Source organism: Desulfatiferula olefinivorans (genome assembly GCF_054657895.1).
In genome coordinates this window covers 1-85,149 of sequence record NZ_BAAHXV010000021.1, presented here as the reverse complement: position 1 = coordinate 85,149, position 85,149 = coordinate 1, and the positions used below count along the sequence as shown (strand labels likewise).

Below are 85,149 nucleotides of genomic sequence, written 5' to 3'. Positions count from 1 at the left end.
GGGGGTGGGGGGGGGGAAGGTGTGGGGGGGGGGGGGGGGGGGGGGGGGGGGGGGGGGGGGGGGGGGGGGGGGGGGGGGGGGGAGGGGGGGGGGGGGGGGGGACGGAGAGGGGAGGGGGGGGAGGGGGGTGGGGGGAGAGAGCAGGGGAAGCGAAGGGGGGGGGGGGGGGGAGGGGTTGGGTCCCCCCCCCCCCCCCCCCCCCTACCCCAATCCTGCGACGTTCCCCTATCCCAGCAGCGGTTTCAGAAACTGTCCCGTGTAGCTTTCCGGGACGGCGGCGACGGTTTTCGGGGGGCCCTGGGCGATGATGAAGCCGCCCTGGTGGCCGCCTTCGGGGCCGAGGTCGATGATCCAGTCGGCGGTCTTGATCACGTCGAGGTTGTGTTCGATGACCAGGACCGTGTTGCCGCCGGCCACCAGGCGGCGCAGGACGTCGAGGAGTTTTTTCACGTCTTCGAAATGCAGGCCGGTGGTGGGCTCGTCCAATATATATAAGGTCTTGCCCGTGCTGCGTTTGGACAGTTCCCGGGCCAGCTTGATGCGCTGGGCCTCGCCGCCGGACAGGGTGGTGGCGGCCTGGCCCAGCTTGATGTAGCCGAGGCCCACATCCATCAGGGTGTCCAGGATGGCTTTGATTTTCGGGTAACCGCCGAACAGCTCGTGGGCCTGGCGCACGGAAAGGTCCAGCACGTCGGCGATGGAATGGCCCCGGTAGAGGATATCCAGGGTCGCCTCGTTGAAGCGACGGCCCCGGCAGACCTCGCAGGGCACGAACACGTCGGCCAGAAAATGCATTTCAACCTTGATGTAGCCGTCGCCGGAACAGGCCTCGCAGCGGCCGCCCTTGACGTTGAAGGAATAACGCCCCTTTTTGTAGCCCCGGGCCCGGGATTCGGGCAGAAGGGCGAACAGATCCCGGATCAGGTCGAAAACCTTGGTGTAGGTAGCCGGATTGCTCCGGGGGGTCCGGCCGATGGGTTTCTGGTCGATGTTGATGACCTTGTCCAGATGATCGAGCCCCTCGATTTTATCGTATCGCCCCACCTCGGGACCGTCGCCGTGAAGAGACCGGGCCAGGGCCGGGTAGAGGATCTGGTTGATCAGGGTGGACTTGCCGGCGCCGGACACCCCGGTCACCGCCACCAGAAGCCCCAACGGGATAGCCGCATCGATGTTCTTCAGGTTGTTTTCAGACGCCCCGCAGATGGTCACCCAGCGGTCGCCCCGGTCTTCGGGACGGATCACCGTTTCGGGCAGGGCAATGGTGCTGAGGCCCGCCAGATACCGTCCGGTCAGGGAATCGGGATTGGCCCGGATCACCTCGGGCGGTCCCTGGGCCACCACCTGGCCGCCCAGAAGCCCGGCCCCCGGACCCATGTCCACAATCCAGTCCGCCGTTTCCATGGTTTCCTGGTCGTGTTCGACCACAATCAGCGTGTTGCCGATATCCCGCAGGTGGCAGAGGGTTTCCAGAAGCTTGATGTTGTCCCGCTGGTGAAGACCGATGGACGGTTCGTCCAGAATGTACAGCACGCCGGTCAGTTCGGACCCCACCTGGGAGGCCAGGCGGATGCGCTGGGATTCGCCGCCGGACAGGGTGGGGCCGCTGCGGTCCAGGGTCAGGTAATCCAGGCCCACGTTGATCAGAAACCCCAGCCGGTCCATGATTTCCTTGACCAGTTCTTTGGCGATCAGCTGCCGGTTGCCGGTCAGGGTGAGACCCTCGAAAAAGTCGTAGGCCTCCTTGATGGTCATGGCCGTCACGTCGATGATGGATCTATCCCCCACCCGCACACACAGCACCTCGGGCTTGAGGCGTTTGCCCTCACAGGTCCGGCAGGTCCGGGCACTCATGAACTGGGCATACCATTTTTTCTGGCTTTCGCTCTGGGTCTGCATGTACCGACGCATCATGCTGTGGACCAGGCCCTCGACCTTGGTTTTCACCGTGCCTTTGATCTTGGCCGAGCGCCAGTCCACCACGATTTCCCGGCCCCCGGAGCCGTAAAGGCACAGATCCCGCTGTTTTTTGGGCAGATCCTGAAAGGGGGTGTCGAAGTCCAGGCCCAGCTGGTCCTCCATGGCCTTGAGCTGGCCCAGGCCCCAGGAATTCCCGCCGTCATGATCCTCGCGCAGAAAATAATTGCGCCAGGGCACCACGGCCCCCTCCCGGATGGTCAGGGTCCTGTCCGGGACGATCTTGTCTTCGTCCATGGCCACCAGACTGCCGATGCCGTTGCAGTCCGGGCACATGCCCAGGGGGGCGTTGAAGGAAAACAGCTGGGGCGTCAGTTCCGGGTAGGCCACGCCGCAGCAGGATCTGGCCTCGCTCATCAGCAGATCCTCCCGATCCAGCACGTGGACGATCAGGCTGCCGTGGCCGAATTTCAGGGCCGTTTCCACGGAATCGGTCAGGCGGGACCGGAAGGCCTCATCATCCTTGACGACCAGGCGGTCCACCACCACCTCGATGTTGTGTTTCTTGTTTTTGGCCAGTGTCTGGACATCGGAAAGCTCCCGCACCACGCCGTCGATACGGACCCGGGCGAAGCCGTCCTGCCGGAGGCCGTCGAGCTGGTCCTTGTGCTCGCCTTTGCGGTTTTCCACGATGGGCGCAAGGATCAAAATTTTCGTCTGGACGGGCAGGGCCAGAATCCGGGCGACCATGCTTTCCGCATCGCCCCGGCCCACCTTCTTGCCGCAGACCATGCAGAACTGCTCGCCGGTCCGGGCGAACAGCACCCGCAGGTAGTCGTAGATTTCCGTGATGGTGCCCACCGTGGACCGGGGGTTCTTGCTGGCCGCCTTCTGCTCGATGGCGATGGTGGGGGACAGGCCCCTTATGGTGTCGTATTTGGGTTTTTCCATCTGACCGATAAACTGGCGGGCATAGGAGGACAGGGATTCCACATAGCGGCGCTGGCCCTCGGCGTACAGGGTGTCGAAGGCCAACGACGATTTCCCCGAGCCCGACACCCCGGTGACGACGATCAGCTTCTTCTTGGGAAGCGATGCATGGATGTTCTTGAGATTGTGCTCCCGTGCCCCGCTGATCTCAATGGCATCGAGCTCCCTGACCTTGCCTATTTTAAGTGTCTGACTGTTTTTTTTCATATTTCCCTATGGTGACGTTGTAATCCTTGCCTCCGGCGGCCCTTCCGGGGGACCAGATTTTAAAAATCTGGACAAATGGGATTTAAGTGTGACAAAAAAATAGACGCCATTCATACCTGTTTGTCAAACTTTTCAAAAGTTTGGCCCCCGGCAGGGCCGCCGGAGGCATTCATTTCTTTAGAAATTTTAATTATTCAAGGAGAATAACATAATGCCGATCATCACCATTGCAATCGCAAAAGGACGGACCCTCGACCAGAAACGGACCCTGGCCCGTGAAATCACCCGTGTGACGGCCGAGACCCTTGCCGTTTCCCCGGAAAAAATCTGGGTCCGCATCGACGAATTCGACAAGGACCAGTTCGCCGTGGCCGGAACCCTGATGAGCGACCGGACGGCCTGAGCCGGTGGGCGCCATCGTTTTCACCTTCGACCCGGACCTGACCCGGAAAAACCGCTGCTTTACCGTGGTGCTGACCGCCGTGGATAAACGCGGCGCGGGCCGGCAAAAAGCACCCGGCACCCGGATCTACCGGGCATCCGACCTTCCCCGCCTGACCGCCCTGATGCCGGACAAGACCCTGTTCCGCACGGCCCTTGAAAGTGAAATGGCCATCCGAAAAACAGAAGGGCGTTTTTTGTCCGCGGACCAGGAATTCACCCGGCTGCGCATCGCCAACCGGTTTCTTCCGGGATTTGTCGCGGCCTGCGCCCGAAAACGCCTGCTGATCGATCAGGACGGACGGCCCCTGGTCTTCGAGACGGCCACCTTCGTCCGTCCCGAACTGGCCCTCATGGACGGCCGCCTGACGGTGTTCATCGAAGGCACCGCGCTGACCGACGCGGAGACCGTGCTCACGGCCCCGCCCGTGACCCTTTTGCGAGGACGGCGTCTGATCCAGCTTCCCCCGTCCCTCACCTGGAAGACGCTCAGCGACCTGCCCCGGGGAAAAGCCATGGACGACGCCCAATGGGAGGCCCTGGCCACCGACCGGTCCCGGCAAGAGGACACCTTCAGCATCCGGGGAAAGGGGCCCGCCCCGGCCCGGGCGATCCGGAACGTCCGGCCCCGGCCCGTGCTGAACATGGCCGAGGACGTGAAAAAAGCCGAACTGTTCTTCGACTACCGGGGCGTGATGGTCCGGGATAAGGACCCCGACGATCCCGTGTACGACCCGTCCGGAGATCATCTGGTATACCGGGACGCGGCCCGGGAGGACGAGATCCGCGCCCAGCTTCTTAACCTGGGTTTTTTCATGCGAAACGACGAGGAGGCCAACTGGTTCCTGGCCCGAAACACCCTGGACGGGGTCTGGGCGGAGCTGGCCCAGAAGGGCATCCGGGTGCGCCTCGCCGGGCGGGCCCTGACCCGGTCCCTTTCGGTACACTGGAGCCTGTCGGCGGACCGGAACCGTCTTCTGGTGGGCGGCCGGGTCATCGAAGGGGATCTGTCCATGGGTCTCGACCCCCTGCTTTCGGCTGTGCGGGACAACCGCCCCTGGTTCAAGCGGCCCGACGGTTCCTGCGGGCTTTTGGGGTCGGGTCTTCGGAAGACCCTGGCCGATCTGGCCGAAAACGGCAGGGTCACGGGCGGCCGGATCAGTTTCGCCCGTCCGGACATCGCCCGGGTCAGCGCCCTTCTGGGGCGTGACACCGAGATCGCCGAGACGCCGGAGGTTGACGCCCTGCGACGGTTTGCCGCATCGCCCACGGACATCCGGGCCTACGATCCTCCCCCGTCCCTTTCCGGCATTCTCCGGCCCTACCAGCTTACGGGCTACCGGTGGCTGCGAACCCTCCGCGAGCTGGGCCTCTGCGGCATCCTGGCCGACGACATGGGTCTGGGCAAGACCCTCCAGGTGCTGACCCTGATCCTCGCCCTCAAGCAGGAGGGCCGCCTCAACGGACCGGTGCTGCTGATCGCCCCCAAAACCCTGCTGTTCAACTGGGAACTGGAACTCAAGAAATTCGCCCCGGAGCTGTCCGTCCTTCTGTTCGCCGGTCCATCCCGTCCCCGTGATCCCAAGGCGCTCGCAGAGCAGGACCTGGTCCTCACCTCCTACGGTCTGCTTCGGACGGACACCCCCCTTCTGGCGTCCATTGCCTGGGACAGCCTGATCCTCGACGAGGCCCAGGCCATCAAAAACCCCCACGCCCAGGTATCCAGGGCCGTCAAACAGATCCCCTGCCCCGTCCGGCTGAGCCTCACCGGCACCCCGGTGGAAAACGCCGCCACGGACCTGTGGAGTCAGTTCGATTTTCTGATGCCCGGATTTCTGGGTGGCCTGCGCGCGTTCAAGGACACCTACGGCAGCGACACGGCACGGCTTGACGAACTCCAAAAACGAACCCGACCCTATATCCTCCGGCGTCTGAAACGCCAGGTTCTGGCCGAACTCCCCCCCAAAACCGATACAACCATCTTCTGCGAGTTCACCGACGAGCAGCGCTCGGTCTACGACCAGGCCCTGATCGCGGCCCGGCAGGAACTGGAGGACCTGAGCGAAAAGACCTCGTTCACCATGCTCCGGCTGCTGCTCCGCCTCCGCCTCATCGCCTGCCACCCGGCCCTTTGCGTGACAAAAAGCCGGAGGGCCCTCACCAGCGGTAAGCAGGAGGCCGTGTTCCATGCGGCCATGGAGATTCTGTCCGAAGGCCACAAAATCCTGATTTTCTCCCAGTTCACCCGGCATCTGAAACTCGCCCGGGAACCGTTTCACCGCCTGTCCGTCCCCTCCTTCTATCTGGACGGGAAAACCGCCGACCGGGCCCGGGTGGTCCGCGATTTCCAGGACCACCCGGGGCCCTGCCTGTTTTTCATCTCGCTGAAAACCGGCGGCACGGGGCTGAACCTGTCCGAAGCCGACTACGTGTTCCTGCTGGACCCCTGGTGGAACCCGGCCGTGGAAAACCAGGCCGTCGACCGCTGCCACCGCCTGGGCCAGAAAAACGCCGTCACCGTATACCGCTTCATCACCCGGGGCTCCATCGAGGAAAAGGTCAATGAATTGAAAGGCATCAAAAAGGACATCGAAGAGGCCCTGATCCGGGATTCCGCCCCCGATCGGGGTGTTCCCGACGAAGCCGCCCTGAAATCCCTGCTTCTGTCGGACATGGATCAATGAACGATATTCTATATTTCAGGAAAGAATCAGCTCTATATTCTTGACACAAAACATGATGTCCATTATTATTTCCCGAAATTTTTAAAACAGCGAACATTTTACGAAAACCATATTCCCCGCCAAGGACGCCGGTCCAGAGCTGGGGCCCCGACCAGGAGACCTGTCATTATGATCCGAATCAACGACCACTACCTGAAACTCAAAGCGTCCTATTTGTTTTCCGACATCGCCAAGCGGGTAACCGCCTTCCAGCAGAGCAACCCGGACCGGGACATCATCCGGCTGGGCATCGGCGACGTGACTCGGGCCCTGCCCCAGGCCTGCATCGATGCCTTCCACGCCGCCGTGGATGACATGGCCGCTGAAAAAACCTTCCGGGGCTACGGCCCGGAACAGGGCTATGACTTTCTGCGGAAAGCCATCGCCGCAGGCGATTACCAGAGCCGGGGCGCGGACATCGACGCCGACGAGATCTTCGTCAGCGACGGGGCCAAATGCGACACGGGCAACATCCAGGAACTTTTCGCCACGGACATCACCATCGCCATTCCCGATCCCGTGTACCCCGTGTACCTGGACACCAACGTCATGGCCGGACGGACCGGGGCCTTCGAGGGGGGAAAATATCAGGGCATCGTCTACCTGGACTGCACCAAGGCCAACAACTTCGTTCCCGAACTGCCCAAGACGCCCGTGGACCTGATCTACCTCTGCTTTCCCAACAACCCCACGGGCACCACCATCACCAAAGACGCCCTGAAGACCTGGGTGGATTACGCCCGGGACAACAAGGCCCTGATTCTTTACGACGCGGCCTACGAGGCCTTCGTCACCGATCCCGACCTGCCCCGGACCATCTATGAAATCGAGGGCGCCCGGGAGGTGGCCATCGAATTCCGGAGCTTCTCCAAAACCGCCGGGTTCACCGGCACCCGCTGCGCCTTCACCGTGGTGCCCAAGAGCCTCATGGCTTACGACGACACCGGCAAGGCCCATGCGGTCCACGCCCTGTGGAACCGACGTCACACCACCAAGTTCAACGGCGTGTCCTACCCGGTCCAGCGAGCCGCCGAGGCGGTGTACAGCGAGACGGGCAAGACCCAGGTCCGTGAGCTGATCGACTATTACCTGAAAAACGCGGCCCTGATCCGCCGGGAAATGGGTGCCCTGGGTTACGACCTGGTGGGGGGCGACAATTCGCCCTATGTGTGGATCGACGGACGCACCGATTCCTGGGAATTCTTCGACCTCCTGCTCAACAAGGCCGGGGTGGTCTGCACTCCCGGCGCGGGCTTCGGCGCATGCGGTCAGGGGTTCATCCGCATCAGCGCCTTCAACAGCTACGAAAACGTGGAAAAGGCCATGGCGCGGATCAAGGACGCCCTCTGATCTGCCCTGATGCCGCTGCTCATCGAAAGCACCCTCCGCCCGGAGGGTGCTTTTTTTTCTTGTCAGGCCCCCCGAACCTTTGTTAGGTATAAACCATCTAACGCGTCATTCCGGGAAGGTGTCACGCCCGTTCCTTCCCGCCGTTTTTCTCCCGATGCATCACCGAAAAGACCCATGACGAATGTCTGGATCGGTCAGCATACCGATCGCCCGATGTGATTTTTTTTTGCCAACCCAGGACCCAAGGAGAACGCCATGAAAACACTGTTGTCAAGCCTTGCCCTCATCCTCAGCCTTTGTGTGATCGGCTGCTCCCAGCAGAATAACGGCGACGAGGTCGGTCAGACCGCCCCAAAAACCCGGTTCGCCACCATCGGGACCGGAGGCATCACCGGGGTTTACTATCCCACCGGCGGGGCCATCGCCAAAATCGTCAACGCCAAACGGGATGTCTACGGACTGCGCTGTACCGTGGAATCCACCGGCGGCTCCGTCTTCAATGTCAACGCCGTCCTGTCCGGCGACCTGGAATTCGGCGTGGTCCAGTCCGATCGCCAGCATCAGGCCTACCACGGCCAGAAAGAATGGCAGGACGCCGGACCCCAGAAAAACCTGAGATCGGTCTTTTCCCTGCATCCCGAAGCGGTGACCCTTCTGGCCGCCGTGGACGCAGGCATCGAAACCTTTGCGGACCTGAAAGGCAAACGGGTCAACATCGGCAATCCCGGTTCGGGCCAGCGGGAAAACGCCATCGATGCCCTGTCCGCCTCGGGCATCGACTACACCAAGGACATCCTGGCCGAATCCGTCAAAGCCGCCGAAGCGCCGGGCCTGCTCCAGGACGAACGGCTGGACGCCTTTTTCTACACCGTGGGGCACCCCAGCGGGGCCTTCAAGGAAGCCACCTCGGGCCGCCTCAAGACCCGGTTCATCGCCATTCCCAACACCGACGATCTGATCAAATCATTCCCCTACTACGCCAAAACCCATATTCCCGTTTCCTTCTATCCCGGCGCGGCCAACACCGCCGACACACAGACCTTCGGCGTCAAGGCCACCCTGGTGACCTCGGCCGCCGTGCCCGACGACGTGGTCTACGCCGTCACCAAGGAAGTGTTCGAGCATTTCGAAGAATTCAAGAACCTTCACCCGGCCTTCGAGGTCCTGACCCGGGAAGGCATGCTCGAAGGTCTGTCCGCGCCCATCCACCCCGGCGCGATGAAGTACTACAAGGAAGCGGGCCTCAAACCCTGACGGCTTCGTAAAAAGTCCGATTTCTGCGTTGCGCTTCATCCCTCGTCACTGCGGCGTACCCCAAGTACGCCTCATTCCTCGGGATTCGCGACGCCTTGAACTCGAACTTTTTTCTTTGCCGTCATGTGATGATTTTTTACGAGTTCATCAACACTGACGGGGTGATGCATGACACACGATGTGAACCAGACCCCTGACGACGAGGGCCGTGACCGGATCCGGGAACTGGCCGAGGAGGAAGCGGGGATCAAACGCAAGCCCTCGGGGTATGCGGCCTTCATCATCCCGGCCGTCGCGGTGTGCTGGAGCCTGTTCCAGCTGGCCGTGGCCCGGTGGGTGACCGTAAGTTCCACCCACACCCGGGCCATTCACCTGGGCTTCGCCCTTCTGATCGTCTTTCTCAACTACCCGGCCCTGAGGCGGCCCCGGCGGGGTCTCGCCGCCCTGGCCGCCAAGGACCGGATTCCCTGGTTCGACGCGGCGCTGGCCGTCCTTGCCTGCTGGTCCGCCCTGTACCTCGTCATCCATTACAAGGAGCTGGTCTACCGCTTCGGCAACCCCACGTCCATGGACCTCACGGCGGGCATCTGCCTGGTTCTGCTGCTGCTCGAAGGCACCCGGCGGGTCATCGGCCCGGCCCTGCCCGTCATCGCCGTTCTCTTTTCCGCCTACGCCTTCTTAGGTCCCTACATGCCGGATCTGATCGCCTTCAAGGGCACCTCCCTCAACCGGTACCTGAGCCAGATGACCATGTCCACCGAGGGCATCTACGGGGTGCCCCTCGATGTCTCGGCCCGGATCGTCTTTCTGTTCGTCCTGTTCGGGGCCATGATCGAAAAAGCCGGGGGCGGGCGTTATTTCATCACCCTGGCCGTCAGTCTTCTGGGCGGATTCCGGGGCGGTCCCGCCAAGGCCGCCATCCTGGGCAGCGGTCTCACCGGCATGGTGTCCGGGTCCAGCATCGCCAACATCGTCACCACCGGCACCTTCACCATTCCCATGATGAAGAAGGTCGGCTATCCCCCCACCAAAGCCGCCGCCATCGAAGTGGCGGCCAGCACCGACGGCCAGCTGGCCCCGCCCATCATGGGGGCCGCCGCCTTCATCATCGCCGAATATGTCAACGTTCCCTACATCGACGTGGTCAAGGCGGCCGCCGTCCCCGCCTTCGCCTCCTACGCGGCGCTGTTTTACATCTCCCACATCGAGGCGGCCAAACTGGGCCTTTCCGGCATTCCCCGCAAGGAACTGCCCCCCTTTTTCAGCACCCTGTTCAGGGGGTTCCACTTTCTGATCCCCCTGTTCTTCCTGCTTTACGAACTGGTGATCATGCGCCACTCCCCCGAGCTGTCGGCCTTTCACGCCGTCTGGGTGATGGGCCTCGTCATGCTCATCCAGAAGCCACTGATCGCCTTTCAGAAAAAAGAGCCGGTCCTGCCCGCCCTGGGACGGGGGGCCGCCGACATCGTCTCGGCCCTGGCCGCAGGCGGACGCAATATGGTGAGCGTGGCCCTGGCCACCGCCGCCGCAGGCATCATCGTGGGCGTGGTGGCCCTGGGACTGGGGGGGCTGATCACCCAGATCATCGGCGCCGTCTCCATGGGCAATATCTTTCTGATGCTGGTCATCACGGCCCTGACCAGCCTTCTCATCGGCATGGGCCTGCCCACCACGGCCACCTACATCGTCATGGCCTCGCTCACGGCCCCGGCCATCGTGACCATCGGCGCGGCCCAGGGGTTTTTCGTCCCCCTGATGGCCGCCCACCTGTTCTGTTTCTACTTCGGCATCCTGGCCGACGACACCCCGCCCGTGGGTCTTGCGGCTTACGCCGCCGCCGCCATCGCCAAATCCCCGCCCATCGCCACCGGCATCCAGGGCTTTATGTACGACATCCGAACCGCGATTTTACCCTTCATGTTCATTTTCAATACGGACCTGATTCTGCACAACGTCACCAGCTGGTCCCTGGGCATCCTGATCTTTGTCATGGCCTGCCTGGGCAATTTCGCCTTCGCCTCGGCCACCCAGGGCTGGTTCGTCACCAAAAACAAAGTGTGGGAAATCCCCCTGTTTCTGTGCGCGACCGTCATCCTCATGCGCCCCGACCAGATTGCCGCATGGCTGGGTCTTGACCACGCCCTGCGTTACTGGACCTGCCTTTTGGGACTGATCCTGATGGCCGTCATCTACCTCATGCAGACGTTACGAAAGCGCTGATCCTTCCGGACGAACGGATCAGCGTTCCAGGCGGTGATAATGGATGTACAGCAGATAGATCCACCAGGCCAGCGCAAGAAGAATCAGCACGGTGCCCAGGCCGTGGGAGAAACGGGCCAGGGCGTGATCCCAGCGGAGCAGGCCCGTTTCGGTGAGAATGAATTCCCAGTCATGGAAACCGTAGGGGGAGGTGCGGCCGGTGTTGCCGCCCAAAAGGGGCATGGTCAGGCGGCGGGCATCGTCGATGTAGGGCGCGATGTCGATAAAATTCTGGCCCAGCCACCAGAGGCAGAACCCGGCCGCGAAGGTATCCCGGGTCTTGACCAGAAACACCGCCATGCAGACCAGGGGCATCAGAAGCTGGCCCAGGGTGCCGCCCAGAGACGTGATCAGTCGTCCGAAGGGGCGGAACAGAATGTGCCCCGCCTCGTGAAAGGGCAGGTTCACCAGATGCCAGAACCCCGACCCGAAGCCGGGGTCATTCACCGATGAAAACACAAAGGCCAGGCTCCACAGGGCAAACACCGCAAACACCAGGCCCCGGCCCGTAAACGCCACGGCATCGACACGCAAAGGCACCTCGAACAGAAGCCGGCCGATCAGGGACTCGTGATCACCCACTGCGGGCGACGAATCTTCCATAACCGGGGTTGGCGGACCAGAGACAACCCGGCTGTCCTGGGCTTCACGGCCCTTGTATTTGGAAAAAATCAGCCCGCACCGGGGACATTCCGCCATAGACCCTTCGGACGCAAAACCGCATTTGGGACAGACCATGAACCTTCTCCAGTTAATCTTTAAGTGATGTCTTGATACCAAACATAAAGTATTTCTTCTTTCCTTCAAAGCTCGAATTAGGGTCGATGATTTTTTTCGGGGTGTTGTCGGGCGGGGGTATGTCGCGGCAGGGAACACAAAAACACGCTCATCACGGTTGAACCGTATTGATTCAGAGGATCCCCCTGGAACGTTCCAAAGCATTTGACTTGCTTGCATTTATAAACTATGTTCGCTTGTATTATTGACCGTTGGCCCGGATTTCCTGGGGAGGGTGACCGGACCGTTCAACCCTGGGGGAGGATATCATAATGAAAAAAATCGGCATCATCGCGGACAGCACGGCGGATTTCCCGGAGCATCTGGCGGAGGCCATGGACATTCGCATCGCCCCGATCCACGTGTATGTGGACGGCGAAAATTTCCTGGACGGGAAAACCATCACCAAACAGGAGGTGATCACCTGCCTGAAAAAAGGGAGCCGGGTCCACACGGCCCCGCCCACACCCCATGAATACGCCGAAATCTTCGACGACATGCTCAAAACCCATGACCGGGTCGTGTCCTTTCACGTATCCAGCCAGTTTTCGGACTGCTACAAAAGCGCCAAAAACGCCCTGAACCTGTTGTTTGACGATCAGGAAGAAAAGGTGGAGATTATCGATACGGGGAATGTCTCCGGGGGGCAGGCCCTGATTGTCACCAAGGCCTGGGAACTGATCGAAGGCGGGGTGTCCCCGGGCAAACTCTACAAGCGGCTGGTTCCTTTCATCAAAAACAGCCCCTTGTGTTTTACCGTGGATGATCTGAAATGGTTGAAAAAAGGCGGCCGCATCGGCACCCTGGCCGCGGCCCTGGGAACGCTGATGAACATCAAGCCCGTCATCGGCCTGGTCAAGGCCGAACTCAAGCCCGTGGGCAAATACAAGGGCAAGGATCAGGCCATTCTGGGCATGATCCGGAAAGCGGTGGAGATCAGCCGTCAGATCGCCGGCGGGTACGACATCTGGGTGTCCCATGTCGATGATCCCGACTCCGGGGATTTCATGCGGACATCCCTGTCCGAACAGCTGGAGAAACCCCTTGACGACATCAAGATGGTGGAAATCGGCTCGACCATCGCCGCCCACTGCGGGCCGGGAAGCTGCGGCTGGGCCATTCTGCCCACCTTCAAATAATCAAACGGCCTCCGGCTGTTTCGCCGGAGGCCGTTTTTTTTCTCGCATGTCACGTCTGTTTTTTTTCAACGCCATAAATGTTCAGGCGGCTTTGAAAAACGTTCGAGGTCAAGGCTTGCGAAGCCCGAGGAATGAGGCGTACAAAGGGTACGCCGCAGTGACGAGGGCTGACGCGTAACGAAGAGATCGGACATTTTTCAACGCCGTCACTCGTTGGTCGGAATCAGGGCGCTGAGCCGGGCAATCAGATTGTCCGGATTTTCACAGAGCACCATCAGGCGCCGAAACATATCCACGGCCACGGCCTCCGCGCTGTCTTTGGACACGGTCCCCACGGTGGCCACAAAGGCTTCCGCATGGGCCCTGCTTTTGTCGAGCAGCGCGGTCAGACACTCGGACGATTCGACCGGATACCCTGAACGGGACAGCGCATCGGACAGCCAGAGCAACCCGTCAAAGGAAGCGAAGGCCTCCTGCCAGGGGCCGTCCTCCGCGCCGTTGATCAGATCATAGGCCGCATCGATCAGATCCCCGTCCGACAGCCGGGTGCAGACCAGGTCGCCCAGGCTGTAAATCGTACCGCTGATCATGCCGTCATGCGTTCCCTGTTTGAGGGGGAAGGCGTCATCGCCGATCCGGCAGAGCACCATGCCCGACGGATCCAGGGTCTCGGGAAAAAGCACCGTCACCGTGGCCGGCACCAGAAGATCCAGGGACGGCGTGATGGTGATGGTCAGCATCGGGGCCGGGGCGACCGATTTGGCGGTCCGGGCCGCCGGGGCCGGATCATGGGTGAGGGACAGGGAGACGGTTTGAGATTGGGCCAGGGCGCCCGAGGGCACATCCAGCGTCACCAGGGTGCCGTCCGACGCCGTGGCTGAGATGGCCCCGCCGCTGCCGCTGTTCAGAAGCACCGACCCCGCCCCGCCGCTGTTCACCGCCGGGGCGGACCCGTCGCCGGAGCCCGAACTGCATGCCGCAAGGGCCAGCATCATCCCAACCATCAGGGCGAAAGCACCCCGGCGAACGGACGGCGGAAGGCGTTCTATCCGCACCTCCGCCCTTTTCCTCATGACGTTCATAACGTATTCCTTCATCGTAGTTCGTTGCACGTCTTGTCTGTGGGTCACGGCGTCCATGATCATCATTCTCCGGACGCCGCAATGTCATAGTAGGTGATGTCCGAGAACGTGACTTCACTGGCCTGTGCCCCCGTGTGGGAGGAGACGGCGAATCCCACGGACAATGGCGGTATCAGGGTGATCGGCACCGTCGTTTCGGTCCAGGCGGCCCCGTCACTGCTGTATCCCGTGACAACCTGATTACTGTCACTGTCATAGTGCAGCCGGATGTAACAGCCGCTTGGCAGGGTACCCACATTGGTATCGGCAGTGTTTCCCGTGGTTCCGGCCGAATCGATCCGGGACTGGGCCCGGGCCGAATACGTGGTATCGGCATTTCTCATGATCAGCGAATACACGTTTTTCGCCGCCGGATTCCTTACGTCCTCCCGGATCATCAGGCCCGCTTTGGAATACTGTTCCTGATAACCGCCGGTAAACTGAACCCGGGCGATCATCTCAAATCCCGCGTCGAGGGTTTGATACACGAAATAGCCCTGATCTGCGGTATTCCAGTAATCCGACCCCGAAGCGATCACCGTCACGACACCGTCGCCCTCGACGAAGGATCCGGCGCCATTCCCGTAAGCGACGGATCCCATCGATGAACAGGACAAATCAAGGTCGAAATCACCGCTGCCTGACGCACCGGCATGGGTCACCTTGAGATAATGCAGACCACGGCTGAGGCCGTCTACGGAAAGCGGGAAAACCAGGTCCTGGGCCACCACCTGCCCGGTGCCGGTGATCACCGTCCCGGAAAGGACGCTGTCATCGAAGGTACCGGTCACATCCGCCGTCAGGTAGGTCTGGTGGGCCGGTGTGTCGAACCCGAAATAACGGACCTGCCCCGGCGCGATGGCCATGGTGGTGGTGCTGATCGGCTCGACAAAGGCGCCGTTGCTCTCGATGTGCAGATCGTAGGTTCCGGTGTCCACGCCGTCGTAACTGCGGACCGCCACGTGGTAGGTCCGGGGGATGCACTCGCAGTCCACCCCCGGGGTACAGTCGACGGCGGCCCCGATCACGCAGTCGGTCGGCGTGAAGGCGATGCGGAAATTCTGCCCGTCCGAGGGGTCGCTGCCGTTGTCGTTCATGGCGATGGTGCCGCACATGTCGTTTTTCAGATAGCCGAAGGTATCGAGCGGATTGTCTCCGTCGGTGGTAAAAACGGTCAGGCTTCCGGGATCCGTCGCCGCAGGCCCCGCCACGAATTTGAAATAATCGCTGTCGCCGGTGATGCCGATATTCGACTGGACAAAGCCGATGCTGGATTCTTCGAAGATGATGCTGCCGCCGTCCCAGAGGGCCGTGTTCCGGTTGGCCAACGTGGCGTCCCCGCATTCGTCCCCGTGATCGTCGCTGCCGCTTGCGTAGGCGATATGCAGCTCATAGGCCCCGATCTCCCGGGGCGAATACCCACGCACCTTCACATAGAAAGTCTGGGTTCCGGCATCGGGCACATAGTAGACCATGCCGAAATTATAGCCGTCGCTGCGGTCGTAGGCCGAATCATCGTTGCTCATCACCAGCTGGAACAGACCGCCGACATCCCGGAACAGATACCCGTAGGTGTCGGTGGACCCGGTGGTGTAGACCGTGAGGATACCCGGGCCCGTGAGGGTAAAGGTGAAAAAGTCGTCGTCACCGGCCAGATTGATGCCCCCTTGGGTGTAGGACACCGAGGACGGCGCCGTCGCCCCCAGGGCCAGGGGCCGGGCCTCGGTGAAATCGTTGCCCGTGGAGCCGCCGTCTCCGTCGTCGTCCGCGTCGGCATAATCCTCGACGGCATAGGTGAAGGTATAACTGCCGGTGTTAAGGACAAATTCCGGCTTGACATTCAGGTAGTAGGTCGCTCCCGCCGTCACGTCGAATGAAAGGGTTCCCGAACTCGAATAGGTCAGGCGGCTGTTGCCGGCATCCATCAGATTCTGGATCAGGTTGAACGCCCCCGGAGCGACCGTCGAAGTCAGGCGGCCGCTGCTCGTGGGGGTCAGCGTGAAGTAATCGATATCGCCGGGGTTTTCGATCACCCCCGACTGGGTTCCGGACACCGCCCCGAGTACACCCACCGGCGGGATATCGCCCGGGCAGACGGTGCTGTCGCAGTAATCGTCGTCCTGATCGAAATGGACGGCATAGGTTCCGGTGTGGGGGGAGTCAACATCCACCCGGGTCAGGGCCAGTTCCACGGTGTAGATCCCCGCCGCCAGATAAATCCCGTCGATGATAAAATTGCCGGCCGCGTCGTAATTCTGGTCGGCATGGGCAGCCCAGCCCGGCACCTCCGTCCCGTTCTGCTTGATGACGCCGTAGGTATCCGCGGTGCCGGTGGTGAAAATCCGAAAGGTGTTGCCGACTGCGACCTCAAGCTCGAAGGCATCGGCGTCGGCGCTCCAGGGCAGGGCCGGGTTGACCGCCGTTTCAAGACGGCCGATGATGCTGTTGAAGGCGCTGGTCAGCCGCGTCGGCTCAGGATCAGCCCAATTGTCGCCGAAATCGTCCAGATCCACGGAGAGTCGGTAATCCAGCCCCGATGCGCCGCTGATCTCAATGTAGTAGATCCCCTCATCGAGGGTCCGGGTCAGCCGCCCGCTCCAGGGCAGGGGCGTGTCGGCAACCGGCTGCCAGTACGATACATTGGCAGGCGACTGACTGTCCCCGGCCGCCTCCTGAACACAGCGGTAATAGGATCCTGCGGACTGGACCATGGTGTTGACCGGGTAGGTGACGGCATTGGACCAGTCCGGGCAAATGCCCTGGTAATCCGGATTGGCGATGCGGATGTCCGAAGCGGTGGTAAGGGGGTTCCCGTGACTGTCCAGAAGCCGGGCGCCCACAGGGCCCGACGAGGCGGCATGATCGCTCATCACGTCCACCGTGGCCCGGTAGGGCACGTCGATGCGGAACAGGTCCACATCCGTATCCCCGAAGATGACGCCGTCTTTGGGGTAGAAAAACAGGCGCGGCGGCGTGGCCGACACCGAGGCCCAGGGGTCGAGATAGGTGCTCAGCGGCCGGTACTCGGAATGGTCGTCCGACGAGGCCGCAAATTGGAGATGAAGGGTGTACTCAAAGGGTGTGAGATGGCTGTTGAGCGCCGACACACGGAGGTAATACCTGCCGGGCGTCACGAAGAACGGCGCTTCTTCGTCCACCCCGACCATGGCGGCATCGATGCTGAAATTACCGCTGACCGGAGCCAGTGACGCCCCGTTGTCCGCTATTTTTTCGTTCAGGGGATTGTAGATGTCGATCCGGGCGTTTTCCCCGACGGCGCATCCGGTGGTCCAGGCCGTGATCACACCGGCTTCGGTAAAATCCACGTAGAACCGGTCCCTGTCTCCGGGAACGGTGATATGGCCCGACTGCTGTCCCTCACCGCCGGTCAGGACCAGCTCACGGGGATCGGTCTCATCGAGCGGGTAATAACGGATGTCAAAGCCGTAATTCAGAACCGCGCCGGTGGTTTCCAGGCGGCTGCGGTCAATATGCAGGTAGCAGGTCCCGGCTCCGGGATTGGGATGAATGATCAGAAAGGATTCCGATCCGGTGTTTTCGGCGATGATTTCACACTCGGCGTCTTTGATCGCGGCGTCGACAAACCGGGGGGCGCTGTGTGCGAACACATCACCGCCGGCGTCGAATTTCGAGGTGAGGACCAGGGTGCCCGGGACCGTAAAATCCAGGCGGAAACAGTCCTCGTCATCGATGAAATCAATGTCCGACAGGACCTCCCGATCGGTGTATCCGGCATCAAAAAACGTGTTGCCAAAGGTGATGATATCGGAAGGATCCACGGTGTCGGCCACCGTACAGCTGTTGGCCACTGGATCGGTGACCATTTCACCGTAAAGATCGAACTGTCCTGCCGTGGCGCTCTTGTTGATCACCCCCAGATAATAGGGGACGCCGGCCCGGGCGTAAATGTAATCCAGGTGGACGTCCAATCCTCCGCCGTCATCGTCGGCAAGCAGATCCTCACCCACGCAGTCGGCGGTGAGATAAGCCCGAAGATCCACCGTCGAATCCTGGGTCCACAGACGCATGACTCCCGAAACGGCGGGAATGATCCGATAAAACCGAACCCTGCCGGAATGGAATTTGAGACCGGTGGCCAGATTGTCGCTGATCTGCTGAACACCTACGGCCAACGCCACATCCCGCCAGTGGTTGTTCGTTTCGAGATTGTTGTCGACCAGAAAACAGAAATTGAACTGGTCCGCCCCGATGTCGGGTCGGGACCCCAGATAATAGGGCCGCGGTTCGCCCTCGTAATCGGTTCCCGTGCCGTTGGCCCCCAGGCCGATGGCCGAGGACGTCATGCCCAGGTGGTAATCCGTGGTTTCCTGGAATCCGAGGTTGAAGCTGCTGGTGGCCACCTGGGCGTTGGGATAGGACTCGTACACCCCGTCGCTGATCTGGACCCGTCCGGGTTCGAAAATCATGGCGATACCGTCGGCAAGGAACTCGTAACGGCCCACGATATAGGAATTCGCAATATTGGGTTTCGGGGTGGTGCCAAGACCGCTGTCCTCACCGTCAACGGCATAATGATCGGCGTTACTTGCTACAATGATCGAGTTTAGAACCATCAGGGGCAGGTTACTGGCCGACTGGCTGATCACGTCACGGTTTGACGCGTTTCCGACAAAGGTGCAATTGACAATATTGGCACCGCAGGATTCCAGGTGAATGGCGTCGCCTTGGCGAGAGTATTGGAGTTCTGAATCGTAGATGCTGGCGGCGTTTCCGGTAAACAGGCAGTTCTGGAAGGTGGGGGTGGTTCCGGAATCGACGGCATACACCGCCCCACCCTTGGTTCCGGTGTTCGATCGGAACACACAGTTGATGAATTTGGGTTTGGCATTGTTGGCCACATGAACACCACCGCCGAGTTCGGCGCTGGAATCCCGGATGATGCAGTTTTCAATCACGATCGAGGTTGCGATGGCGATGGCCCCGCCCGAATACGCACAATTACTCCAGGTTTCGGTACACTCTCCCCGATTGCCGATGATGGTGACCCCCATGATTTTCGACCCCACGGCATCGGCGGGCTGGATCCAGAAGGTGGAGTGATCGGCATTGGTCCCGACGATCACGCAGTCGGCCGGGTTGCCGGTGGCGGAGGTCAGGGTCAGGGCCTTGCCGCCGAAATGAAGGTCTCCGGTTGTGGAGTGCGTGCCCGAAGCCAGACGGATCGTATCGCCGCTGATGGTGGTCGAGTTGTCGATGACGGTCTGGATGTTCGACCCGACGGCCACGTCGACGATTTTGGCCTGGGCCGGGGATGACAGGCTGATGCCGAGCAGAAAAAAAAGCGCCGGCAGGACCAGACGGCTCCTGCTGTTACGACTTACCATACGACTTCCTCCGAATATTTCCCATCAGCAGGACAACCATGGACCACTCCGGGACACCGGGCTCTCGGGGCGGGCCGTTGATCCAATCAATGCCCGTCAACGCGGCCCGGTGTTTCACCCGATTTCTTTGCCCACGGGCCGAACGCACGAGCGCTCCTGCCTATCGTGAGCGTGATAAATTTATAAACAATGTTCACTTTACCTAAACATAATTAAATGCAATGGCCAATCATTGGAATCATGATTTTCATCTGCTGAAAATATGATTTTTTCCGACCGTACAACAAAACGATTGAAAACACAAGAGGGGAATGCGTGATGCCGCTTTTTTTAAGGCATCACAACACAGGCGTGCGGCATAGCGACGGCGGACCGGCCCCGCGCTCACTGTCCCGAAGGGCAGAAAGCGTCAGGCGGCCTGTCGAACGAGGGGAATCAGACCGGACGGCCCCCGGCCAGACGGAATTCGGCTTCTGCGGGCCCTTCCATGTCCATCACCAGTTTCTGCTGGAGCAGCTTGGCGTCTTCCGTGTCGATCTTGATAATCGACCGGAAAATATTGATGATGTGCTTTTCGTCCCGGAGCATCAGTTCGCGGACGATGGCTTCCCGATCCTCAAAATAAAAATAGATGTTGCCTGCGGACATGCCCGCCTCGGCGGCGATGTCGCGCATGCTGATCTTGAAGATCGATTTTTTCTGAAACAATTTGGCTGTGGCGTCCAGAATAATCTCTTTTCTGGCGTTTCGGGCTTCTTCGCGAAGCTCTTCAAAGGTCTTTCTCGACATGATGTCCCCCAATTTATTGCATCAATCCATACAAGACATGACCCGCCCGACCCCCCCAAGGGCCTTTCGGCAGGTGCCTGATCCGGTTTCATCACCCTATCGCGCCAATGCCCATGCGTCAAGACACAGAACGCGGTTCATAAAAAAACGGCTGCAATGACTCGGGCGTCGATGCGTTCCCGTCAGGATTTACAAGGGTGACGAAGTGTGTTAGGACTCGTTTGGCACAGCAAACACTCTTTCATTAACACAGTTTCCGGATAATATCTATGGTTTCCATGCACATTCGAGTAATTCTTGCCGACGACCACCTTCTGGTCCGCTCAGGAATCCGGGCCCTTTTGGAACGGGACAGCCGCCTGACCGTCTGCGCCGAAGCCGACAATGGCCGCGACGCGGTCAAGCTGTGCCTGGAACTCAGACCGGATGTGGTGCTGATGGACATCGGCATGCCCGAGATGAACGGCATCGAGGCCACGCGACAGATTGTCCACGCGGGATGCAAAACCCGGGTCATCGGCCTGACCATGCACAGCCAAAGGCGCTTTATCGCCGGCATGCTCAAGGCCGGAGCGGTGGGATATCTTCTGAAAACCTGTACGATCGAGGAACTGATCACGGCCGTCATGACCGTGATGGAAGGGAAAACCTATCTGAGTCCGGCCATCGCCGACATTGTGGTCAAAGACTATGTGACCCACTCATCACGCGAGACCCTGTGCCGGTCCGCCGAATTGACGGGCCGGGAAAAAGAGGTGCTCCAGCTGATCGCCGAGGGAGTGTCCACCCGGGATATCGCCTCCCGTCTGTTCGTCAGCGAATCCACGGTCAACACCCACCGTCGCCAGATCATGGAAAAGCTCAATATGCACAGCATCGCCCGCCTGACCCGCTTCGCCATCCAGGAGGGACTTACCCCTCTTGACGGTTAAGGCCCATCGACCTTACTGGAAATGGGGGTTGTCGGCGACATCGACCTTGGTCCGACTGCTCTGGCCGTGGATGCCGGCGTATTTTCCCTGGGCCCTGTTCCCGGCTCCCCCGGTGATACTGGCATAATCCCCGGTGGCCTGGTTGTTGTTGCCGCCGATCACATTGGCGTATTTTCCGCCGATGTCGTTGTTGAACCCGGTGACGATTCCGCCGTAGGATGAATAATCGTTTTTGCTGCCCACAACGATGTTGTGGGAGCCGTCCCGTGCATCGACCCCCCGGGATTCGTTGTAACCCACAATCAGGTTGCCCCGCCCGTTGGTCTGATGGGTGGCCCCTCTCCCGTTGACGATCTGCACATTCATGTTACTAAAAAGCAGGGTGTCGTCCTTTCGGCTGACTCCGTCAAGCAGCGCTGAAAGCCGCGCCACGGTTTTTTCAAGCCGGGCGATCTTGGTTTCAAGGGCTCGCGTGGCCTCGGCGACATTTTTTTTCATCTCGTCGGACCGGACATATCCCGCCGGCATGACGGATGCCGGAAGAACCCCTGACACGATGGCGTCCGCCGAATGCGTATGCCTGAGGTCGGCTTTAGCGATCAGGGCTTTTTCGACACCCGTTCGCCGGAACCCGGGAGTACAGTCAGTAACGCCCATCTGCTGATAATTGGTATAAAGCGCGTTGATCGACATGCCGTCGAAGGCGCTCAGGTCGTTATGCCCGATCCAGGACAGATAGACTTCATTCATAAACATGAGGGTCTGCTCCGGACCGGTTTCGAACAGTACGGCAAACACGGCTTTTTTCCGTGGGGCGATCCGGGCCTCGAAGGCCACCGACACGTATTTTTCGTTCATCACATCGTAGCGGACGGGCCGGACAAAGGTCACGGAGCGTTTTCTCCGAAGCATCTGCCGTTCGGCCACCCGCCTCTGGGCCTCCTCGATGACCGGGCGATGCACCGCCATGGCGTCTGCCCCACCGGGAAGAAGGGCGAACAACTCCTCATAGTTCCCGATGACCTGAGCCGACGCAACCCCTGCCCCGAGCAGGAGCCACACAAGACACCCAAAAACCACACCTCCCTTGACCGGATTCATACCTCCCCCTTTGAAGCGAATTCATTCTAGAAATAGTCATCCATGGCGCGCTTGTAGTAAACGGGGTCCCCGGCCCGGACGGCCAGCTCCCGCAAGGTCCGATACGGGACCGACGCCGTCTGGATTCCGGCCACCATCGGAGGCACCACCCCGCCGGGATCGACCAGATTGATAAATTCCACCAGAGTATGGTTTCGATCGATGTACCGGAAATCGAACCGTGCGAAAAACGTGTTGACCCGGACCAGTCCCGGCGCCGCGGGCACGTCGTAATCGTCGGTCTGGTTCAGGGTCACCACCACATGATCGTTTTCCCAGTCATGGACCGATTCGACCCGGATGACCAAATCCCTGTTTTTCACGGGCCAGATCGCGTCCCAGACGAGATGGATTACGAAACGCCCCTTGACCGGCTGCTCGTCCAGCATGGCGACCACCGACGCCTCCCGGCATCCGGGCATCCAGGTTGGATAACCCGGTACATCCAGCAGCACCTCGAACAGGACTTCCCAGGGTTTGTTGATGATGCCCGTGGCCTTGTAGGTGGTAAAGGCCGAATCGGCGCTTTGTCCCGCATGAACGGTGACACCCTCTTTTTCCGTCACCAGCCGCCAGTCTTCGGGTAGAAACCCGGCATGCGCCCCCACTGCGGTGCAAAGCATCACCGTCAGGAGACTGACGAACACCTTGTGTTTTTTCATGATCGATCGTTCATGCCCCATCGGTGCCCCCATCCGTTTGAAGGTGACAGTCACAAGCGGCAACACCGCGCCCCACCAGGGAAAGCCTCGATCCCGATTAAAAAAACCATGTTGTGACACATGATACCGTTACAAAAGGTCGCCGCCTAAAATTTTTACACCTGTACTATTTAATCCGGGGGCCGTCAAGCATTTAAACGATCCTGCGCCGGCTGGACGAAAGGAACCGGACATCACAGAAACAAGACCCAGGCCAAGAGGCGTCGGGGCCAGGGCAGGCGGGGAAGGAGCCGCTTCAGCCACTGGGTTCGGACCCAGTTACCCGTGTTTTTCATGGGCGAATTCCCCATGATCGACAGACATTCCCGGGTCAGATCCATCAAGGCACGGGGGTCGGATTCAGCCATCATCCGACGGAACATCAGAAGCACGCCCGGAACCCAGCGGGTACCGTTTCTCATCCAGAGGCCCTTGTCCTCGTTCGCCAGCAGATGTGCGAACTGCTCCGTCAAAGCGAAAAATTCCTCGTCAAGGCCTTTGCGCAATGCCGCTTCGCAACAAACCGAGACAATATACCGGATCGTGTGGTCGTGGGGCACGAAGGCGATCAGATCCCGGCAGGTCCGGTAGAGTTCATCGAGGTCTTCGGAAATGGGCAGCCAGCCCCCCCGACGCCTCAGGCAGATCACGTAATTGGTCACGGCCCACATCTCACAGCCGGGATGGTTTCGCCAACCGGCCATGATATGCCTGACAAACCGGTAATCCCTCCGTTTGTCCGTCATATGCATGCGGCCAAGGGTTTGCCAAATGGGGGTGTGCCCCATGCAGTCCGACCAGTGACGGCGTGCATACCCCTTGACCAGACGATGCTCGCCGAGATCAAGCAGGGCATCCAGAATCATGGCCTGATACACCCCCCTGTCCCAATCCCTGGCCCGAACCATGTCCAACAGACGGATGAGGCGTTCAACGGTCCGGGAGCTGAAAAACCACCGGAAGGGGATCAGAGCGAACAGGAAACGGCGACGCGTTTCAAGGGTCTTAAGATTTTCAACCAGATTCAGAAACGCCCGTGGCCGAATTCTCTGACCGTTCTCCGCCAGATCGAGCAAGGCGGACAAGGCCCGGTCCATATGCCCGGCCTCCCGAATCAGCTCAAAAACCCGTTCGTCGGGCCAGGCATCCTCGCCGCCTTGTTTTGTCCAGATCCGGCAGGCACTGGCCACGGCGTCATCAAACCGGTTGAATTCAATATCAAGGGTGACCCGCCGGGTCAGAATATAGGGGGAGTCGGGCAGAAACCGCTCGATATCCGCGAGCACCCGTTCGGCCTCGTCAAAGGACTCCTCCCTGATCAGCTGATCGATCCGAAGGGTATGCAGGCGTTCGTAGCGGGGGAAATCGGCCAGGAGACGTTCCCATTGGGGGGCAAGCACCGCTTTCTCGATCCCGGCTTTTCCGAGCAGAATCAATCGGTCCGCCATAAATCGGGGATTGTCGGCCATCACCGGATGCACGGTGTGGAGAAGCTCTTTGGCCAGATCATAGTCCTCGTCGGCATCGAGCCAATGAATCAGCTGGGTCCAGGCCCAGTCGTAGGTGGGCCATTTCCTGACCACGGCGGCCATCTCGGCACGGGCTTCCCGGGTTTCTCCCTGCCGGCGTTTAATCCAGACCAGCCGTCCGTGGGCCGCCATGGGATCGTCCAGAATCGCCATCTGATGCGTCATCAGATCCCGGGCCTCCGCAAACCGGCTCTGGTCGGCCAGAAGCACGGCCAGGTTGTCCGCCGCATCATACAGGGTGTGATTGAGTTCAAGGGCTTTACAGAACGCGTCTTCCATCTCCTTTGTATCCGTATGGCTGTCGCTGCGAAGAAGGGCTTCACCGTAAAGCTGCCACAGATAGGCCCCGTCCGGATAGATGACGAGTCCGTCTTTCAGCACCGCCACCGCATCCTCATGGCGCCCGGCTTCCTGAAGACGCTGTGAGTACATGCGCCGGAGGGAAATATCCTCCGGCATGAGCGTCAGTCCGGCATCAAGGACGCCAAGGGCCTCGTCGTATCGGTCCGTGTCCCACAGCAGATCGGCCAGGTGGTGCCACCCCGGAACCGAAAGAGGGTCAAAGTCAAGCCCCTCCCTGAGCAGGGCGATGGCCTTATCGGCGTCACCGTTTTCGTTGATAATCCGGGCCAGCCTGTTCCGGCAGCCTTCGATCAGGGGATAGCGCCGGAGGATCTCCCGCAGAACTTCCTCCTCCTTGTCCGGCATCAGCAGGGTATGATAGGCCTGGGCCAGGGACTCCCACAATCCGAGATGGTTCGGGAACCGTGCAAGGGCACCCTCGAGAATCGCAACGGCCGTTCCGGCGTCGCTCCGCCCCTTGCCGTAGTTCAACAGCAGATCGACCATGGCTTCAATCAGTACCGGATCGTCGGGTTTCCGGACAGACCATCGCTCGACGCATGCTTTGGCTTTTTCGGCGCCAAACCGCTCGGCGACATTGAACGCCAGGGACCGGGCCCCGTGGAGAAACCCCACAACCCGGAACATGTGATGCTCCAGGGTGTCGAGCACGTTTAACTGCCGTGATTCGGCAAAGGACTGACTGACCTCCCAGATCCGTGAATAGCAATACGTGTAGGCCGGGTCATCCTCGATGGCTTTTAAAAAATGATCGACGGCACGGTCGAAATCCATTCGGCTGCTCAGGGTATCCGCCATCAGAGCATGGGACACGGGATGATCCGATGCAATGGATTGTATGCGTTCAAGCACCCCGTCCATCTCTTCAAGCATGGCGGCCCGCTGCCCACCGGACACGAGGTCCACACGGCTCAGGATCAGAAACCCCAGTTCATGCCAGGCCCAGATATCATAGGGATTGCGCCGGATTCGCCGGCGGATGTAGGCCTCCTGCTCCGATCGTTTATGAAGCCCCTTCAATTCATCGTAGTAGACACTCTCAAAGGCCTCATCGTTTTTGAACTCGTTTTTCCACTGTTCGGAAAGGGCCAGGGCGCTCAGGTACCCCTCTTTGCGTTTGTGACCAGCGAGTACATGCCGTCTCGCCTCGATATCGTGGGGACATTCCGCCATCCAGTCCCGGGCCAGGTCAAGGGCGGTTTCCCACTGCCCGGATTTGCGGTAATAATTGACGGCCGCCGACAGATACAAGATGCGCCGGCCTGTCTTCACGATGGCGGACAGGGCCTTTGCAGCCCAGTCCCAGTGGCCCATGCGCACCCAGAACTGAACCGCATAGGATGCCAGGTGCGGATCCGTTTCCCATCGGCTTCCCGCCTGGGTCATCAGGGCCATGGCCCGGTCCGGATACCCGTAATCCAGAAAGGCCTCCACCGTGGTGATGATCGCCTGACCGCCATGGATTTTCCCGGCCAGCCGGTCCATTCTCCGGACAAGGCCGTCGAGCGCCTCGGTTTCCCGGCCCAACCGGCGGAGGACATTGCAGGCCTCCCGGGCGTAATGGTCGTTGTGCTCATCCATCAGCGCAGCCACACGGCAGGGGATCTCCGCTTCGGCGTACTTCCCCTGGCGGATATAAATATCACCCAGGATATGATAGGCCTCGGACGACCAGGGGTCACGGGCGATGGCGCTGATCAGACAGTGTTCCGCTTCGGGAAAACCTTCGGCATTGTCTCCGATAAAATCGGCGTACTGGGCCACCCAGGACGTCGGCGGATACGCCCATTCCTTCTGTTTGCTGCTCCCCGGCATTTTCCCCCGGGTCACGATGTTCCTGAGCATGGCCCGGACAAAGGACTTGTTCCGGGTCCGGTGCAGATTGTTCAGCAGATCCTTCTGGATGATCAGGCATTCAGGATAGTCATTCAGCAGTTTCTTCTGAATGTCGATGGCCTGGTACACAAACCCGGCATCCGCCTTTTCCAGGGCCTCGAACCGCAGAGAAAACGGCTGCCCGGGCCAGGCGTCCACATACTCACGGATCCGCTCCAGGGCCTTGCCGGGGACGTTTTGTTCCATGTATCTGGAATAATCATGGTACGCCCTGGCCGGTTCATGGGCCCGGGCCGGGATGTGATCGAGCAGCGCCGCCCGTTCACGGGGAACGATGGCCAGTCCCATGGGGCCGATGGGTTTTTCACCCTCGTCAAAGCGATTGATCAGCACATGCACCAGGCGTTCGGACGACGGGTCATGAATGAGAAAGGTTCCGGTGCGTTCATCCAGACCCACCACGGCCACGGCGTGGGACGAGCTGACGTATTCGGTGATGGCGATGAAAGGAAGACCGGCCTTTAGCATCGAGACCATGAGTCCCGGGGTCAGGACACAGGCCCGGGTCTCGAAATCCCCGGCCCGGAACCAATCCTCGATCCGCCACATGGCCGTCCCGTTATAGGTCAGTTCCCGGGCCAGATCATCGTCGTCAATGGCGATGTCAAAGGTGCCGAGCACACTGGCCGCACTCGACGGCAGACAGGTGAGATGCTTCTGAAAAACGGCACGGAACGGCGTGACCAGGCGGCCGCCGTTCCGGTTGGCCCGGATGTTTTCAATCACCTGGTCGTAAAAGGGGCTCGTGGTGCCTTCTCCCTCGCGCATCAGCGCGTCGTAATCGCCCTGAAGCATGGCGATGTCCATACGGCAGGCCCTGATTTTTTCCCGGGTCGATTCATCGGCAAGGGGCGCCAGACGGTCCAGGCCTGCGGCAAGGCCATGGGCCTTTCGGGCCAGTTCCCGACGTTCGTCTTCACCGGCCCGCTCGGCCGTGGCACACAGATACCAGATGGCCGTCAGCATGAATTCGTAGGACTGGCAGCTGTCTATCCAGGGAGCAAACAAGTCGGTGATACGGGAGGTCTCATCCTTTTTCACCAGAATCCGGCCCAGGATCGATGCCACGGCCGGCATATGGGGTGACAGCTCAAAAGCCCTCATTGCCTCTGAAAGGGCGTCGTCCCAAAGGTCCTGTCTGAACAGAACATCGGCGGCACAGCAGGCAACCCAGTCATCATTGCACTGAAGGGCCCGGGCCTTGTCCAGCAGACGGTGTGCGGCATCGAAATCCCTGACAAAGGCATACAGGCACGCCGTTCCCGCATACCAGGCCGCCTGAAATTCCGGATCGGGAAAGCACAGGTCCGGAGCATCTTCGAAGGCCCGGATGTCGTCGATCACGGTCATGTCGTCGCTCTTCCGTCCGGCATAATACCGAACCAGCGAATGCTCCGGGTCAAGATCCATGGCCCGTTTGTAGAACACCTCCTGGATCTCGGTGCTTCCCAGTCGTCCGGACAGGCGGCCCAGATGGACGCAGCACTCACAGGAAAAGGTCTCCGCAGATGTGCGGGGGTCATCCCATATCCAGGCGTACCGGTGGTAGGCATCTATGAATCGATTGTCATTGTAAAGGACGAGAAGCTCCTTGAGATCAGGTATGGAATGGGTCATCTTACGCCGTTGGATGGGGTTGAAGGTCCATGGAATTCAGGGTGATCGTCCCGGAAGGACGCTGAGACACCGGATGTTTACCCGAAGTGAAAGACACTCCTTACCGTCCCCTCCCCACCCTGTCAAATCTTTTTCCAGGGCAGTGCCTGCAGTGACCCGTCAAACAGATGGGGTCAGGCATTCTGCTGTTCCAGACAGAAAACGGCCGCCGTCATCATGACGGCGGCCGTTGGGGTAAACGATTTGGGGTACGGCTCAACTCAGGGTTTTGCGGTCGTCGAGCAGGGTGATCAGGCGGTCGAGCAGGGCCTGCTCCTCGGGTTCCACCTGACGGCTGTCCTCCACGCTGCATTTCAGGATGTGGATGGCCACCAGGCGGTCTTCGGGCGTTTTGATCAACTCGGGAATGGTCTCGACGGCCAGATCGAAGTCACCCCGAAGAATTTTGGCCTGGCGGCTGATGATCCTGCCGATCTCGTCCTTGTCCAGGTTGACCAGATAGCGACTGGCCCGGACCAGGTCTTTGTAAAATTCAAGCTGATTGCTGTGGCTGACCTTTTTCTTGTAATTAAGGGCCATCAAGGCTCGGAACAAGCCTTCGGCCATGCCCCCCGTGCCCGAATGAACACGGTATTTTCGGTAGCAGCGTCGCCGCTTGCGACCGTCGGCACTGGGTTTTCGGTCCTCGCCGCCGAAGATCAGAGGCATCACCGGATGATCGTAGATCAGGTAGAACAACTGGTAATGCAACAGATCCCGCATGTCGCGGTAATAGTCGAACCAGGCGGCCACGCTGTCGGCCACCGAGGCCTCGATGCGCCGGTAAATGTTGTTGGGTGAGGCCGGACGACGCCGCTTTCGCACCGAAGGGGCCAGGGTCTTGACCGGAATGAAGGCCGGATTCAGGTCGGACAGAAGATACCGTTCATACCGAAGCGGATGACTGCGCCAGAACAACTCGGCGGTAAACCGGTTGGTGAACATGCGGACAAAGGGGCTGATCAGTCCCCGGTACATGCCGTCGTTGATCTCGGACAAACGGCTGACATACTTGAACTCAAGCTCGCCCCGGGGCTCGTTAAGGTCCATGATGTGTTCAAAATCCCGCGATTCGAAACGGACTTCCGGCTCACCCTGATCATTGGTCCGTGAATCGTCGATGACCATCTCGTAAAGACCCGGAGCCAGGTAATGCACCAGGTCCACATGACCGATCATCGCCTTGTGTTCCCGGTTGACCACCTTGCTGGACACAAAAATGCCCAGATGGCCGATATCCTTGTGCAGCAGATAGACGATCACCTGTCCGGCCTGCTTGATATCCTCCACCGTTCCCCACACCCGCATCACCCAGTTGAGGGCCTGCTGGGGCGCCGTGATGTTGTCTCCCTCGGAGGCGAACACGAAAATCGGGTCCTTCAGATTCTTCAGGTCAATGGGCCGGCCGTTTTCAAAGCTGACCTCCCCGGCTTCGAGCTTGTTGCCCACGAAAAGATCCCGGGTGATAAACCGGATCTCCTCGGCGGACAAAAAGAAAAAACCGTTCCACCATTTCTCGAAGTGAAGAAAACGGTCCCTCTCGGTATCGATGTTGGCGTAGAGGTTGTATTTCTTTTTCCACCAGGTGTTGGCCGGGTTCAGGTCCTCGAAATTTTTCACCAGGTTGGCCCCGTCGAAAAACCCGTTGCCCAGATCGGCGTAGAGCGACGCGGTCCAGATACCGCCCAGCATGCCGCCCTTGTAGCGTATGGGGTTGCGCACATCCTTGCCGGCCCAGTAGGACAGGGGTGATCCGTTGAGAAACAGCGGCCCGGTGATGTCGGGCCGGTCGGCCGCCAGAAGGGCCGTGGCCCATCCGGCCTGGCAGTTGCCGATGACGGCGGGCTTGTCCGCCGCCGGATGCAGCCGCCCCACCTCTTCGATAAAGCGGATCTGGGCGTTCACCACATCGGCCAGGGTCTGGCCGGGAACCGGAAACTGGGAGAACATCATGAAATACACCGGATGGCTGTTTTTCATGGCGACACCCACCGCCGATTCCTTTTTCATGGCCCCCACGCCGGGGCCGTGTCCGGCCCGGGGGTCGATGATGATCACGGGCCGGCTGTCCTCAGAAATCGTCACCCCTTTTTCCGGAAGAATCCGGGCCAGGGAATAGTTGACGGGGCGGTCTAGGTCCCTGCCGTCACACATGATCTCATAATCAAAATCGATGACCGGGGGCAGGCCTTTCTCATTTTCTTCGATAAAATCCGTGCCCTGCTGTCGGATGGTATCGACAAAAAGCAAGGCCCGCTGCCAGGTATCCCAGGTATACTCCATCACCTCGTTCACCCAGCCCATCATGGGAAAGGCGACGAAGGGATCGTCTGCCGTTATCGTATTCATAATTGCCCTCCTCAGGGATCGGGCTCGTTGCTGCCGATGTTCACAGCCAGACGTTCACTGATCTGGGCGGCTTTTGCGCTGTCGACGTAGGAAAGGATCTGACCGGCCGCCTCACCTTTCATGCTCAGAAATATTTTTTCGGCAATCACGATGTCCATTTTGTTGATGATTTCACCGGCCTGTTTGGGTTTCATGTTCGAGTAAACCTTGACAAGCTGCTTGATTTTCCTGTCTTCCGCTTCTTCCCGAAGCCGTTCTTTTTCGGATTTCTTCCTGTCGAGTCTGGCCAGACTCTGTTCGATCAGCTCATGGGTCCGGGCAAGCTCGGCCATTTTGTCTTCCAGTTCCTGCTTGAGGGCATTGAGCTTTTCCTGTTCCTTTCGGATGCGCTCTTCCTGGTTCTGCAACTGGATGCGTTTTTCCTCCAGGCCGTCAAGCATCACTTTCACGTCTTCGGTTGCGTTATTGTTATCGGCGTCCTCCCCGGTTTCCTTAACATCAACATTCGATGGGGCATCTTCGGGCCGGGGCTCATCGGCGGCGTCGGCCGCGGCCACCACCGCCCCAAGGCCCGGAACGGCGCCGTCCCGGTGCGCAACCAGCACGCCGGCGATCAGAATGTTCAGCACGATGAAAAAATAAATCCATGGTTTGACCGTGCAAAGACGCTTTTTTTTCATGCCTGCCCCTCGTTTTACGAATCCGTATCCTCGTCCTTGATTCCGGAAAGACGGGACACCAGAACCATTTCATCGGCCTGCTTCTGGAAGGTCTTTCCCGCCTCCTCCACGTAATCGGCCTTCCGACGTTCCTTGAGATTGGCGATAATTTTCCGTTCCACCGATTTCACCGTCAGTACCCCGCGTTTTTTTTCGGCCAGCCGGGTGAGCTGAACCAGATAGGACCGGGCTTCGATGAGATTCTGTTCGAGTCCGGCCAGGTAATCCATGTACCGCCCCATGTCGAGGGCCGTGATGCCCGCTTCGGAACGGATTTCCAGCTCGGACCTGGCGCTGTCCCTGCTCTGTTCAAATTCCTCGATCAGCGCAGTGACGGCGTTGATCTCCGCCTGGACCTTGGCCAGTTCCTGCTGGGCCATCTGTTCCAGATGTTCCCGGTAGCTGAGCAGGGCCTTCAGGCTGAACTGAAACTTCTTCATATCAGGTCGCCATCACCGCTTTCAATTTGTTGAGAGAGACCGCCAGGTTGTCCATCCGGTCGATGGGCTGACGGAGCACCTCATCGATTTTCGGTTTGAGCGCGATGGCCTGGTCGATCAGGGGGTTCGATCCCTTGGCATAGGCCCCGATGGTGATCATGTCCTCGGATCCGGCGTAGGCCGAAAGGAGCCGGATCAGTTTCTCCCGCAGGGCCAGATGCTCCGGGCCGGCCACATCCCGGGCCACGCGGCTGACGCTCTCAAGGACCTCGATGGCCGGATAGTGGCCCCGGTTGGCCAGCTTCCGGGACAGCACGATATGGCCGTCCACGATGGATCGCACCGTGTCGCCCACGGGATCGTTGAGATCGTCGCCTTCGACCAGCACCGTATAAATGCCCGTGATGCTTCCCCCGCCCTCGAGGTTGCCGGCCCGCTCGAGCAGAATGGGAATCCTGACAAAAAACGACGAGGTGTATCCCCGGTTGGTGGGCGGTTCCCCGGCCGAGAGCCCCACATCCCGCGAAGACATGGCGAAACGTGTGATGGAATCGATGATCAGAAGCACGTGTTTGCCCCGGTCCCGGAAATACTCGGCCAGGGCCGTGGCCAGGTAGGCCCCCCGCATGCGGATCAGGGGGGGCATGTCCGAGGTGGCGGCCACCACCACGGATTTTTTCAGTCCCGCCTCGCCCAGATTGTTTTCCACGAAATCCTTGACCTCCCGGCCCCGCTCTCCGACGAGACCGATGACGGTCACATCGGCCTCGGTGTGTTTGGCCATCATGCCCATCAGCACGCTTTTGCCCACGCCCGATCCGGCCATGATGGCCACCCGCTGACCCCGTCCCAGGGGAATCATGGTGTTGATGGCCGCCACCCCCACATCCATCAGTTCCGTGATGGGTTTACGCTCCATGGGGTTGAGAGGTTTGCCGTACAGGGGGTAACGGGCGTCGGGCACGATGGGGGGGCCGCCGTCAAGCGTCTGGCCCATGCCGTCGATGACACGTCCGAGATACCCTTCACCCACCTCCGCTTCCGGGCCCTTTTCCAGCAGCACAATGCGGCTGCCGGCCCGGATGCCCCGAACGTCTCCGTAAGGCATCAGAAGCACCCGGTCATCCCGGAATCCCACCACCTCGGCCAGAATCGCCTCACGGCCTTCGGTCCGGATCGTACACAAACTACCGACCCCGGTGTTCAGGCCGACGGCTTCCACGATCAGCCCCACGACCTTGACCACCCGCCCTTCGAGCCGGATGCTCAGGCAGTTGTCCACGGCGTGATGGTAGCTGTCCCAGTTGATGGCGTAATCCATGGTCGTCATGTGCATTTTTTCCTATCGGATGTTTTCGATCACGCAGCGTTTGACGGCCTCAAGCCGCTCCTCGATATCCGTCTCCACTTCCCCGGCCGGCGTTTCAATGCGGCATCCGCCCACGGCCACCAGGGGATCGGACACCAGGGTCACCTGCTTGAGGCCCTTGATCGCTTCAAAAAAGTCTTCCTTGACCACCTCGATGTACTCATAATCCTCCGGGTTGACCGTGATGACGGCATGGACCGGATCGGCGATTTTCTGAAAGGCGTCGAGAATGGCCCGGGTGATGATCTCCTTGTCCGTCTCGACCCTGCCGTAAACCACCTTTTCGGCCACCCGCAGCACCAGTGCCACGATGTCCGATTCATAGCGCCTGACCATGCGGGACCACATCCCCTCCACATCCCCAACCAGGGCGGCCAGACGTTCGGTTTTTTCCCGGGCCTCGGCAAGACCCGCCTCAAAGCCGTCCTTCTCCCCCCTGGCATACGCTTCGTCGTAAGCCTGTCGGCGGACGGCCTCCAGATCGGGTCCGGGATCCGCGATGGGTTCATCGGCCGCCTGTGCACCGGCCCTCTCGGCCTGTTCCGTCTGCCGGCGTTCACTGTGTTCCCTGTCAAATTCCCGACGGGGACCGTACAGCAGAGAAAATCGCTTGTCGGATTCCTCTCCGTCCCTTTCGTACAAGGCCCGGAAGGCCCGGGCCACTTCCGGATCATCCAGATCGGGGCCGCTGATCACTTCCCGGTCGAATTTTTCCAGATCCGAGGGCACCAGGGGCCGCCAGTCTGAATCGCTTTCATGGGAGTCGGTCTTAGACGAGGACATCATCTTTTCCTTTCCCGCCCAGGGTAATGGTTCCGTCCGCTTCGAGTTCCTTGGCCGCCTGGACCACCGCCTGCTGGGCTTCCTCGACTTCGGACAGTTTCACAGGCCCCATGACCTCCAGGTCTTCGAGAATCATTTCGGCGGCCCGTGAGGACAGATTGCCCAGAATCTTGTTCTTCATCTCTTCGCTGGCGGTCTTGAGGGCCAGGGTCAACTGGGGACCTTCCACCTTCTTGAGAATTTCGCGCATGCCGCGGTCGTCGATGGCGACCATGTCTTCGAACACAAACATCATGTCGCGGATATTGCCGGCCATTTCGGCGTTTTCTTCCTCGATCACCTCCATGATGGTTTCCTCGGTGGCCTTGTCCACGCCGTTGAGAATATCCACCAGAACCTGGAGGCCGCCCACCTTGCCGCCCGAACTGACCATGTTTTTCATTTCCGCCTTGAGGGCGTTGTCCACATCCCGGACAATGTCTTCGGGCACCTGCCCCAGTTGGGCCACGCGCAGGGCGATATCGCCCTTGAGTTCCTCGGGGAAGGACACCATCACGTCGGCGGCGATATCCGGCGGCAGATGAGCCATGACCATGGCGATGGTCTGGGGATGCTCGGTGGACAGCGCCGACGCCAGGGCTGCCAGGTTCACCTCCCGGCTCCAGACAAAGGGCTTGTCCCGTTTGCGTTCCTCGATATCCTTGAGAATCATTTCGGCCCGCTCGGGATCCAGGGTGCGCTCGATGACGGCTTTGAGAAAACCGTCGGGTTCGACCACCAGCTTGGATTCCCCTTCGTAGAGCCGGACAAATTCCTGGGACACCTGAGCCAGGTCCGCGGGGGCGATTTCACCGATCATGGCCATGGCCGAGGCCACCTTCCTGATCTCCGCATTGCTCATTCGCTTGAATATTTCCGAGGCGTAGCTTTCTCCCATGTTGAGCAGGAACATGGCGGCCTTGGTGGGGCCCGGAATCGTCTTGTCGTTTGCGTCCATCAGTCGCCTCCTTCACTGAGCCAGCCCCGGATGATGTTGGCGGCCCGGTTGATATCCTCCCGTGCCAGAACCATGGCCTTGTCCTGAATCGTGGTGGCCCGGGGTTTGGGCAGAACCGGCCGTCCCTGGTCGTCAAAAATCAGCTGTTCCGGCTCATTGTGTCCCAACAGAAGATCCTCGTCGCCTTCGGACACCTGTTTGACGGTTTTGATCAACGGACGCACCACAAAGAAAAACAGAAGCAGAACCATCAGCACATTGGCCGTGGGGCGTCCGTATTCGGCCTTGAGATCCTTCCATGAAAAACCGAATCCCGCCGTTTCCTCTTCCCGGGTCCAGATCTCTCCCGATGAGAAGGGAATGGATTCCACGGACACCTGGTCCTCCCGGTCGGCGCTGTACCCCATGGCCTGCCGGACGATGGTTTCAAAACGGCCCAGTTCCTCTGCCGTCCGGGGCACATAGACCCGCTCGCCCCGACCCGACTCGTTTTTTTCCCATCGATAGTTGCCGTCGAGTACCGCCGCCACGGACAGCCGCGTCACGGTGCCCACCGGATTCTGGGTGATCCGGACGGTCTTGCTGATTTCGTAGTTGACGGTCTCGTCATTGTGCTCACTGAGCTCGCTCCGGCCCCGGGGCTGATCGCCTTCGTTGCCGATGGGGTTCACGCTGGAAATCCGACCGGCGGCCACGTCGTTCTTGTCCGACCGGTCCGCAATGGCCTGGCGGCTCCGGACGACCTGGGTGTCGGGATCGAAAATTTCCTCGTTCACATCCACCTGGGCGAAATCCATATCGGCGGTGACCCGGACAATGGCCTTGCCCGGCCCCACAATCTCCTCGAGCATGGTCTGGACCCGTCCGGCCATGTTCTTTTCATAGGCCAGCTTGTATTCGAGCTGCTTGGTCAGCGGCGTATTGGACTCATCGAGACCCAGCCCCCGGGACAGCACCTTGCCGTCGGAATCGACCACGGTCACCAGCTCGGGCGTCAGATCCTCGACAGCGCTTGCCACCAGATGCACAATCGCCTCGACCTTGCCCGGGGCAAGGCTTGACCTGAGTTTGAGAAACACCGAGGCCGACGGGGGTTTCACGTCCTCCACGAACACCGAATCCTTGGGCAGCACCACGATGACCCGGGCGTCTTTGACCTCGTCCATTTCCCGGATGGTCCGGGCCAATTCACCCTGGATGGCCCGTTGAAAGTTCAGCTGCTGCACGTATTCCGTGGTGCCGAAATCGGTTTTGTCAAAGATTTCGAAGCCGATCCCCCCCTTGGGCAATCCGGCCTCGGCCAGCCCCAGGCGGGCGTCATGAATCCGGGACGCCGGCACCAGGATGACGCTTTCGCTGCGCTCGAATTTATAGGGGATCTTCAGTTCTTTCAGCTTTTCAACGATCTCCGCCGATTCTTCGGGCAGAAGCTGGGTGAACACCACCTTGTACTCGGACTGATTGGCCCACAAAAAAATACTGCCCACCCCGGCCACCACCAGAAAGGCAATGGCAAAGGTGGCGATTTTCCTGGAAAGAGGCACTTCCTTGAAATTGTTGAATATCTGTCCTAACGCAATGGCCATAGTCGTTTCACCACATCAATCGGTTGGTTTTCCGCCCGGCGGGCCGGCTGATCGTCACGGGGCCGTCAATCCACGGGCAGGCAGGTCGTTATTATATCTGCATTTTGATGATTTCGTTGTATGCCGCCATCACCTTGGCCCGAACCTGGACCAGGTACCGCAGGGAAATGTCCGCCTCCGTGATCGAAATCATCCCTTCATGGATGCCCAGCTCGCCCTTGACCACCTTCTGTGCGTCGGCATCGGCCTTGTGCTGCTTGTCGTTCACATCCTCGAGCATGGATCGGATCCGGTCGGAAAAATCCCGGTCGTCACCTGCGGAAAACGCGGAGCCCGGTTCCTGGCGCATAATACGCCCGCCCAGTCCTTTGATGCCGTCCACCATGGGTCATCCCTCCTTATTCGCCGATGGTCAGGGCGCGCCTGATCATGCTTTTCGTGTTCTGGACCACGGTGACGCTGGCGTCGTAGGATCGCTTGGCCACCAGCATGTCGGCCATCTCGGCCAGGGTGTCCACGTTGGGCATGGCCACGTAGCCGGTCTCCGGATCCGCGTCCGGGTGGGCCGGGTTGTGGACCAGCCTGAAATTCTCCTGGGATTCGACGATCTCCTCGACCTCGACCCCCTTGTAAGTGCGGGAGGCCTGCTCGAAGGTCTGCCGGAAATCCGGCGTGATGGTCTTGTCGGCCAGCACCACCATTTTCCGCCGGTAGGGACCGCCCTCCTCGGTGCGGGTGGTTTCCGAATTGGCGATGTTTTCGGAAATCACGTTGACCTTGGTCCGGTGGGCCGAAAGCGCCGTGGCGCTGATCTGAAGCGATTTAATCAGGTCCATTACCGTCCTCCTTCACTGATGGCGTGTTTCAGGATGTTGATCTTGCGTTTGAGCAGATCCACGCTGGTCCGGTATTTGACGTTGTTTTCCACCAGGTTGCTCATTTCGGTGTCGATGTTCACCGGATCAGGGTCGAAAATGTCGCCGGATTCGACGGCCGTCCGGCTCAGATCGGACGGGACCCCGAAGGCGTAGTGCTGGGGATCGGTTCGGGCAAGTTTTTCCGGCTGCCGGGCCATTTCCGCTTCCAGGGTCTTCTTGAAATCAAGGTCTTTGGGCCGGTAGCCCACGGTATCCACATTGGCGATGTTTCCGGAGATCAGGCTGTGTCGCCGCGTGGTGACGCCCACGGATTTTTCGAGAAGCCGCATGGTCGTGTCGAACAGATAGGAATCCGTCATCATGTCCCTCCTTGTGTTCCATTCCATGGCCACACAAAGATGCAACATGCATGCCTATATCACATGAGACCGTCAGGCGGGATGAAGGGAATCAGCGGTCCTCGTCCTCGGGAAGATCGCCGCTGTCCTTGTATTCATTGAGTTTGTTTCGAAGGGTCCGGACACTGATGCCCAGAATCTGGGCGGCATGGGTCCGGTTTCCCCCCGTTTTGCCCAGGGTGTGAAAAATCATCCGGCGTTCCACGTCCTTGAGGGGGGACGCCAAAAGCTCATCGGGCAGGGCCGTATCGGTCGACGCCTCGTTGTGAGGGGGCGAAGCCGGTACACCCGGGACAAGGTCGTCCTCGGTGATCATCTCGGTGCGGGCCAGCAGCACGGCCCGCTGGAGAAGGTTTTCCAGCTCCCGGACATTACCCCGAAGCGGCATGCCGTTCAAGCGATCAAGGGCCCCTTTTGTCAAAGATTTGACATTACGCCTGTCAAGGGCATTGAACTTGCGGATGAAATGCGCCGCCAGAAGGGGGATATCCGACCGCCGTTCCCTCAGGGGCGGGATGGTCAGGGGAATCACGTTCAGCCGGTAGTACAGATCGTCACGGAACTCCCCCCGGGACACGGCCTCCAGGATATTCCGGTTGGTGGTCGCCACGATCCGGACGTCCACGGACACCGGCGCACCGCCTCCCACCCGGTCCACCTCTTTTTCCTGAATCACCCGGAGCAGCTTGGACTGAAGATGGAGCGGCATTTCCGTGACTTCGTCAAGGAGCAGGGTCCCGCCGTCGGCCTGTTCGAACTTGCCGGCCTTGCGGGCGACGGCCCCGGTGAAGGCCCCCTTTTCATGACCGAACAACTCGCTTTCCAGAAGATTTTCCGGCAGGGCCGCACAGTTCACGGCCACAAAGGGCCCCTTGCGCCGGGCGCTCTTGTCGTGGATGTATCGGGCGAACAGCTCCTTGCCGGTGCCGCTTTCACCCTGAATCAGAATCGATGCGGTGCTGTCGGCCACCCGGTCGACCATGGCCGTCAGATCCGTCATTACCGGATGCCCGCTGATGATGGGTCGGGACGTGCGGGAGGTTCCGCCGGTCCCGCTTCCATCAACGCCGCCGTGTTTTTCCGGCCCGGCCAGAAGGGCCTCCAGATGGGCGAGCAGACGTTCCGCCGGAACGGGCTCGATCAGGTAGTCCAGGGCACCGGCCTTCATGGCCGATACGGCGGCGTCCACGGCCACGGATCTTGCCGTCACCAGCACGGGAGGCCGGGGATCGGCGTCCGCGATCCGTTCCAGGAACTCGGCGGTGCTCATTCCCGGCGCGTCGTCCCCAAGCACCACCAGGGCGAACGCCGTTTTTTCCATACGGGCCAGGGCGTCGGGCTTATCGTGGGCCGACATCACGTGGCAGCCCCAGTTCTCGAGAACGGCAATGCGCTCCCGTTTGGATGACAGGTTGCCGTCGACCACCAGTATGGGTTTGATGTCCGTCATGACTGCGTCAGAATCCGATCAGGTGTTTTCCAGTTTGACTTTGAGTTTCATGCTGCGAAGGCGTTCTTTGGCCATGCCGCTCCAGAACGAATCCCCTGTTTCGACCACGGTGGTATAGGCTTTTTCGGCCGCGTCGAAATTCCGGTTGTTCTGGTGGGCCTCACCCATCATGAAATACACTTCCGTGGTGTCGTCTTCGGGCCCCGAGAACTTGACCGACATGGAAAAGGCGTCGGCGGCCTTGTCCCAGTCCCTTAGAGCCATGTAATTCTCACCCAGGTGCCGATGGGCCAGCGCCAGGGTATCAAAGGACTCCTTCGGTTCCCCGGCCAGCAGGTTGATGCCCTTGATCAGGTCGCCAACGGCCGTGGCGTGATCGTTCATGGCGCTGTGACACCTTGACATGTCAACAAGAATTCGAGCCCGCACGGCGCTTTCTCCGCCCCGGGCCAGGGCTTTTTTGTAATGAGAAACCGCCTCGCCGTACTTTTTTTTCTGAAAAAAAATGCCGCCCATCCGGGCATGGACATCCTGAGCCTCGGCCGTATCCGGGAAAAATTTCAGATAGGTCTGAAACATCTCCAGGGCCTCGTCGGCCCGGCCCGCCTCGTCCATGGCCACCCCCAGGGCGTAAATCAGATCCGCCGGGCGTTTCTTCTCTCCGGTGCGCTTATAGGCCTTCAGGAGCATGTCCACGGCGTTGTCGTGAAGATGGGCCTTCAGATAGGCCATCCCCACCAGCAGAAAGAGGTTGGGATTGTCCGCCTCGTCGAGAATCCGTTTATCGGTTTCGAACCGGCTGAGCAGCTCGGTGTATTCATCCTTCTCAAGCAGCCGCCGGAAGATCCTCTCCGAGGATTCCTGAAGAAGGTTGACCGCGTCGCGCTTGAGGGCACGGGGCTGGGTGGCCAGAAGCCGCTTGACGGTCTCGACGCTTTTTTCGTATTCCCCGGCGCCGTTCTGAAGCAGGGCCAGGCGCATCAGCGCCAGCCGTGCCAGGGGATTGTCGGGGAATTCGTCGATAACCATGTTGTACATTTTTTCTTTCTCTTCCCGGCTTTCGAGGAATTCCGCCAGCCGCATGCTGCTGATCACGAAGCCGTCGGATCCGGGGAACATCGCAATCACCCGCTGAAAGACGGCGACGGCCTTTTCTTTCTGGTTGTTTTCGACCAGAGTGTCGCCGATGCGGGTGAGCAGGGTGTCCTTGCCGGGAAGGTCCGGGAAAAGATTGTAGACCCGGGCAAGGGCCTGACGCGCCATCTCGCTCCGGCCCGTGTGATAATACGCGTTGCCCAGATACTGAAGCAGATCGGGTGTTTCAAAAATCATGCGGGGCCGTGTGTCGACCAGATCCTCAAGAACCTTGACGCATCCGTGGAAGTCGTTCATCTGGAAAAGGGCCTTGCCCAGCTGGAGTTTGGCCTGGCCGATAAAGGCCCCGTGGGGAAACCGGGTGACCACGCTGCGAAGCATCTCCACCGCCGGCTTGCTTTCGTTCCGTTCCGAATAAATACGGCCGAGTTCGAACATCACCTCCGGGGTCCCGGGGTAATAGGCATGCTGCTTGAGCACAACCTGGAAATAACCTTCCGACCGGATCGGGTCCCCCAGGCTTCCGTAAATTTTTCCCAGACAGGTCAGGGCATAGGGGGTGTAAATCGAATTGGGGAAATAGGCCAAAAGATCCTGAAAATATCCGGCCGCCTCGAAAAGGCCCCGGGTGTCCCGGTCCTCAAGCCCTTTAAAAAAACTGTAGGCCCTCAGAACCATGACATTTTCAAGGCAGTCGACACTGAGGCTCCGATCGTCGGCATAGCGGTTGAAGATTTCAAATCCCCGGGTCCAGCCGCCCTGACTGCACAGCAGTACGGCCCGCTTGACATCCGCCAGGTCCTCACAGGCGTCGGAGCGAAGCTCAAGAAACAGATCCTGGGTGCTGCCCGAATATCGATTGTCAAAGCTTCGCCCGCCCAGCGCAAAGCCGATCTCCTCTTCGATGACCGACGCCGGAGCGCCCCGTGATTCAGCCGGGGACTCGACCGGTTCTTGCACCGAATCGACCGGTTCGGACGTTTCACGGGCCACCGACGGTTTCGAAGCGATCACCGCGGGCGTATCGCCCGCGGTCCGGCTGAGTTTCCGGACCTTCTTTTCCTTGGCTCTGCCGCCGGCCGGAGACAGGGCGACCACAAGGGCCTTTCGATCGGCAAGCCACCGGGCGCTCAAGGAACCGATATTCCCGTCGGTGGTGATAATCAAAGATACGATATCACCCCGTCGCTGGGCTATCCGGACCTCACGGATAAACGGCCCGCCTTCGCCCGTGGGCGTCAGGCTTTCGGCCGTCCGAACGTCCTTGAAGGCCACGAGGACCTCGGACTGATCGAACTGAACCACCTTGTACGGTGCGGCTTCCGTCAAAGCGATGCTGACCGAGTAGGGATCGGCGTTGACCTCGATGGCGGTGAGGTCGGCCCCCACAGCGACGGGGTCCCACCCGAGGCGGAGGAGCAGGCTCAGGCACGGCAGAAAGACCAGGATCTTGATGAGTGTTCCTCGGGTCATAGACGCGTTCTCGTTTCAGGCTTGACGGTCTCGTATAAAGTCATCACATGACGGCAAAGAAAAGCGTTCGAGTTCAAGGCGTCGCGAATCCCGAGGAATGAGGCGTACTGAGGGTACGCCGCAGTGACGAGGGATGAAGCGCAACGCTTAAAATCGGATGTTTTACGAAGCCGTCAACGTTTGGACGATTTCTATGCGGTGATCCGAAACCGGTTCAACATGTCATAACACAAATAATATCGAAGCATTAGCACAAACAATCAAAAAGTCAACGCCCATTTGGCGAAACCGGCCATTGAACGATGACTCCCGAAAATTCATCGGGAAAGCCCGGCAGGCGGCGGCCCCTTCCGAACCGGTTCATTCACTGCGACCGTTTTTTGCAATGTACATGCCACACACCCTCTAAACCCTCGAATGTCCAACCTTTTACGGGATATACGCCTTAACGCGGCCCCGGAATCCCTATCGCGCCCGGTCCGGTTCAACCCAAACGCCGACCGTCTACCCGTTTTCGCCAAAATTTTGGCGCAGTCCGACCCTCCGCAACAGCGAATCAGCGGCAATGTTCATGGGGTGTGATGGGAATCATCGCGCCGGAACGGCGCAGGGCAGGCCCGCCGGAGGGGCCGGAAGAAAACCGGTCAGTCATCGGGATCGGGATCCTCCCATCCCTCCTGATCCGGTTCAAGATTCATTTTCTTGATTTTCTCGACCAGGGTGGTGCGTTTCATCTTCAGCATCTCGGCCGCTTTGGCCTTGACCCAGTGGGTCTTGTTCAGGGCATGGAGAATCAGCTTTTTCTGATGTTCCTCCACGGCTTCGTTGAATCCCATGCCGTTTTCGAAGAAATCGCTGACCGTGGTGTCGCTCCCCCCGTCATCCGCCGAAGGCGTCCCCGTGATGTAGTCGGGCAGATCGTCCTGCTCCACACGATCCGATTCGATGAGCACGGACAGACGTTCCATCAGGTTTTCCAGTTCACGGACATTACCGGCCCAGTCGTATCGGCACAGCGCGGCCATGGCCTCCGGCGTGAAGGTTTTCAGACCCCAGCGGTTCTTTTCGTCGAGCTTGCGGATAAAATAATCGATCAGAAGGGGAATGTCGGTTTTCCGACTGCGCAACGGCGGTACCTGGATGGGAATGACGTTCAGCCGGTAGAACAGATCCTCCCGGAAGGTGTTGTCCAGGATGGCTTTTTTCAGATCCTTGTTGGTGGCCGAGATGATCCGTACGTCCACATGAATCGACCGGGCTCCGCCCACCCGTTCGAAGCATTTTTCCTGAAGGACGCGCAACAGCTTGACCTGAAGATCGGGGCTCATGTCGCCGATCTCGTCAAGAAAGATCGTCCCGCCGTCGGCCAGTTCGAATCGGCCGATGCGGGTCCGGTGGGCGCCGGTGAACGCACCCTTTTCATGACCGAACAGCTCGCTTTCCAGGAGTTCACCGGGGATGGACCCGCAGTTGATGATGATCATCGGGGCCTCCCGGCGGGGACTGTTCTTGTGAATGGCCCGGGCGATCAGCTCTTTTCCCGTCCCGCTCTCTCCGGTGATCAGGACCGTGCTGTCCGTTGCGGCCACCCGTGATACCATGGAAGAAATCTTGCGGATGGCCTCGCTTTCACCGATAAAATCGAAAAACTGAAATCCCCGGGCGTCTCGGGCCGGTGCTTTTTTTTGTTCATCGGCCAGCATCCGGGAAATGGATGTGGCGCAGGAGGCGGCGTCGTTGTCCCGGTCGGTTTGAGATGAGCCGGACGGTTCACCGGCCGGGTCCGGTTCCGAAAGGGCGATAAACCGTATTTCCCCGTCTTTTCGGGACGCATGGGCCATCAGGGCTTGCCGCTCCTCGTCCGCCAGGGACCGACCGGCCACGACGACATCATACGCCTCATCGTTCAACCGCGCCATGGCCTGCCTGACATCCGAGGCGGGCCGGAGCTCATGGCCCTCTTTTGAAAGATGGTCGGACAGGGCGGGGAGATGCTCATACTCTCCGGCAAACAAGATTCGTGACATACATTCCTCTGATGGGCAAACGATGCGGCACCCGGAGAGGGGGCCAATGGGAGGGGCGCAACCTTCCCCTTATCAATCCAGTATCTTATCGAGTTTTTCGGCGATGGCCTCGGCGGTGAAGGGTTTGACAACGTAGTTGGACACCCCGGCCTGCACCGCCTCGATCACGTTCTGTTTCTGGGCCTCGGCCGTCACCATGAGAAAGGGGACTTCCTTGTACACGGGGTCCGACCGAACGGTTTTCAGCAGATCCAGCCCGGACATCTTGGGCATGTTCCAGTCGGAAATGATCAGGTCGTAGGTGGTCTTTTTCATTTCCTCCAGGGCGGTGGTCCCATCATCTGCTTCACCGATGTTCGTGTATCCCAGTTGTTTGAGGATATTCTTCATGATACGGCGCATGGTGGCAAAATCATCAACAACGAGAATCTTAATAGAGGTACTCATAGGCCCATCCTGTCAAGGTCCAACCGGTCATAGCTGTTATAATCATGATTCAAGACACACCTCAATCGTAAAGTTTCCATCGGCGGTTGTAAAGGGTATCGCGATCTTGGGTCCGTCCGTGTAATGGGTCACGCAGTGGCCGTTGCCGCTGATCACCGTGGGAATGGCCGCATGAAACAGCCGGCCGCCCTCTTCGAGCTCGCGCCTGGCCTGACCGGAAATCATATTGACCAGTTCACCGACGGCGTCGGCAACCTCGTGGTTCAGCGTCGTCATTTCCTCCCCGAACATGTTGGATACGATTTTAAGAATACTCGACCGGTCAAAGGTCACGGCAATGGTGCCGTTCGAATCGCCGGTGATACCGATCACGCCGGTCACGTCGCCCCGGGCCTCGTCGTCTTTTTTCAGATAGGGCTTACCCACCTTGCATTCCACGAAGGCCATGGTACTCAGGACGTTGGTGGTGGCGTTGATAAACGGGTTGATCAGATTCGCATCCATTCGTTCCGTCGTTCCCTGGTGTTCAATCGCGACTGCCCGTCAGACCGGTTCCGAATCCGGGGCGTTGTATTTGACAATGTTTTTGAGGTGGGTGTAGGTTTCCAGATCCACCGAATCAAAATAAATAGCATAGCCCGTCTCCGTGGTCCGGACCACATGCCCGTCCATGCACAGCACCAGCTTCTCTTCAAGACCGGACAGGGCAATCTCCACCTCGCAGGCGGTGCCCTCCGCAAGCCCGATATCGGTTGTAATGAACACACCCCTCAGGCTCAGATCCCTGGAGCTGCCGACGTATCGGGTATCCTGCCCCCCCGCCCTCACCGTGACCTCCGTATCGAACTCGACCCGGAGGCCTTTGCGTCGTTCATGGACGTCCTGTTTCAGCATGTGTCGCTCCACCCTCCGACGCCTGTGACGCCGGTCCGGTTTTGTTCATTGGTTGTTCGCCCCGGCGGCCCGGATATGTTCCCGGTTCAGGCTGAAGGTGTATTTGACCAGTTGATCCTTTTCAGCCTCCGTCAGGTCCTCGAATTCGATGCCGGTCTGAAACAGGGCATCGTTCTCATTGCCGACGGAAACACTGCGGGCCACCCGGCCCAGGACATCGAGGCGGCCCATGTGCGACCCGGTGAACGTGATGGAAAGATGCAGAAGCCGTCCCTTGGCCAGCGGTTCCTTAAGCAGAAGGCTGATGCCTGACCCGCTGATGTCCACCGTATCCCGCACGACAAGCTCGCGCTTTTCAGTCGTCTCGTCGCCCAGTTTCTCAAGCACCCGATCGAGCTTTTCATCGATCCGGCTGAGAAGAAGGACCAGCTGGGCCAAACTCTGGCTGCCGGGTCGGTCCATCAACCCATCGACATCCGGCATCACCTTGAGGTCAAGACATTTGCGGATCATCCCCCGCTGGGATTCATCGACCAGCACCGCCCGGGTTTTCGCCGAAATGGGGGCTCGGAAGTAATTTCGCTTGATCTGGGGATTCACGTCATTCGCCATGGTTAACGGCCGCCCTCTCCTGCCACAAAATGCACGTCAGTCTGATTTGTCATTCGCCGAACAGCAGATGAAAAATGGTGAAAAACCTCATAAAAAACGCTGGAATTATAGCATTTGCGTCTTCGGGTGTAAACACGTAAACCGCCGGAGCCAAAAAAACCAAGCGTGAGCCGCCCTGCCGGAAGGCCTAGTCAAACATCCATCGACCGCCCTCGACCAGTCGAACAAACACATCGACCACCCGCGGATCGAACTGGGCTCCCGATCCGTCACGGATGATCGAAAGCACCCGCGCAAGATCGAGCTTTTTCCGGTAGGCCCGGTCCGAGGCCATGGCGTCGTAGGCATCGGCCACCGACATGATCCGGGCCAGAAAGGGAATGGCCACCCCTTTGAGGCCGTCCGGATAACCGGACCCGTCGAATCGTTCATGGTGGTGCCGGATGATCTGGGTTTCCCTGTCCCACAGCCCCAGCTGGCTGACAATGCGTGCCCCGATGACCGGATGTTCCTTGATGATTTCAAATTCCTCATCGGTCAGCCGGCCGGGTTTGAGCAGGATGTTGTCCCGAATGCCGATCTTGCCGATATCGTGAAGCCGCCCCGCAAAATTCAGAAGGTTGAGTTCCTCGTCGCTGCACCCCATCTCACGGCCGAGCACCACGGCCATTTCAGCCACCCGGTTGGAATGCTCCTTGGTGTAGGCGTCCCGGGCTTCAACCGCCTTGACGAAGGCCCTCAGGGTGGAGAAAAGATTCTCGCTGATGGTTTCGTAAAGGGCGATGTTTTCAGCCGTATCGGCCGCCTTGGCGCCCATGAACGACAGATAGTAGAGATCCCGTTCGTTAAACCGGTAGCTGCCGTCGCCCACAAAGGCCGCCACCACCCCGAAAACCTTTTCTCTGATCTTGAGGGGAACGGCCATGGCCGAATGGATGCGCTCGGGCAGAGACCCCAGGCCGGCGCATTCTGAAATCAAAAGGGGGATCCCGTCGTCAACGATTTCAAGCACCAGTTTTTCCATGGAAGCATCCACCGGAACCAGGCTCTCACCGCCGTTTATGGAAGCGTTGACCTGCACAGGCCGGTCCTGAACGGGGCTGATGATAAACAGGCGGGATTCATCGGCATGGGTCACCTCCCGGGCCAGTTCCACCACCCGGGAAAACAGTTCGCGGCTTGACGACACCTGCTCGAAATCGTTCATGATCTTGTTGAGATTATTCAGCTCGTCGACCTTGGTGAGCAGCTCCCGGTTCAACGCCTCGATGCGTTTTTTGCTGGCCAGCTCTTTTTTGAGCAGAATGTTGTCCTCAAAAATCGTTCGCTGACGCAAAACCCGCTGAACGCACAGTTCCATCTGCTCGAGGTTCACCGGCTTGATCAAAAAATCCACCACCCCGTTTTTCAGGGTGTTGATCGTGTTTTCAAGGGAGGGGTAGCCGGTCATCACGATCACGGGAATGGTCATGTCCAGTTCACGGATGTGCTCGGCCAGTTCGAGGCCGTCCATGCCCGGCATGTTGATATCCGTGAAGCAACAGTCCACGTCGGTCTTTTCCAGAACGGCCAGGGCGGCTTCGCCGTTTATGGCGGTGATCACCTGATAGCCTTTCTGCGTGAAATATTCGCTCGCCACCTCGAGGATGCTTTCCTCGTCGTCGACAAACAGAATGGTCTTTGTATCATGCGCCATGGTTTGAAAATCCAGCGTCTGTTACATTGAGACAAAGGCACTAGTATCACGGGGCGTCCCATGATGCGTCACCCATGTTCGGGAGGTTTTCGTGAATGTTACGATAGAAGGCGAATCTTTTTCATAACGCTAATAATGGGGGTATGTTAAAACATTTTCCATGATATTGCAAAAAGAAAGTGGATCGTTTAAAAGAAAGCAAACCAAGCGCTGTCACCTTCTTTGATCCAAAAACGGAGTGACCGGAATGCAGATCATCCTGGACCGGACCATCCTTCTGCCGACAATCACCCCGGAGCTGGGCCGGATTCTCAAAACGAACCTGACCCTGACCAATCCGGTCTGGTTGGACAACGAAAAACACGGCCGTTACAACCGAGGCGTGCCCAGATATCTCGAATTCTATCATGAAGACGAAAACGGCGCCCGGATCCCCCGGGGCTACATGCGCCCGCTCATCACCCTGCTCCGGCAGGCGGGCCATGCGTTTGCGATCGACGACCGCAGACGGCGCCTACCCGACGTCGACCTCCGATTCTCCGGGCAACTCAAACCCTTTCAACAGACCGCGGTCGACGCCGTTCTCAAAAAGCACTTCGCCGTGCTGACCGCCCCAACGGGCGCCGGAAAAACCGTGATGATGCTGGCCATTCTTGCCGCACGCAAACAGCCCGCCCTCATTGTTGTCCACACCCGGGACCTGGCGGCCCAGTGGATCGACCGCATCGAGCATTTTCTGGGTATTCCCGAACCGGACGTGGGGTTCATCGGTTCGGGGGTGTTCCGGCTGGGTGAAAAAATCACCGTGGCCATGGTCCAGTCCCTGTACAAGGTCCTGGACCAGACGACGCCCCATGTGGGCCATCTGGTGGTCGACGAATGCCACAGAACGCCCAGCCGGACCTTTCACGAAGCGGTCAGCGCCTTCGATGCCTATTACATGACCGGCCTGTCGGCCACCCCCTTCCGGCGGGATCGGCTGTCGCCTCTGATTTTCTGGCACCTGGGCGATTCGGCCTTCGAGGTGGACCAGCGGGATCTGATCGAAAGAGGCCATATCCTCGAAGCCGAGGTGATCATCCGGCCCACGGACTTCACCTCTCGCACCGACCCCACCCGCCACTATGCCCGGCTGATGGCCGAACTGGTTGAAGACCCTGAGAGAAACGAACTCATCGCCGCGGACATTGCCCGTGAATCCCGGCAGGAAAACGGGGTCTGCCTGGTATTGTCCGACCGAAAGAACCATTGCCGGATCATCCGTCAGCTGCTGGCCGATCGCCACGGGCTCGATGCCGTCCTGTTCACCGGCGACCTGAAACCCGCCGAGCGCCGGGAGATCATGGAACGCCTGGAGCGCCGGGAGATCCCCATCCTCATCGCCACCAGCCAGCTCCTTGGCGAAGGCTTCGACTCCAGCCGCCTGTCCAGCCTGTTTCTGATCTACCCCATCCGTTTTTCGGGCCGTCTGCTGCAATACCTGGGACGCATCCTGCGGCCCGGGCGCGATAAAACGGCCCGGGTCTTCGATTACGTGGACAGCCGGATCGGCGTGCTCGACGCCGCCGCCCAGGCCCGTGAACGGGTCTATGTGCGGCACCGGTCCGACACAGCCCCTGCCCCCTGAGCCTGCCCGGCGAACTTTATTCTTATATTAAAGAGATAAACCGTATTATATTCTTGACACAGGCTATAGCTTTAATTATATTTTCAAAAAAAAGGAATTAAAGCGAATGATCGACGAAATCAGCCTTAAAATTCTCGGCATCCTTCAGCAAAAAGCCCGGGTGCCCAATGTGGAGGTGGCCCGCCAGGTGAACATGGCGCCGTCCGCCGTGCTTGAACGCATACGGAAGCTTGAAAAGCAGGGGATTATCAACGGGTATGAGGTGATCCTCAACCCCGGGTGCTTCAACCGGAACATGGTGGCCTTTGTCCGTGCCCATCTGGATGATCCCGCACAGGCGGATCAGGTCGCCGCCCAACTCTCGGCCATCCCCGAAATCCAGGAAATCCATTTCATCACCGGAAACGATTGTTTCCTCCTCAAGCTAAGGGTCTCGGGCACATCGGCCCTTTCGGACGCCATCACCCGGAAAATCGCCGCCGTTACCCATGTGACCCGAACGGAAACCACCATTGCGCTTCACACATACAAGGAAAGTTCCCAGATCCCGCTGGACTCTGTCCGCATCGATGAAATTACCGAAACACCTTTTCCATGACACACAAGGAGACGACAAAAAGCCATGCCGTTATCAACCGATTACACGAACCGCTTGACACCCGTTCTCACAGACATTGCCCGTCACTTCGGCACCCCCTTTCATATTTACGATGAAAAAGGCATCCGGGACACCGGTGCCCGCCTGATCAAGGCCTTCGAGCAGATCGAGGGATTCCGTGAATACTTCGCTGTCAAAGCCCTGCCCAACCCGGCGATTCTCCGGCTGATGCGGGACATGGGGTTCGGGTTCGACTGCAGCTCCGTACCCGAACTGGTTCTGTCCCGCAATACGGGAGCCCGGGGCGATGATCTGATGTTCACCTCCAACAACACCAGCCTGGACGATTTTTTGATGGCGGAAAAAGAAGGGGGCTGCATCCTCAACCTCGACGACATCAGCCTGATCGACAAAGTCCCCGTCATGCCGGACCTGATCTGCTTCCGTTACAATCCCGGCCCCCGACGCACCGGAAACACGATCATCGGCAATCCGGTGGAAGCCAAGTACGGCATCAGCCACGACCAGGTGACCGACGCCTATCGAAAAGCACGGGACCGGGGCGCCACACGATTCGGCATGCACACCATGCTGGCGTCCAACGAAAGAAATTACGCCTACATGGTCGAAACGTCCCGAATGATTCTGGATATGGTCGCCCAGGTCTCGGATGATCTGGGCATCCGGTTCGAGTTCGTCAACATCGGCGGGGGACTGGGCATTCCCTACCGGCCCGAAGACGAACCGCTGGACCTTTCGGCCATGGGCCGGGAAATCAGCGCTCTGTTCCACGCATTCAAAAAAACCCACGGATACGCGCCCCGGCTTTGCCTGGAAAGCGGCCGATACATGACCGGCCCCCACGGCGTTCTGGTCACCCGGGCCATCAACCGGAAGGACATCTACCGGTCCTACATCGGCGTTGACGCCTGCATGTCCTCGCTGATGCGGCCCGGAATCTACGGCGCCTATCATCACATCACCGTTCTGGGCAAGGAGAATGCGCCGCCGGACACCGTGGTGGATGTGGTGGGGTCCCTGTGCGAAAACAACGACAAATTCGCCGTGCAGCGCCCCCTGCCCCACATCGAGGACGGCGATCTTCTTCTGATCCACGACACCGGGGCCCACGGACACGCCATGGGGTTCAACTACAACGCCAAGATGAGGCCCAAGGAACTGCTGCTGCGCGAAGACGGACAGGTGGAACTGATTCGGCGGGAAGAAACCATGGAGGATTATTTCAGGACCCTTGACTTCGAACCGGACGTGTTCAGCCCGGCCTGATCCACCAAAACACATCACCCCGGCGCCCCATGGGCGTCCGGGGTGATGTCGGTCTTTCATCACGGCTCCTCTGAACAGGGAGCCGTTTTTTTATTGAATGGCCGCGCCCTGGAAGGAGCCGCCGGTTTCCACGGAGAACTCGGTGAGATTTTGTGAAAAATTCGTGAACACCACCATGAACGGCACGATCTGGCCCGGCCGGACCTTGGCGTTGACGCCGTTGTCTCCCAGACGGTTCTGGAGACGTTTTTTGATGATCTCCTCATCCATGGTGATCAGCTCTTCCTCGGGAATGACGTTTCCGGCATAAAACAGCTTGGACTGGGCCACCTTCCCTCCTTCACCAAAAAGTTTCCCCACCAGGCTGATGGAATTCCGTGTACCCTGATAGTTGTTCTGAACCTTGCCCGTGATCACGAACAGATCCCCCAGCGTGGGGCTGACGATAATTTTTCCGGTGATGCCCGATGTTTTCAGAAAAAGTTTCCCCTGGGGATCTTTGGGGGCGGGTTTCACCCAGTCACTGATCCCGGGAATGCCCATGGCGCCGATGCTGTCCCTCAGGCCCTCCAGCGGAGCCACGGCCGGAACGGCAAAGCCGGTCATATCCTCGATCTTCTCCCGTGACAGGTAAACCCCCAGCGCCAGAAGCAGCACGACAATCAGCGTCACAACCAGTTTCACAATCAGGCCTCCGCCGCCCTTGGCTTTGCGTTTGGGCGCTTTCTTGTCTTTCTTTCCGGCATCGGCCTTGGCGGCCTTGGACGCCTTGTCTGCGGCGGCGGGCATCTCCGATGCCGCCTCATCGTCGTCCGTTTCGTCCATTTCCGCCGCCTCATCCTCACCCAGATCCAGCTCCAGCTCGATGTCGCTGTCGTCATCGTCGTCCAGGGCCAGCTCAAGGTCGGCCTCGTCTTCGTCAAAACCCGAAACGGGTTTCTTCGTCCCCAGATCAAGATCCAGATCCTCATCCTGGTCATCGGTGCCCAGCATGGCTTCCACATCCGAGAAGTCCAGATCGTCGTCTGCCGGGGCCGCGGCCTTGGTTTTCACGGGTTCGAAATCCAGGTCCTCGTCCATGGCTTCATCGAGTTCGAGTTTGAGATCATCGGGGGCCTGGGCACCGTGGTCGGCGCCCTCATCCAGGTCGTCCAGCAGATCTTCCAGGTCGGAGAAGTCCAGTTCCTCTTCTTCCTGGGCCTGCCCCTTGGCCTTGGCCGCCGGGGCTTCGTCATCGTCGAAATCCAGTTCGAGATCAATGTCCTCGTCACGGTCGGGAAGGTCGGGAATCGGTTCATCGGACTCAAGCACACCGGCCAGATCGGAAAAATCAAGTTCTTCCTCGGCGGCCGCTTCGACGGATTTTTCTTCCGTGGGTCCCGGTTCCTGATCTTCTTCCAGATCCAGTTCGAACTCGGAGAAATCAAGGTCGTCGTCGCCCATCAGAACGGTTTCAGGCTCGTCCTCGGCCTGGTCCAGATCCAGATCCAGATCGAGGTCCCCCACATCGGCGGGCTGATCATCGGCGCTGTCCAAGGTTCCGTCCAGTTCACGCTCGAGATCCGAAAAGTCCAGTTCGTCGTCGCTCATCAGGGTTTCGGTCTGTTCGGAAACCTCATCGAGGGACAGATCAAGATCCTCGGCCTCAGCATCCTCAACCAGATCCAGATCGGAAAAATCCAGTTCCGCGTCGTCCACCACCATGGTGTCCGCCGAACCGATCTCCTCACGGTCCACGGTCGAACCCACAACATCCGTGGCGGCCAATTCATCCGACCCGCCGCCAAGCTCCAATTCGAGGTCGGAAAAATCCAGCTCCTCCTCGTCGGATTCCAGATCCAGATCCAGCCCATCGTCCGCATCCGCCGGCGCCTCGATCCCTGTGTCCTCAAAATCCAGGGACAGATCGTCGGCCGCCTCGGCGGGCGCATCGGACGGCAGGACCTCTTCATCCATATCAAGTTCGAAATCGGAAAAATCGAGAATGTCTTCGTCAGCCGCTTCCTCGACAGGCGCCGGTTCATCGGCCGGAGGCTGGGCAGCGACGGGGGCCGCCGGGGCCTGGGGTTCGCGGGGACGCTCAACACGCGGTGAGACTGAGGTTGCGGTGATCCCCAGCTCCTCATCGGTGAAACTCAAATCATCTTCGACGATCTGCTCGACGGCCTGGGTCAGATCGGGATCGTCGTCGCCATGGACGGCCCGGACGGGGGCCGGGGCTGCCTGGGGAGGCATCGGGGGTTCGACGCCTTTCACGGGTTCGGGATCGGGTTTTGGCGGTGCGGGGTAAACGACAAACACATGTTTACAATTGGAGCACCTGACTTTCGAACCACTGGATTTAATCAAACTGTCATCCAGCACAAAACTGGAATCGCATTCCCCACAGGTAATGATCATTGTCCATCCTCATTCTATTGTAATTTCAGATGATAAATAGCCGGAAGATTTCTGTGGTATTCCGCATGGTCCAGGCCATACCCCACAAGAAACCCCTCGGCGATTTCATGGCAGGCATAATCCACCACCACATCAACCTTACGGCGTTCACGTTTATCAATCAGAGAACAAATCCTGACGGTTCCCGGATGAAACGACCGAAGATATTCGACAATAAACGTCAATGTCAGTCCGGTGTCAACAATATCTTCGACGAGAATCACATCTTTGCCTTCGATATCGATATCGAGTTCATGGTAAACACGGATGCGTCCGGACGACTCGGTGCCGCTTCCATAGCTGGACACACCGACGAATCCTATCTGATGGGGCAGTGTCACATGGCGCACCAGATCCGCCAGAAAAATAAACGCCCCCTTGAGAACCCCCACAAACACCGGACTTTTCCCGGCATAATCCTGTGAGATGGCCGCAGCCACGGCAGAAACCCTGCGCGCGATATCGGTATCGGACAGGACCTCGATCAATTCGGGCATATACGAATCCATTGGGAGGGTGTCGGGCGTATCATTGTCCACCATATTGCAGGAGTTATAGGCTTTTGTAAAGCGACAATACATAAGCCCGTATCGTGAAAACCGGCTCTTGTCAATAATTATGAGCCATTACAGGCCGACCTGAGCCAGTTTTTCGACGATTTTTTTCTGCTGATCGTTGAGCGTTTTGGGCAGAAGCAGAAGAATGTGAACAAAAAGATCACCCGAGCCGTCCCCCTTCATGTGGGGCAACCCGTGACCGGACAACCGCATTTTGGTTTTATGCTGGGTTCCCGGAGGAATTCTCAGACTCAGTTCTTTGCCGTAAATGGTCGGGACAGCCAGGGTCGTTCCCTGGAGGGCCTCGGACAAGCGAATGGAGCGGTTGACGTTAAGATCGTAACCTTCGGCAAAAAACACGGGGTCCGACAGAACCTTGGATTTGATGAACACATCCCCGGCGGGGCCGCCGTAGGGACTGGGTTCGCCTTTTCCAGGAAGCCGGATTTTCTTCCCTTCAATCAGCCCCCGGGGAATTTTCACGCTGACCTGCCCCCCGTCCGGCTGGTGCTGAAGCACGATGTTTTTCGTGGTTCCTTCGGCAATTTCCCTGAGGGTCAACGGGATTTCATACACCAGGTCCGACCCCTTGACGGCCTGGCGATGGCCGTGGACACCGCCGGAGCCCCGCCTTCCGGAAAAACCGCCAAAGCCGCCGAACCCGAACTCGCGAAGAATATCGCCGAAATCAAACCCGCGGAAAATATCCTCCTGGCTGTAGCGCTGCTTGAATCCGGACGAACCGAAGGTGTCGTACTCCTTGCGTTTTTCCGGATCGCTCAGCACGGCGTAGGCCTCACTTATTTTCTTGAATTTCTCTTCGGAGGCTTTATCGCCCTTGGTCTTGTCCGGATGGTACTTCATCGCGAGCTTGCGGTAGCTCTTTTTGATGTCCTCCGCGGATGCGGTTCGTTCAACACCCAGCAATTTATAATAATCTGTCTCGGACATGATCTGGTCTTCCTTTAATTGAATATCACGCGTTCCGGGCTTTTTTCATCACGCGCCGGCAAGAGATTGACTCATGATTAACCTGAATGGACGTTTGCTCAAAAATAAGCGTTCCACCCTTCGGTGTCAAGGTTCCGAGCGGTTTCGCGCCTCGCCTTTCCTGAGGCTGACCATCAGAACGGAAATCGCCGCCGGGGTGATGCCGTCGATCCGGGAGGCCTGCCCCAGCGACAGGGGCCTGATCCGGGACAGTTTCTCACGGATCTCGTTGGACAGCCCGTGGGCGGCCCCGTAGTCAAAATCGTCGGGAATCCGGATGCGTTCCAGGCTCCTGAACTTGTTGATTTCGGCACGCTGCCGGTCGATGTACCCCTCATACTTGATCTCGATCTCCACCTGCCGGGCCACGTCCGGAGCCGGCGGATCCGGTGCTTTCGCCAGGGCATCGACCACATCGTAATCCAGTTCGGCCCGTTTGAGCAACTGATCGAGATGGACACCGTTGCTGATCGTGTTGGATCCCCTGGAGGCCAGATAGGTGTTGACCTCGTCACGGGGTTTGACGACGGCGGAGCGAATCCGGCTGATTTCTCCCTCGATTTGCTTTTTCCGGTCACGAACCTCACGGACCGTATCCTCATCGACCAGGCCCAGGCCGTGACCGATTTCCCGAAGCCTCAGGTCGGCATTGTCTTCCCGCATCACCAGGCGGTATTCGGCCCGGGAGGTAAACATGCGGTAGGGCTCCACCGTTCCCCGGGTCACCAGATCATCGACCATGACGGCGATGTAGGCCTGGGACCTATCCAGAAGAAACGGCGGCCGTCCCTGAACCGACAGGGCGGCGTTGATCCCGGCCCAGATGCCCTGACCGGCGGCCTCTTCATACCCCGAGGTGCCGTTGATCTGGCCCGCCATATACAGGCCCTTGACCCGTTTGGTTTCCAGGGTGGGCTGAAGCTGAAGGGGATTGACGAAATCGTATTCGATGGCGTAGGCCGGACGGATGATTTCCGCCTCTTCCAGGCCTTCCACGGAGTGAACGAAGTCCAGCTGGACATCGATGGGCATGCTGTTGCCCAGGCCGCTGGCGTAGATTTCCTCGCTTTCGATTCCTTCGGGTTCGAGAATGACATGATGGCTTTCCCGCTGTGGGAATTTCACGGCCTTGTCTTCGAACGAGGGGCAATAGCGGGCTGACACTCCCTTGATGGTGCCGCAGTAAAGCGGGGACTGATGGAGGTTGTCGATGATGATCTTGCGGCTGCGGGCGTTGGTATGGCCGATGTAGCTGGGCATCCGGATGGTCGACGCCGCCCGGCTTGAAAAGGAAAAGGGGCGGGGCGTTTCATCGGCGCTGTGCTCGACGAATCGGGAAAAATCGATGCTCCGACGGTGAAGCCGGGGCGGGGTGCCTGTTTTCATCCGGCCCAGATCAAAACCCAGGTTCCGAAGATTCTCTGCCAGACCATAGGCGGCGAATTCTCCGGTCCGACCGGCCTTGAGCTGCATGGTGCCGATATGAACCAGCCCGCTCAGAAAGGTTCCGGTGGTCAGCACCACGCAGCGCCCCGGGTAGACGAAACCGGTGAAATCCACCACCCCCCGGATCCGGCCGTCCTCGACGATCAGAGACTCGACCAGAGCCTGGCGAAGGTCGAGCCGGTCCTGGTGTTCCAGCACGGCCTTCATGGCTTTATGGTAAAGGTTTTTATCGTTCTGGGTCCGGGTGGCGTGAACGGCCGGTCCCTTGCTGGTGTTCAGGGTTTTATACTGAATGGCCGAGCGGTCGGAAATCCGGGCCATTTCACCCCCCAGGGCATCGATTTCCCGGACGATCTGGCCCTTGGCCGTCCCTCCGATGGACGGACTGCACGGCATGGCCGCCACCTTGTCCAGATCGATCATCATCAACAACACGTCACAGCCCATCCGCGCAGCGGCGAGGGCCGCTTCACAGCCCGCATGACCGGCGCCCACCACAATCACATCGTAGATTTTCCCGCTTGAACCCATCATTGTCCGTCTTTTGGTATCTTGTCTTCCACACCCAGGGGTGGTAATGTCTGAAATTCTTTCAATATAGGCGAGCCGGGCCCGGAGGTCAACAGCTGGATGAGCACGATGCATAAACGATACAACGATTTAAACCATTACCTGCGGTCCGTCTTTGGCGAACGGGTCCAGAAACTGACCGTGGACGCCGGTTTTTCCTGTCCCAACCGCGACGGCACCCTGTCCACCGGCGGGTGCATCTATTGCAGCCCCAGGGGCTCGGGCACCGGGGCCCATGCCCTGGGCCTGTCCGTCCGAAGTCAGATCGAACAAAGCAAACCCGGACTGATCCGACGTTACAAGGCCCGAAAATTCATGGTCTATTTCCAGGCGTTCACCAACACTTACGGACCCCTGCCGCGGCTCAAGGCCGTGTATGACGAGGCCCTGTCCGTCGACGATGTGGTGGCCCTGTCCATCGGAACCCGCCCCGACTGTGTGAACGAGGGCATCCTGGATCTTCTGGGGGACTATGCACGGGACCGTCTGATCTGGGTGGAATACGGCCTCCAGAGTCCCCACGACCGGACCCTTACCCTCATCAACCGGGGGCATGATTTCGCCTGTTTCAAGGCAGCCGTCGCTCCGACCCGGGCCAGAAACATCAAGGTCTGCGCCCACATCATCCTGGGACTGCCGGGGGAAAACCGTGCCATGATGCTCGAAGGAGCCCGGATTCTGTCGGATCTCGGCGTGGACGGAGTCAAAATCCATCTGCTGTACGTGATCAAAAACACGGCCCTTGAAACCATGTACCGCGACGGGGCGTTTCGCTGCCTCGAAAAGGAGGAATACGCCGAGATGGTCTGTGATTATCTGGAGCACCTGGATCCCGGTATGATCATCCACCGCGTGACCGGCGACCCCCACCCCGACGAATTGGTCGCCCCGCTCTGGCCACTGAAAAAATCGGACACCACCAACCTCATCAACGACATCCTTGAACGCCGGGGCACGGTTCAGGGCAGTCGATACCCAGGCTGAGGTTCTCCGGCAAGAGGTTTCTTTTTTTGACATCCAACCGGCGTTGTGGCATGAATAAATCTCAACGCCGTCGATTCAAACCATGAAGGATGACGCACATGAAAACCAGAGCATCGATCATCATCGCCATCGTCCTGACGATTCTGATTGCCGGGTACATCGGCACGGATTTTTTCCTGAAATGGCACACAAGCGCCGTCGACTCGACCGAAAACCGGATCAGGCTTGAATGCGACGCCCGCATCGCAACCCTCGAAAAAACACTTGACGATCTCGAACGGCAGCGTCTTGACGAGACGACGTTTTCTCTGCCGCCGGACCGCCTGATCGAGGCCTTTGGAGACGATATCGGCCCTCTGATCGATCCCGCCGCCGCGGCGACCCCCGAAACCTGCCCTGCCGTCAACCGGGCCCTGGCCCGTTTTTTCATTTATCTGGACAGCCGGGCCGCCCCCGGATCGACCGCTGAAACCAGCGCCGCCTTTTTGGAAAAAGCCCTGACACGCCTGGCAAAACGGCCTCCCCCATACGCCGGTGAAACGGCCGAGGTGACGATCCTCTTTCAGAGCGTCTCTCACCTCTCACGGGCGCTCGGCTCCCGAAACGCCCTGTTGCTCCGGGACATGCTGACCCGGGAAGCGGATCTCATGGAACCGGCCCTGGCCCTTGCTTACCGCCTGATGATCCACCGCCCGCCCTGCACGTCGGACATGCCAATGCCCGAGCTTTCCGTCTTGTACTCCTACGCCCATTTTTTCCTGAACTCCATGGCGGGCCGAAGCTACCTGATGCGTCGGGATTCAAAACTCCGGATTCTGGCCACGTATTACGCACTGATGGTGGTCCGCCTGGCTGAAACTCAATCCCTCAATGTCTATGGGCTGGACCCCCGAAACCAGGCCGCCCTGCTGATCGAGGACATCGTAAACCACCGGCGTCTGATGTATGCGGACATCTATGTCGCACAGCTTGAAGCCCTGATCACCGCAGGGCCTGATGCCGCCACCGGCACCCCTGAGACCCGACCGTGACGTGAAAACGTTGCGCCGTGCCGGATGCCGTTGGACTGGACATCCGGCACGACGTTAAAGGGAAGAGACATGAACGTTTGAGGATGAGGTTGGCCGCTGCCCTGCCAACAATTTCCGGGTAATCACCCGATTACCCGCACAGCGGGAGGGACTTCCTGGGGGGGGGGGGTGTTGCTTAAAACGATCCCGATTATAAAAGTCCGGGTCGGCCTTGTATATAGAGTAAATCATTCATTTAATCAGGAAGATCTCCCGGTGTTCCCATTCAACGGCAATGATCCTGAATCGTTCATCAAATTGCCGTTTCCTATTCGAGGAACAGCCCGTCGGTTTTTTCCTGCTCCCCTGCTCCAATCAAACCCGTGACGCCCGATCGCCCTGTCAGGGTCCAACACTATTCAGGAAATCCATAACGGCTTGAAATTAAACGTCGTTCAGGCCCAACGCTGCCCCAACGGGTGTGTCTTGCCCAGCCGGTCCTTCGCTCCAGGGGGGACCGTCGTTCCACCCTGTTTTTCCGTTTTTCGTAGCCCAGAGGCATTACGTTGTAAAGGACACGCCGGTCGTCTTCAAAGCGACGGTCAAAACCGCATCTTTGGAGATCATATCGATGTTCCATACACACCTCCCCATAATAAAAAATTGGTCGAAGAAAGAGTCAACGCACGGCCTATGCCGATATCCCGGAAATCAGGACGTCTTAAACACCAATGAAAAAAACACACGCAGGTTGAATGAGGTCGGCAGCACCCCAAGGGATTTGACCATGACCGTCATAATCATGATCGCATGACGAACGCGAGCAGGTGAAACAGGAGGCAGAGGAGATAAACGACATTGCCGGGCCGAAGATGGCTTCATTCTATCATTCCTTTCACCAAAAAAGTACCTTTTTTTCCGCCGAAGCCCCGGAGGCTCCGTTGGCCTGGATGTGAGCCAACCCCCTGAAACCGGTTGACAAAGATCCCTTGACGAAAGGGGCCGGACCATTTAATCTATAGACCGTACAAGGCCCATGGCACATAATCCGTCTCCACCCCGTCAACCCATCGTCACGGTGCCCCCGTCCCGAAGGCCGGACCACCGGAACGAAACACCGAAACACCCTGTAACGCGGCCTATCCGCGCCCTGAGGACATGCCCATGATTGAACGATGGATGGTGACCGTCATCGGAATCGCCTTCGTGATCCTGACTGAATCGGCGCCCACAGTCGCCCGTGCGGACGAGCCGCGGCCTGACGCCCTGCCGATTCAGGCGGCCCTGGACCTATGGCTTCCGGTGTTCTCTCCCTCGGCACTGTCTCCGTCCGAGCAGGCCCGGGAACTTCAATGGTTTCACTCGGCCGCGGCCCCGCTCAGGGGCATGAAAATCCGATCGACGGCCGAGAACATCAAAACCCACTACTGGGAGCGGGATGTCCTGGCCAAAGCCTTTCACGATATCACCGGCATCGAGGTGGAACACGTGATCGTCAAAGAAGGAGAAATTGTCAGCCGGATCACCGAACAGATGATGACCGGCCGGGTGATTTTCGATATCTACGTCAACGACGCCGATCTGGTCGGCACCCATCTGAGGCTCAACAAGGTGGTGGACCTGACCCGATACATGGCGGCCGAAGGCAAAGCGTTCACCAATCCCGACCTCGACCTGGCCGATTTCCTCAATCTCGAATTCGGGCAGGATTACGACGGCAATCAGTTGCAGCTTCCCGATCAGCAGTTTGCCAACCTTTACTGGTTCCGGCTGGACTGGTTCTCCGATCCAGCCGTCCGAAAGGCCTTTCGGAACACTTACGGTTACGACCTGGGGGTTCCCGTAAACTGGGCCGCCTACGAAGACATCGCCGCTTTTTTCACCGGCCGGACCATGTCCAACCCCGATGGGTCCGTCGTCAAAGCCTATGGGCACCTTGATTACGGCAAACCGTCTCCCTCTCTGGGCTGGCGGTTCACCGACGCCTGGCTGTCCATCGCGGGCGTGGGGGACAAGGGGCTTCCCAACGGGTATCCGGTGGATGAATGGGGCATCCGGGCCGAAGGCAAGATCCCCGTGGGATCCACGGTTAGCCGTGGCGGAGCGTTGGACGGACCGGCGGCCGTTTACGCCCTGACCAAATACCTGGAATGGCTGAACGCCTACGCACCCCCCGAAGCCAAACAATGGGAATGGCACGAGGCCGGTCCCATGGCGGCAAGGGGGGATGTGGCCCAGTGCATTTTCCAGTATATCACCTTTTTATCCGACGACCGATTCCATGCCCCAGGCGGCCCCATGGTGGACAAGGACGGCCGCCCCGTCTGGCGAGTGGCGCCGACACCCCATGGACGCTACTGGGACAAGGGCATGAAGGTGGGGTACCAGGATGCGGGCAGCTGGACCATCCCCTGGAATATCCGGGGCAAACGCCGTGCGGCGGCGTGGCTTTGGGCCCAGTTCTGCGTCTCGAAAACCGTTTGCCTGAAAAAATTCCTCGTGGGAACGACACCGGTGCGCCGTTCCACGATCGTTCATCCCTACCTGAGCCGTCACAGCAGCCGGTGGGGCGGCATCATCGAATTCTACCGGTCGTCCCGGGAAAAGCTCTGGACCGATTCAGGCCCCAACGTGCCGCATTACCCGGCGCTGTCGGGGCTCTGGTGGGGCAATGTGGCCAAAGCCATCCAGGGAGAATACTCGCCCCAGGAGGCCATGAGCCGTCTGGCGCACAGCCAGGACGACCTGATGGGCCGGCTCAGGCTGGACCGTTATTCCCCGCGCCTCAACCCCGAAAAGGACCGGGACTGGTGGCTGGCCCAACCGGGATCACCCAAGCCGCCCCGGCCCCGCCCCAAACCCGAGACCGTCCCCTATCAGGATCTGATCTCATCCTGGACGCCCTGATCCCATGAACGAACACTCAACCGTGCGAGGCTCCCTGACGTGAAAAGGACAATCATGAACTCACTGACCCTGCGAATGACAACGGTCGCCATGCTCACGCTCCTGTGGCTGACGGCGCCCGTCATGGCCCGCACCCTGACCCTGGCCGTGGACAGTCGTTACTGGTATCCCTTCACGTATATGAACGATCAGAAAGCCGCCGGAATGCACATCGACATGGTCAAACAGGCCCTGAGCGATCTGGGTTACGGGTTCGTCATTCTGCCCTATCCCCGAAAACGCTGCCTCTACCAGGTGGAAACCGGTTCGGTTGACGGCATGATTTCGGTGGCTTATCACGAGGCGCTTTCGGCCGTGCTGATATTTCCCGCCGATGCCGGTATGGCCGCGGAGTCCCAATGGCGGATTATGCAGGTTGATCATGTGGCGGTCACCTGCAATCCGGATTATGACTATGACGGCATACCGGCTCATTTGCCCGTGCCGGTCCGCTTGCCCGTCGGAGAGGCCCTCGTCCATGAGCTGACCCGGGCGGGGCTTTTCGTGGACGACGCCCGGACCGACCTTCAAAACTTTCGCAAAATGCTTCGGGACCGGACAGGGTCGGTCATTACCTCATCGGTTCTTGCAGAAAAAATGGCGGGCGACCCCGACTGGTCCGGGATCTTCCATATCAGCCCGACCCCGGTCAGTTCCCAATCCTATTTCCTCGCCTTCAGCAAAGGCAGTCGCCTGACCCAGGATGAACGGACAGCCATCTGGACGCGAATCAAGGAACTCCGTGACGATTACGCGTTCATGCTCCGGCTTTTTTCCCAGTATTGACGGCTTGGTAAAACTTGACTTTTCACGCGACCGTCAGTATTAATGCCGGACCTTTTTTTAAGTTCTTGACACGGGGTTCCGTTACCAGTATTTATCACAGTTAATTAATCCGGTTAAACAATCACACTCGTTACGAAAGACCATTATGACACTTACAAAAGCCGACATTGTCGATACGATCACCGAGCGTCTGGGATATTCCAAAGTCAAATCGTCCGAAACCGTCGAGACTGTTCTTGAAATCATAAAACGTTCCCTGGAGCAGGGAGACGATGTTCTCATTTCCGGCTTCGGGAAACTCTGCGTCAAGGACAAAGCGGCCCGAAAAGGTCGGAATCCCGCCACGGGTGAAGACCTGATGCTCGACAAACGGCGGGTGGTCACCTTTAAAAGCTCCACCATTCTCCGCAACAAGGTCAACGAAAAGTAACGGTCCGCCGTCCGTTCATCCCTGCCGTCATCATGATCTGAAACGTTTAGGGAGATACCTGCGTCGACCCGCCTCCGGCCGGAGGCGAAGCGATGCGGTCTTCCGCACCGTTTGGCCATGACCTTTCAGGTTCTCCCCTCCCGTCCGTGTCACCCCCGTTTCATCCGTGTCCGGGTCGATGAAAAATGATTTGACCAAACAACGCCCGGGATGCATGATGGGATAACGCCGTTTTCCGGAGCCCTGATCGGACTCACATCAAAGGACCGATACCATGAAAAGAATCAGCATCATCATTTGTGACCGTTATCGCACCTGTGCCGGTGGGAAATGCTTCCGTGCCCTGCGCAATCGTGAAGGCGCTTTTGCGATCTACGCCGGGGAAGATATTGACATCGCGGGGTACACCTCCTGCGGAGGCTGTCCGGGAGGAAACATCGAATACGCCCCGGCGGAAATGAAGAAAAACGGGACGGATGTCATCCACCTGGCGACCGGGCTTGTGGTCGGCTATCCGCCCTGCCCCCGGCTGAAAGACTTTTGTGAGTTCATCCCGCTCAAATACGGCATCGACGTCGTCATCGGGACCCATCCGATCCCCCAGAGCTATTATCTGACGCACACGGCATTGGGGACCTGGCAGTCCGATCGCAGACAGGCTCGCCTTCAGCATATTCTGTGTGATGAAACGATCCGTCTGGCCTATGACTGATGCCTGACGCCGTCCGCCGTCGTTGCCCATGCAGCCCGGGACATTTCCGCCAAACAAAAAGGCCCCCATGCAACCGTCGTGCATGGGGGCCTTGTGTTTTCATGGTGGGCTGCCACGGGATCGAACCGGGGACCTACTGATTAAGAGTCAGTTGCTCTACCAACTGAGCTAGCAGCCCGGAAAACAGACCATTGCTGTTTTCAAAGGTCAACTTTTTAACAGCTTGACCGGCTCTTGTCAAATCATTTTTTCCCATGCCCCCGACCCTGGATGCCGGAGACCAATTATTCCAACGCGCGTGTTTGACATGGGTCGACGATCTATGATAGTTATAGGGGACTTACGACGAAAAGCCCGGAGTCTTGAGCCGTCGGTCTACCGGCTTTCGTGGAAACCGTGTATCCCGATTCCCGACATCAACCCTGTCCCCAGGGTCCCTGAACCCTGATGCACCATCCATCATGACCATTTCCGATTGAACGGGAGGAAACCATGGCTGACAAGCCTGTTATCAAAATTGGGCACCTGAAAATCACTGACCATCTGATCCTCGGGGTCACGGACCTCAAACAGAAAAAAGGCATGGAAACCTTCAAGCACTGCACCCTCCAGCCGGTATTGAAAAACGGATGGAACGAAGTCGCCGACGACCTGTCCACCGGTGCTATCGACGGGGCTTTCATTCTGGCGCCGACCGCCATGGACATCTTCAAATCCGGCATCGGGATCAAACTCCTCCTGTTCACCCACAAATCAGGAAGCATCCTGGTCAAAAACAAAAACGCCAACATCCAGAAAATCGAGGACTTTGCCGGCAAGGTCGTGCTGATCCCCTACCAGCTGTCGGTGCACAACATGCTTTTCCACAAACTGCTTTCGGAAAAGGGGCTGAATCCGGGTATCAGTTCCGACCCCAAGGCGGACGTCATTCTCGAAGTGGTGGCTCCGTTCCAGATGCCCGACGCCATCCGCTTTGACGAGGAGGGCGAAATTGCCGGGTTCATCGTCGCAGAGCCCTTCGGCACCCAGGTCATCGCAAGCGGACACGGCGAACCGTTCTATATGTCCTATGAATTGTGGAACAAGCATCCCTGCTGCGTGTTCGTTATGCGGGACGATGTCATCGCCAAAAATCCGGACGCTGTTCAGGAAATCACGACCAGCCTGGTGAGATCCGGCATCGCCGTGGCGGATCAGCCCGATTCGGCTGCCATCATCGGCGGTCGCTTTCTCGGCCAGGACCCCGGCATCATCAAACAGGTTCTCACGGAACCCCGGGAACGAATCGTCACGGACGAACTGTTTCCCATCATCGAGGACCTGGCCCTCATCCAGGATTACATGTTCGATAAAATGAAGATTCTCACCGACAAGATCGACCTTGAAAAATTCCTGGACACCCGGTTTGCCAAGGCGGCGGGGGCACGGTAGGCATCGTTCCAACGAAACGGGAAGCCCTGACGTAAGACGCGTTTGATCGTTTTTACCGGCGGGCGACGGTCGCTCGGGGCGGACAACTGTCCGAGTGTGTCCGGACGGCCACGGTGCAGGCCCTATCCCCCCTGAACCGAATCGATGTACCGATAAATCCCCTGAATGGTTTTGGTATCCCAGACGCCTTTGCCCGAAAGCGTTTTTACGCCCTCGTCATTGAAGCGCCGGGTAACGTCCTCGACGGTCAGGTGCTCGGTCTGTTTCATCCGGATGATACGCTTAAGAATAGCGGACTTATAGTTTTCATCAACCGGAGAACTCCGTCGGGCCGGCGGCTCTTCCGTCCGGGGCTGATCATCGGCCTCAAGCAGCAGCGACAAATCGTCCACGGTCCCTTCCGGAGCGGTCTCCCCGGCCGCCCTTAGGGACTCCACAGGCTGCTCATCGTCGAGCAGCCTGGATAAATCATCGATATCGCTTCTGTCCGGGACATCCCCGGGTTCAAGCAGTTGGGCCAGGTCATCCACGTCCGCGGCGGAACCCGTGGGCTGTTCGAGATCATCATCGATCAGCACGGACAGATCATCCACGTCCATGGGGGGCGGCGCCTCCGGTTCAAGGACGGCGGCAGCTGACGCCGGTTCGAAAGCCCCGGCCAGAGCGTCTGAAAGCGGTTCCTCGGCAGGCAGGGCGTCAAAATCGGACAGTTCGGATATTTCCGGAAGATCTTCAAGCTGTTCGGGCGCATACCCATGGTCCGCCGTAAAATCTTCCAGTTCCATGGGCGCGGGGGCGGGCATGGATCTGACCTTGTCCATCAACGCAGCCACAGGATCTCTCTCCGGCATGTCCTGGAGCAGGCGGACCATGTCCTTGAGGGCATTGGCTTTGATCAATTCCGCTTCCGCCTGGCTTTCCATGGCAAAGGCCTTGCGCTCCTCAGCGCTGGCCCGGCGTTCCTGGGCATCGGCGATCCGCTGCTGCTGCACCGTCAGCCCGGCCACGGTTTCCTTGAAGGCGTCGATGATCGCCTGGGAAGACGCCGTCCCGTGGTCCGATACAGGCCGGGGAGATCCCTCCCGGGCGTCCAGAACCCGTTCGATTTCCCGGGAATCCATCCCCACCTGGGTGCACCGGAGAATCATCCGGAACAAATCGAGGATTCGTTCCGGGAACCGTCGTCCCTCACGATCCACGGGGTCCGGCAGCCAGGCCCCGTATCGTTTTCGCCAGACATTGAGTGTCGTGACGCCTGTTTTCAGTGTCGCAGCCAGCTCGTCTAAGCTCAAAGACCGTTCTTCGGGCATGGTATCTCCCGCGCGCACGCGCTCGTTGAAAAAAAGAACTCATCCATGGAAGGCAGGATCATCACAGGCCCACCCGCATTTTCAGGCACATAATGTGCAAAAATTATATGTGAATCCGAGGTTTATGTCAAACGTTCATCAAGAATTCCGGGGCAATGGCCCTCCCTGCCGGGATCGCCATGGATCTTTTTTTAACCGTCTCCTCCGTTGGGTCCAACCGCTCACCCATTACCGCTGTCGACAACGATTTTGCACGGTGAGCCTTCTAATTCCTTGATTCGTTTCCGACAGTCATGTAATTTATTCGGATCGATCATTTTCTTCATATAGTGGAACAACATGGATGCAGACATCTGCTGAGGACGCCATGATCATCAAACAATTCCGTTACGCCTCCGACAATCTGGCCTACATGGTTTATCACCGGGGTGAAGCCCTGGCCATCGATCCCGGCGCAGCCGATGAGATGCTCGCCTTCGCAGAGCGTCAGGGCCTTCGCATTGTCGGTGTAACCAACACCCACGACCACGCAGATCACACCCAGGGCAACGCCGCCCTGCTCAGTCGGTCGGGAGCCCCCCTGATCGATCACCGGAATTTTTCCCACGGAGGATCCATTGCCCTGGGAGACGCCGCCGTCACGGTCTACCGAACCCCGGGCCACATGGATGACTGTGTCGTCTTTGACTGCAAAACGGCCCTGATAACCGGGGACACCCTGTTCAACGGGACGGTCGGCACCTGCTTTTCCGGTGATATGGCTGCCTTTCTGGACTCCATTCTCTTTCTGATGGGCTATCCGCCGTCAACCCTGATCTACGCGGGCCATGATTATGTGAACGAATCCATGGCCTTTGCCCGCACCATCGACCGGGACAATCCCGAGATCGACGCCTATCTGTCCCGGCATGGGTCCGACCCTGTGGTTTCAACCCTGGCCGAAGAATTGGCGGCCAACCCCTTTCTTCGATTCGACGACCCGTCCATGATCGAGATCATGAAACGCCGCGGGCTGCCCGTCGGAACCCGATTTGAACGATGGTGCTCGTTGATGGAACTGTATTAGGAGAATACGCCGTGAGCGCTCCACTGTCGTCCGCCCTGCCAAACCCCACCTGGTCAAAAAAAGCCTTTTCCTTCCTGGTACGGTGTCGTCAGGAGTTCTGGGGAAAGCACAACGAACAGGTGCTTGCCTGGCTTTTTCGTCAGGGGCTTCAAAACCGGTTTGCTCATGACATGCTTCTGGGATGGAATCGTTTCGCCCGAATCAGGCCTGCGGCGTCCTGGGGCATCGATGAGTCGCCTGAAACCCCCGGCTCACTGATCATTCCACCGGGGATCATCGTCCCGGATTTCGAAGGGCAGGCGCTTCGATCGCTTTTCGTCTGGGACCTTGAAAGAAGCGGGCTCCGCCCTTACTCTGCCGTTTTAGGGAGCGCCGTACACCCACTCATCCGCGGAGAAAACAGCAGCCGGATTGCCGTGGTGTTCAATCTCATTCACGGCCTGTTCATTCATCAGGAGTTCCCGGAAGCCCTTACGGTCATCGTGCCTCATCCCGATCAGACAATCGTCCCCGAATCGGTCCTCCGACGACTTGAAACCGCATCCGATTTCCTGATTGTTCCCGACCCCTTCGTGCAAACCCATGCCGAAGGAGTCGCTCTGTGGGCCGCCCCTCACCCCCGTGCCGGAATCATCACCTGTCCCGATCAGCACGCGTTGCGCGATCATCTCTCAAAAATTCTGTGAGTTCCTGCCCAAAACAATTCAGATGACGATGGGCGTACCGACCTTGATGATCTGAAATCGATCGCCGAACACCTCGGCAAAACGGGCAAGGCTGCGATCGGAGCTGTCATGGGGGGACAGTGCGATGATGGCCGGATCAACCGCGCGAATGGCGGCAATGGCGTCTTCCGTGTCCTGATCGTTGATTTTTTGCCATGGGAACCGATCGGTTCCGACGATGGGCTGAATGTCAATGGGGCCGATTTTCATACGACCACCGCCCGCCGGAAGATGAAGCCCGCCGACAATGGCGTAAATCGGATCATCGAACAAGGCTTGGGCGCGTTCAATGACCCTCTCGATGGTTTGGTGCCCGCAGCCGATGACAAGCACCAGCCCCTTTCCTGCCACACGAACGGCCAACGCATTTTCAAGGGTGTATCCGAGAAGGTACAAGGCCCGGGGAATGGCTCCGATGGAAATGATCCCCTCCGTGATCACAAAGGGATCGGTCACCACATGAACCGAAAGGCCGGGGTTATGCTCGGAAGGGGTCAGCGGCACCGGAGCGTATACCGGAATGGCGGGGAGGGTTACCGGTCCTGCCGATACGCTGAACCGGCTCTTTTTCTGTTCAGCCATTCCTCCCAGATGATCCAGATGGGCATGGCTGATATACAGGGCGTCAAGATCCTCCAATCGTTTCCCGGCCACGGTCATATTGGCCAGAAGAGGCGACGGATGTTCTTTTTTCCGGTTGAATCCGAGATCCATCAGGATTCGCATCCCATCGGTTTCAAGAAGATAGGACACCCCCGCCTCGGTTTTATAGCGTGGATCGTCCGTGAGATAATCCACGATCGGCAGGATGGTAAGGGTGTTGACCGACCCGGGGGACGCAATTTTCTCAATCCGTGCCTGACTGATTTCCCGTTCGACCCGATTCCGGGTAACCATGAGCTTAATCAGAGTTTTACCGAAAAGAAGACCGACAACAATGATAACAACAATAAAAACATTCATGAATCACCTCCGCTTGTCAATCAATCCGATACCGGTTTCAGATGGCTTCCCCTGGCCTCGTCTTTATTGGCCCTCTTGACCTTATACAGAATCTGATCGGCTTTTTTCAATAAAACGGCTGGATTGAGAATGCTTTCATCCTGGGTGGACGCCGCGCCGAAGCTGATGGAAACGGGAATCGTTTTACCCTGGTATTCCAGGGGATTGTTCTTGAAGTATTTCTGTATTCGGGTCAGGAGTTTGTTGGCTTTTTTAACACCGGTTTCAGGCAGAATGACGACAAATTCATCTCCCGCAAACCGTGCCACAATATCGGTGGTGCGCGTCATGTCCACCAGTTTGTCGGCCACGTATTTGAGCAGACGATCTCCGGCCTCGTGTCCTTCGGTGTCATTGACGATTTTAAAATCATCCAGATCGATAAAAATCAAAGACAAGGTACTTGAATACCGTTTGGAACGATAAAATTCACGTTTGAGGACGGATTCCATGACCCGACGGTTAAGCAGTTCGGTCAGGGGATCATGAAAGGCAAGAAATTTCAGTTTTTCATGAGCCGTCACGTTGGACAGACACAAGGAAACTTTGACGGCCAGCTGCTGAAGCAAACTGCTGTCGAACTCCGGATCAAACCGGCCCTTGTCACTGTCGCCCTGATTCAGGCTTCCGATAATCTTTCCATCGAGAGTAATGGGTGCGATGGCCATGGACCGGATAAAATACTTGCGGTTTTCAGGCAGCATCTTGAAATAGGGTTTGAGATCCTCATTGACCAGAATCGGGGTAAGCGACGAACCGACCAGACCGTGAAAAAGGGACTCGGGAATAATATTGATGCGTTCATGGACAATGGGGGATTCGGCTGAGGATTTCAGGATGACATTGGAGGCCTCGCTCCCCTCGATCAGGGTGATCCAGACATAGGGCATGCCGAACGTTTCCATGATTTCCGTCAGCAGGGTTTCAAAAAAATCCTTGAAATTGAGAATTGAAAGGATTCTGCTTTCGACTTTCTGAAACCGTGTGGCTATCAGCTCGTTCTCCTTAACGCGTTCAATCAGTGCTTTGATATTGGTCATGATGATCTCTTTACAGGCAAAGAAGCGCCGCAACGCAAGGGCCGACAAATGATCAGCACAGTCTGCCGGGCGCTTTTGATGCGACCGGACAGGGCCCCGTGGCCCCGAACAATCGGTCAAGTCCGCTTGAATACAATTATTCACTAAGTAAATTAGAGGCTTGTGTCAAGCCTTTAGATTTTTTGGACTGATTTTTTACTGCGGTTTATCCCGCGTCAATAAAAAAGCCCCGTTTCGTTTAGGAAACAGGGCTTTTTTATTAGATCTATACGTGTTTCAGACCGGAGATCAGGCCTCTGTCTGTGACGTATCTGCGGCAGGTTCGGCTGCAGGAACGGCTTTATCAGCGGTTTTCTTGGCAGGCGATCCGGCGGTTTCAACCCGGGTCCCGACAAGCTCCACCCGTGACATGGGGGCGGTATCGCCGGGACGGATTCCGACTTTGGTGATTCGCGTGTAACCGCCGGAAATGGCGCCATACCGTGCAGGCGCTTCCTCAAACAGTTTATGGACAACGTCCTTTTCAGTCATGACGGACAGGGCCTGACGCCGGGCATGGAGGTCACCCCGTTTGGCAAGGGTAATCATGCTGTCGGCCCATCGTCTGAGTTCCTTGGCTTTGGCATCGGTCGTGTTAATCCCGTCATGCTTGAACAGGGATGTTACCATATTTCTAAACATGGCGTTGCGATGACTTGATGTTCGGCCTAATTTTACGCCGGATTTTCTATGTCTCATTGAATATTACTCCCCTTCAGATATATCGTCATCTGGTGGCGTGAACCCTTCGAGCTTCATGCCGAGAGAAAGTCCCATTTCACCCAAAACTTCCTTGATTTCGTTCAGAGATTTCCGACCGAAATTCTTTGTTTTGAGCATCTCGTTTTCCGTTTTCTGAACAAGCTGATAAATTTTGAGGATATCGGCATTCTTCAGACAATTGGCGCTTCTTACAGAGAGCTCAAGCTCTTCGACATTCCTGTAGAGGTTTTCATTGAACTCTTTTCTCTGTGTATCTTCTGCATTTTCTTCAAGTTCGGGCTCGATGTCCTCATCGAAATTGATGAAAGGATTCATCTGCTCCTTGAGAATTTTCGCCGCATAAGCCACGGCGTCTTCCGGTGAAAGGCTGCCGTCCGTCCAAACTTCCAGGGTCAGTTTATCGTAATCGGTCTTCTGGCCGACCCGGGCATTCGAGACGGAATAATTCACCCGTCTGATCGGGGAGAATACCGTGTCGATGGCGATGGTACCGAGCGGAGCATCTTCATCCTTGTTGTCTTTGGCCAGGGAATACCCTCTGCCGTAGCGTACGGCCAGATCCATGTTCAGTTCTACGTCTTCGGTCACCGTGGCGATATGCTGTCCGGGATTGAGAACAACAACACGTCCGTCGGGACTGACGATATCACCTGCCGTAACCTTTCCTTTTCCCGATGCCCTGAGGGTCAACGTCCTGGGTTTGATATCCTCGATCTTAAGGCGTATTTCCTTGAGATTCAGGATAATCTCGGCAACGTCTTCAAGAACACCCGGGACCACGGAATATTCGTGAAGTACATCATCAAACTTCACGGAAACGATGCCTGCTCCGTAAAGCGACGACAGGATGATCCGACGAAGTGCATTGCCCAGCGTGATACCATAGCCGCGTTCGAGAGGTTCACAGACGAACTTTCCGTACGTGGGGGTGCTCTCGACATGCACTTTGTCAGGTTTTATCATCTCTCGCCAGTTGATGTATACAAGTTCGTCAGATGACATATCTTAATCTCCAGAGTTTTCTTTAAAAAACCGATCGTTGCGCTACCTTACCGCGTCTATTTCGAGTAAAGCTCGACAATCAGCTGCTCTTGAATCGGTATGGTGATGTCTTCGCGGGCAGGAAGACCCGAAATCGTGCCCTTCATGTTTTCTTTATCAAGGGACATCCACTGGGGTACGCCACGTCTGACGACTGCATTCAAGGAGTCGGCGATAATCTGGACGGTCTTGCTCTTTTCTCTGACCTGTATCACATCGTCCTTTTTCACGAGATAGGACGGAATGTTAATCTTTTTTCCATTGACGAGAAAATGATTGTGTCTTACGAAATGTCGTCCCTGTGTTCGTGAATTGACAAAGCCAAGCCGGTAGACAACATTGTCCAGGCGACGCTCAAGGTTTGCCAGAAGATTGGTACCGGTGATGCCTTTCTGGCGATCGGCTTTGTCGAACATCAGACTGAACTGTTTTTCGGAAACGCCGTAAATACGCCGAACCTTTTGCTTTTCACGAAGCTGTACGCCGTAATCGGAGTATTTTCCACGACGCTGGCCGTGCTGTCCAGGAGGGTACCCACGTCTATCGAATCCACACTTGTCGGAATAACATCGATCGCCTTTAAGAAATAATTTCATATTTTCGCGTCTGCATAAACGGCAAACCGATCCTCTATACCGTGCCAAATTCGCCTCCTTCTAAAACTATATTGACATTACGAATCTAAATTTAAATGTAAAATAAGGAACGCTTACACCCTTCTTTTCTTGGGAGGGCGGCAACCATTATGAGGAACGGGGGTGACGTCCCTGATTTTGGTCACGGTAAAACCGACGGACTGAAGGGAACGCAACGCGGATTCTCGGCCGGCACCGGGGCCTTTGACAAATACTTCCACGGTTTTCAGACCATGCTCCTGAGCTTTCTTTGCCGCATCTTCAGCCGTCAATTGGGCCGCAAACGGAGTGCTTTTTCGAGAGCCCTTGAAACCATGCATGCCCGCACTGGACCATGAGATGACATTCCCGTTGGTGTCGGTAATGGAAACAATGGTGTTATTGAATGTGGATTGAATATGGACCACACCGGTGGAAATATTCTTTTTGACTTTCTTTTTGGTTTTAGTTCGGGCTTTAGCCATCGCTGAAGCTTGCCTCCTGAATGGTTATCTTATTGCTGATAATTATTTTTTCTTTTTAACGGCCGTACGTCTGGGGCCCTTGCGGGTCCGTGCGTTTGTCTTGGTTCTCTGGCCATTAACCGGGAGAGACCGTCTGTGACGAAGGCCACGGTAACATCCAAGATCCATCAATCGTTTGATGTTCATGGATATTTCAGTGCGAAGTTCACCTTCCACACGATACTGGCTGTCGATGGCCTTACGAATATTGTTGATCTCATCATCCGTCAGCTGGTCGGCGTGTTGGGTTTTATCGATCTGCAAACCATCAAGAATTTTAACAGCCGTGGACCGTCCAATGCCATAAATATAAGTCAAGGCGACATCAATTCTTTTTTTTCTGGGTATATCAACACCTGAAATTCTTGCCAAAACCGTGTCCTCCTCTATCCCTGTCTCTGTTTATGGCGTTTGTTTTCGCAGATGACCCGTACCACACCTTTTCTACGAATAACTTTGCATTTAGAGCACATCTTTTTTACTGAAGCTCTGACTTTCATGTTTTACTCCCTAATAAATTTATACGACAACCTATCGATCTTTCCTACTTTGAACGGTAAGTGATCCGTCCTCGGCTTAAATCATACGGAGAAAGTTCGACTGTTACCGTGTCACCTGGTAAAATCTTTATAAAATGCATGCGCATCTTACCAGAAATATGTGCCAGTATCTGGTGTTTATTTTCGAGTTCAACTTTAAACATTGCATTGGGCAAAGTTTCCAACACCCGGCCCTGAACCGTAATAGGTTCTTCCTTTGCCATCTCTACTCCTCCGGATCCACGTTCCGATTGTTGATCGAAGCCGCTCTAAATACCATCAAACCCACATCAATATCAACATATTTTTAGCGTCTTCCTCTGAACTTCTGACCGGTCTTGAGGAAGCCCTCATAATTCCGGACATGAAGATGGGATTCCATCTGAGCGACGGTGTCGATGGACACGCCGACAACGATCAGCAAGGCCGTTCCGCCGAAATAAAACGGGACATGACCCTTGGTGATCAGAATCGAAGGAAGCACACAGATGGCCGACACATAAATCGCACCGACCAGCGTCAGTCGGGTCAGCACCTTGTCGATATAATCGGCGGTCCGTTTGCCGGGACGAATACCCGGAATGAACCCGCCATTTTTTTTGAGATTCTCAGCCACTTCCGTGGGGTTGAATGTAATCGCGGTATAGAAGTAACAAAAGAAGATAATAAATCCGACGAATACTATTTCGTACAACGCGCTGCCCGGGCTCATCATATCATTCAAGGTCTGAAGAACCGGAACGTCGGGGAAGAACGACAGAACCGTCGTGGGAAACATGATGATCGACGAAGCAAAAATCGGCGGAATGACACCGGCGATATTGATTTTAAGCGGCAGATGAGAACTCTGCCCACCGTAAACCTTACGACCCACGACGCGTTTTGCATACTCCACGGGAATGCGGCGCTGGGCCTGTTCCATGAAAATGATAAATGCGACCACGGCAATCATGAACGCGATAAGAAGCACCACGGCAAAGATCCCCAGCTCGCCCGACGAGAGAAGCCGGAACGTACTGATAACGGCCGCAGGCATATTGGCCACGATCCCCGCAAAAATAATCAGGGAGATTCCGTTGCCGATTCCCCGTTCGGTGATCTGCTCACCCAGCCACATGATAAAGGCCGTCCCCGCCGTCAGGGTCAGTACCGTCATCAATCGGAATGACCATCCGGGATATTGAACGACTTTCATCGCCTCAAGGCCCACGCTGATCCCAAAGCCTTGAATGACACTGAGAAGAACCGTTCCGTAACGGGTGTACTGGGTAATTTTCTTACGGCCCTGCTCACCCTCTTTCTTCAACTGCTCGAGGTAGGGGACCACCACGGTCATCAGCTGAAGAATGATCGACGCACTGATGTAAGGCATGATCCCCAGGGCGAAAACAGACAGGCGTTCAAGAGCACCACCCGAAAACATATTGAACATACCGACAATTCCACCACCAAATTTGGAAAAAATGTCTGACAGAGCATCGGCATCGATTCCCGGGGTTGGCACATGGACACCCACACGATAAACGAAGAGCAGCATCAACGTGACAAAAATTCTTCGCTTGAGTTCGGGCAGTTTGAATATGTTTTGAAAGCCGCTTGTTGCCATAATGTCTTAAGCCTCTACTTTTCCACCGGCAGCTTCTATTTTTTCCTGAGCACGTTTGCTCACCTTGCAAGCTTTGATGATCAGGGCATTTGAAATGTCACCATCGCCAAGAATCTTGATGGTGTCGCGTTGACCTTTGACCAGTCCGGCCTGAACCAAAGAGGCTTCATCGACCACGGACCCGGCTTCAAAACGAGCCAGATCGCGGACATTGAGTACGGCTGTTTCTTTCTTGAAAATATTGGTAAAGCCGCGTTTGGGAAGGCGACGGTGGATGGGCATCTGGCCACCCTCGAAACCCGGACGGACGCTGCCGCCTGAGCGGGCTTTAAAACCCTTGCTGCCCCGACCGGCGGTTTTTCCCCACCCTGAGCCGACACCGCGTCCGACGCGCTTACGTTCTTTTGTCGATCCCTCAGCAGGAGATAATTCATTAAGCTTCATTGCCCGCCTCCTCAACATTCACAAGATGAACGACTTTATTCACCATTCCGCGAATGGACGGTGTGTCATCCAGTTCAACCGTCCGATTCATTTTGGTCAGTCCCATACCGCGCAACACCTTGCGATGCTTCTCAGGCCTGCCTATCATGCTCTTGACAAGAGTTATTTTAAGCTTTTGTGACATGGACTCGGTTCCTTAACATTAAAGGTCTTCTATACTGATTCCGCGACGTGCAGCGACCTGCTTACGACTCTGGAGCTGCCTCAATCCCATGATGGTCGCCTTGACGACATTGTGGGGGTTATTGGACCCCATGCATTTCGTCAGAATGTTTCGTACGCCTGCCGCTTCGAGAACCGCACGGACAGCACCGCCTGCAATCACGCCGGTACCTTCTGATGCCGGTTTGAGAAGAACGCGACCCGCACCGAATCGACCGATGGTCTGGTAGGGAATGGTCCCGTCAACCACATTGACGGCCACCATGGTCTTTTTAGCCTGTTCAACACCCTTGCGAATGGCTTCGGGAACCTCTCCGGCTTTGCCCAGCCCATATCCGACACGACCTTCCCCGTCGCCGACCACAACGATGGCGCTGAAACTGAAACGGCGGCCGCCTTTAACGACTTTTGCAACACGGTTGATGTGAACAACCTTGTCGATAAATTGATTTTCTTCGACTTCTTTCTTAAACAAGGGACTGCCTCCTTAGCTAAAATTCCAATCCTGCTTCACGAGCACCGTCTGACAGAGCTTTAAGCCTACCGTGATAAATATAGCCATTCCGGTCAAACACAATCTTCTTGATTCCATGATCAAGTGCTCTCTTTGCCACAAGCTGCCCGATGGAATTGGCACAGGCTTTTTTGTCACCGTTTTTGACAAAATCCTTTTCGACGGTGGAGGCGGACACAAGTGTCTTGCCGGCCGTATCGTCGATGATCTGGGCATAAATATGTTTGGTGCTCCGGAACACACAGAGCCTGGGACGTTCACTGGTTCCGGTCACTTTCTTTCTGATCCGGATTTTCCGTTTAAGCCGTTTTTCGTTTTTCGATAAATTACTCATATTGGCGTTCCCTGTTATTTCTATAAGGTGATTATGATGCTCTCATCATTAAACAGCATCATCACTTTAATCACATAGGGATTAAAGGCTCTGTTATTCACATTCAACTATGCTGCGGTTTTACCGGCCTTGCGCTGAATGGTCTCTTCAAGATATTTGATGCCTTTGCCCTTGTAAGGCTCAGGAGGTCTGATCTTTCGGATTTCCGATGCGATCTGACCGAGCTTCTGTTTGTCGATGCCCGACAGTTTGATCTGGTTCTTCTCGACTTCAGCCGTGATCCCCTCGGGAAGGGTATACTCCACAGGCTTGGAATACCCGACGCTCAGAACGACCGTGTTGCCTTTGACTTCAACACGGTAACCGATACCGTTGACCTCGAGAACACGGACAAATCCGGTGGAGACACCGGTCACCATGTTGGCCACAAGGGCGCGGGTCATACCATGAAATGCATCGGCGTTACGATCATCGGATGCGATGATGACGGAAAGTTCCTTGTCGTCGATCTTCACATCGACAAAGGGGTGAATCCGTGCATCAAGACTACCTTTCGGGCCTTTGATGGTCAGCAGGCGATCCTTGTATACAACTTCCGTCTTTTCAGGAATCTGTATAATTTTTTTTCCGACTCGAGACATGTGCTTATTCCCCTTATTACCAGACGTTACAAAGAATTTCGCCGCCCAGGTTTTCTTTCCTGGCCTGAATATCGGTCATGATTCCATTGGATGTGGAAATGATGGCGATACCAAGACCGTTGTATACCGGCTTGATGTCTTTCGTCTGTGCATAAATCCGGCGACTGGGCTTGCTCACCCGTTCAAGGCCATAAATCACGTGATTGCCGCTTGATTCATACTTCAAATACAAGCGAAGCATGCCCTGTTTCCCGTCTTCGACAAATTTATAGTTCTTGATATAGCCGTTGGTTTTAAGTATTTTGGCCAGCTCGACCTTGAGCTTCGAACCGGGAATATCTACGGTCTGAAACTTGGCCTTACCGGCGTTACGAATACGGGTCAGCATATCCGCGATGGGATCACTCATACTCATTGCTTACTCCATTGGAATAAAACGTTTCATTAATTAATCCATCTCCATGGAACTACCAGCTGGATTTGGTCACGCCAGGCAGTTTGCCGTGCGATGCAAGTTCCCTGAAGCAGATACGGCATATACCAAACTTCCGCATGAATGCTCTTGGTCTTCCGCAAAGAGGGCACCTGTTATAACCACGAACCGAAAATTTGGGTTTCCTGGCTGCTTTCGCAATCATTGATTTCTTTGCCAAAACACTCTCCTCACTATCGTTTAAGCTGCGTATGGGAGAACATGACACAATAGGGTCACATTCTTAGTTTCTAAACGGCATTCCCAGAAGTCTCAGCAGTTCCTTGCTTTCCTTGTCCGTATGGGCAGTGGTGACGAAGGTCACATTCATACCCTTGATCTTATCAATCCTGTCATATTGAATTTCAGGAAAAATGATGTGCTCTCGGATGCCGAGGGTATAATTTCCCTTACCGTCGAACGCCTTGCCGGAGATCCCCCTGAAATCACGGATACGGGGCAGAGAGATGTTCACCAGACGATTGATGAAGTCCCACATTTTCTCTCTGCGAAGCGTCACGGTACAGCCAATGGGCATTCCTTCTCTCAGTTTGAAGGCAGCCACGGATTTTTTGGCTCGGGTGATCACGGGTTTCTGACCTGAAATCAGGGACAATTCCTCAGCAGCCGTTTCAAGGATCTTGGCATTTTTGATCGCCTCACCCAACCCCATATTCAAGACAACTTTTTCAATCTTCGGCACTTGCATCACATTCGCATAATTGAATGTTTCTTTAAGCTTCGGAATGATTTCGCTTTTATATAATTCGTAAAGTTCTGACATCACAGCCCTCCGGAAAAGCCCTAAATATCGATGGTCTCATTGCATTTTCGACACACACGCACCTTGTTGCCATCGTCAAGGGTCTTCATCTTGATGCGTACGGGTGACATACAATGATTGCACATCAACATAACGTTGGAAAAATCAACCGGAGCCTCTTTGTCGATGATACCACCCTGGGGGTTTTTCATGCTGGGTTTCTGGTGAGATTTGACCACATTAATGTTTTCAACGACGACACGACTTTTCTTGTTGATGATCCTCAGGATCTTGCCGATTTTGCCCTTGTCCTTACCGGCAATGATCTTGACCTTGTCATCTTTTTTTAATTTTGTACTTACAGTATTCATAAAGCCATCTCCAAAAACCTCCGGGTTGGTATCTCCGGTGTTTATAAAACTTCAGGCGCCAAAGATATAATTCTCATGAAGCGTTTTGCTCGAAGTTCCCGGGCAACAGGGCCAAAAATACGGGTACCGATGGGCTCTCTGTTGTTGTTGATCAAAACGGCTGAATTATCATCGAAGCGGATATAACTGCCATCGGGTCTGCTGATTTCCTTTTTGGTTCGGACAATCACGGCTTTCATGACATCGCCCTTCTTCACTTTGGAATTGGGCATGGCATCCTTGACGGACACCACAATGACGTCACCCACGTACGCATACCTTCTTTTAGAGCCACCAAGGATTTTGATGCAGTACAATTCTCTGGCACCGGAATTATCGGCCGACGTTAATCTGGTTTCAGTCTGAATCATTTTCTCTACCCTCTATTATCAAACAGCCTTTTCGACTATTTTGCTCACACGGTATCGTTTCAATTTGCTAAGCGGGCGTGATTCCGTGATGATCACCTTGTCGCCGACCTTGCATTCATTTGCCTCGTCATGGGCGGCAAACTTTGCGTGCTGCTTCACATATTTTTTGTAAAGTTTGTGCTTGACGATTCGTTCAACCAGAACAACAACGGTTTTATCCATTTTGTCCGATGTGACCGTTCCCAATATTTGCCTTGTTTTTCCTCGATTATTCATAGTGTCACATGCTCTTTGTAAACGTTTTGTTTATCCCTGGGCCCGAATCAGTGTTTTGATTCTTGCGATATTCTTCCTGATTTTCGGGAGTGCCGACGTGTTTTCAAGCTGCCCAACACCATGCTGAAATCTCAGATTGAAATATTCCTGCTTAAGGTCTTTGAGCTTCGCAGCATATTCTTCGGGTTTGGTGGTCAATATCTTTTTCGTCTTCATCAGTACATGCCTCTCTCAATGAATCTCGTTTTGACGGACAATTTGTGAGATGCAAGACGCAGGGCCTCCATGGCAAGTTCCCTTGAAACGCCTTCCATTTCATAGAGAATCTTTCCAGGCTTAACCACGGCTACCCAAGCATCTGTCGCCCCTTTACCTTTACCCATACGTACTTCGGCGGGTTTCTTGGTAATGGGTTTATCCGGGAAAAATCTGATCCACATCTTGCCGCCGCGTTTGACATGGCGAGTCATGGCAATACGTGCGGCTTCGATCTGCCGTGCATTGATGTAACCGCACTCGACAGCCTGAAGGCCGTATTCACCAAAATTCAACGTCGAACCGCGGTAGGCTTCGCCCTTCATTCTTCCACGTTGCTGTTTGCGAAACTTGACTTTCTTTGGACTAAGCATGTCCTTATTCTCCTATATGCGATTCACGGAAACATGTCGGAATCCGGTCTTACTTGAGGATTTCTCCCTTGAAGATGAATACCTTGACACCGATGATTCCGTAGGTGGTTTTCGCTTCTGCAAATCCGTAATCGATATCCGCTCTTAAGGTATGAAGAGGGACGCGACCTTCTCTGTACCACTCTGTCCGGGCCATTTCAGCTCCGCCAAGCCGGCCGGAACAAATGGTCTTGATCCCTTCGGCCCCAAAACGCATGGCGGAAGAAACGCAGCGTTTCATGGCCCGGCGAAATGCAACACGACGTTCAAGCTGAAGGGCAACATTTTCCGCCACCATCTGGGCATCTATCTCAGGCCGTTTAATCTCCTGGATGTCGATCATGATTTCCTGAGCATCAAGATTATCCGAAGATATCATTCGAACCAGATCATTCTTCAACAAACCGATTTCCGCACCTTTCTTTCCGATTACAATGCCCGGTCTGGCTGTGAAAATACGGAGCCTGATGCGTTTAGAGGATCGGTCGATCTCAATCTTTGAAATACCGGCATGAAAAAGCCGTTCTTTCAAATATTTTCTGATTTTGAAATCCTGGAGTACATAATCCGAGTACTCTTTATCGGCATACCAACGTGAATCCCACGTTTTAATTATACCTAATCTCATTCCTATTGGATTAACTTTCTGGCCCAAAGCTTTCTCCTCCTGCCCAACTATGCTTCGTCAGCAACGATGACAGTGATATGACTTGTTCTTTTCAAAATTCGCGATCCCCTACCTCGAGCACGTGCTCTGAAACGCTTGAGCATCGGGCCTGCATCCACAAGTATGTTTTTGACGATCAGCGAATCAACATCAAGGTCATTATTGTGGTCTGCATTTGCAACTGCCGATTTCAAAACCTTTTCCACAATACCCGAGGCTTTCTGGGGCATGAAGCGAAGGGCATTCAGCCCGGCTTCTACCTGCTTTCCCTTGATCGCATCTACAATCTTACGTACTTTCTGAGGAGAAATGCGTACATGTTTTGCTACAGCTTTAACCTCCATCACGACATTCCTTGTACTTTAAAATTCGGTTTATTTTTTCTTCGTTTTTTTATCACCGGCATGGCCATAAAATGTCCGAGTGGGTGAAAATTCACCAAGTTTGTGGCCCACCATGTTTTCTGTGACAAACACGGGAACGAACTTTTTTCCGTTATGAACTGCAAAGGTAAGGCCAACCATTTCAGGTATGATTGTTGACCGCCTTGACCAGGTCTTGATCACCTGGTTATTCCGATTTTCCTGAGCCACAAGAACTTTTCTAACCAGACTCGGCTCTACAAATGGCCCTTTTTTTAACGATCGAGGCATAATATCTCCTGAAATCTATTCTTCAATGCCTTTTATGGCTTTCACTCAGTCAATTATTTCGTACGCCGCTTGACAATGTACTTGTTCGTTGTTTTGTTTTTACGGGTACGGTAACCCTTGGTGGGTTTACCCCAAGGTGAACATGGATGACGACCACCGGAGGAACGTCCTTCACCACCACCCATGGGATGATCGACCGGGTTCATGGCAACACCGCGAACACTGGGTCTGATACCGAGCCAGCGGCTTCTGCCTGCTTTTCCTTTACTGACGCTGTTATGTTCCGTATTACCAAGGCGTCCGATGGTGGCGCAGCACTTCATCAGGACCATGCGTACTTCACCGGAAGGAAGCCGTACCATGGCGTAGGATTTTTCCTTGGCCATCAGCTGGGCAAAGGTACCGGCGCCGCGTACGATCTGACCGCCTTTACCCATTTTAAGCTCGATGTTGTGGATCTGGGTTCCAAGCGGAATATTTTCAAGGGGCAGGGTGTTGCCCGGTTTGATATCCGCTGACGCGCCGGAGGTTACCACATCGCCCACATTCAGGTTGATCGGGGCCAGAATGTAACGCTTCTCGCCGTCGGCATAATTCAACAGGGCGATCCGTGCGGAACGGTTGGGATCGTATTCGATCGCGGCCACTTTGGCCGGAATGTCAACCTTGTCGCGTTTGAAATCAATCACACGGTAATGCCGTTTGTGCCCACCGCCTTTATGGCGGCAGGTAATCCGACCGGCTGCGTTTCGGCCACCTTTTTTCTTGAGTGGTTTGAGCAGACTCTTTTCCGGCTCGTTCTTCGTTATGCCTTCAAAGGTCGAGTATTCCTGAAATCGCCGACCTGGTGATGTTGCTTTGGTTTTTCTGATTGCTGCCATCTAAACCCCCGGATTATACGCCTTCAAAGAATTCGATTCTTTCACCAGGCATCAACGTTACGATCGCTTTTTTCCAATCGCGTCGCTTACCAGTTATTTTGCCTCGCTGTTTGACCTTGCCCTTAACCTGAATCGTGTTGACGTCCAGGACTTTCTTATTGAAAATTTTTTCCACGGCTTTCTTGATTTCAATGCGGTTTGCATTCCGTGGAACCTCAAAAAACACCTTGTTGGCTTCTTCGTGAAGAATATTTGTTTTTTCGGTGTTCAGAGGTCTTATGATGATATCGTATTCATTCATGCTGAAAGTCTCCCTTCAATGCCTTTGAGCGACGATTCGAGGATGAGCAGTTTATCATATTTGAGAATATCATAAACATTGAGCCCTTCCGTAGGCATGACCTTGATGCCGGGAATGTTCCGCGCGGACAGTTCGAGATTGGTGTTGTCGCCATCCGAAATAATCAGCGCCTTGGCGGCATCGAGTTTCGTGATGATGGCCGCGACGGCCTTGGTTTTAATTTCATCAAGTTCGATCTTGTCCACCACCAGAAGGTTGTTGTTCTGAAGCTTCGTGGAAATCGCCATCTTCAAGGCGAGACGCCGAACTTTCTTGGGGATGGAATACGCCCAGGATTTCGGATGGGGACCAAAGATCACGCCGCCGCCCCGCCGCAACGGCGAGGTAATGTTGCCGGGCCGGGCATTACCGGTTCCTTTCTGGCGGAACAGCTTCCGCGTGCTGCCTTTTACATCGGAGCGGTTTTTCACGCAAGCCGTTCCCGAGCGTCTGGAGGCCAGTTGCATCTTCACCACGTCGTGCAGCACACTTCCTTTAACCGTAACATTGAAGATATCATCGGCAAGATCGACCTGCGACACCTTATCTCCCGTTACATTTATTACATCAACGACAGCCATACCTTCCCTCGTTATCGCTCCATGCTATTGGCCTTCAGCGGAGCATTCCTATGCATGACGCCCAGACGGCATGCATTGTTATTTAGAACATGGGCCTCTTAATCTCGATAAGGCCGGATTTTGCCCCCGGGACCTGACCCTTGACAAGAATAACATTATCGTCTGAACGAATATCGACAATCTGAAGATTACGAACCGTTTTGCGATCGTTACCAAACTGACCCGGCATTTTCTTTCCGCGGACAACCTTGGACGGCCAGGCACTGCAACCGATGGAACCGGGTTCGCGATGGTTCCGGCAGCCGTGAGATTCTGGACCGCGGGCGAAACGATGGCGACGGATCGTGCCTGAGAAACCGCGACCTTTGGACGTACCGGTAATTTCAACCAGCTCACCGATTTCGAACATATCCAGGGTGATTTCCTGACCCAGGGTATACTCTTCGGGTTTATCGACACGGAACTCTCTCAGGTGGGCGAATAATTTATCACCGCTTTTTTTGAAATGACCCTGCAGAGCCTTTGTCGTCCGTTTCGCCTTTTTATCTTCAAAGCCCACCTGTATCGCATTGTAACCGTCGACACCTTCGGACTTGATCTGTGTGACAAAGCAAGGACCCACCTTTACCACCGTCACGGGTATGTACTTACCGTCGGCTGCGTACACGCCCGTCATACCCAGTTTTTTACCTAACATTCCTCTAAGCATGGTCATATTCCTTACAGTTTAATCTCTACATCTACACCCGGAGAAAGGTCCAGCTTCATAAGCGCGTCAACCGTCTGCTGGGTCGGCTCAAGGATATCGAGCAGGCGTTTGTGTGTACGAATTTCAAACTGCTCCCGTGACTTCTTGTTCACGTGGGGTGAACGAAGAATACAGAACTTGTTGATTCTCGTGGGCAGAGGGATCGGACCAACCACGCGGGCACCGGTTTTTTTGGCCGTGTCCACGATATCAAGCGTGGAACTGTCCAGCAATTTATGATCGTATCCTCGAAGCCTTATTCTTATTTTCGTATTTATCATCATCGTTCGAGTCCCAGTTATTGAATGATTCCGGCCACAACGCCCGCACCAACCGTCCGGCCGCCTTCACGGATGGCA

Annotated in this window: 81 protein-coding genes, 1 tRNA gene and 1 pseudogene; 19 read left to right on the top strand and 64 right to left on the bottom strand. The window is 57.0% G+C overall.

Annotated elements, in window-relative coordinates; translation table 11 throughout:
* Window positions 1-225: 225 nt before the first annotated feature.
* Window positions 226-3,114 (bottom strand): excinuclease ABC subunit UvrA, encoded by a 2,889-nt coding sequence (uvrA, locus tag ACYQ11_RS14800; RefSeq protein WP_459924576.1) that lies wholly within the window; start codon window positions 3,112-3,114, stop codon window positions 226-228.
* A gap of 211 nt (window positions 3,115-3,325) precedes the next feature.
* On the opposite strand from uvrA, the gene ACYQ11_RS14795 reads away from it, so the two are divergent.
* The 5 genes from ACYQ11_RS14795 to ACYQ11_RS14775 all read left to right on the top strand — a co-directional run bounded on the left by ACYQ11_RS14795 (window position 3,326) and on the right by ACYQ11_RS14775 (window position 11,102).
* Window positions 3,326-3,517 carry a tautomerase family protein gene (locus ACYQ11_RS14795; RefSeq protein WP_459924575.1) on the top strand — a complete coding sequence of 64 codons (192 nt, stop codon included), beginning with the start codon at window positions 3,326-3,328 and terminating at the stop codon, window positions 3,515-3,517.
* A 4-nt stretch (window positions 3,518-3,521) separates the two neighbouring features.
* Window positions 3,522-6,239: a DEAD/DEAH box helicase gene (locus ACYQ11_RS14790; protein ID WP_459924574.1), complete on the top strand. Its 2,718-nt coding sequence runs from the start codon at window positions 3,522-3,524 to the stop codon at window positions 6,237-6,239.
* A gap of 168 nt (window positions 6,240-6,407) precedes the next feature.
* A complete protein-coding gene (locus ACYQ11_RS14785; protein WP_459924573.1) occupies window positions 6,408-7,628 on the top strand; it encodes an LL-diaminopimelate aminotransferase in 1,221 nt (406 codons plus the stop codon).
* A gap of 255 nt (window positions 7,629-7,883) precedes the next feature.
* Complete coding sequence (locus ACYQ11_RS14780) at window positions 7,884-8,882, top strand: TAXI family TRAP transporter solute-binding subunit (protein ID WP_459924572.1); 999 nt, start codon at window positions 7,884-7,886, stop codon at window positions 8,880-8,882.
* A 168-nt stretch (window positions 8,883-9,050) separates the two neighbouring features.
* Entirely contained in the window at window positions 9,051-11,102 is a 2,052-nt protein-coding gene (locus ACYQ11_RS14775; RefSeq protein WP_459924571.1) for a TRAP transporter permease, read from the top strand.
* Window positions 11,103-11,120: 18 nt separating this feature from the next.
* Here the strand turns inward: ACYQ11_RS14775 and ACYQ11_RS14770 are convergent, their stop codons facing one another.
* Window positions 11,121-11,879, bottom strand: coding sequence for a zinc ribbon domain-containing protein (locus tag ACYQ11_RS14770; protein ID WP_459924570.1), 759 nt, complete (start codon window positions 11,877-11,879; stop codon window positions 11,121-11,123).
* A gap of 311 nt (window positions 11,880-12,190) precedes the next feature.
* On the opposite strand from ACYQ11_RS14770, the gene ACYQ11_RS14765 reads away from it, so the two are divergent.
* Window positions 12,191-13,057 (top strand): DegV family protein, encoded by an 867-nt coding sequence (locus ACYQ11_RS14765; protein ID WP_459924569.1) that lies wholly within the window; start codon window positions 12,191-12,193, stop codon window positions 13,055-13,057.
* 206 nt (window positions 13,058-13,263) lie between these two features.
* Here ACYQ11_RS14765 and ACYQ11_RS14760 read toward each other — a convergent pair whose 3' ends face one another.
* From ACYQ11_RS14760 to ACYQ11_RS14750, 3 genes are all read right to left on the bottom strand, one after another.
* Complete coding sequence (locus tag ACYQ11_RS14760; protein ID WP_459924568.1) at window positions 13,264-14,139, bottom strand: hypothetical protein; 876 nt, start codon at window positions 14,137-14,139, stop codon at window positions 13,264-13,266.
* Window positions 14,140-14,201: 62 nt separating this feature from the next.
* Complete coding sequence (locus ACYQ11_RS14755; protein WP_459924567.1) at window positions 14,202-19,544, bottom strand: DUF1349 domain-containing protein; 5,343 nt, start codon at window positions 19,542-19,544, stop codon at window positions 14,202-14,204.
* A 435-nt stretch (window positions 19,545-19,979) separates the two neighbouring features.
* Window positions 19,980-20,333: a TetR/AcrR family transcriptional regulator gene (locus tag ACYQ11_RS14750; RefSeq protein ID WP_459924566.1), complete on the bottom strand. Its 354-nt coding sequence runs from the start codon at window positions 20,331-20,333 to the stop codon at window positions 19,980-19,982.
* A gap of 269 nt (window positions 20,334-20,602) precedes the next feature.
* Between ACYQ11_RS14750 and ACYQ11_RS14745 the strand changes: the two genes are divergently transcribed.
* Entirely contained in the window at window positions 20,603-21,265 is a 663-nt protein-coding gene (locus ACYQ11_RS14745; RefSeq protein WP_459924565.1) for a response regulator, read from the top strand.
* 12 nt (window positions 21,266-21,277) lie between these two features.
* Here the strand turns inward: ACYQ11_RS14745 and ACYQ11_RS14740 are convergent, their stop codons facing one another.
* The 21 genes from ACYQ11_RS14740 to ACYQ11_RS14640 form a co-directional block, all read right to left on the bottom strand.
* A complete protein-coding gene (locus ACYQ11_RS14740; RefSeq protein WP_459924564.1) occupies window positions 21,278-22,366 on the bottom strand; it encodes a hypothetical protein in 1,089 nt (362 codons plus the stop codon).
* 26 nt (window positions 22,367-22,392) lie between these two features.
* Entirely contained in the window at window positions 22,393-23,067 is a 675-nt protein-coding gene (locus tag ACYQ11_RS14735) for an START domain-containing protein (protein WP_459924563.1), read from the bottom strand.
* A gap of 233 nt (window positions 23,068-23,300) precedes the next feature.
* Window positions 23,301-28,511 (bottom strand): tetratricopeptide repeat protein, encoded by a 5,211-nt coding sequence (locus ACYQ11_RS14730; protein ID WP_459924562.1) that lies wholly within the window; start codon window positions 28,509-28,511, stop codon window positions 23,301-23,303.
* A 255-nt stretch (window positions 28,512-28,766) separates the two neighbouring features.
* Window positions 28,767-30,899, bottom strand: a complete 2,133-nt coding sequence (locus ACYQ11_RS14725) for a DUF3141 domain-containing protein (RefSeq protein WP_459924561.1) — start codon at window positions 30,897-30,899, stop codon at window positions 28,767-28,769.
* 11 nt (window positions 30,900-30,910) lie between these two features.
* Window positions 30,911-31,579, bottom strand: a complete 669-nt coding sequence (locus ACYQ11_RS14720; RefSeq protein ID WP_459924560.1) for a MotE family protein — start codon at window positions 31,577-31,579, stop codon at window positions 30,911-30,913.
* A gap of 14 nt (window positions 31,580-31,593) precedes the next feature.
* Window positions 31,594-32,058 carry a flagellar export protein FliJ gene (gene fliJ / locus ACYQ11_RS14715; protein WP_459924559.1) on the bottom strand — a complete coding sequence of 155 codons (465 nt, stop codon included), beginning with the start codon at window positions 32,056-32,058 and terminating at the stop codon, window positions 31,594-31,596.
* Between the two features lies 1 nt (window position 32,059).
* Window positions 32,060-33,388 carry a FliI/YscN family ATPase gene (locus ACYQ11_RS14710; protein WP_459924558.1) on the bottom strand — a complete coding sequence of 443 codons (1,329 nt, stop codon included), beginning with the start codon at window positions 33,386-33,388 and terminating at the stop codon, window positions 32,060-32,062.
* A 12-nt stretch (window positions 33,389-33,400) separates the two neighbouring features.
* Complete coding sequence (locus ACYQ11_RS14705) at window positions 33,401-34,213, bottom strand: FliH/SctL family protein (protein ID WP_459924557.1); 813 nt, start codon at window positions 34,211-34,213, stop codon at window positions 33,401-33,403.
* Complete coding sequence (gene fliG / locus ACYQ11_RS14700; protein ID WP_459924556.1) at window positions 34,197-35,207, bottom strand: flagellar motor switch protein FliG; 1,011 nt, start codon at window positions 35,205-35,207, stop codon at window positions 34,197-34,199. Before fliG ends, ACYQ11_RS14705 begins: the two co-directional genes overlap by 17 nt.
* Window positions 35,207-36,793 (bottom strand): flagellar basal-body MS-ring/collar protein FliF, encoded by a 1,587-nt coding sequence (fliF, locus tag ACYQ11_RS14695; protein ID WP_459924555.1) that lies wholly within the window; start codon window positions 36,791-36,793, stop codon window positions 35,207-35,209. Before fliF ends, fliG begins: the two co-directional genes overlap by 1 nt.
* A 91-nt stretch (window positions 36,794-36,884) precedes the next feature.
* Window positions 36,885-37,178 carry a flagellar hook-basal body complex protein FliE gene (fliE, locus tag ACYQ11_RS14690; protein WP_459924554.1) on the bottom strand — a complete coding sequence of 98 codons (294 nt, stop codon included), beginning with the start codon at window positions 37,176-37,178 and terminating at the stop codon, window positions 36,885-36,887.
* 13 nt (window positions 37,179-37,191) lie between these two features.
* Window positions 37,192-37,629, bottom strand: a complete 438-nt coding sequence (flgC, locus tag ACYQ11_RS14685; protein WP_459924553.1) for a flagellar basal body rod protein FlgC — start codon at window positions 37,627-37,629, stop codon at window positions 37,192-37,194.
* Window positions 37,629-38,033 (bottom strand): flagellar basal body rod protein FlgB, encoded by a 405-nt coding sequence (flgB, locus tag ACYQ11_RS14680; protein ID WP_459924552.1) that lies wholly within the window; start codon window positions 38,031-38,033, stop codon window positions 37,629-37,631. Before flgB ends, flgC begins: the two co-directional genes overlap by 1 nt.
* A gap of 88 nt (window positions 38,034-38,121) precedes the next feature.
* Complete coding sequence (locus tag ACYQ11_RS14675) at window positions 38,122-39,519, bottom strand: sigma 54-interacting transcriptional regulator (protein ID WP_459924551.1); 1,398 nt, start codon at window positions 39,517-39,519, stop codon at window positions 38,122-38,124.
* Between the two features lie 18 nt (window positions 39,520-39,537).
* Entirely contained in the window at window positions 39,538-42,087 is a 2,550-nt protein-coding gene (locus ACYQ11_RS14670; protein WP_459924550.1) for a tetratricopeptide repeat protein, read from the bottom strand.
* Window positions 42,088-42,731: 644 nt separating this feature from the next.
* Window positions 42,732-44,114 (bottom strand): sigma-54 interaction domain-containing protein, encoded by a 1,383-nt coding sequence (locus ACYQ11_RS14665; RefSeq protein ID WP_459924549.1) that lies wholly within the window; start codon window positions 44,112-44,114, stop codon window positions 42,732-42,734.
* 72 nt (window positions 44,115-44,186) lie between these two features.
* Window positions 44,187-44,561: a chemotaxis response regulator CheY gene (locus ACYQ11_RS14660; RefSeq protein WP_459924548.1), complete on the bottom strand. Its 375-nt coding sequence runs from the start codon at window positions 44,559-44,561 to the stop codon at window positions 44,187-44,189.
* A 42-nt stretch (window positions 44,562-44,603) separates the two neighbouring features.
* Complete coding sequence (locus tag ACYQ11_RS14655; protein ID WP_459924547.1) at window positions 44,604-45,065, bottom strand: chemotaxis protein CheX; 462 nt, start codon at window positions 45,063-45,065, stop codon at window positions 44,604-44,606.
* 39 nt (window positions 45,066-45,104) lie between these two features.
* Window positions 45,105-45,455, bottom strand: a complete 351-nt coding sequence (locus ACYQ11_RS14650) for a PilZ domain-containing protein (protein ID WP_459924546.1) — start codon at window positions 45,453-45,455, stop codon at window positions 45,105-45,107.
* Window positions 45,456-45,500: 45 nt separating this feature from the next.
* A complete protein-coding gene (locus ACYQ11_RS14645; RefSeq protein WP_459924545.1) occupies window positions 45,501-46,067 on the bottom strand; it encodes a PilZ domain-containing protein in 567 nt (188 codons plus the stop codon).
* Window positions 46,068-46,254: 187 nt separating this feature from the next.
* Window positions 46,255-47,763 (bottom strand): HD domain-containing phosphohydrolase, encoded by a 1,509-nt coding sequence (locus ACYQ11_RS14640; protein WP_459924544.1) that lies wholly within the window; start codon window positions 47,761-47,763, stop codon window positions 46,255-46,257.
* Between the two features lie 247 nt (window positions 47,764-48,010).
* On the opposite strand from ACYQ11_RS14640, the gene ACYQ11_RS14635 reads away from it, so the two are divergent.
* The 3 genes from ACYQ11_RS14635 (at window position 48,011) to ACYQ11_RS14625 (ending at window position 51,275) form a co-directional block, all read left to right on the top strand.
* The gene (locus ACYQ11_RS14635) at window positions 48,011-49,390 is read left to right on the top strand and encodes a DEAD/DEAH box helicase (RefSeq protein ID WP_459924543.1); all 1,380 of its coding nucleotides are present in this window, start codon (window positions 48,011-48,013) and stop codon (window positions 49,388-49,390) included.
* Window positions 49,391-49,496: 106 nt separating this feature from the next.
* Window positions 49,497-49,988, top strand: coding sequence for an Lrp/AsnC family transcriptional regulator (locus tag ACYQ11_RS14630; protein WP_459924542.1), 492 nt, complete (start codon window positions 49,497-49,499; stop codon window positions 49,986-49,988).
* Window positions 49,989-50,012: 24 nt separating this feature from the next.
* On the top strand, window positions 50,013-51,275 hold the full coding sequence (locus ACYQ11_RS14625) for a diaminopimelate decarboxylase (protein WP_459924541.1): 1,263 nt from the start codon (window positions 50,013-50,015) through the stop codon (window positions 51,273-51,275).
* Between the two features lie 90 nt (window positions 51,276-51,365).
* Here ACYQ11_RS14625 and ACYQ11_RS14620 read toward each other — a convergent pair whose 3' ends face one another.
* The 5 genes and pseudogenes from ACYQ11_RS14620 to mnmG all read right to left on the bottom strand — a co-directional run bounded on the left by ACYQ11_RS14620 (window position 51,366) and on the right by mnmG (window position 57,238).
* Window positions 51,366-53,510, bottom strand: coding sequence for a DUF3426 domain-containing protein (locus ACYQ11_RS14620; protein WP_459924579.1), 2,145 nt, complete (start codon window positions 53,508-53,510; stop codon window positions 51,366-51,368).
* 66 nt (window positions 53,511-53,576) lie between these two features.
* A pseudogene (locus tag ACYQ11_RS14615) lies at window positions 53,577-53,675 on the bottom strand (zinc-ribbon domain-containing protein); the annotation flags it as partial.
* A 14-nt stretch (window positions 53,676-53,689) separates the two neighbouring features.
* Window positions 53,690-54,211: a hypoxanthine phosphoribosyltransferase gene (gene hpt, locus ACYQ11_RS14610; RefSeq protein WP_459924540.1), complete on the bottom strand. Its 522-nt coding sequence runs from the start codon at window positions 54,209-54,211 to the stop codon at window positions 53,690-53,692.
* 129 nt (window positions 54,212-54,340) lie between these two features.
* Window positions 54,341-55,222, bottom strand: a complete 882-nt coding sequence (locus ACYQ11_RS14605; protein ID WP_459924539.1) for a DnaJ C-terminal domain-containing protein — start codon at window positions 55,220-55,222, stop codon at window positions 54,341-54,343.
* A 126-nt stretch (window positions 55,223-55,348) separates the two neighbouring features.
* Window positions 55,349-57,238: a tRNA uridine-5-carboxymethylaminomethyl(34) synthesis enzyme MnmG gene (gene mnmG / locus ACYQ11_RS14600; RefSeq protein WP_459924578.1), complete on the bottom strand. Its 1,890-nt coding sequence runs from the start codon at window positions 57,236-57,238 to the stop codon at window positions 55,349-55,351.
* Window positions 57,239-57,337: 99 nt separating this feature from the next.
* On the opposite strand from mnmG, the gene mnmL reads away from it, so the two are divergent.
* The 6 genes from mnmL to ACYQ11_RS14570 all read left to right on the top strand — a co-directional run bounded on the left by mnmL (window position 57,338) and on the right by ACYQ11_RS14570 (window position 64,145).
* Window positions 57,338-58,261 carry a tRNA modification radical SAM protein MnmL/YtqA gene (gene mnmL / locus ACYQ11_RS14595; protein WP_459924538.1) on the top strand — a complete coding sequence of 308 codons (924 nt, stop codon included), beginning with the start codon at window positions 57,338-57,340 and terminating at the stop codon, window positions 58,259-58,261.
* A gap of 98 nt (window positions 58,262-58,359) precedes the next feature.
* Window positions 58,360-59,292, top strand: coding sequence for a hypothetical protein (locus tag ACYQ11_RS14590; RefSeq protein ID WP_459924537.1), 933 nt, complete (start codon window positions 58,360-58,362; stop codon window positions 59,290-59,292).
* 1,143 nt (window positions 59,293-60,435) lie between these two features.
* The gene (locus ACYQ11_RS14585) at window positions 60,436-62,178 is read left to right on the top strand and encodes an ABC transporter substrate-binding protein (RefSeq protein WP_459924536.1); all 1,743 of its coding nucleotides are present in this window, start codon (window positions 60,436-60,438) and stop codon (window positions 62,176-62,178) included.
* A gap of 54 nt (window positions 62,179-62,232) precedes the next feature.
* A complete protein-coding gene (locus tag ACYQ11_RS14580; RefSeq protein WP_459924535.1) occupies window positions 62,233-63,003 on the top strand; it encodes a hypothetical protein in 771 nt (256 codons plus the stop codon).
* A 145-nt stretch (window positions 63,004-63,148) separates the two neighbouring features.
* The gene (locus ACYQ11_RS14575; RefSeq protein WP_459924534.1) at window positions 63,149-63,433 is read left to right on the top strand and encodes an integration host factor subunit alpha; all 285 of its coding nucleotides are present in this window, start codon (window positions 63,149-63,151) and stop codon (window positions 63,431-63,433) included.
* Between the two features lie 274 nt (window positions 63,434-63,707).
* A complete protein-coding gene (locus tag ACYQ11_RS14570) occupies window positions 63,708-64,145 on the top strand; it encodes a CGGC domain-containing protein (RefSeq protein WP_459924533.1) in 438 nt (145 codons plus the stop codon).
* Between the two features lie 102 nt (window positions 64,146-64,247).
* Here the strand turns inward: ACYQ11_RS14570 and ACYQ11_RS14565 are convergent.
* Window positions 64,248-64,323 (bottom strand) — tRNA-Lys (locus tag ACYQ11_RS14565).
* 314 nt (window positions 64,324-64,637) lie between these two features.
* Between ACYQ11_RS14565 and ACYQ11_RS14560 the strand changes: the two genes are divergently transcribed.
* Window positions 64,638-65,576 carry an ABC transporter substrate-binding protein gene (locus tag ACYQ11_RS14560; protein WP_459924532.1) on the top strand — a complete coding sequence of 313 codons (939 nt, stop codon included), beginning with the start codon at window positions 64,638-64,640 and terminating at the stop codon, window positions 65,574-65,576.
* 122 nt (window positions 65,577-65,698) lie between these two features.
* Here the strand turns inward: ACYQ11_RS14560 and ACYQ11_RS14555 are convergent, their stop codons facing one another.
* The gene (locus tag ACYQ11_RS14555) at window positions 65,699-66,886 is read right to left on the bottom strand and encodes a MerR family transcriptional regulator (RefSeq protein WP_459924531.1); all 1,188 of its coding nucleotides are present in this window, start codon (window positions 66,884-66,886) and stop codon (window positions 65,699-65,701) included.
* A 343-nt stretch (window positions 66,887-67,229) separates the two neighbouring features.
* Between ACYQ11_RS14555 and ACYQ11_RS14550 the strand changes: the two genes are divergently transcribed.
* Window positions 67,230-67,952, top strand: coding sequence for a hydroxyacylglutathione hydrolase family protein (locus ACYQ11_RS14550; protein WP_459924530.1), 723 nt, complete (start codon window positions 67,230-67,232; stop codon window positions 67,950-67,952).
* An 11-nt stretch (window positions 67,953-67,963) separates the two neighbouring features.
* Window positions 67,964-68,638, top strand: coding sequence for a hypothetical protein (locus ACYQ11_RS14545; RefSeq protein WP_459924529.1), 675 nt, complete (start codon window positions 67,964-67,966; stop codon window positions 68,636-68,638).
* A gap of 18 nt (window positions 68,639-68,656) precedes the next feature.
* On the opposite strand, the gene ACYQ11_RS14540 is transcribed toward ACYQ11_RS14545, so the two are convergent.
* The 31 genes from ACYQ11_RS14540 to rpsJ all read right to left on the bottom strand — a co-directional run bounded on the left by ACYQ11_RS14540 (window position 68,657) and on the right by rpsJ (window position 85,071).
* Window positions 68,657-69,640, bottom strand: a complete 984-nt coding sequence (locus ACYQ11_RS14540) for an MBL fold metallo-hydrolase (RefSeq protein ID WP_459924528.1) — start codon at window positions 69,638-69,640, stop codon at window positions 68,657-68,659.
* Window positions 69,641-69,660: 20 nt separating this feature from the next.
* Window positions 69,661-70,719: a GGDEF domain-containing protein gene (locus ACYQ11_RS14535; protein ID WP_459924527.1), complete on the bottom strand. Its 1,059-nt coding sequence runs from the start codon at window positions 70,717-70,719 to the stop codon at window positions 69,661-69,663.
* Between the two features lie 288 nt (window positions 70,720-71,007).
* Window positions 71,008-71,457, bottom strand: a complete 450-nt coding sequence (gene rplQ, locus ACYQ11_RS14530; RefSeq protein ID WP_459924526.1) for a 50S ribosomal protein L17 — start codon at window positions 71,455-71,457, stop codon at window positions 71,008-71,010.
* Between the two features lie 6 nt (window positions 71,458-71,463).
* Complete coding sequence (locus tag ACYQ11_RS14525; RefSeq protein WP_459924525.1) at window positions 71,464-72,483, bottom strand: DNA-directed RNA polymerase subunit alpha; 1,020 nt, start codon at window positions 72,481-72,483, stop codon at window positions 71,464-71,466.
* A 56-nt stretch (window positions 72,484-72,539) separates the two neighbouring features.
* Window positions 72,540-73,166 carry a 30S ribosomal protein S4 gene (gene rpsD / locus ACYQ11_RS14520; protein WP_459924524.1) on the bottom strand — a complete coding sequence of 209 codons (627 nt, stop codon included), beginning with the start codon at window positions 73,164-73,166 and terminating at the stop codon, window positions 72,540-72,542.
* A 65-nt stretch (window positions 73,167-73,231) separates the two neighbouring features.
* On the bottom strand, window positions 73,232-73,621 hold the full coding sequence (gene rpsK, locus ACYQ11_RS14515; RefSeq protein WP_459924523.1) for a 30S ribosomal protein S11: 390 nt from the start codon (window positions 73,619-73,621) through the stop codon (window positions 73,232-73,234).
* A 42-nt stretch (window positions 73,622-73,663) separates the two neighbouring features.
* Complete coding sequence (rpsM, locus tag ACYQ11_RS14510) at window positions 73,664-74,032, bottom strand: 30S ribosomal protein S13 (RefSeq protein WP_459924522.1); 369 nt, start codon at window positions 74,030-74,032, stop codon at window positions 73,664-73,666.
* Between the two features lie 14 nt (window positions 74,033-74,046).
* On the bottom strand, window positions 74,047-74,160 hold the full coding sequence (rpmJ, locus tag ACYQ11_RS14505) for a 50S ribosomal protein L36 (RefSeq protein WP_459924521.1): 114 nt from the start codon (window positions 74,158-74,160) through the stop codon (window positions 74,047-74,049).
* Window positions 74,161-74,204: 44 nt separating this feature from the next.
* Window positions 74,205-74,423, bottom strand: coding sequence for a translation initiation factor IF-1 (gene infA, locus ACYQ11_RS14500; protein WP_459924520.1), 219 nt, complete (start codon window positions 74,421-74,423; stop codon window positions 74,205-74,207).
* A gap of 83 nt (window positions 74,424-74,506) precedes the next feature.
* Window positions 74,507-75,805, bottom strand: coding sequence for a preprotein translocase subunit SecY (secY, locus tag ACYQ11_RS14495; protein WP_459924519.1), 1,299 nt, complete (start codon window positions 75,803-75,805; stop codon window positions 74,507-74,509).
* A 6-nt stretch (window positions 75,806-75,811) separates the two neighbouring features.
* Window positions 75,812-76,249, bottom strand: a complete 438-nt coding sequence (rplO, locus tag ACYQ11_RS14490; protein ID WP_459924518.1) for a 50S ribosomal protein L15 — start codon at window positions 76,247-76,249, stop codon at window positions 75,812-75,814.
* Window positions 76,239-76,433: a 50S ribosomal protein L30 gene (gene rpmD, locus ACYQ11_RS14485; protein WP_459924517.1), complete on the bottom strand. Its 195-nt coding sequence runs from the start codon at window positions 76,431-76,433 to the stop codon at window positions 76,239-76,241. Before rpmD ends, rplO begins: the two co-directional genes overlap by 11 nt.
* An 18-nt stretch (window positions 76,434-76,451) precedes the next feature.
* Window positions 76,452-76,946, bottom strand: a complete 495-nt coding sequence (rpsE, locus tag ACYQ11_RS14480; RefSeq protein ID WP_459924516.1) for a 30S ribosomal protein S5 — start codon at window positions 76,944-76,946, stop codon at window positions 76,452-76,454.
* Between the two features lie 16 nt (window positions 76,947-76,962).
* Entirely contained in the window at window positions 76,963-77,319 is a 357-nt protein-coding gene (gene rplR / locus ACYQ11_RS14475; RefSeq protein WP_459924515.1) for a 50S ribosomal protein L18, read from the bottom strand.
* A 107-nt stretch (window positions 77,320-77,426) separates the two neighbouring features.
* Window positions 77,427-77,960 (bottom strand): 50S ribosomal protein L6, encoded by a 534-nt coding sequence (gene rplF, locus ACYQ11_RS14470; protein WP_459924514.1) that lies wholly within the window; start codon window positions 77,958-77,960, stop codon window positions 77,427-77,429.
* A gap of 16 nt (window positions 77,961-77,976) precedes the next feature.
* Window positions 77,977-78,369 carry a 30S ribosomal protein S8 gene (gene rpsH / locus ACYQ11_RS14465; RefSeq protein WP_459924513.1) on the bottom strand — a complete coding sequence of 131 codons (393 nt, stop codon included), beginning with the start codon at window positions 78,367-78,369 and terminating at the stop codon, window positions 77,977-77,979.
* A 58-nt stretch (window positions 78,370-78,427) separates the two neighbouring features.
* Window positions 78,428-78,661, bottom strand: a complete 234-nt coding sequence (locus ACYQ11_RS14460) for a type Z 30S ribosomal protein S14 (RefSeq protein ID WP_459924512.1) — start codon at window positions 78,659-78,661, stop codon at window positions 78,428-78,430.
* A gap of 15 nt (window positions 78,662-78,676) precedes the next feature.
* The gene (gene rplE, locus ACYQ11_RS14455; protein WP_459924511.1) at window positions 78,677-79,216 is read right to left on the bottom strand and encodes a 50S ribosomal protein L5; all 540 of its coding nucleotides are present in this window, start codon (window positions 79,214-79,216) and stop codon (window positions 78,677-78,679) included.
* Window positions 79,217-79,236: 20 nt separating this feature from the next.
* A complete protein-coding gene (gene rplX, locus ACYQ11_RS14450) occupies window positions 79,237-79,566 on the bottom strand; it encodes a 50S ribosomal protein L24 (protein WP_459924510.1) in 330 nt (109 codons plus the stop codon).
* Window positions 79,567-79,607: 41 nt separating this feature from the next.
* Complete coding sequence (gene rplN / locus ACYQ11_RS14445) at window positions 79,608-79,976, bottom strand: 50S ribosomal protein L14 (RefSeq protein ID WP_459924509.1); 369 nt, start codon at window positions 79,974-79,976, stop codon at window positions 79,608-79,610.
* Between the two features lie 18 nt (window positions 79,977-79,994).
* The gene (rpsQ, locus tag ACYQ11_RS14440; RefSeq protein ID WP_459924508.1) at window positions 79,995-80,252 is read right to left on the bottom strand and encodes a 30S ribosomal protein S17; all 258 of its coding nucleotides are present in this window, start codon (window positions 80,250-80,252) and stop codon (window positions 79,995-79,997) included.
* Window positions 80,253-80,282: 30 nt separating this feature from the next.
* Entirely contained in the window at window positions 80,283-80,468 is a 186-nt protein-coding gene (rpmC, locus tag ACYQ11_RS14435; RefSeq protein ID WP_459924507.1) for a 50S ribosomal protein L29, read from the bottom strand.
* A complete protein-coding gene (gene rplP / locus ACYQ11_RS14430; RefSeq protein ID WP_459924506.1) occupies window positions 80,468-80,881 on the bottom strand; it encodes a 50S ribosomal protein L16 in 414 nt (137 codons plus the stop codon). The genes rpmC and rplP overlap by 1 nt, the downstream gene beginning before the upstream one ends.
* Before the next feature lie 49 nt (window positions 80,882-80,930).
* Window positions 80,931-81,575, bottom strand: a complete 645-nt coding sequence (rpsC, locus tag ACYQ11_RS14425) for a 30S ribosomal protein S3 (RefSeq protein WP_459924505.1) — start codon at window positions 81,573-81,575, stop codon at window positions 80,931-80,933.
* A gap of 20 nt (window positions 81,576-81,595) precedes the next feature.
* Window positions 81,596-81,931: a 50S ribosomal protein L22 gene (gene rplV, locus ACYQ11_RS14420; protein ID WP_459924504.1), complete on the bottom strand. Its 336-nt coding sequence runs from the start codon at window positions 81,929-81,931 to the stop codon at window positions 81,596-81,598.
* Between the two features lie 30 nt (window positions 81,932-81,961).
* Window positions 81,962-82,240, bottom strand: coding sequence for a 30S ribosomal protein S19 (gene rpsS, locus ACYQ11_RS14415; RefSeq protein WP_459924503.1), 279 nt, complete (start codon window positions 82,238-82,240; stop codon window positions 81,962-81,964).
* 53 nt (window positions 82,241-82,293) lie between these two features.
* On the bottom strand, window positions 82,294-83,121 hold the full coding sequence (gene rplB / locus ACYQ11_RS14410; RefSeq protein WP_459924502.1) for a 50S ribosomal protein L2: 828 nt from the start codon (window positions 83,119-83,121) through the stop codon (window positions 82,294-82,296).
* A 13-nt stretch (window positions 83,122-83,134) separates the two neighbouring features.
* Window positions 83,135-83,422, bottom strand: a complete 288-nt coding sequence (rplW, locus tag ACYQ11_RS14405; protein WP_459924501.1) for a 50S ribosomal protein L23 — start codon at window positions 83,420-83,422, stop codon at window positions 83,135-83,137.
* A complete protein-coding gene (rplD, locus tag ACYQ11_RS14400; protein WP_459924500.1) occupies window positions 83,419-84,042 on the bottom strand; it encodes a 50S ribosomal protein L4 in 624 nt (207 codons plus the stop codon). The genes rplW and rplD overlap by 4 nt, the downstream gene beginning before the upstream one ends.
* Before the next feature lie 82 nt (window positions 84,043-84,124).
* A complete protein-coding gene (gene rplC, locus ACYQ11_RS14395) occupies window positions 84,125-84,751 on the bottom strand; it encodes a 50S ribosomal protein L3 (protein ID WP_459924499.1) in 627 nt (208 codons plus the stop codon).
* An 11-nt stretch (window positions 84,752-84,762) separates the two neighbouring features.
* A complete protein-coding gene (gene rpsJ / locus ACYQ11_RS14390) occupies window positions 84,763-85,071 on the bottom strand; it encodes a 30S ribosomal protein S10 (protein WP_459924577.1) in 309 nt (102 codons plus the stop codon).
* Window positions 85,072-85,149 lie beyond the last annotated feature (78 nt).

Coding starts and splice junctions, on each gene's coding strand:
- ACYQ11_RS14785 (WP_459924573.1), top strand. CDS start 6,408: ATGATCCGAATCAACGACCACTACCTGAAACTCAAAGCGTCCTATTTG.
- rpsS (WP_459924503.1), bottom strand. CDS start 82,240: ATGCCTCGATCGTTAAAAAAAGGGCCATTTGTAGAGCCGAGTCTGGTT.
- ACYQ11_RS14620 (WP_459924579.1), bottom strand. CDS start 53,510: ATGCCTCCCCAGGCAGCCCCGGCCCCCGTCCGGGCCGTCCATGGCGAC.
- ACYQ11_RS14525 (WP_459924525.1), bottom strand. CDS start 72,483: ATGTCATCTGACGAACTTGTATACATCAACTGGCGAGAGATGATAAAA.
- ACYQ11_RS14645 (WP_459924545.1), bottom strand. CDS start 46,067: ATGGCGAATGACGTGAATCCCCAGATCAAGCGAAATTACTTCCGAGCC.
- ACYQ11_RS14710 (WP_459924558.1), bottom strand. CDS start 33,388: ATGACGACCATGGATTACGCCATCAACTGGGACAGCTACCATCACGCC.
- ACYQ11_RS14750 (WP_459924566.1), bottom strand. CDS start 20,333: ATGTCGAGAAAGACCTTTGAAGAGCTTCGCGAAGAAGCCCGAAACGCC.
- ACYQ11_RS14780 (WP_459924572.1), top strand. CDS start 7,884: ATGAAAACACTGTTGTCAAGCCTTGCCCTCATCCTCAGCCTTTGTGTG.
- secY (WP_459924519.1), bottom strand. CDS start 75,805: ATGGCAACAAGCGGCTTTCAAAACATATTCAAACTGCCCGAACTCAAG.
- ACYQ11_RS14725 (WP_459924561.1), bottom strand. CDS start 30,899: ATGAATACGATAACGGCAGACGATCCCTTCGTCGCCTTTCCCATGATG.
- fliG (WP_459924556.1), bottom strand. CDS start 35,207: ATGGACGCAAACGACAAGACGATTCCGGGCCCCACCAAGGCCGCCATG.
- ACYQ11_RS14705 (WP_459924557.1), bottom strand. CDS start 34,213: ATGATGTCCTCGTCTAAGACCGACTCCCATGAAAGCGATTCAGACTGG.
- ACYQ11_RS14735 (WP_459924563.1), bottom strand. CDS start 23,067: ATGAAAAAACACAAGGTGTTCGTCAGTCTCCTGACGGTGATGCTTTGC.
- ACYQ11_RS14760 (WP_459924568.1), bottom strand. CDS start 14,139: ATGAACGTCATGAGGAAAAGGGCGGAGGTGCGGATAGAACGCCTTCCG.
- ACYQ11_RS14580 (WP_459924535.1), top strand. CDS start 62,233: ATGAACTCACTGACCCTGCGAATGACAACGGTCGCCATGCTCACGCTC.
- ACYQ11_RS14585 (WP_459924536.1), top strand. CDS start 60,436: ATGATTGAACGATGGATGGTGACCGTCATCGGAATCGCCTTCGTGATC.
- ACYQ11_RS14675 (WP_459924551.1), bottom strand. CDS start 39,519: ATGACGGACATCAAACCCATACTGGTGGTCGACGGCAACCTGTCATCC.
- ACYQ11_RS14535 (WP_459924527.1), bottom strand. CDS start 70,719: ATGACCAATATCAAAGCACTGATTGAACGCGTTAAGGAGAACGAGCTG.
- rpsH (WP_459924513.1), bottom strand. CDS start 78,369: ATGAGTGATCCCATCGCGGATATGCTGACCCGTATTCGTAACGCCGGT.
- rplF (WP_459924514.1), bottom strand. CDS start 77,960: ATGTCTCGAGTCGGAAAAAAAATTATACAGATTCCTGAAAAGACGGAA.
- ACYQ11_RS14660 (WP_459924548.1), bottom strand. CDS start 44,561: ATGAGTACCTCTATTAAGATTCTCGTTGTTGATGATTTTGCCACCATG.
- ACYQ11_RS14640 (WP_459924544.1), bottom strand. CDS start 47,763: ATGGCGCATGATACAAAGACCATTCTGTTTGTCGACGACGAGGAAAGC.
- ACYQ11_RS14745 (WP_459924565.1), top strand. CDS start 20,603: ATGGTTTCCATGCACATTCGAGTAATTCTTGCCGACGACCACCTTCTG.
- rplQ (WP_459924526.1), bottom strand. CDS start 71,457: ATGAGACATAGAAAATCCGGCGTAAAATTAGGCCGAACATCAAGTCAT.
- ACYQ11_RS14605 (WP_459924539.1), bottom strand. CDS start 55,222: ATGTCCGAGACAGATTATTATAAATTGCTGGGTGTTGAACGAACCGCA.
- hpt (WP_459924540.1), bottom strand. CDS start 54,211: ATGCCCGAATTGATCGAGGTCCTGTCCGATACCGATATCGCGCGCAGG.
- fliF (WP_459924555.1), bottom strand. CDS start 36,793: ATGGCCATTGCGTTAGGACAGATATTCAACAATTTCAAGGAAGTGCCT.
- rplC (WP_459924499.1), bottom strand. CDS start 84,751: ATGCTTAGAGGAATGTTAGGTAAAAAACTGGGTATGACGGGCGTGTAC.
- ACYQ11_RS14560 (WP_459924532.1), top strand. CDS start 64,638: ATGGCTGACAAGCCTGTTATCAAAATTGGGCACCTGAAAATCACTGAC.
- ACYQ11_RS14625 (WP_459924541.1), top strand. CDS start 50,013: ATGCCGTTATCAACCGATTACACGAACCGCTTGACACCCGTTCTCACA.
- rplB (WP_459924502.1), bottom strand. CDS start 83,121: ATGGCAGCAATCAGAAAAACCAAAGCAACATCACCAGGTCGGCGATTT.
- ACYQ11_RS14575 (WP_459924534.1), top strand. CDS start 63,149: ATGACACTTACAAAAGCCGACATTGTCGATACGATCACCGAGCGTCTG.
- rplV (WP_459924504.1), bottom strand. CDS start 81,931: ATGGAGGTTAAAGCTGTAGCAAAACATGTACGCATTTCTCCTCAGAAA.
- ACYQ11_RS14740 (WP_459924564.1), bottom strand. CDS start 22,366: ATGAATCCGGTCAAGGGAGGTGTGGTTTTTGGGTGTCTTGTGTGGCTC.
- mnmL (WP_459924538.1), top strand. CDS start 57,338: ATGAGCACGATGCATAAACGATACAACGATTTAAACCATTACCTGCGG.
- ACYQ11_RS14655 (WP_459924547.1), bottom strand. CDS start 45,065: ATGGATGCGAATCTGATCAACCCGTTTATCAACGCCACCACCAACGTC.
- flgC (WP_459924553.1), bottom strand. CDS start 37,629: ATGGACCTGATTAAATCGCTTCAGATCAGCGCCACGGCGCTTTCGGCC.
- rpmD (WP_459924517.1), bottom strand. CDS start 76,433: ATGTCACAAAAGCTTAAAATAACTCTTGTCAAGAGCATGATAGGCAGG.
- ACYQ11_RS14555 (WP_459924531.1), bottom strand. CDS start 66,886: ATGCCCGAAGAACGGTCTTTGAGCTTAGACGAGCTGGCTGCGACACTG.
- ACYQ11_RS14665 (WP_459924549.1), bottom strand. CDS start 44,114: ATGTCACGAATCTTGTTTGCCGGAGAGTATGAGCATCTCCCCGCCCTG.
- ACYQ11_RS14630 (WP_459924542.1), top strand. CDS start 49,497: ATGATCGACGAAATCAGCCTTAAAATTCTCGGCATCCTTCAGCAAAAA.
- ACYQ11_RS14540 (WP_459924528.1), bottom strand. CDS start 69,640: ATGAATGTTTTTATTGTTGTTATCATTGTTGTCGGTCTTCTTTTCGGT.
- rplD (WP_459924500.1), bottom strand. CDS start 84,042: ATGGCTGTCGTTGATGTAATAAATGTAACGGGAGATAAGGTGTCGCAG.
- ACYQ11_RS14755 (WP_459924567.1), bottom strand. CDS start 19,544: ATGGTAAGTCGTAACAGCAGGAGCCGTCTGGTCCTGCCGGCGCTTTTT.
- rplX (WP_459924510.1), bottom strand. CDS start 79,566: ATGAATACTGTAAGTACAAAATTAAAAAAAGATGACAAGGTCAAGATC.
- ACYQ11_RS14775 (WP_459924571.1), top strand. CDS start 9,051: ATGACACACGATGTGAACCAGACCCCTGACGACGAGGGCCGTGACCGG.
- rpsJ (WP_459924577.1), bottom strand. CDS start 85,071: ATGATAAATACGAAAATAAGAATAAGGCTTCGAGGATACGATCATAAA.
- ACYQ11_RS14570 (WP_459924533.1), top strand. CDS start 63,708: ATGAAAAGAATCAGCATCATCATTTGTGACCGTTATCGCACCTGTGCC.
- ACYQ11_RS14765 (WP_459924569.1), top strand. CDS start 12,191: ATGAAAAAAATCGGCATCATCGCGGACAGCACGGCGGATTTCCCGGAG.
- uvrA (WP_459924576.1), bottom strand. CDS start 3,114: ATGAAAAAAAACAGTCAGACACTTAAAATAGGCAAGGTCAGGGAGCTC.
- ACYQ11_RS14635 (WP_459924543.1), top strand. CDS start 48,011: ATGCAGATCATCCTGGACCGGACCATCCTTCTGCCGACAATCACCCCG.
- rplN (WP_459924509.1), bottom strand. CDS start 79,976: ATGATTCAGACTGAAACCAGATTAACGTCGGCCGATAATTCCGGTGCC.
- rpmJ (WP_459924521.1), bottom strand. CDS start 74,160: ATGAAAGTCAGAGCTTCAGTAAAAAAGATGTGCTCTAAATGCAAAGTT.
- rplO (WP_459924518.1), bottom strand. CDS start 76,249: ATGAAGCTTAATGAATTATCTCCTGCTGAGGGATCGACAAAAGAACGT.
- infA (WP_459924520.1), bottom strand. CDS start 74,423: ATGGCAAAGGAAGAACCTATTACGGTTCAGGGCCGGGTGTTGGAAACT.
- fliE (WP_459924554.1), bottom strand. CDS start 37,178: ATGGTGGACGGCATCAAAGGACTGGGCGGGCGTATTATGCGCCAGGAA.
- ACYQ11_RS14770 (WP_459924570.1), bottom strand. CDS start 11,879: ATGGTCTGTCCCAAATGCGGTTTTGCGTCCGAAGGGTCTATGGCGGAA.
- rpsQ (WP_459924508.1), bottom strand. CDS start 80,252: ATGAATAATCGAGGAAAAACAAGGCAAATATTGGGAACGGTCACATCG.
- ACYQ11_RS14590 (WP_459924537.1), top strand. CDS start 58,360: ATGAAAACCAGAGCATCGATCATCATCGCCATCGTCCTGACGATTCTG.
- fliJ (WP_459924559.1), bottom strand. CDS start 32,058: ATGAAGAAGTTTCAGTTCAGCCTGAAGGCCCTGCTCAGCTACCGGGAA.
- rplE (WP_459924511.1), bottom strand. CDS start 79,216: ATGTCAGAACTTTACGAATTATATAAAAGCGAAATCATTCCGAAGCTT.
- ACYQ11_RS14730 (WP_459924562.1), bottom strand. CDS start 28,511: ATGACCCATTCCATACCTGATCTCAAGGAGCTTCTCGTCCTTTACAAT.
- mnmG (WP_459924578.1), bottom strand. CDS start 57,238: ATGGGTTCAAGCGGGAAAATCTACGATGTGATTGTGGTGGGCGCCGGT.
- ACYQ11_RS14720 (WP_459924560.1), bottom strand. CDS start 31,579: ATGAAAAAAAAGCGTCTTTGCACGGTCAAACCATGGATTTATTTTTTC.
- rplR (WP_459924515.1), bottom strand. CDS start 77,319: ATGAGTAATTTATCGAAAAACGAAAAACGGCTTAAACGGAAAATCCGG.
- rplW (WP_459924501.1), bottom strand. CDS start 83,422: ATGAATGAATACGATATCATCATAAGACCTCTGAACACCGAAAAAACA.
- ACYQ11_RS14550 (WP_459924530.1), top strand. CDS start 67,230: ATGCAGACATCTGCTGAGGACGCCATGATCATCAAACAATTCCGTTAC.
- rplP (WP_459924506.1), bottom strand. CDS start 80,881: ATGCTTAGTCCAAAGAAAGTCAAGTTTCGCAAACAGCAACGTGGAAGA.
- rpsK (WP_459924523.1), bottom strand. CDS start 73,621: ATGGCTAAAGCCCGAACTAAAACCAAAAAGAAAGTCAAAAAGAATATT.
- flgB (WP_459924552.1), bottom strand. CDS start 38,033: ATGATGACGGATTCCTATCTGTTCGACACGACCATGCGGCTTCTCGAA.
- ACYQ11_RS14670 (WP_459924550.1), bottom strand. CDS start 42,087: ATGACCCGAGGAACACTCATCAAGATCCTGGTCTTTCTGCCGTGCCTG.
- rpmC (WP_459924507.1), bottom strand. CDS start 80,468: ATGAAGACGAAAAAGATATTGACCACCAAACCCGAAGAATATGCTGCG.
- ACYQ11_RS14795 (WP_459924575.1), top strand. CDS start 3,326: ATGCCGATCATCACCATTGCAATCGCAAAAGGACGGACCCTCGACCAG.
- ACYQ11_RS14650 (WP_459924546.1), bottom strand. CDS start 45,455: ATGCTGAAACAGGACGTCCATGAACGACGCAAAGGCCTCCGGGTCGAG.